Below are 115,343 nucleotides of genomic sequence, written 5' to 3' on the forward strand. Positions count from 1 at the left end.
TGAAACTGGTGAGCCCGACTTCTTGCACACGAATTGGCATAGATCTCGATTGAGAGTCAGCCAGCTGGAAGTATCTGTACTATACAGGTACTTTTGACGATGTGGACTGGGAGTGGTCGGCGCACATGGATTGATCCTTTGCTTGAAATTGGCAGATGAAGCAGGGGAAGAATTTTTCCGACTGACTCGGCTCGCCACATGCGCTTGAATGGCTCGAATGGTTGAGCATCTGCACGATCCCTAGTTGCTGCATGAGATGCATAAGCTTGTGATACTCATGATGCTCGTGAAACTGGTGAGCCCGACTTCTTGCACACGAATTGGCATAGATCTCGATTGAGAGTCAGCCAGCTGGAAGTATCTGTACTATACAGGTACTTTTTACGATCTGGACTGGTGATGGTCCGCGCAGATGGATTGATCCTTTGCTTGAAATTGACGGACTCAGCTGGACTAGAATTTTTCCTACGCGCTCGACTGGCTCGACTGACTGCATGCGCTCGAATGGTTCGAGCATCTACACGAGGCCGAGTCGCTGAATAAGCTGTATATGATGGTGATGCTCGTCACCCTAGTTGCTGCATGAGATGCAAAAGCTGGTGAGTTTGACTAGACTGCTCATGAGTTTCCATGGAGCTCGATTGAGAGTCAGCCAGCTGGAAGTATCTGTACTATACAGGTACTTTTGACGATCTGGGCTGGGGATGGTCCGCGCATGGATGGATTGATGCTTTGCTTGAAATTGGCAGATGAAGCAGGGGGAGAATTTTTCCGACTGACTCGACTCGCCACATGCGCTTGAATGGCTCGAATGGTTGAGTATCTGCACGATCCCTAGTTGCTGCATGAGATGCATAAGCTTGTGATACTCATGATGCTCGTGAAACTGATGAGCCCGACTTCTTGCACACGAATTTGCATGGGACTCGCTTGAGAGTCAGCCAGCTGGAAGTATCTGTACTGTACAGGTACTTTTGACGATGAGGATTGGGGATAGTCCGTGCATGGATGGATTGATGCTTTGCCTGAAATTGACAGAATTCAGCAGGGGGAGAATTTTACAGACGCACTCGACTGGCCCGACTTGGTGCGTGCACTCGAATGGTTCGAGCATCTACACGAGGCCGAGTCGCTGAATAAGCTGCATGTGATGGTGATGCTCGTGAACCCTAGTTTCTACATGAGATGCAAAAGCTGGTGATGTTCGTTTCACCATCCATTGTGTTGAGATTTTTGCCTGGTTCAGCTGTCAGTTGTCTTGCGGGTCATTTGGCTTGCTGAAAGTTATTTTCCTTGATGGAATAAATTTTCACACACCGCTGCGGCGTATTTTGTCGCGACAAACCATCCCACTACCATGGCCTACCTTATCTCCCTAGCACTACTCATTTTCAGTCACATCACCTTCAAGCGCGGCGTGGGTGGCTGCCGCATTGCCAAGCGAATCGAAAAGGGCACGATTTTGCTTACCACGCTGGCATTCATTTATGCCTTGGTCGAGCTGGCTGATGCGATGCTGACTCGCTTTGCCAGCCAGCTGGAAAATTACCCACCGCACACTGGAGATGCCATTGCCGTGATCGGCGGCATCGTCGCCTTTTTAGTTTTTGTATTCATCCTGCTGCCAAAACCGATTCCTAGCGTTAACGCTACGGTCGCGGAACTAGTTTAGCTTATGATTAAGTTATCAAATATCATTGGCAGAATATTCATTTTGCTTATCTGCACAGTGGTGGGGTTTGTCATTTTTGCGATCGGCGGGATTTGTCTATTGAGCTATTTGGGCAGTACAAAAACAGCCACTGCCGAAGAGGCCTTCAGGGAAAGAATAAGCAATGACATTCCAGCCAGTGTGAGCGGTATGGAGTTGATCTCTTATTCTGCAGGCTGGGGGTTAGCCGACGGCGAGTGCACGATACGATTCAATATAGCAGCTGAGGACTGTAAGAGATTAATCAATGATCTCAATCTCCATGAGAGCTCTCCGGGTTCCTACGAGATAGAGGCCCATGTTGATTTTCTTGGTGAGAACCCTAGACATTTTGATGAGCCAAACCCAAGCACCTCGTTTAAATATATATACTGCTCACAAGACATGAAAAAAGTCGTCTTTCGCTTTGTTCAAATTTGATTTGAGATGTAATCCGGTGCACTAGTGATACTCGCGGCACTCACTGTTTTAGCTGGTTGATTTTCCAGCTGATATCTTTTTCCTCTACTTTCAGTTTACTGGCTTGTAGCGCAGTCGGTGGTGAGTAGTCGATTTCTGGTCGCCCGGCGATTAGCTGGTAGCGAAAGGGAGTACCGTCATAGGCGCTTACTGGAGTTTTGGTGAAATATTCACCCTCCAGCTGGCTGAGCGCGCTAGGGAACCTGCCGGTTTTTAAACGATGCAACTCAATGGCAATGGCTATGCGCGCCATGGTGATTTGATTGGTCGACTGCAAATATTTCAAGCCGCCAAAAACATGGGCAAAAAGTGCCTGGTCGCCGAGATGTTCGGCTAGCGGTCTCATCCAGCCGCTGTTTTGTTGCTCAATAAACTCGTGTAACAAAACTTCTCCAGCTGCTTGGTTTTGCACGATGTCATCAATCATGTCTTGCGTGCGTGTAGTCACGTTGATCTTGTAAAATGGATCAACCAGCTGCCCGAGCCACTTCCAACCTTCGTCATCATCAGGGTCGGCAAAATCATCTTCGGTGTACATTTTTGCGCCGAGATTGAAGCAGCGCTCGCTGCGCATCATCGCGACGATGGCCTCGGGTGCAGGCGCGACTGCGGCAAAATGGCGATCCAGCTCAGCTAGCTGGCTGGCTGAAAATGCCTGGCTATCGATGGCCTGACGAACCAATGCGCACAGGCTGCTTTTTCCTGCGGCAGCGAGTAAAGTTTTGACAGCATTGCCATTAACCCGCGGCAAATTGAGCGACTCGGCTAATGTCACCATCAGCTGAAATGCCTGTCCATGATTACCAAGAACCAAATGTGCAGAGCATTGTCGCGCCAATAATTGGTTCATCGCTTTGATTTTATACGTCAGCGGCGCGCTGCTTTGTAGCTCACCATCTTTGATGATTACGGTATTGATAAAATCTGCCTGCAAAAGTGCCTGACGATATGAGCCAACCAAACCAGCTAGCGGCTTTGTTTGCGCCAAGTAGACCTTTGCACCTTGTTCGTAACTTGATTCTTGTCCATGTGGTGGTCGATGACCGGTCCAGATTGAATGAAAGCTATAAGCTGGTATTGCACAGGGATCAGTAGCAGCTCTGCGGGGGCTGTATTTTGTGTCTAGTGATGACGGACCATTGGTGATGAGCTCGTTATCAGCGCTGGCGAATTCTTTCCAGAATGGCGAGTCGGCGAGGTTTTTCCCGGCTGGCTGGCTGGATTTTTGGTGATCGGCAAGGTTGAGAAACTCACCACGATCAGCCAGTTCGGTTTGCAGTTTTGCCCAGTCATAGTGAGCTTTTCTGACGATAATAATGCCAGCTATGACGAGCAGGGTGAGCGCGACTAAGGATATTCTGAGAATCAACCGGGATTTGGTTAATTTCCATGCGGGTAGTGGTTTTTTTCATTTTGGGATAGGGAGAATTATCGGCGATGACGCCAGTCGACCGCACATGTTTCAAAGATCCATTCAAGATCTGGATACTCAGTGAGGTCTGGTGATTTAATCACCGGTGTGCCATTTTCCAGCTGGTAGCTGAAGGGCGAGCCAGTCAGAGGAGAAATAGGGGGCTTTGGTAAAAATTCTGGCACCAACTGGCTGAGCTCAGCTGGATAATCACCGTGTTGCATTTTGTATCGCTCCAGCGCAATGGCTGTTTTGGTTGCATGGTGTAAATGATCCATTGTCACCAGCGCTGATAATACACTCATTGAGCCGAGTGCTATTGACTTAGATAGCCACTTATCGACAGGCCATCCATGATGGCGCGTCTTTCATTCTAGCGGCTGCTTGCATGAATAGGCTGGCGATTTGCGCAACTTGAGCTTCTGGCTGGCCGTCTGGATTTGCTTCGCAGGCATCGATTAACGACTGGGTGAACTTAGTGGCTTCATGAAGAAATTTCGCTTTCAAGTAGAGAAACAGACGCAGCTCAGCCTGATCAAAAGATCTTTCCAGCTCGGCTGGATATTCAAGCAATCCGAGGCCCCAAGCGCGCTCGGCACGCATAGTCTGGGTATAGATCTTGATTGAATCGAAGTCGTGATGGTAAATTTCAGCCAATCGGTCCAGCTGGCTACTGGTGAATTGTTCATTGCGTAAACCTTGCCACACGAGATTAGCTGCAATGCGATGTGGCTCCATAAGCAGAGATATATCCACCATAGTAGAAGCGGGAGTATACATGTGAGATAGCTTGTTGAAGCGCGCAATTTCTTCAATGCAGGCATCAGTTTCTCCAAGCGCGAGTTGAACTGAGGCCAATTTTTCTGAAATATAGCAGTATTCGAAGAGCTGCATAGTGCCCGCCATGGATTGCCCGTAGTGAGGCTCCAGCAAATAGGAGCAGGAGTCGATGCTTGCGGCTAGTTCAGCAAGTAGCCCGACTGATGTTTTGCACGCTTCGATGAGTTCGCGCGCGGCTAGCTCATGATCCGTATTTTGTTTGCCAAATTGGCTGGACCAATCGGTGAAGTCGTATTGGCCAGGAGAATTTATTGGGCTGCAGAGAGGGTCGTAAAATGAGCTTTGGGAGTTGATATGAAGAAACTCGTTGAACAATTGGGCGATGTCGGCGTCTGATTCAAAGCGCTTGGTAGCCAATAACTCAGCATCGGCCAAATTTTCGCCAGCTTGATGATTGGCCAGCACGGAATCAACGAGCTTTTGGTAATCGAGAATTTCACCGCGGGATTCGAGTTGGACACGATAATTTTCCCAGCTGCGTTTCATCCAGTAATGTGAGCCGACAATGGTGACAACGAGAAGAATGGAAAAACCAATGGCGCAGCGCAGAGAGGCCTTGAGCCATGAGAGTGATTTCTTGGCGCGTGTATGATCTGAAGAATGATCGTCGGCTGATTCAAGATCGTCGGCTTTGCGCATGCAGAAAACTGATCAGCTGGAGCGGTTAGAATCAAGCTCGATTTGAAATTCTGGGTCAATACATGCGTGCAAGCATAAGGCTGAAAGCAATGAAGCTAGCTGGATGAAACAATACACCCCTTGTTTTGGGTATTTCTATAAGTTCACACAATATATGTAATGCGTGGTATTTACTATGCAGACTGGCCTGCATGTCGCCTAGTCAGCCAGTGAATGAAATTATCTTTGGTAAACGAACGTTTCTCGCTGGACAAGCTGTATACCGTTCCTTAATCATTGTTAAGTCCTTACAGGGCAAAGAACCCTCGAGTTTTTGAGCCTGACCATCACCCATCACTGATTTCATTTAATGAGAATTATAGGCATCATCTTTGCACTTATCAGCATCGCAGCCACGCTCAGCATCACGGCAATTACCGCCAGCTACCAGAACAACCAGATGGAGCAAGCGGCCCAGCTATTTGAGGATTTTGGTTACGGCGATGACTTTTTAGATGATGACTATGTCTACGAAGATGATGCCAGCTACTTTTTCGAAGACGAATCTGAGGCCGAGGAATCATCCGTAGATAAGCCGGAGGAAAAAAGACCACTGCTTGAACCTATGCCTGAGGACTACTTGCCGCCAGGTGTTGAGAGGCTGTGATTTTCTGCCCTGCTATCGCTAGCTGACGGTCTCAGTGCTTGATTGTCTGCGGTTGAATCTTCGCAGTTCCTTGATGAATGAGCTGAGCACGGCGACGGACGCCAAGATGCAGAATACGAGGATGACGGTTAATGGGTCATTTGATGGTGAGAACCAAATGGCGACCACCAGCATGCTGAGGAATGTGATGAGGGTTTTCATTGCGCAAATGAATTTAGTTAGTCCCTCTCGTTGAATCAAGTGCATTCGGCTAATCGTTTTACCGCATTTGTGATGGGAAAGCGCCGTTTATAGCTGACTGGGCGAATGCCTGCACGAGACAACTGTTTCACAGTCAATCGACAAGTTCTGCGCCAATTCTGAGCAAGTGAAAGGCAACAGTTGTTTGATAAAGCAGCTCGTTTTAAACAAATTAGAATAGACAAATATGACCGTAGCCCCGTTGGGCTATCCAGTTTGTTGTCGATTATTCAGCTGGTTTGAGCTTCTGCTCGATGTAATTTTTCAAAGGCACCCCTGCTGATCTGGCTTCAGAGAGCAAAATTCCCGCCGTGTGTGGATCCAGCTCGATGGTGACGGTTTTGAAATCACTAGTTCTTTTGCGCATGCGCGATTTGCGTTTGCGCTCAGCGGCTGTCATGGGACGTTTTTTTTCAGGCTGTGTAGTTGGCTGATTGCTTGATTCGTCCATACGCATTAATAAATGGATAAATCTACGTGCCATGTCACGTCCGATTTGCGAAACACCCCCACTATTACTAACGAACTCGCTGGTAGTGAATCCATTCGCCACGGACATATTTTTCTTAAGTTCTGTGGGATTTCTTGTTGAGTTAAGAAATATCACGCTAAGCTGGCGCATCTGGGTTGACATTCGGTGATTTGCTGTGAATGAACATGCCAGTTCGACATGGCAAAAATCCACACATCGCGCGCAGTCATCACCGGTCTCGGTCCCGTCACTTCTATTGGGCTGGGTGCGCAGTCGTTTTGGCAGGCATTGGTGGATGAAAAAATGGCTGAGTATCAGCCAGCGCCAGTGACTCGCGATCATTCCGCGCCACACTGCCACCGTGTAGATATCACAAATTTCCAATTTCCCCACAGCGTGCGGCCAAAACGGCTCGATCGCTTCACTCAGCTGGCCTTGGCGTCAACCCAGCTGGCATTGGAAGATGCGGGCATTTGCCCAGCGGAGATGGAAAATACCTACGATGTGGGCATTTCTTACGGGTCAGCTGCGGGTGGGCTTTCATCCGCTGAGGCCGACATTGGCCAACCAGCTGACAAAATCCCCCCATCATTGCCATTTAGAATCCTCTCGGCCTCGGCAGCTGGACATATTGCCATTGCGCATCAGATCCACGGGCCGGTGCAGGTGAATAATAATACCTGTGCCGCTGGCAATGCAGCGATTGCCGATGCTCTTAATATGATTCGTCTTGGTTCCGCTAAGGTGGTGATTGCAGGTGCAGCTGAAGCTCCCCTTGCGCCAACCACATTTCAGGCGATGGATTGCATCCGCACGATGAGCCGCAAAGGCGCGGCAAGACCATTTGATGTCGAGCGCGATGGATTTGTCATGGCTGAAGGTGCCGGCACCTTGATTGTTGAGGAATATGAACACGCCGTGGCGCGTGGAGCCACCATCTACGCGGAGGTTTTATCCGCTGGCGCTGGCTGCGAAGCCTACCACATGACCACTCCCGAACCGAGCGCTCAGCCAGTGGTGCGTGTGATGCAGCAAGCGGTAAAACTAGCTGGGGCCCAGCTGGATGAGGTTGATTTCATCAGCGCACACGCTAGCTGTACCCAGCAGAATGACATCAATGAAGCGCGCGCCATTCACCAAATCTTTGGTGACTCCCCCTACGTTCACGGATTAAAAGGTGCTATTGGCCATACGCTTGGCGCTAGCTCAGCCATTGAGGCGTGCCAGATCTGTCTGTCGCTGAAAAATCAAGCGATTCCAGCCACCGTGGGATTACAAGAACTCGATCCCAAACTCGCTCCGATCCAAGTATCGCAGAAATTCCAGCCAGCTGAAATTCATCTAGCACTTAATAATGCCTTCGGATTTGGTGGTTTGCTGCACTGCGTGGCATTTTCACGTATCAGCTAGCTGGTGAAATTGCTGGTTTTTGCCGAATTTCCCAATTTTTGCCATTTTCAAACACGTGATTAGCGTGATTTAGTCAGATTTCCTTAATTTTCGATTTACATTTATTCACATTGTGAGAAGTTTCTCTCGCAAACCGCAATGTTGCTATGAGTAATGTAAATTTAGACGGCGCACAGGCGCTGGTAAAAACACTCGACGATTTAGGCGTTGATCACATCTTCGGATATTCCGGTGGTGCGGCCATTCCTATCTTTGATGCCCTGGAGACAGTAGACACTAAGATCAAATTCGTCCTCACCCGCCACGAACAAGGAGCCTGCCACATGGCTGACGGCTACGCACGCGCAACTGGAAAACCAGGTGTCGTGCTCGTAACTTCAGGTCCAGGCGCCGGAAATACTGTTACTGGTCTGATGACCGCGCAGATGGATTCCGTACCAATGGTCGTGCTTTGCGGACAGCAAGTATCATGGATGCTCGGGCTGGATGCCTTCCAGGAAGCCGACATCTTTGGTATCACCATGCCAGTTTGTAAGCACAACTACCTGATCACTTCTACAAATGACATCCCGCGCATCACTCGCGAGGCATTTCACGTAGCGACAACCGGTCGTCCAGGTCCTGTGTTGATTGATATTCCTAAGAACTTCTCACAAGGTGAGTTCACTGGTGACCTCAACCCAGCGCTCGACATCCCAGGTTACAAAGCTGATGAAGAATCTCACCTGATCGACAGCAAGGCCATCGCCGCCGCTGCTGCTCTGATCAGCCAAGCTAAGCAGCCAGTGATTCTCGCTGGTCACGGGATTTTGATTTCCGGCGCGGAAAACGAGCTCGTTGCTTACGCTGAAAAACTCAACTGCCCGGTAACCACCACATTGCTTGGTAAAGGTGTGATTCCTGAATCACACGATTTGGCACTTGGTATGCTCGGCATGCACGGCACCGCCTACGCCAACAAAGCCATCTGCGACGCTGACCTGATCCTCAACATCGGCTCACGATTTGACGACCGCATTGTTGGTCAAGTCGACAAATTTGGCGCCAATGCAAAAATCATCCACGTGGACATCGATCCAGCTGAGATGAATAAAATGATTGTTCCTGACGTGACCATCGTTGGTGATGCTAAAGATGCTATCACTCAGCTCGATGCGTACGCCAGCCAGCTGGATACCGAAGCATGGATGCAGACGGTAAATCAAAACCGCAAAACATACCCGCTGGGCTACCGCAAACAAGGTGGTCTGCGCATGCAGCAAGTCATCGACGAACTCAATGACATCACTGAAGGTAAAGCGATCATCAGCACCGACGTTGGTCAGCACCAGATGTGGGCCGCTCAGTTCTACCGCTCATCCGCACCTAATAACTGGCTGTCATCTGGCGGCGCAGGCACTATGGGCTTTGGTTTCCCTGCTGCTATTGGTGCCGCCTTTGGTCGCCCGGGTGAAGATGTAGTTGCCATCTGTGGTGACGGCGGATTCCAAATGACATTATTTGAGCTGTCTACTGCAGTGATTCACAAGCTGCCAGTGAAGATTCTGGTTCTCAACAACCACTACCTCGGCATGGTTCGCCAGTGGCAGGAGTTGTTCTTTGATAACCGTGAGTCTGGTGTAGACCTCGAAGGTAACCCAGATTTTGTTAAGCTAGCTGGCGCCTACGGCATCCCAGCATTCAACATCAAGCGTCCAGCTGATGTGCGCAAGACACTGGAGAAAGCATTTGAAATTGAAGGCCCAGTGCTGATCAATGCCGAGTGCATCAAAACTGATAACGTTTTCCCAATGATTCCAGCTGGCGCGGCCCTCGAAGACATGCTCATCGAGCCGCCGAAGCACAAGATGGAAAAACCAGTGGGTTCCACCTAGGTCACTCGCCCGCATTTATTCACTCACATCAAATTTTAGAAAAAATGTCAGACTCTACTCCTAAGCGCATTCATACGCTTTCTGTATTGGTAAATAACCAGCCGGGTGTGCTGATGCGCATCAGCCAGGTATTCGCACGCCGTGGATTCAACATGGATTCCGTGGTTGTTTCCGAAGGTCGCGATCCTAAATTCTCGCGCATGACCATCGGCATCAGCGGTGATCCTAGCCGACTCGATCAAATCATCAAACAAGTTACCAAGCTGGTTGACGTGATTCATTGCTTCGAGCACACCAAAGCCGACGCCGTTGCCAAAGAACTTCTTTTGGTCAAATTCCTCGCCGGCCCAAAAGAGCGCACCGACGCGCTGAACATCATCGACCACTTCGCTGGAAAAACCGTCGACCTCACGCCTACATCTATGGTGGCGATGATCGTTGGCAATAGCTCAAAAGTGGACGCAGCCCTGAGCATGTTCACTAGCCAGTTCGACGTCATCGAGACCGTTCGCACAGGTAAAGTGGTGATGGCTCGCGGCGAGCAAGCAACCTAATTCATTTATTTCCAGCTGGGTCACTCGAGTCAGCTGGAAAATTTCCATCCCACCGCGCCATCTGGCCGGTGGGATTTTTTATTCCCCCGCTACTCTTTCATCCAGGCATTGCCAAACTGGATGTAAAATGCCGTTGTCTCTTCGCTGAATGCCAAGTCCGCGCCCATGTGCAGACCAACTTCGCGGGCAATCAGATAACGGAAACCAAATCCTCCAGCCACCACATCATCAGTGCGGTCGCGCATGCCAGTCGTATCATTAGTTACGCCAATTCCGGCAAATCCCAACAATGACCAACGATCGAGAAATTGCCAACGCAGCTCAGCTTCAGAAAAGGCCACACGATTCGCTTGATATTTGCGCATCGGCACACCTCGCAAGCTGACGTAGGGTTGGCGGTAAAATGGTGCGTCGCCAAAACTTTCCTGGTAGCTAGCCAGCAGGCTAAATGTCCACTTATCACACCATTGGTGGTGGTTCATCAAGGTGAGGTCAAGTAGCTGGAATTCATCGTCGCTGCCCAGCGCAGGGTCAAAAAAAGTATATTTGGTCTCAAAATTCACCCCGCCAGTAGGTGTGAAGAAATTATTCCTCGAGTCGTAATCAACAATCACCGAGAGACCGCCAAAATTATTTCGTTTTTCCAGCTGCGACAATCCGGGCAAGTTCGGGATATCAAATTTCGCTTTGGTTTCAGAATAATCGTAAGAACCACCAAGCATCCACTTGCTCTCGCCTACCCGATACATGCCTTCGAGAAAAATCCCGCGGGTATCTAGGTTGTAGCCGACGTCACCATTGAGGTCGATGTCACCAATGCTGTAAAAATCGAGGTTAGCCGAAACATCGTAAACCGCCACACGAGTTTGCAGTTTATCTTCAAACCACGAACCAATGTGCATGCCAAAATATCCGCGCGTGCCATTTTCTGTCGCCATGCCACCGAGCAAGGTCAGGTTCGGGCGAACGTATTGGCCGCTGCTAGTCGGCTCGTTAGGAGAAATAAAAACCAACGCGCCGCCAGCACCGTAACCCACTGCGGGCTCGGTAATTGGCATCACCACGGGCACAAAACCCAGCGGTTCTTTGATGAATTCGCTGAGGTCAAAACAACCATCAAGCGGATCGTGGAAACTACGTTTTTCCTCATTCACCGGTGGGCTTGCAGCCAGTTCCTCGTCGATCTCGCCGCGCGCACTGATAGTGAGGCTGCCGACGATGGCAAAAGTAAGCGTTAGGTTGCCAATGGCTGGTTGGAGCAATGAATGCATAACCCCAAGTTAGCGAAACGTTTCGCCGAATCAAGAAATCTATCACCTCCAGCTAGACGGAGGTGATAGATTGAAAATGACTCAGCTGGCCGAACCCAGCCAGCTGGAAATAACAGATCTTGTTAACTATTTGGTTCTGAGCAGGTCTTCAATGCTCATTGCCATGAATGCGCTTGGGAAATCTTTGAAGCGAATGACGCCAGATTTGTCTAGCACGATGCATGTTGGCCAATTTTTGATGCGGTATTGTTGTGAGATTTTACGCTGCGCATCAGTGAAGTTATCCCAAGTTGCGATAGCTTCTTTTTCTACCAGAGCAAGTTGTTGGGGTGAATCCACATTGACGCCGAGCAGCTCAAATGGCTGACCTTCATATTTACTTTTCAGCCCGCGCATCATCTCCAGCGTCTGCGCGATGTTGTCATCTTGTGACGACCAGAAATACAAACAAACTACCTTGCCGTGGTAATCAGACAGTTTTTTCATCTGTCCATTACTCAGAGGGCCATTGATTTCTGGTGCTTGGCGACCTTTTGATAGATAGGTGATGATATAAACTTCCTCGCTCGCCAGCTGGCCCACGGTGGTATTAAAAAATTTCACATCGGCACTTTCGGTGATGGCTTCGCGCAGCAATGTGAGTCGCTCGCGCACGCCAAAACTAGCATCCCCCACATCCCCCATCATCAAGGCCAGCGCCAAGGCCGCCTGACCTTTGACAATTTTATCTGGGTTCTTTTCGTGTACCGAGCGGATGGTTTCTGAAAACTCACGGCGCAGCGCCACTTGCTGCAGCGCATCCGTGCCTTCTGGTAGAGGCATTAATGCCATGGCGAGGCAGATTTTGCCCACTTTTGGACTCAGCAAATGATTATTTTTCACTGCATTGGTTAGCAGCTTCACCTGAGACACGGTCATCGATTGGTCGTGAATCAATAACCAAGCCGAATAATCTAATGTCCAGTCATTGGTCAATTCACCCTGCAGCTCAGCCTTCATGCGGCGGGAGAAATAATCAATCTTGGGATATTTCTCCTGCAGCGCTTGCTGTTGCTCCAGCGTGGTTGCCGCCTTCATCTTGCGCTCCCAGCTGCGCACTAGCAGTTGATGGTCATCAACTAACTGCTGCGCTTGTTTTTGCGTGCCAGCTAGGCAGGTGCCCGCGATCATGCTCATGCTGAGCGTCGCCATTAATGTCCATTTTTTGCTCACCATGATGATCATTTATTGTTGTTGCAGCAGCGATTGCAGCTGGGTTTGGAAACTCATCACATCATTTTCGCTAGGCTGATAGCCCGGTGTGTCGGCATCGAGCCCGAGGCGCCCTTCTTGGTCGAGATACCAAATGGCACGCTCACCGTCAGCAAATTCCACCTGACCACTAACGAGTGCGCCCGGCTTGACAATTTCATCCACTGACACGGTGACGTGGCCGGTGGCAACTTTCTGCTGCAGCGGTGCGTCTGCGGCTACTTTTTCTTCAGTTGGTGATTTGATCTCTAGTCCCAGGTCGGACACTAAAAATCGTGTATCCATATAGGTAATGCGAATGCCTAACTCAGCATCGATTTTCTTTTGGAGTTCGGCGAGCTGGCAGCCGCCATCGATCCACTGGGAAATCTGCTCAACTTGTTCTGGTGATAAACTGGATGCTTGAAACATAAATCTATTCTTTGTGGCCACACACTGAACGATTCTGGTCATTTGGCAAGCTTTCGACTTTTGTCTTTTGCAATTATTAGGCAATAATAGCTGCGTGACCAAGATACCTAGCTCACCGCCTCGTACATGGGCGGAAATCGACCTCGCCCAGCTGCGCCATAACCTCAATTTCGCCAAACAGCACAGCGGCATGAACATCATGGCAATTATGAAGGCGGGTGCCTACGGACACGGAGCAGTCACCATGGCTAAGTCGCTAGAAGATCAAGGACTCAGCTACATTGGCGTGGCTAGCGTGATTGAGGCGCGTAAGTTGACTCAGGCGGAAATTCAAACTCCCATCTATCTACTGGGTCCAACATTTCCTGATGAGCGTGAGGAAATCGTCTATCATGGGTGGACAGCAAGTATCTCTAATCTCGCTGAAGCCCACCATTTCAGCCAGCTGAATCAACAGCTTCACGGCCAGCTAGCTAACACTGAGAAAAAATTACCCGTACATCTCACCGTGGATACCGGCATGGGTCGCGGTGGATTTTTGCCAGCCCAGTTAGTCGAGCAGATAGACGAGCTGCGAGCTGTTCCTAATTTGATCATCGAGGGCATTGGCTCACACCTGCCTAGCGCGGATGAAGATAGAGAATTCACTCTCGATCAATTTGCTAGATTTGACCAACTCATAGAAGATCTCGGCGGCGCTGAGTCATTCAAGTGGATTCACTTATCCAACAGCGCTGGCTTGCTAGATTTCGCATCCAAGTACTGCAACCTATGTCGCCCAGGCTTGATGCTCTACGGGATTTCCCCGCTGCCCGACTATCAATCGCAGCTAACCCCTGTGATGGCGCTGAAATCACGTGTTTCTATTGTGCGTGAGCTGCCAGCTGGCCACAGCATTTCCTACGGTCGCAGCGCGATTCTTGAAAAAGACAGCCGAGTCGCTACTGTTGGCGCCGGTTACGGTGATGGATTTCCACGCGCGCTATCCAATGTCGCTGGCGCTTCGGTGATGATTGACCAAACGGAATGCCCAATCCTCGGGCGCGTGACCATGGATCAAATCATGGTGGATGTTAGCCATCTTCCTCAGTGTCAACCAGGTGACGAAGTCGAGCTGTTCGGCGAGAATAAACTGGTCTCGGAAGTGGCGGCTCAAGCTAACACCATCGCTTGGGATGTGCTCACTGGGATTACTCCACGAGTGACTCGAATTTATAAAAACCAAGCGTAAGTTAGTCTCAGCTAGAAATGTCTAGCTGCTTACGACTGCCACAGTTGCAGCAAGTAGCTAGGCCACAATTCCGCTGGCACCACAGTCACTTTGCTGGATTTTTTGTCGTCATCTACCTGCAGCACCATCGGGAATGCATAAACTTCACGTTTACCCTGCGGCAGGTCCCCTTCGTTGAGTTGAAGTTTAGAATAACCGCAGTCGATGTGCGGGCTGATTTTTTCTGGCACCTTGATGCCACAGGTTGATTCTTCCTTGCTGTCGACGTACTCAGCAATTTCCTTCAGCTCAGTGGCTCGTTTAGCCGAAGTATTGAGCACAGAAATTTTATAGGCAAGTTCTTCGAGGTAATCTGGCGCCTGCTCTGATGGTGCCAGTGCATACACTGCCGCGCCACGCTGGCTAGACATGTCTTGCAAGTCGCGTTCCAAGCTAACAAGCCTGCCCCACACCACAGTACCGTTAGCTATCTTGTCGCCATGGCAGGCAAAATACTTTGCTAGATGAAAGCTAAGTTGCGTGCGATTAGACTCGCCATTCAGCTCGCTAGGATCTTGCTGATATTCGCGGTAAGCCTGTTGAATATTGGCCTCACATTGACTTAACAAATCGTTCATGTAATCGGGTATTTAAGAAGCTTCTCTCGGGGTATCGGGCGGATTTTTTATAAGGAGCAAGTCGACTAATATGAAAGTAAAATCGCGGTTAAATCAGCATCTTAAAACGTTCATTTTGTAGGACAAATGAGAAAAAACCCTCTGACTGAATGGGGTCAGCCAGAGGGTTGATCAATGTGTATTGGTAGTTAGAATTTTACGCTAGCAGAGAGACCGTAAATGAACTCTTCTCCTTCGCTAACATTTCCACCAAGAAGTTTGGAGTAATCGTTGTCGATGGCGCTAAATGCATAGGTGTAGCTGATGAATGGTGACAGCGTTAGATTCTCTGTCACTGCGATAGGTGCGGACAGCGTGATGAACGCGTGGTTGAGGCCGTCGCTCTCAGTCCAGTAGTTGTAGGCAGCTGAAATGCCAGCGTCGAGGCGCACGTCCACATTGGCTGTGAGCTCGTAGCCTTTGCCTGCGCCCAGCTCGATGTATGTACCTTCGAGGCGCTGTGTATCGTAAGCAGCTAACAATGAGAGATCGATGCCGGTGACAGCACAAGTTGTGCTCGCGCGACCGTAAACTTCACCAGTGTGAGCTGGTGATCCGTCAGTGTAGAACGCCTGCCACATGTAGCCGAGCTCGAATGTGAATCCTTCCAGCTGGTACTGGAAGCCTGCACTGTAAAGGTTGTGGCCGTCGATCTGACCAACACCAGCTGATGGAAGGCCAGCTGCTGTGGCACTACCAACTAATCTGAATTCATCTGACAATGAGTAGCCAATGTTCGCAGTGGCGCCGATGCCATTTTGGTTTGCGCCCAGTGAGTCGCTGAGACCACGGAATGAATACTCGCTCACGTAGCCAAGGCTAAGGTCACCATCTAATTCCGCATATACTGGAGCGGCCAATGCTACTGCTACTGCAGTTGCTGTGATTGTTTTTTTAAACATATTTTGTCTGGTTAACTAATTGTCGACATCCCCTAATCAAAAATGACTACTCATGATTAGGTTGTCATTAGTACAGCGCCGCTGAATCCCCTGTATTGCTTATGAAACGGTGGATTCCAGCTGGCATACGTGCTTTTCAAACTACTCTATCAAATGGATTAATCACCTAAAAATAAGCATCTAATGAAACAATATTTTAATATGAAATAGATAAAATGATGACACAAAAACTTCTCGCCAGCCCCAGTTATTGCTGCCATCTGGATAATTCCCTGCGTTCTATCAGGCACAAAAAATCCGCGCTGCTGGACTCAGCGGCGCGGATTTTTTGTCATCTGGCTGTGGCCAGTGAATGAGATAATTTTTAACGGCTAACGGCCCATCATCGAGCTGGTCTCACTGATGCTCATGCCGCCGGATTGTTGATCTTTCCAGTTGGTGATGCTTGGCTGAGCAAATGTCTTTTGTGTAGACGCGCTCGCGGCGTCCTGCTGTGTGCGCATGCGTTTTTGCTGAGTGGTAGAAGTTGACCGCGACGAATAACTACCGGTGCTATATCCTTTATCTGACCCGTATGCTGTCTGCCCTTGGGCATTGGCTTGTGATTGGTAGTTGAGGAATGCTGGCGACTCGTTGCCGTAGTTGCTTGTTGTATTTCCTTGGTACGACTTCCCTTGGTTATATTTTGTATTGCCGTTCCAGCTAGATCTTCCACGATCTTTAGCGGCGTAGTCTTGGCTGCCAAATGGCAAGTTGTTGCCGTATTTGTTATTCGAATTGCGATCGTACTGGCTGCGCTTGCCATTTTCCACCTTCACGCTGCCATCCTCTTGAGTGGTCATTTTGACGTCAGTGGTGTATTTATCACCAAATCCATCTTTCGACTGCACTTTTCTAGTCGTCACGGTGCGCTCGGTGGCACACGAAGCGACCAGCACTGAGGCAAAACCCATATAGATAAGAGAACGGCAATTCATGATTTCAATCTGTCATTTTTCGCCGTCAGGTCAAGCCGCGAAACCAGACATGGGAATTCGTGCTGCACATTCTTTGACAAGAAACGTTTGCTATCTATAGTCGCCGTCAATGCAAACAGAGGGCCCTATTGATACTAACTTTCACTCACATTCACCTGGTTACTGGCCCATCGAAGCGATGGACCAATGGGGTGACTACAAATGGCAGCTGAAAAATGCCGTTAAGTCACTCGAGGGCATTGAGCGCCACATTCAGCTGACCGAGGAGGAACGCGCTGGGATTCTGCTTTCAGGCACGCGGCTCGCCATGTCCATCACCCCACACTTTTTCAACCTGATCGACAAAAACAACCCGAATTGCCCGATTCGCCGCCAAGTCATCCCGCGTGTAGAGGAAACTTGGGATGATCCACAGGAAATGGCGGATCCATGTGGTGAAGATTCTCACATGCCGGTGCCCGGGCTGGTGCATCGATATCCAGATCGTGTCTTATTCCTAGTGACTGATCGCTGTGGATCGTATTGCCGTTACTGCACCCGCAGCCGGGTGGTTTCCGGCGTCGGCGAGCAACACCTCGAGACGCAGTGGGAAGCTGCCTTTGAGTATTTAGAAAAAACACCGCAAGTGCGCGACGTTTTATTATCCGGTGGCGATCCACTATTATTATCTGACGCGCGGCTCGAGCGCATTCTTAGCCGGCTGCGCGAAATCCCCCACATTCAGTTTATCCGCATCGGCTCGCGGCTACCTATCTTTTTGCCGCAGCGCATCACCCCAGAGCTGTGTGAGATGTTGAAAAAATTCCACCCGCTCTTTATTTCCATCCACGCCAACCATCCAAAAGAACTCACCTGTGAAGTGCGCGCCGCGCTTGGTCGCCTCGCTGATGCGGGAATTCCTATGGGAAACCAGAGTGTTTTACTCAAAGGCGTCAACGACAGCGTGGAAATCCAGAAGGCTCTGGTGCATAAATTGCTCATGTGTCGTGCCCGTCCGTACTATTTATACCAGTGCGACCTCATTAAAGGATCGTCCCATTTGCGTACTAGTATCTCAAAAGGGCTAGAAATCATCGAAGGGCTGCGTGGACATACGTCTGGGTATGCAATTCCTCAATATGTCATCGATGGACCCGGCGGCGGTGGCAAAATTCCACTCAACCCAGAGTATATCGTTGAGCGTGATGAAACTAAGGTTGTGCTTAGAAACTACGAGGGAAAACAGTTCACCTACCCAGAGCCGCAAAGCTGCATAGCAAAATGAAAAAAGATCAATTTAATGCACGAGAGAGCTTGACTCTTTAGCCATTTTGCGCTTTTTTCTGGCCGCGCGCCGCAAGCGGCAAGCAGACAAAACAAAGTGCACCCTTAGCTCAATTGGATAGAGCGTCTGACTACGAATCAGAAGGTTAGGGGTTCGACTCCCTTAGGGTGTACCATTTGTCTACTTACAGCTTAAAGTGCCACATCAGAACAAGTGCACCCTTAGCTCAATTGGATAGAGCGTCTGACTACGAATCAGAAGGTTAGGGGTTCGACTCCCTTAGGGTGTACCATTCTGATCATCATATAAAAGCCACGGTTCGCCGTGGCTTTTGTGCGTCTGGGTATTCGCGCCAATTACTTTTTAGCACCCTCCCCTTTTCTTCTTTACCTATCGTTAGAGCGCGCCCAATCTATCAGCATGTCATGCGTTTCGCTCAGATGGAGGAAAATATTCACGCTCAGCCACATGATTGCCAGCTGCGCGCTCCTAGCCCCCTCGCCTGCCGCTGCTCAGCTAGATGAAAAAGCGCAGCCGGTGCCAGATTTATCCGCTGGACCTGCTCAGGAAGAAGTTTATCAATTCGGCAGACTCAAGGTAGATCCTCGGCTGCTTGAACAGCTATTTCCCACCCCAGAGGAAAATGATGATCCATTTGCCGCAAAAGCTACCGTCAGAGCCAATGCCCAGCATGCCATCAATGCCCAGCATGCGCCAATCATCACCGCAGCTCACCGACCACCCTGTCTGCCGGACGTGTATTCACGAAATATCAGCGAGAACGTATTTCACTATATAGCGGGTGAGCCAAACGCAAACGAATGGGTCATCTACCAGCAAGCTATCGATCAGAGTTGCGTCTATTTTCTACTCAGCCCTAGAAATACGGCAGCCATCGAGCAATTGCTAATATCAAATTCTGACCACACTTTCAGCCAGCTGGAAAACTCAGCGCAGCTGATTGTCACACCAAACACCGTCGACAGCCTGGCTGGCGCACCGAACTTCGACCCAAGCGTGGATCCATACAAAATCCTCGCGCGCTACGGAGTAAGCAATCGCAGTGGCGAGAAAGCCATATCCAGAAAACTCAGCCAGCAAGGAGATGAACTGACCCGCTATGAAGTCACAACAACTCTGGGTCCAGCGAACCTACTCGTTGATCAAGAAATCTCCCTGAACGATACCGTCGCCATAGACGGTCGCGACCAGCAGATCAGGCTGAATTTCTCCGTCACCAATGAGCATGGCCAGCCAGCAGTTTACTACTGCGGGCTCAGCCACGATGGCAGCCAGCGAATTTACCTGCGCACACACAACCAGCTGAAATCTGTAATTTCATCTCCAGCTAGAAATCTCACCATTCTGAAGCGTATGACAGAGATCAATGATGACTACAAGCTGGCAAAACCATCACCTCAGCCATGATGAAAGCATCAACCAAATCAATGGAATCTATGCCATGCCATAAACTAATCTTATCCATCCTGGGCGTTTTCCAGCTGGCGATTGCCACTGCATTTGCCGGCGAAACGATGAGCGAGCGCGCACTCCCCTGCAGCCAATCATTTCTACCCATCTACAATAACCCACCCATTGAGGTGAATCATGCATCTAGTCATTTTGCAAAAGGCAGCCAGCTGGTTGATGCGCGCAAGAATGTTCACAAGCAAGTCGGCATTCAACTCGCTGATGATGAATGGGCGTATTTTTCCGCTGAAAAATCCACCCTGTACCTAAAAGCCAAATCGCCAAATGATGAGATTGTGGCCATCTGGCTGTGGCAGCAATTTCTTGATGCTGCAGTCATGACGCAAACCACGGCAACCATCGTCCAGCTGGAGAAAAATGACCTCGATCCGGTCAGCTGGAGCGCCGAGAAAATCAAACAATACCCGTTCAAAATCATCGCCCAGCGCACACTTACAACACGAAGTGGAACGCCAGCTAGTCTAGGAAAACAGCCGGATAAGAAGGTGCAAGATGATAGCAGCAAAGCGGCTGACTCCACCTCAGAGCCGCGCGATTTCTTCCGGGTCGAGCCAAACATCGGCCCCAACAAGAAAGTCATCGACCTCAGGTTCGAAATCACCCAGCAGATCGACAACGGCAATTACATTCAGCTAAATAGCAGCTTCACTCTACACAACGAGATCGCCAGCTATAGCGAAATTTCTAGCCCAGCCCCCCAATTCACCTACTTGCTCATCCTTCACTGCCAGCTGCAAGATGTCCGCGGCAGACCACTCAGCGAAATCAAAAAATCTTTACTCAAGTGATGGCCCTCAGCCAGCCGCGATTGTTTTTCTCCCATAGTTAGAACAGATACCCTGAGGCCTGAAGTTTGATCCCTTCGGGATGCTTTTGTAATCCACGCAGCCTAGCAGCTAGCTGGATTTCCCTTCATCACCCAAAGCTACCCATTCGCCATTACCAAGAATTACTTATCTAAACACAAAGTTTCAGTCAGTTCCAAGGACGGGGGCATTCCACAAGCTCCGCCTCAGTTTTTACTATGCAGCTTGCCCTCTTTCAATCTACCTCATCCTAAATTTCTTTATACAAAAAAGAATACCCCCGAATAATAAAACAAGAACACCAAACCACACAAATAAAACCCCAGTTCTTTCTTCGCGGGCAGGCACATAAACTTCAGATTTCTCCGCTTTACCAGCAACCTCATCATCACCCTTAGATCTACTTGAATCTATAAGGCTTGATTCCTTTTTTACCTCCACCTCTATCTCTGAATTTGGCACTTCTTTAAATTCACCAAACCCACTAAAGTTCACTCTTTTTAATTCCTCATCAGTAAGCGCACCTATATCCTTTAGATTCGACAAAGTACAAAACCAAGTATTTCGATCCTCTAACTCAGCAAAAACCCTACTTGCAGAAGCTCGAAAGAATTGATTTTTTCTAGTCTCATCAAGCTTCGTCAAATGTACTAACCAAGTTAATCGAGCTAATTCGTTATCTGTTTGAGCCTCCTTTTGGATACGCAATAACACAGGATAATTGTCCTCAGCTAAGTGGATATAGAAACCTTGCTCCTCCTTAGAAAGAGGGCCGTGGCCTTGGCTTAGTTTTTTGAGAAACCACCCTTCATCTCTCCCCTCCCTGAAAGTATTTTTATAAGTCTCACTTTCGTGCGCTGTGACTAAGAAACAGGCTCCCAAATAGAACCATACATATATAATAAATAATTTCATTCTCTTAAAAAGTAGCCTCTAAATCCGCAGTGAGCTCTAATATCTTAAGATATAACACCTAATAGCATCGTTTTATTAGCTGGAATCGCTGAATTCCAACCCACATCACAGATGCGCTCAGCTAGTTATACAAGTGGCTTGGCCAGTACCTTGCGTATTTTACTCCAACAGATGATCAAATGATGTGCTACGGCTAGAATAAACAAATTTCTTGAGACAAGAACACACTCAAAAGATGAGCAGCCACCAAACAAATTTGCGCCAATAAATTTTGAGGTAGATATCAGCGTAAGTAATAAAGGGCTCAAAATCCCAAATAGATATACAGCTTCAAGAAAAGCGTACTTCAAAAAACTGTTATAACCTCCATCATCAGCTGTTAAAAAGAGATATAAAGGGAAAATCCATATCAAAGATACAATCAGATATAGCAAGTTGACTACAGCGGCTCTTGTGGATCCTACATCAAAGCCCGACAAGGGTACGGCTACAAGTTCAAATAGAACTAGCAGGATGCCAATTGCATGTAGGAATATTAGAACTTTCTTTAGTTTCATGATGCTCCACCCCTCCTCAGCTCGCCTGCCTACCCGTACTCTGTCTATTCATTCAAATAGAACTTAAGTTCCGAGTTAGTCGCGTAAGCCTTATAGGTTAAGCTTTTACGATCTTCCGAAAATTCTGCAGAGGCAAACATTATTCGCTGATCATCAATTGACGTCGGCTTATGATCCGTTGAGGGATCAAATATATTCTGATCATAAGTATACAAAATTAACGCCCCATCGTGAAGGGTCTCATAATACAGACTAAAGTCGTAACGAGCGTCGTCATTATATCCAAGATATGTAAATTTCACCGTATCTCTTTTGATGGCCAATTGATACTTAAAATCTCCTACCTCAGTTTCGTCCCAATCCAATGTTTTCCAGGTTGTGAACGCTGGAAATTTAAAGAGATCTCTACACCCAAAGTAAGCGACTAAACACAGCCCTAATATCGCGACTTTGATATATCTACTCTTCATGACTGCTCAGTTTGTCTGTCTAGAACTATGATATATTATTTCTGATCTATAGTTACAATGATGGGGAATTCCTGCCCACCATCGAAGGAAATCATGCCTATTTGTATACTTCTAGAAGTGTCGCTTTGCTTGATAACGGCCACATTTTCTTGAGTATAGAGCCTGATCTTACTGCCTGCTATACTCGTATAACTAAGATCTTTACCACTAACACTATTTCTATAAATCTCGATTCTATTCTTTTCCTTATTAAATTTTACAATTATTTCTCTAGGCTTTTCAGTCGACTGAACAGTGTAGATCGACTGTTTTTGATCCAAGGTAAATGTACTCGAGGCATCAACATGGAAAGATAAGTCTGCTAGCAGCGGACTATAGAACAATATGAAAAAAATAGTTAACTTCCTTAGATGTGTTACATGTCTGCAATTATTTTTCATATCCATAATATTTAGTAATCTCCCTATTACAAAACAAGTTTTGCAATAGACTAGCAAATCTCGCAATACCCAACCGCATCTTTCTGTTAGCTGAAATCACTCAATTTTAACACCTCAGCAGGATTGAACATTCCTGCTGGCCGGATGTTTATGCTCTGCTTCAACATATCTCAAAAAACGCCAATGCAGTTAGACGAATCATCAGGTCCAATATCAGCAGATGACGGCCAACCAATTTCTCCCTTATTATTAACCCTTTTTATCTCAGTTTATCTATCTAGTAGTTTTGTTATGAAGCCTTCACAGGCATGATCCTCTGTCTAGTCATCAAGATGAAACCTGACTGAATTAGGTATAGTTTGTTATTCGCTATTATTTTCCAATGAGAGTATCAATTTAGCTTCCAATAAACTAAAATCTTTATTCGTTCCTCTGAATAAAATCATCCTTTTATCTACATCGTAACTTCCAGCATTAAGCTTAAACCAAGAAAATTTAGCACTCTCATAACGTTCACGCAGTTCATACTGATAGTCTATGTCACTGACCTCGCTACTAATTTCCAGTAACTGGTCTAACAGATTGCTTCTAGGTAAACGCCTTGTTATGTATAAATCTCGATAGTCTCTATCTGCATTATATAAATAAAGAGTGTTATTGTGATAATCCAGAACAGAGCCCATTACGTTAGAACAATAGATCAGGGCATGCCGATATGTTAGGATATTTTTTGGAGCTTTAAATTTGACCGTCCTCCTTAAATTAGAATGGTCTATGTTCTTACTAATTATCAGGTTTATTTTTCCATTTCCTTCAGTTTGCACTCCCCCGTTAATTTGAAATACAATCAAGTTTAAGAGGCCTACTACATCACCATTATATTCAATTTTATCAGAATTCTTGTTTCCAAGCATCAAGCTTAGATCCAAGTTATCCTGAGCAAAGGATAAACTGGTTAAGACTAACAAGATCAGACAAGCTTTCATTTTAATTAATTCTGAATGGATCTACATCACTTATGTTATTCATATAATCATCAAACCTTTCCTAGTCCATAGGACAAAACAAGTTTAGCAACAATCTATCAGGAACACAACCTCCAATCGTAACATTTTGTTAGCTGGAGTCGCTAAATTTTTACCCCAAATGTAGATTCAACATTCCAGCTAGCTAGATTGTTGGTCACTGGGCTTCAACGCGTAAGTAATTTAGCTAGCTTGCTGAAAAAGAGGTCAATATCTCAAAAAAACGCCGAGTGAGCTGAGCTCGGTTGGCGTTTTTAGGATTAAATTCATTTGTCCTGTGCGGCAATCCTTCCAGCTACGACACGATGACTCAACTACTAGCAGTTGCTGGCAATAAGCTCTATGCTTAGCTGCTGTGATTTTTCACCGTTGGTGGCAGCAGGTTGCCAGATGCCTGCAGTTTGATGGCATCTGGGTGGCTTTTGTAATGCGCGCGCACCGCAGCTGCTAGCTGGATTTTTTGTTCATCACCGACGGCGACACGCTCGTCATTGCCGAGGATTTCTACCAGCGCATTAACTAGCTGATCTTGTGGCTGAGGCACTTTTTTTGCCCAGCTGGCGAGAAGTTTGCCATTCACCTCAGCTGGCAGCGATCCCATGATGCCGACGTCATTTTGGTTATGCACCATCAGGCCAGAGGTGGTGCCGCGGTCGAGCGTGAGCACCTGGAATAGATAAAGTGTATGGTAATCCAGCTGCGTTTGTTTTTGTTTCTCATCAGCTGGCTGGCTGAGCCTGCGGTCGAGGATTTGCAGATATGTGGCGATGACAGTTTCACCAAGCTGGCGAGCTAGAGCAAAGTCTTCGGCTTCATCGTCGGTGGCATATTGCTCGAGGTAAAAATGAGCGACGCCGCGATGGCGGTCTAGAGCTGGAATGAAAAAGTATTTATCTCCCTGGTGTGACCCTTCGTGGAAATGATCTCCCGCGCAGTCTTTGAGCGCCTGCAGAAATGCCTCCCTATCCTCTTCGATGAGATTGCTTGGATTGAGATCCGCCATGATGCGCCAGTATCCGTGGCCACACTTCATTTCCGTCCAAGAAATGTGCATGTGCATGGATGGCGCCAGCGCTGGACGCGGATGAATGATGGTCGACAGCGCGTTTGCCGAAGCCAGCTGACGCGCATCATCATCTTCGTAGTGGACTTGTGAAATATTTACTGAGCCACGATTGAGCTGGCCATTGCCAGAATGAGCGAGTCGTACGCCACCACCGTGGGCGCCGCCGTCGCGCAGCCATTCAATTGGCTCGAAAACGGTGAGCTCACCGTGATTGGCAAAAACTTCCTGCAGGCCAGCGGAAAATTTCCGCTGCAATTCTTTTAACATAGCTATAGCCTGCGCGGCACGCGCAGACCTAGCCGCTATTCTGTGGCTCATGGTAGGGTGAAGTGTGGGAGGGGTGATTTGTTTGTGAGTTAATGGGCTGGCTCAGGTTTGACTGGTGCTGTGAGCACCCACATCAGACCTTTACCGGCTGGATAATTTTTCAAATGACTGAGTTTGCCAGAGTTTTCATCAATGGCGTGAACTTGAAGTTCGCCTGATTCGTGGCCCGCGACAACCATAAATTTATCATCCGGTGTGATGGTGAATGAACGAGTCACGTCACCAATGTCCTGCTGGCCAGTTGCGGTGATCTTGCCTGACTCGGTATCCAGCTGGAACATGCCGATGGAATTTGGTCCGCGGTTGCCTACGTAGGCAAATTTCCCATTGCTGGTCACCTGTACGTCTGAGCTGTGGTTTTTGCCCTCAAATCCAGCTGGCAGTGACGATGCGGTATCCACTAGCTCAAGCGCGCCGGTTTCTTCTGAGTAGCTAAATGAGCTCAAGCTGCCACCTTTTTGGTTGGACGTGTAGAGGAATTTCTCGTTCGGGCTGAATCGCAAGTGGCGTGGAGCCAGTGATTCATCCACCGCGACGGACGCTGTGCTCTGCGGCTTCAGCTCGCCAGTCTCGGTATTAAATTGGAAACATTCGATGGTATTGGATCCACAAGTTGGCGCGTACGCGTAGCGGTTGTTGAGGTCGATCTCAAATGCGTGAACTTGCTTAGGGGCAGCAATTTGCTGTGCCTCTTCTTCGATGATGTCGCCAAAATCGCCCAGCTTATTGATGGTGATTTGCCCCTCTTTATAGCTCGCGCCAAATAGGTACAGGCCAGCTTGGTCGATAGAAATGTAGGCCAGCTGAGCGTCAATTGATGCGACATTCATTTCCTCCAGCACACCAGATCCTTCTTTGATGGTATAGCTGCCTACTTTTTTGTCATCGCGAAATACAACATAAAGCACATTGCCAGCTGGATCAGTAGCCATCGCCCAAGGTGTGTGCGGAGTGGCAAAAGTCGTGCGATCACTGAGTTCACCAGTCTGTTCATCCATGCGATAGCGCACGATTTCTTTTGACTCAGATGGCGAGGTAAATACCCAAAGATCAGCTAGAGCTGATGGGGCGAGCAAGGACAATGACAGTGCTCCTAACGCAGTGCGAATGATCTTAGTGGTCGTCATGACACATTGGTACAGCGAGTCATTTATGTGGTCAAGTCATCTGCGGCTACAGCTTGCGCACAAATTACTCATTTGTATGGCTGCGGCCAGCGTCGAATTTTTGTGGCGCCACGAGACCAGCGGAAAATACCAGCTTGCTCGCTTCTTCTAGTGACATGTCACTGTCGTAGACTTTGTCGTCATCCACCACCACGACAAATCCAGTCATTGGGTTCGGGCTAGTGGGCACAAATACAGCGGTCACATCTTTGCCGGTTTGCTTGTCGAAATAATTCCCCGTGACAAATCCAATCATGCGGTGGCCAGAATTTGGATACTCGATATACGCGACGCTTTTGAATCGATCTTTCTCGCCGCCGAGTCCTTCGACCGCATCAACAACCTGCTTGAAGGTGGTGAGCACAAAACCAAAGATAGGTAATTTTTCGACAATGCGCTCAGCGAGCTGAAGTGATTTGCGGCCAGCTGATTTTCTCAGCGCCAGGCCAATGACAAATAACAAGATAATGGGCAGCAGGAAATGCAGGATGTCTGCGCCGGGAAATTCCAAATCCAGCGGCCTCAGGTTCAGCAGCCGAATCACCGTGGCATTCAGGGCAATCAATAAACCATCAATGATCACCTCACCGATGCGCAGCAGGATGCGGTACAAAAAGACAACTAGCCAGATAGTCGCCACTAAGGGCGCGATGGCAACAAGCCCGGAAAAGATCAACTTCATGCCGGGTTTGGTCCACTCCGGCTGGGATTTTGGCATCTGGTCTTTGAGGTTCACTAGAACCAATATAACGACCTATCAGCAGAGCTCAATGCAATATTATACAAGCAATTGTCAGGCGCGATGAGAAGTTAGCGCGACTGCGAATAAGCAACTCGGCCAGCCGGATGGATTCCAGCTGACCGAGGTCATAAATATTATTCTTCGATCAAAATGGCACGTCCAGCTGGAGCGAGCGGAATTGGCTGGTCGCCGCCGCCAAAGATGCTGGTTTCACCATCTTCGTCTTCATCAACCAAAACAGCACGCTGCGCAGTATTCACCTCGCGAATGATGTCTTCTTCAGCCATCTCGATCTCTTCTTCGATCACCATCGCGCGCGGCGGTGGCTGGATGGTTGCTTTGATTTCGTCTTTGAATTCGTTGAAAAATGCCTTCACCATTGGTGCCGCTTTGCGACCACCGGATAGCTGCTCGTTTGGTCTACCCTCGTAGAGCACAGCATACGCGTAGCGTGGGTTCTCAAATGGGAAGAAACCAGCAAACCAAGCAAGTCGTTGGTTTTTGCTTTCTGGCCCCCACTGTGCGGTACCGGTTTTACCAGCCACCACAGCAAAATCGAGCGCGGCACTTTTACCTGTGCCCCACGGTTCATTGACCACCTCGCGCATGCCATCTTTGACGATGTCTGCGGATCGTGGATCGACATAAAGTTTATTTTGCTCGTCAGGCATAGCAGCCTCAAGGACTCGACCATTCACATCCTGAATCTGCTTGATCAGGTGAAGTTTTGGCAATGCCACACCGCTACCTAAGCCAGCCATGCCGTGAGCCACCTGCAGTGGCGACGCCAGCAGAACCCCCTGACCAATGGACAAGTTGGCGGTATCACCATCCATGATGCGGCGACCGTGATGTTTGCGCATCCACTCACCAGTGGGCACCAATCCTGATGTTTCGCCAATCAGCGGCAGGCCGGTTTTTTTGCCGTAGCCGAGACGTCTAGCTAGCGAGAGGAATGATGTTGGGCCCGAACGGATGCCTACTTGGTAAAACCAGGTATTACATGATCTAGCAATCGCGCGCTTCACGTCGATGTCCCCTTCCGCCACTTTGCGGTTCCAGTTGTGGAATAGGTGGTTGCCGATCTGGATGGCAATCGGGCAGTTGATTAAGGTGAATTCACCAATCACACCTTCAGACAGCGCAGCTAGCGCAACGATAGGTTTGAAGGTAGATGCTGGCGGGTAGCTGGCCTGGAACGCACGCGCATACAGCGGGCGACCCGGATCTTCCTTCAGCGCGGTGAAAGTTTTGGTAGAAACAAATGGAATGAAATCATTGAGGTCAAAACCCGGACGCGATGCCATCGCGAGAACTTCGCCGGTGTGGATGTCGATGACCACAAATGCGCCGCGGTCTGAGTATTCTTTGAGCACGTCCTCGGCGTGTTTTTGCCAGCGCGCATCCAGCGTGGTCACTACCGTGCCGCCCGGTTTTGGTCGCCGCGCCAGCTCGTTAAGGCGCTCGCTGCCGTCGGAATCGTAAATCAATCGCTTCAGGCCAGGTTTGCCCGTGAGCTCGTCGTTGAAAAGTTTTTCAAACCCAGCGCGTCCTTCGCTGAATTCAAATAATGGATCGCCGTAGTTGATTGGTCCGCTTTCCAATTTCCCTGAAGCGCCCACGTAGCCGAGAATGTGACAGGCCGAATCATTGCCTGGGTAGTAGCGAGCGTAACGTGCTTGCAAAATCAGCCCGGGAATCAACTGCTCTTTGATCACATCAAGTTCTTCTTCCTCGACGATTTTGGTAAATGGATAAGCTAGCCAGCGGCGATGGCGGTAATGTTGCCACAGCGCATCATCACTGAGCTCCCAGTTGACCATGAAGATCTCGTTGAGTTTATTCAGGCGCTCGCGGCCCCAGTTGATAACAAATTCTTTGCTTGGGTTGTCAAACTGTGGGTACTTGATTGCTGGATACCAAACGACGCGGTTTTGCGCCATCGGCACGCCATTGCGGTCGATGATTTGGCCGCGCGGCGCTGGAATGGAAAGTGTGATGGCGCGAGCATTTGGTCGCACACGCAGCGCCCCTTGATCGGCGCCGAGGCCCTCGTCGTCATTCGGATCAGCTGAAAATTCTTTAAGAATGGGATCCAGCTCAGGTTCGGCCATGGCATCTTCATCCACCTTGGCCTCTAGGCTGACGGTCTGCGTTTTCAGCTTTGGTGAGGCATTGCCTAATGGTAATGCATTGGGTTGTGGTTTTTCAACCACCTCAACCACGGCTGGCGCAGTATCCACGCTGATTTCAGCTGGAGCCGCTGGTTCTACTTCAGCGGGTTCAGGATTCTCCACCTCAGCCACCTCTTCAGGGGTAGAAACGGGAACGACTGCTGGCTCAACAATCTGCGGCTGAACCGGCTTTTCTTCATCAGCTACCGGCTGACTAGCTGGAGCCGCAGTGCTTGGAGTCACCGGGGCTGCTGGCTGAGCCGGAGTAGCTGGAGTGGCGGCGGGAGCCGCAGGTGTTTGTGTCTCTGGCTCGGCGGGTTCTTCCACCGTGCGAGGTTTAGGTACAAATTCAACCCCCGGGGGCAAATCTTGAGCTGACAGCGGGCCACACAGGATCGTTGATACCCCTGCAGCCATCGCCAGCTTTGAATTCCAGTTAATAAACCTCACAGCGCCAATCTATACACATTTTTAACAGCAATCCAGTTACATTTAGCTAGATGCTGTTCGAAATCATTTGCCCTCGATTAGAGAGACAGCAGCGCATGCCATTCTTGGGCTTTGTCTGCAAAACTACGATCCATCTCATTATAGCTGATGCCACGGGAAACATTCACCGTGTCTGGAGCTGTGCGACCGCGTCCAGCTAGGCTGTCGAGATCACCACCCTGAGCACCGAGACCAGGGATCAGCAGTGGCGCATCCATGATGCGATCGAGCACTTCTGAGCTCGCATTAGTCAGGCCAACCACAAAACCAACGTCAGTGGCTGATTTTTCTGCAACCGCACGCACAGCAAGTTCTTGCACCAGCTCAAAGACGTAGCGGCCGTCAGCGAGTTTCTGACGCTGAAAATCAGCACTGCCGGCATTTGAGGTCACCGCTAGCAGGTAAATTCCCTTTCCTTCCCAGTTGAGAAATGGCTCGATTGAATCGTAGCCGAGAAACGGGTTCAGCGTCACCGCATCCACGTCCCAGTTTTCAAAATACGACTTCGCGTAGTATTTCTGCGTCTCGCCAATGTCAGAGCGCTTGGCATCCAAAATCACTGGCACTTCTTTGGGCATTTCACCCAGCATTTCTTCTAAAATCTCCAGTCCGCGCAGGCCCATGGCTTCAAAATACGCCATGTTTGGCTTGAAAGCAGCAGCGTACTCAGCGGTCTCACCAACCAAACGACGCAAAAATTCTGGCACATTTTCAATGCCTCCTGACAGCTCTGGGCGTGGATCGATTCCCACACATAGACGAGCACCCGTATCTACAATTCGTTTTTCAAGCTTTTCTGCGTAGCGCATGCATTGGCTTTACCATCGATCTCTAATCGGCAAAATCCCAAAAAATGGAAAATTAGCAATAATTACAAATCTACTCACTGCCAGCTGGCTGCATCACTCTGAAATGCCCATCCGCCCAACTAGGATCGAGCGCAGGCACTGGTGATTTACCCAAGACATGTTCACCTGCTACATATCTTGTCATTTCCGCAATTCTAGCTGGTTGTGTTACTTTAAAAGTTCCATCCGCCCAGCTGCGACCAAGCGTAGGCGGCAATATTTTACTTAACTCAGATTTGGGCAATTCACCCACATCCAGCTGCAACTCAGAGTGGATTTCTCTGGCTTCAGCTAGGCTGTCGTAACCAGCCACAAAAACATAACTCTCGCCGTGCCGGTAATAGACGTGGATTGTCTGCCGCGATTGTTTATCCATCTGGCTGTCTGAGTAACCGTGACGATAAACGTGCTGGATGGCATCAAGCAGCTGATCATCAGCTGAAGAAATTACAGCCGAGCTGGCAATCAAAGTGACGGTCGTTGCGATCCTAGCTAAACACATGTTCCATATCTGAGCGAGTAGATTAACCATGTCAAACACACAGAACCTGTAATTTATCACAAATAGCTCAGCGGTTTAACTAAAGCCACGACTTAAATGATCTTGCTTCTCAATCACTCATGGCCAAAACTGCTACAGTGACCCGACCAACATTATTTCTCATTGGCGGCCCGAATGGCTCAGGGAAAACCACCTTCGCCAAAGAGTACCTACCCAATGAAGCCAACTGCCTCAGATTTCTTAACTCTGATGAAATTGCGCGTGGGATCTCGCCATTTGATAGTTCAGCTGGCCAACTTCAAGCTGGCAGAATATTGCTCAAAAACCTAAAAAGTCATCTACTCAAACGCCAATCATTTGCGCTAGAATCGACACTTAGCGGAAAAACTTACCTTAAGTACCTGAACGAGGCAAAACGACTTGGATACCAGATCGAATTTCATTTTCTCTGGCTGCCATCAGCCGAAGAATCGTATCAACGCGTCCAACAGCGCGTCATCGAAGGTGGGCACGATGTCCCCAAAAAGGATATTTACCGACGCTACCCGAGAATCATGCAGCTGGTTTTTGATCATTACCTCAAGCTGGCAGATCATTGGTATTTCTGGAACGCTGAAAAATATCCGCTCGAAATCATCAACAGCCATGTTAACGTCTCTATAGATCAACTCAAACGCGACCATGATTCAGGAAAATTCTGATTACAAACCACTCAACAATGGATCTCCACCAGTCAAGATGGATGAGGTTGGACGTCGTGCTCAAGCCGCAGCCAACCGCGCTGCAGAAAAAATGATCGAGCGCAAACGCAGGCTCGGTCACAAAGTAGTGATCTACAAAGACGGCAAAGTTCTCACCGTTGATCCATAGGCAGCTAGCCAATTTCACATTCCAGCTGGAAATCAAAAACCACCGTCACGCCAGAGCTCACAGAGCCGACCGCAACGGTGGTTATTTTTTTAAATAGATTCGACTAGCTAGCGCTCACTTCGATCGCCTGCTTGAGGTCGGCGAGAATATCGTCGATGTGCTCGATGCCCACGCTCAGACGGATGAGCCCCGGCGTGATACCGCCAGCTGCTTGCTGCTCTTCACTCATCTGGCTGTGAGTAGTAGTAGACGGGTGAATGGCCAAGCTCTTGGCATCACCAACGTTAGCGAGGTGGCTGAACAATTTGAGCCCTTCGATGAGTTTTTTACCCGCTTCTGCGCCGCCTTTGATTTCAAAGACAACCATGCCGCCACCTTTGCCTTTGAGGTACTTCTGGTTGCGCTCGTATTCAGGGTCGTCTTCCAGTCCTGGGTATCTCACCCACTCTACCAGCTCTTGCTGTTGGAGGAATTTAGCGACTGCTAGTGAGTTCTCACAATGCCTCTCCACACGCAGCGGCAATGTTTCCACGCCCTGCAGAAGCTGCCACGCATTGTCAGGTGCGATGCATGCGCCGAGGTTACGCAATGGTCCAGTACGCATGCGCAAAATGAATGCTAATGGCGCCAGCGGCTCAGGCAGATCGTGCCCCCAACGGAGTCCGTGGTAGGAACTATCTGGCTCGTCAAACAATGGGTGCTTGCCTGCCCCCCAGTTGAATTTTCCAGAATCAACCACCAGACCGCCAATGGCTGTGCCGTGACCGCCAAACCACTTGGTCATGGAGTGCACGACGATGTCAGCACCAAAATCTAGCGGACGGTTGAGGTATGGCGTGGAGAATGTGGCGTCAACGATGAGCGGCAGACCGTGGTCGTGGGCCACTTTGGCAATCGCCTCAAGGTCAGCAATTTCTAACGCTGGATTAGAAACCACCTCGCAGAAAAGCGCGCGGGTATTTTCATCAATCGCCGCGGCAAAATTCTGCGGATCACGGGAATCGACAAAGTTCACGTTGATGCCCATCTTTGGCAGGATATCCTTAAACTGCGTATAAGTACCGCCGTAGAGGTTCTGTGCAGAAACGATGTTATCACCCGCTTCAGCTAGGTTGATGATAGAGTAGAAAATTCCAGAAGTACCTGAAGAAACAGCCAGCCCGCCCAATTCTGGCGCGCCTTCTAGTAGGGCCACGCGCTTTTCTAGCACGTCTGTCGTTGGGTTCATCAGGCGGGTGTAAATATTCCCCAGCTCTTTAAGTGCAAATAAGTTAGCCGCATGCTCAGTAGAGTTAAATACAAATGAGCTAGTGCGATAGATAGGAACGGCACGTGAGTTGGTCACCGGGTCCGGCTGGTGACCACCATGGAGGCAGAGTGTTTCGAGTTTCATAAAGTTTATAAAATAGACGTCACCGTTAGCACAGATCAGCCAGCGCGCAAAGATCAGAATCTTATCCGCACGAAAAATCAAAAATTTGGCCAATCTAGCTAGCTGGCTCCCCAGCTTTACTCCTTAAGTAGCGCGTCAGCTTGCCTCCGCTGTTGCATAAACAAGCGATGACGCCTTGCTTCCTCAGGCCTAACTATAGAGTAAAACGCCAGAGGAATAGTTATCATCATGATGATCTCTGAAAATCTATCGCCATGCTCGACATTAAGCTTGGCCCTATCAGCTAGCTGGCTAGAAATATCAATCCATGAATGCTTCCACATTATGCCTTGCTTTGATTGCCCTAACTATCCAGCTCGCGCCAGCTGGCGAGATTGCTACGATAGACAATCAAGTTGTCTTTTCCGCAGTGATCAATGAGGAGAAAATCATCGTCACCATGTCGTCGGCTGTATTTGATCCCGCGGCATACAAAACCACGGATTACAAAGTAGATAACTCCGGTCACGAGCCGAGCTACGTATTGCCAACCATCGAAGGCATCGAATGCATTGGCTGGGACAGCCAGCTGCCCAATAAAGAAAACCCACGCACTCATCTCAGCCAGCTCACCGTTCAATTTGGCGAAAAAACCATCTCTGCGCCGCGCGAGTTGATTGCTCATGTCATCATGCCGCATGCAGATTTTTCTTTTGACGGACACATTATGGCTGGCGGCGTGACTCTATCAGCTGACGGTAAATGTGTGATTGTAGAAGTGCCAGCTGGCGACGGTGGCACCGCCAGCAGTCAATGTTTCACCTTCTCAGCTGCTGGCGAGGTGATCGTTGGCAAACCTGAGCAGCCATTTTAAGTCTGCTCACTCTAACTAGCTGGCGCGCTGGGCAAAAATTCACCAGCTTTCCTGCTTGCGCAGATCGACGTTAGAAACTGAAATGCGTCGCATGCAACTGATTTTCACGGGCCGCGAGTTAGCCTTCCACGGCAAAGACGAAGAGATCCAAGCGATCCTAAAAATGCTGCCTAGCGGTGATGAAACCTGGTTCAACATCCACACTCACGCTGGCGACATGATTCAAGGGTTTTCGCTAGACGGCGGGTTCATTCAGATCGAGCACCTACTCGCTGGCGACGAGCATGTTAGCGTGCTAACTCAGCCGCTAGACGAAGAGCAAAGTTTTCAGATCGTGAAGGCATTTTTGCAAAACCCAAAAAATGCCGTGGCTGGCTACCAATGGGTCGCCGAAGCGATTGATGGCGACCAGCCAGCGCAAGCGCAGCTAGAACATGATGATGCTGGCGCCCGTCCGCTCGGCACCTTTAGCCATTTTGAAACCAAGAAGTTAGTGCCCAAATTCGAGCAAGCAGGCCTCGGCTTCGACGTCTCTGTTGACCAGAGTTGTTCGTCTGGCTGCGCAACTAACTTCTCCATCATCATTGCTAACGAAGACTATGCGCGCGCCAAAGAGATAGTGAAATCCTCATTGCTTTAAGTCGTCTCTTTCTCATCATCGCCCCAGCTGGATTATTGATTTCAGTCATTATCATTTCCTAACGCGAGATTCGATCTGGCGCTGTAGATTATCTAATTGCGGCTGGATGCAGGTGTAATGAAAGAGCCAGCTAACCACCATGCTGATGCCGCCGAGCATAACAAACCTGAGGCCAAACTCAGGCTCGACGAGATATTCCCCCACGCTCAGTGCGGCGCAAAAATACAGCAGCTGAATCAATGCCCACGGCAAGATCATGGTGCAGAATGTTAGCAGTGGCAGATAGAGCGAAAATACACGTCGCTGACGGTTGATTTTCCGCGTCTCGTTCTCCAGCCAGCTAGCCGCACCGCTATCCTGCCACTTCTCACGCAGCTCCAGAATAAACTCGCGGCGCCCTTGCTCACCTCGATCACCAAAATTATCTAAGTTCACAAGGATGCGTGATTTATCTTTCAGGGTGATAGAGCGCGCGTCTGTGCTGACAATATCAGCCCAGTCGATGTGCATTTTCTTGTACGTCCGCGGACCGAAGGTTTCGGTAAATTCCACGCCACCATCAGTGACTAACCAATGTTGAGTTTTGCAGTTAGGGGTCGCTGGGGCAATCAGGGTATTTGTTATTGTTTGCATGCACAAAAAGATAATTCCCTGGTCAATTTCAGCATATTATAATCCCCAGCCATTGTTGCAATCACCTGCTCTCGCGCCCATCAGCTCGCTGCGAAGTTTAAATTTCACTTCACCTATCACCCTAACCCACCTATTGTTAAGGCATGGCTGAAAATCACTCCGCGTGGAGGAAATACATCATCGGTGAGCTGTCGTGGAAGCGGCTCATCCGCTCAGTTATCATCATCTACCTGATTTTCCTATGCATAGGCCTGTTCGCACCTAATTTTTTCATCTTTCCGGTCAAGCCAAGCCGCTACGAGCTACCGCGCCCGCACCACAGCCTAATCAAATCAACCAATGGCGATGATATCTGCATCTACTACCGCGCGCCAGCTAGCGATGATCAACCAGTCATTTTATGGTCACACGGCAATGCGGAAGACCTCAGCTTCATGCCCGACTTATTAGTCGACTACCAGCTGCGTGGGTTTGGTGTGGCTAGCTACGATTACCCTGGCTACGGACAAAGCACTGGCGCGCCGACGGAGGAATCTTGTTTTGCCGCCATCGAGGCTGCCTATCAATTCCTCACAAAGGAACAAAACATCTCAGCCGATCGCATTGTCATCATTGGTCGCTCGGTCGGCGGTGGACCGTCTAGCTGGCTAGCCAGCCAGCACGAATGCCGCGGATTAATCTTAATTTCCAGCTTCACCAGCGCGTTCAAAGTGGCCACTCGCTGGCCAATTTTCCCCGGCGATAAATTCCGCAATGACGTGCATCTAAAATCAGTCAGCTGCCCGCTATTATTAATTCATGGCACGGACGATAAAACCATCGCCAGCTGGCACAGCGGAAAGTTATTTTCCCAATACCAGCACGCTAAATCATTGCTGCTGATAGACGGCGCTAACCACGACGATCTCTTTCTACAAGCTGGCATCCAGCTGGTGAATCAAATCTGCGCGTTCAGCGAGAATCCGGCTGAGTATTGCGCAAAACAGAAATCACCTAGCGAAGTGGCCGCCAAGGTGGATTGAGATTTCCCCGCTAGATTACAATGCCTCCAGCTAGCTGGAAATTGCCTACTTAGCTGGTTTTTCTGCAGTGTAGACAGAGGCGACACCAAAGCTCAGCGGCAACCACTCGGCGTCGGCAAATCCATTGGCTTCAATCATGTCAGTCATGTCTTTGCCGCTTGGGAATTGCTCGATTGACCCCGCGAGGTAATCGTAAGCGCCCATTTCGCCGGTCAGCAGGCCAGCGATTTTTGGCAAAACTTTATTGAGATACCAACGATATGGCCCGCGCAGAATGCCGGTTGGCAGTGAGAAATCGAGCACCAATAGATGCCCGCCTGGCTTGATCACCCGCTGCATTTCCTTCAGCGCATCTGGGTAGCTAGCCATGTTGCGTAGACCAAAAGCAACCGTAAGCACATCAAAGCTATTGTCATCAAATGGCATGTCGAGCGCGTCAGCCACTAATGTTTTTGCCACCCCACGGCTAGTGGCATGGGCGAGCATTTCGGCGCAAAAATCAGATCCAGTCACCTCGGCATCTGGGCAGCGGTCTTGGATTTCCAACGCCAAGTCACCCGTGCCAGTAGCCACATCGAGCACAGATTTTGGTTGCCACGCTTTGACGATGCGACCGACTTTTTTGCGCCACAAAATATCCGTGCCCATGCTGAGCACATGATTGGTCAGCACGTAGCGGTCGGCAATTTTACTGAATGCCTTGCGGACAAAGTTTGGATCTTGCATGGATGCGGGTCGGTAAGATGTTTGAGCGGGATAAAAACGAGCGCGGCAAGGTGGCCGCGCTCGGGTCAGCTGGCAAGTCGAGCCAGCTAGAAATTATGAAAATTGCTTGAGGAATCGGGCGTCGTTCTCGATCAGCAGACGGATATCTTTAATCCCCCACTGGATCATGGCGAGGCGGTCGAGGCCCATGCCAAAAGCAAAACCAGTCACTTTCTCAGAGTCGAACAGCTCGTCTTTACGACCAGCATTGATGGAATCAAATACCGCTGGATCCACCATGCCGCAGCCAGCGACTTCGATCCACTTTGGCTCTTCGCCTTTGACGTGCAATTTCACATCAATCTCGAAGCTAGGCTCGGTGAACGGGAAGAAATGCGGACGGAAGCGAACTTCAGTCTTCTCGCCAAACATGTGGCGCAGGAAGAACTCGAGCGTGCCCTTGAGGTCGCCAAGTTTTACATCTTCAGCAACAAACAGGCCTTCCAGCTGGTTGAAAACACAGTGGTGAGTGGCATCGATATCGTCACGACGGTAGGCTGAGCCCGGCGCGATGATGCGCACTGGCGGCTTGGCTTTTTCCATCGTGCGGATCTGCACGCTAGATGTGTGGGTGCGCAGCAGTTTGCCGCTATCAAAATAGAAAGTATCTTTCTCGTTACGCGCTGGGTGGTCTTGCGGAGTATTCAGCGCGTCAAAACAATGAAATTCATCTTCAATCTCAGGACCTTCAGCGAGAGCAAAGCCCATGCGGCGAAGAATCTGGATGGCACGATCTTTAACAATCGTCAGCGGGTGAAGTCCACCAGCAGCCAGCTCAGCGGCAGGCATGGTCATATCCACTCCAGCTACCAGCAACTCGTCAGCTTTTTCCTGCAGAACGACTTGCTTTTCGTCCAGCGCAGCTGAAATCGCCTGGCGTGCTTCATTCAGCATCTGGCCAGCGGCAGGTTTTTCCTCTTTAGACAGGTGGCGCATGCCAGCTGCAGCTCCAGTGAGCTTGCCTTTTTTTCCTAAAATCGCAATGCGCGCCTCTTCAAGCTGGGCTTGATTCTCGGCGGCTCCAATAGCGCTCAGCGCCTCGGCTTGAATGGTTTCAATTTCCTGCTTCATGAACTCGGCCACGACATAATCACGAATCCCCCATTATACAAGCTGATTCTGGCTAGATGGCTGCGCAGCATTCCAGCTGGGAAAATCTTCAGTTGCACGCGAGTTGGTGAGCCGCAAAGTGGATTTGGCAGTTGGTGACGCAGCTAGCTCTGGCGGCTTCCTTTCTGGGCAGAACTTACTTAGATTTATTCCATGGTGCGGGTGACTCGAAGTTCATTTGCTTCTTTTCGCTGTCTAGCCACCAGTCGTTGTCGCGAATCCTCACATTCTCAGCGCTAGGCAGCACATCTTCATCAGTTGATAAATCTTCACCGCGGCTTTTAACGACCTGTAGAACATAAGCCCATGTATAAGATAGAGCCTCGTAGATTTCATCTTCTTTCATGCTTGGCATGAGCTTATTCAAATTTCCGCCAGCGCGATATTGAGTAGCCTCAGACCCGAGCCCATTCATGTGAACCGCCAAAAACAGCAGATAAGCAATTTTCGGGTTTTTAGAAACCCCTAGCCCATCGCGGTACATCACACCGATATTATTTAACGCATCTCCGTCAGCTTTCTCAAAGGCCATCAAATACCAAGTCATTGCCGCCTTGTAATCCTGCTTAACACCATCGCCAAGATGGTAGGCGAGCCCAGCTGAGACCATCGCTTCCACATCCCCATTCTTTGCCATGGTTTCATATGTTTCCAGACTAGGCTCCTCACTAAGTAGCTGAGCGTGAGCTGTGATTGGCGATAAAATGAACAACGGAATGAGTGCGATTATTGATTTCATAGATAGCTAATTCGATTAGATAACAAAATCTATCTGAATGGTTGCATTTAGCAAACATTCTATCACGTTGCAACAAACGCCCGTTATAGATCGGCGGAAAGCCCAGCTCTATGTATGCATAGCTATTTGGCGCTGCAGCGCACGGATGATTGACAGGCTATCAGACTCTGCTAGAAATGATTAGAATTCGCAACTAATTGATTTATGATGAGATCTCTACAGCTAACCTTCATTTCTCTATATTCATTTCTGGCATGGATTCACTGCCTGCATGCGCAATCACCAGAGCCAGCCAGCTACCTTCCATTGATAGAAAAGCTGGCACCCTTACATAAAAAAATGGGCCCGCCAAAACCGGGCGACTGGCTAGCCACGCACAAAGAACCGGGTCAGACATTTGTAGAATACGTGCGCAGTAATCCAGTCAAGCCATCTGGCTATCGACAGATATTATACGTCCAGCCGCTGGGCGAATTCACCCCGAGCCAGCTGAAGATTGTGCAGCAGACGGTGCAATACATGCAGATTTATTTTGGCCTCACCGTGATCACCAAACCAGCTATTGGACTCGAAAAAATCCCAGCAAATGCGCGCCGCAATCACGGCAACCAACTGCAACTTCATACCAAATACATTCTCCATCAGCTACTGAAACCGCAGCTGCCAAAAAATGCGCTCGCCACCATCGCCTTCACCGCCGAAGACTTGTACCCGGGAGATGGCTGGAATTATGTTTTTGGGCAGGCGTCGACACGAAACCGCGTCGGCGTGTGGTCGCTGCGCCGATTTGGCAATCCTGATGATTCCGCTGAAGCCTATCATCAATGCCTGCGCCGCACGATTCAAGTGGCGTGCCACGAAACTAGCCACATGCTCACCATGCGTCACTGCACGGCATACGAATGCCTGATGGCTGGCAGCAATAGCCTGGATGAATCCGATAGGCGACCAATTTACAACTGCCCCGAATGCGTGGCCAAGGTGAGCTGGGCGACAGGTTCTGATCTACTCACCCGCTATCGCGCCCTGCACGAGTACGCTGACGAACTTGATCTCACCGACGCTCGCGTCATGTTTGAGCGCTCGATACTTGAGCTGGAGAAAAAATAAGCCAGCTGAAATGGAAGACTAAACGCGCTTACTTATTTTAAGTAAATTTAACTCGCAAGTCGCACCTTTACAACGCCCTGCATCTCCTTGGATGACTCATCCACGCACTGGGCTAATCGTAGCTGATTGCGAGCGCGGTCGAGGTTGTGATGTTCGCGGGTGGTTTTGAAATAAACATCCCCATTGAGGTAATCGGCGAGGAATCGTGTACAAAGCTCGAGCGCGCAAAGTTTCACCGAAAAGACCATCTCGTTGATTTCTTCTGCGGTGAGCGACGGGCAGGCATCTAGGTAACCATTCACCATCGCTTTGAAAATGGGCATGGATAAACCGACATTTTCAATGCAGCCGTCGTCCTCAGCGGTCTCATTAGCAGCTGAACGCACCATGTCGCCAAAGTCGTAGAGCGAGACGCCGGGCATCACCGTATCAAGATCAATCACGCAAACCGCTTCATCGGTCTCCGCATTGATCATCACGTTGTTGATTTTGGTATCATTGTGCACAATGCGCACCGGCAAAATGCCTTCAGCCTGCATGTCCACGAGGCGAGAAAGCTGTTCGCGCTGGCTGGCGAGAAACTCCAGCTCTGGCTGGACGGATTTCACCCTGCCGGCGACATCATTCTCCACTGCCTCCACCAGCTGCTGGTAGCGTTTTGGCGTGTGGTGAAAATCGGGAATCGTCTCAACAATCAAAGTTGGGTCGAGATCGCTGAGCAGATCAGAAAAAGCGCCAAATGCATAAGCCGCTTGATACGCTTGATGTTCATTTTGCACCTGATCGTAAGTGCGGCAACCCTCGATGAATCGATAACAACGCCACGTGCCGCCATTGGGCCCGCCGGCGTAGACTTCTCCAGTCTTAGCTGGGCACAAATTCAAGCTCTGTCCGCTGAAGTCACGTTTTGAGCGCAAGACGCGGTCATTGACGTGACGTGTCACCCGCTTGATGTTTTGCATCACATCGCCAGGACGTGGAAAAACCTGCTCATTAATGCGCTGGATCAAATAGCGCCTGATCACCCCATCATCCTCCACATAACTCAGGCAGACGCTGGTATTGATTAATCCTGTCTGAATTTCTTCGCCTGAGACAAATTTGCCACCGATGGCAAACAAGTCGCCAATCTGGCGCATTTTTTCCTGAGCTAAGCGTTGGTTTTGCATGGGATTTGAGAGGCACAGCTTTTAGTCGCTGTAATGCAAAGCGTCAATGATTTCTGGCATAGCAGATTCAAATACACGCGCAACCTGCTCGTAGGCGTGCATGCCGAGGCCGATTGGGTCTGGCACTTCGCCGCCGCCAATGAAATCACCCAGCAGGCAGTAACGACCTTCAAACTGTGGGTAGGCGCGCAGCAGCAAGCTCAGGTGTGAGTTGGTCATAGCAATCACAGCGGTAGATTCTTCGAGGATTTCCTCGTTCACCATTGTGCTGCGCAGGCAACTTGGGTCGATATCACGACCACGCAAAATCTCTTGAGTTTCCTCGCTAGCTGGCTGGCCGTCCATGGCAGCTACCCCAGCTGATCCCACAGTGATAGATTCATCTGAGCCCAGAGCATCGCGAAGCATTGCCTCAGCCATTGGGCTGCGGCAGGTATTTCCAGTACATACAAATAATACGTGTTTGGCATTAGACATGGCCGCGGCAGAATAATCAGCTTGCCGCATAGGTCAAATAACAATCTAGCTGAATAAGAAAAAACATTGTCAGCGTTTTTGCCAGCCGACTGTGAGACGCGTGCAAAAAGAAAATCGACCGCGGAAGCCATTGATTTTCAGTGGGCTGAAAAATTAATCAGAAATCGATGCCGTTTTTTCTTGCGCAAACGCAATATTCAGTGCAGTTTCCCGCCGCCGCAAGGCCAGCGGGGAGTAGCTCAGCTTGGTAGAGCGCTGCGTTTGGGACGCAGATGTCGCAGGTTCGAATCCTGTCTCCCCGACCATTTAACCTGGCATTTCGAGAAATCGATTGGCAGGTTTTTTGCTGTCTAGACAGATGCACAATTCTCATGCATTTCTCAGCTCAGCTTCGCACCATTATATCAGTACCACGAGATCGGTCGCAGGCTTTGGACTGCGGCGATCCATCGCCGCCACCGCTGCTTTTGCCAGCTGTAATAGAGCCACCTTACCCCATGCCACCCTCAACGGCGTGAAACTCATCGCCACACCGGCACGCGCCGCCATGAGCCAATAACAAATCACCCAGCCGGACCGCAAAATGATCCAGCTGGGTAGAGATTTCTAAACAACCACCTCAGTGACCAGCGACCACATATACGGGTCGAGCTGCTCACAAGCGCGTTTGGCAAGCGCTTCACCATCGGCACCATCATGCAGAAATGCCAGCATCGTCGACCCTGAGCCACTCATCATGGCAGCGCCCACCTCATCTTGCTCGAGCAGCCAGAGTTTTACTTGAGCCAGGAAGAGATGCTTTTCAAATACTGGTCGCTCCAGATCATTGACTAGCTGGTAGCCGCCAAATGATTGCGCGCCATACGGCACCCCATCCAGCTCACGCGACCCCTGCCAGCGTTTGTAAGCATCTGGCGTAGAGACCGGGAAATTTGGTTTGAGCAATAAAACGGCAACTGGCTGGCCAGCGGCAACTGGCTCGACCTGTTCGCCGCGACCGCGACATAGCGCGTGACTGCGGTAGATGAAAAATGAGGTATCTGAGCCAAACTGGCCAACCAGCTCAGCCATTTCACCTTCGCTGAGCTGAGTATTTTCCAGCTGGTTGAGCGCCAGCACCGCAGATGCGGCATCTGAGCTGCCGCCGCCGAGCCCTGCTCCGTGCGGTGTTTGTTTTTCCAGCTGGATGCGCCAGTTGCACGGCGCGCCAGTTTTCTGCTGAAAGGCACGCACCGCCATCGTTACTAGATTATCTTCACCCGTAGGCACGGTGGGATCTGAACACTCCAGCTGGTAGCTGTCAGCTGGGGAAATTTTCAAGCGATCACCAAATGCCAATGGCGCCATCACGGTTTCTAGCTCGTGAAATCCATCGTCACGCTTGCGTAAAATGCGCAGCGATAAGTTGATCTTGGCGGGCGCAAAAATGTGATAGCTGCCGTCGGCCAGCTGGTTAAGTTCTACTTTCATCTTCTCCTCGTCCAGCTGGATTAATCTTCGCGCGCAAGCAATGCCAGCATGCGACCAGTATTGCCTTCTTCCACGCGGTAGCTGTAGAATTTCCCCAAATCACCCGCTGTATCCAGCTGGCAATCGTGGTAATGGAAATCTAAAACGCCAGCTGCCATCGCCTGGTCACGGATTTGCGCAGCAATATCTACCTCGTAATGCGGCGGACGAATGCACGGGCCTAAAACCACAACCAAATCTTCCGCACGAGTTTTAAAATTTTCCTCCATGGCGGCAATCGTGGCCGCGCAGATATTTTGTTCCGTCCCCTTTTTTCCCGAATGCGCTAGCCCAATCGCTCCCGTGCGCTGGTCGTAGAAATAAATCACGCCGCAATCAGCCACGTAAATCCCCAGCACCACCTTGGAGTCATTAGAAATCAACGCATCCGCACCAACTGCTATCGGCTCGGTTTTGTGATACGCTACCGCTACCTGATTGCCATGTACTTGCTCGGCGCGGCGCAGTTGACTCCACTTGTAGCCGAGCTTTTTCACCGCCTTTTCGTGAGTCGGTTTGAGCTTAGCCAATGTGGCCTCGCGGTCGGTTGATGTTTCCACTCCCGCTACACGCGCAACAAAATCGGCGCGCACCAGTCCATCCGCCATCATGGGCAATAAAAAATCGGGCTTCTGCGTCATGCCGAAATGGTAGACACAGAGCCCGACTAAGCCAAGCTTCCTTGGCTGTCTGATACTTTTTTCTTACAGAATTTTTCCTGCGATAGCGCGATCAGCGTGCGTAACAGTTTCCGCTTCTTCCTCATCCATCTCAGCCATCAGAGTGGATAGGTTTGAGGCGATCTCTTCACGCATCTGCGCGACGAGTTCTGTGCCCTTATGGGTAATACGCACCATGATTTTGCGGCGGTCTTCTGCTGCATGCACACGTTCGACGTAACCAAGCTTCTCAAGTCGATCAACTAGCCCAGTCGTAGCGGCGGTTGAGTGACCCATCTTTTTGGCGATGTCTGACATAGTAAGGTATTCTTCGCTAGAGAGGTAGGCCAACAGGAAAAACTGCGGGAAGGAAACGTTTCCGCTGTTGAGCTTGCCTGATAAGTTTAGAATACATGAACGCTGTGTAAACAGTACGAAGTCCGCGAGCCGATTGGTATCAACAAACGGTCTCGTCTCTTGGGAGGGATTCGCTTTCATAGTTTGATGCTCCACAGATCGGGTTGTTGTATGATCCGTGAGTTACTGACAAATCAAAATATAAACAAAACTTAAGCATTGGCACAAGCCAATTCCGTCAAAGTTTTTAAAAAATTAAAGAATCCTTTATAAATAAGGGCCTCAGCACGGCCTCATTTTTAAATTTTTATAATTCTTCCTCCACCATTGGCTCAACTGGCCCAAACCCAGGCGCTACTTTTGGAGTTAATGATTGCGCTTCTGATTCACTATCAACTAGTTGCATCACATAAACACCGTCACCAACCTCCACTTCACCGCTGCGAATATCGGCTGAAATGTACTCGCCAAGCCGCTCACGAGACGGCTGTAAGCTAGCCATCCTGCCATTATCTCCTTGCGATGTGACAATTGCCCCAAAAGGAATGCGCCAGCTGCCGTAGCGGCGGATTTGCACGTGTTGCCCTTGTTTATTTACCGAGGCGACGCGCCCAACCAGCACGGATCGTGGCTGAGATGAAACCGGTTTTTCTTCCTCTTCATTGCCGCCGCACGAACAAACGAGGCCAGCTGAGCCGGCTGCCATCAATGAGATGATAATGGGTAAAATCTTCATGGGTCTCAAAATTTTATTTTTACAATTTTCCAGCTAGCCCGGCAAAATATCGACATAGATGCCAGGGTCTGAGCCGGGGATTTCGATAGCGCCACAGGCTTTTTCATAAAATTCTTTTGGCCCCACACCGCCGATGATGCCGTAGACGTACCCTTGCTCGCGCAGGCCTTCCAGACACTTAAATAACAGCGCTTTGCCGATGCCAGTGCCGCGCGCGGATTCGCTCACCCCAGTAGGCCCAAAGTACGCTTTGGCGGTAGAATCGTAGCAGGCAAAACCGAGGATTTTTTTATCTTTAGTGGCGATGTAACAAGTGACTGGCTGGCGCGTGCAGGCAATCTCTACCTCGCTTTTCCACTTCGGCGCAAAATTTTCTTCCGCCCAGTTGGCAACGATATGTTTTTCATACGGTCGAGCGCGGCGAATGATGATGCCTTGGTCTTCCACTCGCTTCACCAACTCATCTGATGCTGGCAATTCCAGCAGTCGTACCAACATATCAATCATGACCAATTTCTAAACAATACAGGTGGATGCAGCAACTCCGGAATCGCTTATTTGCCGAGAATTGATTTGATGGAAAATCCACCCGGTTGGTAATCCTGCGGCAAGGCGTCAGCTGGCAGCGTGAGTGCATTACCATCACGTAGCGCCGAGAATGTTGGCGACATGATCTCCACACCAGCTTCGGCAAATTTATCCTGCACTTGCTGGCTCAGCTGGCTGAGAATCTTGGCAGTTTGTCGTGGGCGTCGGGTGTACAAGTTGATCTCGTAGCGCACGGAAAAATCATCCAGGCTTTTCTGCAGCACAAAGGGGTCTTTTTCCACATCCACGTCATCCACCGCGCGCGCAGAAGCGATCAAGAGCTCGTGCACTTGTCGCCACGGCACGTCGTAGCCGATGGTCACCTCAGCGTGCAATATCAGCCCGTTGACTTTGGCGTGGGTGGAATAATTGACGATGTGGTTATTCATCACCATCGAGTTTGGGATGGAAATCTCAACATTTTTAGGTGTGCGAATCCTCGTCACCAGCAATGATTTTTCCACCACATCCCCTTCCGTATCGGCAATGCGCACACGGTCACCATCTTTAAAGGCGCGCATATAGGTCAGCGCGATGCCGCCAATGATATGGGCAATCGCCGATGTAGACCCCAGCGAAACCAGCAAGCCAAGGAATAAAGAAAGTCCTTTCAGCGCAGGTGAATCCGCGCCCGGCAAGTATGGGAAAATCACCACAAGGGCAAAAACCACAATCAAGATGCGCACCAGCACAAAGGTCGGTTTTGCCCAGTCTGGGTAAAATCCACGAATCTGCACACGACCACGCGCCACCCCTTCAAATAGCAAGCGCACCACGCGGATGACAAACCATGTGATCGCCGCAATGATCAAAACAAATCCCAAATCCGGCAAGTAGGTGACAAAATCGCGCCCCAGCTGGATGATGGTTTTTTTAATATAAGCCGCAATCGCTAGCGGATATTTGCGTGTCTGCGGGAACTCGGTGAGCAAGACCGCCAAATAAAATAAAAACATCAACAGCAAAACCAGCCGGTAGCTCCAGGTGGCGACAACCTTCAGCACATGCTGCAGCTCAGACGCGCTCATCACCACCTGTTTCTGAATCTTCCAGTCTTTCAGCGGCCATTTGAAAAACTTCTGGTCGTCTAGGTTGAGCTTGCGAAAACAAAACCGCAGCACCAGATAGGCAAAAACAAAGACCACCGTGGCAATGCCCGCTGCCAAAAATTCTACCAGATAGAACTTCAAGCCGCGCTCGTCAGCAGACGCTAATATATTATTTAAAACAAACATACCTTTCAGAGCTATCTGTTAAACCAGCTCTAACCTATCATGTAAAGCCTAGCTGGAAATTTCTCCTGCTGAGACGAGCATTTTCCCCTCATCCAGCTATAGCGCTTGCTATTATCGGCGCATTCCAGCACAAGCATGGTGTTCGCACATTGCATCGCGTACCGACGAATCCACCATACCCACTGACATGTCATTTTCATCACTCGGGCTCACGCCTCAGCTGCTTCCAACATTCAGCCAGCTAGGCTACGAATCCCCTACACCCATCCAGACCGAGGCGATCCCCGCCATTCTCGCTGGTCGTGATGTGATGGGCATTGCCAAAACAGGATCGGGAAAAACCGCTAGTTTTGTCGCCCCGATTATCCACCAGCTAGCTAGCCAGCCGCTGGCCAAGCACCGCCAGCCAACGGTGCTCGTTCTCGTGCCTACACGCGAGCTCGCCGAGCAGGTCCAGCAGGTCTTTGTGGATTTCGCCCCAGCTATCAGCGAGCGCCTTATTTGCCGCGCCGTCTACGGTGGTGTTTCTATCAACCGTCAAATGCAGGCGGTTTCGCGCGTCAACGTGCTGGTTGCCACTCCTGGCCGACTCATCGACCTCGTTGGCAAAAATGCTATCAAGCTGGATAAAATTTCCACCCTCGTGATTGATGAAGCGGATAAACTTCTCAACCTCGGGTTCAGACAGGAAATCGAACAAGTGCTCGAGCAACTGCCTGCCCAGCGCCAGAACTTGCTCTTCTCAGCCACCATGACGGCTAACCTCGAGCCGATTCACGAATCATTGCTCAACGAGCCAGCGGTCATCAAGATTGCCGAAGAACCCGACGAACCACAGCTGATCAACCAGCTAGGCTACTTTGTCACCGCCGAGCGCAAAGGCCCACTGCTGCGGTATTTGATCAAAAAAGAAAGCCGCTACCAAGTGCTCGTCTTCGCTTCATCCGCACGCAAAGTTGAAGGCATCGTCGACAAACTGCGCAAAAATAAAATCCAAGCCAATGCCATCCACGGCGATATGAGCCAGTCAGCGCGCCGTGAGTCGCTGCGCCGGTTCAAATCTGGCCAGCTGCGTGTCTTGGTCTCCACTGACCTGCTCGGCCGCGGCATCGACATCGATTTCCTCCCCTGCGTGATCAACTACGAGCTACCACGCTCACCTAAAGATTACATCCACCGCATCGGCAGAACTGGCCGCGCCGAGGCTCCAGGTGACGCGCTCTCGCTCATCACCATGGACGAGCTGCCACACTTCCGTGTCATTCAGAAAAAAATGAAAATGCGCGTAACCATGCAGCACACCGACGAGCTCGACCTGCACGGATATTAAAGAGTGAATGGTGAAGAGAGAAGAGTGAGTTCCAGTCAGATGAAACCGCTGGCGGCATCACACCGGCCTGACAAGCTAGCTCTACTCGCTGGCTGAGCGGCGTCTCTAGCTAGCACAGGGATGTGCCCGTTTGCGCCATAAAAGTCGCTACTCCTCAGTTTCTAATTCAGACTCTAAAATCAGTTGGTAGTAGGAAATTCTTGGCTCACTCTTCTTACGCCCCCTTTGACTGGTCCTTATGATCCCATTTTTCATATCAAAATATCCTAACATACCTGAACCTAAAGGGATATTCCACGCATGTAGAGTCTGGGTCACTGGGTTATAGAGACATAGAGCCATACGCAAAGAATCGTAGTGGTTGTCTAGGGCGGATATAGCACATGCAAGGTCATTGGTGACCCACCGCCATTTGCCGCTAATTAGTCCTCGCCCGCTCAGCTCCGCATTATAGTTTACTTTGGGAAATTTGACTTTCTCATTGAGCCTATATTCTGAGCCATCATCACTCAACTCGTAGAGCCTCGCATCATCTCCTTGAGTGATGATCAGTTTTTTGCGATCGAGATTTAATGATGCCGACCGAATACGACTCTCTGTACTTTCAAACTTCCATTCACCATCGGCTAGAGCAACCGTCACAGAGAAGCCTGTGATTTTCATGTCAGACGGGTACCTATACTGCGAATTTCCGTTAGATTCCGTCGCTAATGTCTCGTAAACAGGATCGAGCCCACCATCTATCTTCTTGATGGTGTATGGAGCCCCGATACTTAGCCAAGCTGGTGTTTCTTGATGCAAAAAATCAGCTTGGCTTTTTGCAATAACTATATCCCCCAGATCCACCATTTGCGCGTTAGCCAGCCCGCTCGCTGCGACAGTGGCTGCCACTGCGCACGTCATCCATTTTACTCTATTAATTCTCATTTGTTAGTTTCATTTGTTATCCATCTGATTGCCCGGTGAGCCCGTCTGCGCCATAAAAATCGCTACTCCTCAGTTTCTAATTCAGACTCTAAAATCAGCTGGTAGTAGGAATTTCTTGGCTCACTTTTCTTACGCCCCGTGTGATAGGTCTTTATAATCCCATTTTTCATATCAAAATATACAAACTGACCCGAACCTAAGGGGGGATTCAATGCATGCAAAGTCTGAGCCTCTGGGTTATAAATACATGCATACATACCAAAAATGGCATCCCCATCCTCTCGAGTCGCTATAGCATATGCAAGGTCATTGGTGATCCACTGCCATTCGCTGCCAATTAGTCCTCGCTGGCTCAGCTCCGCATTATAGTTTACTTTGGGGAATTTGACTTTTTCATTGAGCCTATATTCTGAGCCATCATCACTCAGCTCGTAGAGCCTCTCGTCAGCTCCTACAGAGATGAGTAGTTTTTTGCGATCGAGATTTAATGACGCGGAGTTAATCAACCCCTCTGCATTTTCAAACTTCCATTCACCATCGGCTAGAGCAACCGTCACAGAGAAGTCTGTGATTTTCATGTCAGATGGGTACCTATTCCGCAAATTACCGTTCGAGGTCGTCACTAATGTCTCGTAAACAGGATCGAGTTCCCCGTCTATCTTCTTGATAGTGTATGGAGCCCCGATACTTAGCCAAGCTGGTGTTTCTTGGTGCAAAAAATCAGCATAGCTTTTTGCAATGACCATATCCCCCAGATCCACCATCTGCGCGTTAGCCAGCCCGCTAGCTGCGACAGTAGCTGCCACTGCGCACGTCATCCATTTTACTCTATTAATTCTCATTAGTTGATATGTCCTCGTCTCAGGTATAATTTCAGTAAATTAAGCATTCATGTTCTCGCCTCCATCACTGATCTGCCTAGACCTGCTGACCTTTGTGCGTCGGACTCTATGGACTTAGAGGCTAAAAATTTTCTGGCACACGGAGCCTTACCTAGCTCATCGCCAAAAAAATCATATAACAAGACAGGTTTACCATCATTCTGTTGGGGTGCACAACTTCAAATTGAATCCATTTTTTGGCAGTTATGATAAGCACCCTATCAGAATGACTTATCCATAAAAAAAGGCTCCGCACATAGCCTGCCTAACTCAATTGCCGCTGGGGCTAGCTAGAAAGAACTAGAGCTTTTATAGCGTCAATTTAGCCCGAAGGGCTATCAGACTTTAGCTGCGGGTCAGTGAGCCCAGCGAGCGCCACCCGTGGTCAAGCAGCTAGTAAAATGGTTCCCCGAAGGGGAAATGGAAATGCAACTCTCCAGCTAGCTCTCAGTTAATTCGGGGCACTGCATCTACCCCATGAGTATGACCGTTCAGCTATTCATGCATCGCGGCTTTGCTCATAGACGAGGTGCTTTTAACTACCTCCTCCTTCAGAAGTTTATAGCCGTACTCCACATGATATCAGTCCGGCGCTGAAGGCGACAGGGCTCAGAGCTTCAGCCCTGAGTTAGCGCTCCGTAGCGATCTAAGTAGCTAATCACGAGTGCCATCAGAGTGATCAACTTCATCCTCCTTGAATGATTCAAATTGCTGATTCAAGCTCTTCTCCAAGTCTTCTATTTTCGACTTTCTCATCTCATCAATGGAGAGAACTGTACACAGGCCGTCTGAAAAAGTTGGTTCGCTATCATCTCTGCCATCATCTACATATTCAAACAAATCAATTTTAGGTTCAGCCCCTACCACCTCGTTCAGGTATTGAGCAAAATCATTAGAAACATCTATTCTTTTTTCGTAAGTGAACAAATCTACATGATAGCCAAATAATTTCTTTGGTTTCACGTTAAGCTCCACTTTAGTTAATCCATCCCAACCTCTCAGTCGCATGTACTCAGAAATTTTGCCTGATCTTCCATTATGAACTTCCCTGCGCATCACATAATCCAAGCTATTCTTGTAAGGTGGACATAACCAATAAAACCTTGAGGATGTTCTCAACATCGTCAGCACTACTTGATCATTATATGCTGACATGACTGACTCATCGAAACTGGCGCTAGAAATAAGATTCAGAAAGCTTGAATTATTTACCTGAAGCGCCAAATCCAACAAGTCTAGATCATTAGTGGCAGCTACTTCAGTTGCAATTTGATCTAGAGATTTACCTAAGGGCTTACCGTGTTCAACGCTCTCGAGTAGACGCCGCAATTCAACATGAGAGTCCTCAGCTAGAGCCATATTGGCTAGAAAAAGTGTTATTAGTGTAATTTTAATTATCATCTTAGTTAAGCTGTTTTTGATTTATGAGTGAGCCATCGTTCCACCATTTCTTGTTCCCACCTAGACGCATATAACTTCATAAATGTAACAATACGGAGCCATCAACACTGGCATAAGACATAACGGTTGGCAGTGTCATTTTGTTAGCTGGCGAATAAAATAATCACAGAATGAATTGCGTCTGGGTGAAGATGATATCACCACTCCAGCTGGTGAACTCCTTCAGAGTTCGTCTTCTGTTTTGCCCTCCCCTGGGGTTGCCTTGCCCATTCTGGGCTGCCTTACCCCAGGCTAGGCTGTGTAGCGCCGTTGGCGTATTGCCAAGACAGCTAGAACGTCCTAACTAGAAGAATCGTGCCAGTCTGAGAGGATAATTAACCATCTAGAGCTCCTATTACTCCCGCTACGTTAGAAACATCCAACCTTAACAGCCAGCTAGGAATGCCTAGTTCAAACTCTTCGCTGAGGGCGGTAAAAAAAAGAGACCACCAGGTGGATGTGGATTTCCCCCTGATGGCCTCAAATACTAGCTCTGTAAACAGAGCTCATCTGCGGTTTGACAGGCGGCTTGTGTGACGCAATTCCGCCGAGGAGTCAAATGAATACCGCGGATGAATAGATTTTACGTGAAAAAATGGCCTCGCTGCAGCTGCTGCCAGCGGACGATTCCCCCTTACAGCTGGAGATTTGATCTTATCCAGCCAGCTGCTCTGAGTCACTATCCAGCAGCTTGGGCCAAATAACACGCTCGCTAAGCTTTCAAACTGCATGCTGAATGATCACGTCTTCTCATCATAAAAAAAAGAGGCCACGATTGCTCGTGACCTCTTTTATTTTTGATTTGCTTAAAACTCAGCGCGTTACGACGGCAGGTCGTAGCTGCGGCCAGTAGCACCTTCGTACCAGCGCACGAATGCGAGGTTAGCGGTGGCGCGACCGCCGTGAGTTGGGAAGTTACCGGTGAAGTACCAATCGCCGGATGGTCCGTCGATGCACTTGTGCAGGTTGTCGATAGTCTGGAAGATCACTTCCACTTCGCCACTCCACTCGAGTTCTTCTGGGTAAACCATCTGGCTTACCTCAGCTGAGATCTCTTCGTCGGTGAATGGTTCGTAGATGCGTACCACTTTGTTTTCGATTTCCTCAAGCGGCTTCTGCAGCTCCGCTTTACAATCAGCGTAGACTTCGTCGATGTAGGCTTGTTTGCCTGCACGGCGCAGTAGGTTGATGGTCGCAGCGAAGGCGATGAATTTACCCATCTCAGACATGTCGATGCCGTAGCAATCTGGGTAACGAATCTGAGGTGCTGTGGAGAGGATGACAATCTTGCGAGGATTGGTGCGCGCTAGGATCTTGAGGATGGATTTCTTCAAGGTGGTACCGCGTACGATGGAGTCGTCGAGCACCACAAGCACATCGTCTTCTTTGACCACACCGTAGGTGATGTCGTAGACGTGAGACACCAGCTGGGCGCGACCATCTTCCTGAGAAATGAAGGTGCGCATCTTGATGTCTTTGTGTGCCATTTTCTCAGCACGTGGCCAGTTGCGCATGATCAGCTCGTCGAGCTTTTCTTCGCTGAGTTCACCTTTCTGGCTGGCTTCGAGGATTTCCTCGCGCACTTCCATACGGCGGCGCAGACGTAGTCCGTCCATCAGCCCGTAGTAGGCAGTTTCCGCTGTGTTTGGCACAAAGCTAAATACCGCTTTGTCAAAATTGTTGTCGATCGCCTTGCAGACCTGATCCGCCATCACAGCACCCATGGCCTTGCGCTCTTTGTAGATTGCAGGGTCATTGCCGCGTGAGAAGTAGATGCGCTCAAACGAACATGGGCTGTGTGGCCACTCTGGAGAGAAACGAGTTTCCAGCATGGTGCCATTGCGTTTGATGATCACTAAGCCGCCTGGCTCGAGCTCTTTGACTTGATCTTCGCTGGCCTCATAAACGGTCATCAGAGGTACACGCTCAGAGGCAAATGAAATCACCTCGTCATCCATGTACATGTAGCACGGACGAATGCCGCGTGGATCGCGCATGACAAACATGTCGCCATTGCCCACCACGCCAGAGATGGCGTAACCACCGTCCCAAGCTTTACCAGCTTCGGTGATGATAGAGTGCAGGTCGAGCTGCTCAGAAATATGTGCAGGTGTGCTTTGACCATCGACACCATCCTCGCGCAAACGGCGGTAGATGTCGGTATGATGTTCGTCGAGATGGAAACCAATTTCCTCAAGAACAGTTTGGGTATCAGTGCCAAATACTGGGTGCTGACCGCGCTCGATGAGTTTGCGGTTCAGTTCGCCGGCATTGGTCATGTTGAAGTTACCCATCACCATCAAGGTGCGAGTTGGCCAGTTAGACCGACGCAAATACGGGTGACATGACCCTTCGCTAAACTCACCAGAGGTGCCGTAGCGCAGGTGACCCATGAGGACTTCGCCACCGAAGTCAAAGTTACGTTTAACGCTTTCAGGATCTTTGGGATCCAAGTGCCCTTTACGAGCCATCTTGTTGTAGCGCTTGATCTCGCGGCGGAATACTTCGCTTAGAGAATCTTTAGTGGCATCGCGACGGCGGAAAATATATGGTTGGCCCAGTGGAGTATCCAGCTTGGTACAGCCGATGCCTACACCATCTTGGCCACGGTTGCGCTGCTTCTCCATCAGTAGGAAAAGCTTATTAAAACCCCAGAGCGGGGTCTCATACTTATCAAGATAGTAAGCTAATGGCTTGCGTAAGCGTACAACGGCAATGCCGCACTCGTGCTTCAGAGGATCACTCATGATAATACAGGTATTGTGGGTGAACGAGAAAGGGGAAGCTCAGCCTCCCCTCTTCGTTCAAAATTGGTTTTGTTTAACTAATGGTTTTAACACGAACGCCCTCTTGAGCCACCACTTTACCGATGACTACACCGCCGTTGCCGGCTGAGAGAATTTTCTCAACTTCGTCAGGAGAAACAATGCTCACCCAGCCGAAGCCCATGTTAAACGTGTGGAATTTATCCTCGGCATCCACGAAGTCAAAAAGTTTAGCCATGCCTGGGTGGTTCCACTCAGGAATTTCGATGTCGGCTCCGAGACCTTGGAAAAGACGCTCCAGGTTTTCAGGAAGACCACCACCGGTGATGTGTGCGTAGGCTTTAGGTTTTACCCCAGATGTACGGATATCGCGCACCACATCATCATAGAGACGAGTAGGAGCCAACAGAGCTTCCATTTCTTCTGCAGTGAAAAGATCTGGGTTTTGCTCCATAACGCGGCGGATGAGACTCCAGCCATTTGCGTGTGGACCGTCTGATGGATAGCCAACCAGCACGTCACCTTCAACAACTGTAGTTGGGTCGATGAGGTCTGGCTTCTCGGCAGCACCGATACAGAATCCAGCTAGCTCGACGACGTCTTCAGGCACGATGCCTGGCATCTCGGCGGTTTCGCCACCGGCGAGAATACATCCACACTGCTCGAGATAATCAGCCATGCCGGCGATTAAGCGAGTGATCAATGCTTTGTCTAGCTTGGCAATGCCAACGTAATCCAAAAATACCAGCGGATCACCACCAGTAGTCATGATGTCATTGACACTCATAGCCACCAAATCTTTGCCGGCTACTTCAAGCATGTCCTGCTTGAGAAGTACTTCCAGCTTGGTGCCTACGCCATCACAGCCAGTGACCATGACTGGCTCTTTGTAGTCGCTGAGATCATAAAGAGCTGCAAAAAGCCCAAAGGCTCCAAACAACTGACGCTTTTGTTGCGTTCTTTTGACGTGTGCCCCGATATCATTCACAAAAGCAGCTGCTTCGCGAGTATCGACGCCCGATTCCTTGTAGGTTAGCTTGTCGGCCATAGCGTGAGGCGCTTCTTTTACCACCAGATCGCATTCTGTAAAACCGAATATGAGAAAAATGCATCCACCAGTTTGCATCTCGCCAATCCACACAGCGCCAATCACTTGACATAACAGCTCAAAGCACCCCGATTAACTGAGCTTTCAAATTTGTCACCCGTAAGGTAATTTTTTGCCAATGCAGCTGCGAATTAAAGCCACTCCGAACGCCAAAACCAATGCCATCGTGGGCTGGGAAGAGACCCCGCTAGCGGGTCGTGTATTGCGCATTCGCATCCAGGCACCTCCCGTTGAGGGCAAAGCCAACAAGGCGATTCAGGTATTTCTCGCCAAGCAGCTCGGCGTGGGCAAATCAAAAATCCAGCTGCAAAAAGGCGATACCTCGCGCATCAAAACATTCGAGATCCCCGACGACTGCCAGCTGCCGGACAATTTTTAACCAGCAAGTGGCATCATCCAGCCAGCTGGAAATTTTCCCGCTGGCTAGCTGGGAAATTGGGTCACTTGTGCGCTGACCACTCGCTCGGCTGCATCGTGACCTGTGAGAAATCACACACAAATGACGATTCCTCTGGGCTACACGCATAAAGCCCAACTGGCACCGTTGGCGCGTCTTGGTCGTCAGCTACCCCATCAAGCTTCTTCATGCGGAAAATCCTCAGCTGGTAGAAATCCTGACCGTCGAGCGAGTATTCCAACCGGAAATCTGGCCCGCGCTGGCTAAGCCGATACCACATGCTCGCTGGCGTCGGGATATCTTGTGTAGCCCAATCAGAAAATCCATCATTCGTCACCACACTGCCCAGCTTGGAAACCCCCTCTGATTCAAATTCCACCGAGGCTTTAAACCAGTTCCTCTCATCCAGATAGATCAAAATGCCACATTGGTCAAAGCGACGGTAGTAGGTGAAATCGACCTTAGTGGTGAATGTGAATGCCTCGTCCACATCAAACAAATACGCTGGCGCATTGGCCTTGCTGAAGCCGTAGTACGTCTGCTGCCACAGATCTGTGTGCGGCTCGGTGGTGATCGAGATCCCATCCACAAATACGATGAACGACTCAGGTTTATTCAGCCAGCGACCTTTCTTGAAATTTAATACATCTTCCACCCACACAATTTTGCAGATATCAAAAAATGCGCAAGCCCCGAGAAATACGAAACCTCTCGGTACATAGGGAAAGCCCCAACTACGAGATGGCTAACTTCACCAACTAGAAATCACAACTAAGCTACTTTGCTTCTAGATTCTCCAGCCGAAGCAGTCGCTCCGCCCTCATCACGTAGACAATATAGACAATCTCACCCTCAATACGATAAAACACCCTCAGCGGCGGGATAGACAAATGACTATATCTTGTGCCGGGAAGATCATGCGGGTGAGGACACATTTCCGGAAAATCCTCCAGCAGCGAGACTCTGGAAAATACCTCCTTTATCAAATTTGACGCCGCAGAAGGTCGATCTAACGCGATGTAATCAGCTATCGCATCTAGCTCAGCCAAGGCTGGCCCTGACCAAATTATTCGAGCCATCTTGCCATGCGAGTTTGCGCCTGCTCATGGTCAACGGTGCGCCCATCTGCAATTGCCTTTTCACCGCGTGCAATGCCCTCTAGCAATGCCATCCTAGATTCCATAAGCTCAAAAGTATCTACATCCACGAGGTAGGCTGCAGGTTTACCGTGCTGCGTGATCAAAACCGGCTCATGGTCATCCGCTAGCTGAGTCAAAATATCAGTCGCTTTACGCTTCAATGTCGTGACCAGTTCCGTCTTCATAGTATCACTATAGTGATACTCATTGCTGGCGCAACCGCAATTTAATCAACTAGCTGTAGCTTGTGGAGCTCAGCAACCAGTACACTTGCTTTAAAACATCATGCGCAATCGACTTGCCATGGACTAACAAACCATTAGATTTTAAATCTATCACAAACATCTATCTACATGTTCAAAAAGACTCATTCATCATCCATACCGCCAGCTAGCCAGCCAGCACATCTTCATCTGGAAAATGATCCCATTGCCCAACAAACCGACTGGGGGCCGGCAAAAAGTGGCGGCGCAAATTTCAAAACCCACAAGCTTCAGCGCCTATCAGACACACGTTATCAATTCAAAGCCAGCGCTGGAGCGCTTATCTTTTACCTCATTTTCATCGTTGCGGGCATAGGCGCTTTCATCCTTGCAGCAAGCGGGGCGCTAGCAGATAAAGGCCCTATGGCTATTGGCATAGTCAGCATCATCGGCTTAACCTTCACCACAGCCGGCAGTGCCATGCTGTATTTTGGCGCCATGCCAATCAACATCGACAGCAAACATCAGGCTTTCTGGCGCGGCAAAAAAGACCCCACACAAGTCTTTGATAAAACCAAACTCAAAGACTATGCCGCATTTTCCGATATCCACGCCATCCAGCTGGTCTCTGAGTATTGCACTGGCTCGAAAAATAATGGCTCGTATTATAGCTATGAGATCAACTTGGTACTCACCAATAGCGAGCGCATCAACGTCATCGACCACGGCAACAAATATGTTGTTGTTGATGATGCCTGCAAACTAGCTGAATTCACCGGCAAACCACTGTGGAATATGATCAGCTAGATGCTGAAAATCAACTAGTTAGACTTCATCAAGCTAGCTGGGTGACAATATCTGCTCTGGTTAATAATGATTTCTCATCGCCAGCTAGACTGAATACCTTGCAGCCATTGGTGAAATACAGCTGGTCGCCAATGGTTTCAAAGGCCACCACATTGGTGCTGAGCTTTTCGCCATTTTCATTGACCAATTCCCACGAATTAGGAACCAGCTCGTAACTTTGGTCGCCCTTATCGCGCTTGAGTTTCACGCAATCTACCAGCGTGCCCATAACGTCGACATTTTTGCTCTGTTTGCCCACGTTAGTCGCCATCTCCTGAGTTGGCGGTTTCTTGATGTTAGCAATCATCGTAGCTAGATGATAGAGCGACATAACAAAATAATACGGCAATAAGAGCACATGCAAAATCCGCCGACCAAGGCTAACGCCCTCTGGGTACATCTGGTAAGGACGGCGAATGTAATATAAGGTGCCATTGGTCGATTTTACTGGCGCGAGGTAGTCGAAGTTTTCATCACCAGCGAGCACCTTGCTGTCACCAGTTTCCAGGTGCAGCGACATCACCTCCATCGGCGCATGCGCCATGATGTAGCCATCTTCGCTGCGCCCAATGCCACCACTTTGATAGATTACTTCATCGCCGTGAAATCGCGGCAGCACATCGCGAGAATCACCACCTGTTAGCGTTTTCTCGTGGCGGCCAAATTCATTATGTAGGTGCACGTTATAAGCGCCATCTTCATCACTGCTAGAGATGACAAACTGCTGGCGCTCAGGGCTAAAATCAAAACCACAGACGTGATAGTCTTGTTTATGAAAGAGTCGGCGCTCGTAATCGTCGCTGAAGCGATAGGAAAAGAGCCCAGTCATCGCCCCATTGGTGATGATGTAGTAGGCCATGTCATCAAAACAACGCACCGCCAGACAACGAAATTCCACATCGCGTGACGAGCGCTTCGCCCCACCCCACGCTGAGCCAAACATGCCGCCGTCACCTGCAGAGTTTTGTTTCCAGCCATTGAGCTCAGCGTGGCGTTCCGCCTCAGCTACCTTTTGCGCCACAAACTCACTCACATGTTCTTCGTATCGGCCGCCGCCTTTAGAAAACATCAGCCTGCCATCAGAAATTATCGCCTTCACATTCATAAACCGTTACAGCCAATCAAAGCAATCTAGCGGATAAGGTCAAACAAACAATTAGTTATCACGCTAACTGGTTTTCACTGTCTCTTCTAATCTACACGATCTATCATTAGAAGATGTCACGATTCACCAAGTGGTTTTTCATTGTTCTAGCCAGCATTCTACTTGTCTTTGTCGCCCTGCCAGCTAGCTGGTATGGATATTATGCTTGGAAGTTAGACCGCGACTTTAAGCAACTCAGCGAATCGCTTCACGCTGCTGATCCGGCACGAGCTAATCAGGTAGATCTCATGTCCCAGCTAGCTGAGATTGACGATTCGATTAGGGATTGGAGATCGAACTTCAACTCGTACCCTCAGATGCTTCCTAGCTACGCCGGCCTATGGCAATATCACGACCGTAGATGGTTCGCTGAAAGACGTGGCCGAACCTTCGATGAATCGATCACCTCAGCACATCAATTTGCCTACTGGCTAGAGCGCAAACACTATCGCAGCAGCGACAGCGAAGCAGCTAAAGCTGAAAAACCACGCAAAGTTTACCGCACTGAGGGGCAGGTCGCGGCAGATCCCTCGCTGCTCACCCGTTATTCTATTACTAATGAAAAAAACACACGCCAGCTGGTTGTGATCACCGAGGCCGACGCCGCTGAGAAGTTTTTGCACGACCATGGTGAGGAAATTAATCAACAACTCGCACCTTGGATTGCGAGATTCAAAGCCAGTGATTATTGGCACAGCAAGTTAGGTAAATATAAGTTAGAATTCGAGCTGGTCGCTGCTTGCCAACTACTCAGCCTTACTACCAGCGCGCGGCTATTGATAGGTGAGATCGACGCGGCTATGGATGATCTAATGCTTTTGATCAAGATGAGCCAAATGCCGACCATTGGTGACTCTATCTACAGCCATCATCTTCAAGCCAGCATTCAAGAATACGTCATCGATCTGGTTTGGCAGATTCTCAATAACAAAACATTAGACGGCAACCAGCTGCAAGCTCTCCAGCCAGCATTTCCTAAAGGAAACAATGCTCAGGAGATGGCTAAATACATTGCGGCGTCGAGCATCTGGGTGAGCTCAAAGTGGCAAGATTTCGCTAATGATAAAATGCTCCATGGTGAGCTCTCAGCTGGCGATCGATTCATGCTACCCTATCGTCTGAGCAAACAAAATAAATCACTGCGAGAGCTAAGCAAGCAGCTGAGCCAGCTTGCCAGCCAAGGCGAGGAGATGTCCTATCCAGCTAGCAAAAAATGGATTCCTTCAACTGATGATTCGTTAGATCTGCTCTTTAAAGTTGATGTCGGGTCTATCTTACGCCAACAACTCACGCGAAATACGCTCTACCAACAAATGCGCACCGCCATTGCGCTGGAAAGGTTCTATCTAGACCACGGCAGCTACCCGAGCCAGATGAATCAACTTGTGCCCATCTATCTAGCCGATGCACCTATCAACGGGCTCAGCGGAGAGGCCATCAGCTGGCAACTCGACAAAAATGGCCCGGTCATGCAGCATGATAGAACTACTACGACATTGGGTAAAAATGGTGAGTGCTCTGAGCAAATAGAACCATTCGTCTGGAGGTACTGGAGGTAACCAGCTGGCTAGATTTTCCAGCCAGCTAGCTAGATTTTCCAGCTCCCCCGTCGTGCGGGGCTGGAACTGAAGGTCATTTGACTTGTGTGAGCGGATGGTTGCCTTTTGGTATTTCTACCCGCTAGGCAAAAGCGGCGAAGGATCGCCGCAGTCCAAAGCCTGCGGCCGAACTAGCTAGCTCTTTTGGTTTTTTCCAGCTGGCTCTGACATCACGGGCCGAAAGTTATCATGCTAGATTTCCCACCTCCCCGTCGTTCTGGGCTGGAACTGAAGGTCATTTGATCTCCTGAGAGCGGATGTTTGTCTTTTGGTATTTCTATCCGCTAGATGAAAGCGGCGAAGGATCGCCGCAGTCCAAAGCCTGCGGCCGAAGTAGCTAGCCGATTTGGTTTTTCCAGCTGGCTCTGACATCACGGGCTGAGAGCTATTTAGGTAGATTCACCCTGCTAACCCGTCGTTCTGGGTTGGAACTGAAGGTCATTTGACTTGTGTGAGCGGATGTTTGTCTTTTGGTATTTCTACCCGCTAGGCAAAAGCGGCGAAGGATCGCCGCAGTCCAAAGCCTGCGGCCGAACTAGCTAGCTCTTTTGGGTTTTTTCCAGCTGGCTCTGACATCGCGGACTGAGAGCTATTTAGGTAGATTCACCCTGCCAGCCCGTCGTTCTGGGCTGGAACTGAAGGTCATTTGATCTCCTGAGAGCGGATGTTTGTCTTTTGGTATTTCTATCCGCTAGATGAAAGCGGCGAAGGATCGCCGCAGTCCAAAGCCTGCGGCCGAACTAACTAGCTCTTTTGTTTTTTCCAGCTGGCTCTGACATCACGGGCCGAAAGCTATCTCTTCTAGATTTACCCTGCTAGCCCGTCGTTCTGGGCTGGAACTGAAGGTCATTCGACTTGTGTGAGCGGATGGTTGCCTTTTGGTATTTCTATCCGCCAGGCAAAAGCGGCGAAGGATCGCCGCAGTCCAAAGCCTGCGGCCGAACTAACTAGCTCTTTTGGTTTTTTCCAGCTGGCTCTGACATCACGGGCCGAACTAGCTAGCCGATTTGGTTTTTCCAGCTGGCTCTGACATCGCGGGCCGTAAACTATCTCTGCTAGATTTCCCAGCTCCCCCGTCGTTCTGGGTTGGAACTGAAGGTCATTTGACTTGTGTGAGCGGATGTTTGTCTTTTGGTATTTCTACCCGCTAGGCAAAAGCGGCGAAGGATCGCCGCAGTCCAAAGCCTGCGGCTAAACTAACTAGCTCTTTTGGTTTTTTCCAGCTGGCTCTGACATCACGGGCCGCAAACTATCTCTGCTAGATTTCCCAGCTCCCCCGTCGTTCTGGGCTGGAACTGAAGGTCATTTGACTTGTGTGAGCGGATGGTTGCTCTTTGGTATTTCTACCCGCTAGGCAAAAGCGGCGAAGGATCGCCGCAGTCCAAAGCCTGCGGCCGAAGTAGCTAGCCGATTTGGTTTTTCCAGCTGGCTCTGACATCACGGGCTGAGAGCTATTTAGGTAGATTCACCCTGCTAACCCGTCGTTCTGGGTTGGAACTGAAGGTCATTTGACTTGTGTGAGCGGATGTTTGTCTTTTGGTATTTCTATCCGCTAGATAAAAGCGGCGAAGGATCGCCGCAGTCCAAAGCCTGCGGCCGAACTAGCTGAGTGTTCTGGAATTTCCAGCTGGCTCTGACATCGGGGACTGAGAGCTATTTAGGTAGATTCACCCTGCTAGCCCGTCGTGCGGGGCTGGAACTGAAGGTCATTTGACTTGTGTGAGCGGATGGTTGCCTTTTGGTATTTCTACCCGCTAGGCAAAAGCGGCGAAGGATCGCCGCAGTCCAAAGCCTGCGGCCGAACTAGCTAGCTCTTTTGGTTTTTTCCAGCTGGCTCTGACATCACGGGCCGAAAGTTATCATGCTAGATTTCCCACCTCCCCGTCGTTCTGGGCTGGAACTGAAGGTCATTTGATCTCCTGAGAGCGGATGTTTGTCTTTTGGTATTTCTATCCGCTAGGCAAAAGCGGCGAAGGATCGCCGCAGTCCAAAGCCTGCGGCCTAACTAAGTAGCTCTTTTGGTTTTTTCAAGCTGGCTCTGACATCGCGGGCTGAACTAGCTAGCCGATTTGGTTTTTCCAGCTGGCTCCATCGTGCTGGACTGAAAACTGAAAACTTTAATCTGAAAACTAAAAAAACCACCATCACGCCAGCTGGCGTGATGATGGTTTTAAGGAAATTAGAAATCTAATTACATCGTCATTCCGCCGTCAGTGGCAACTACTTGACCAGTGATGTAGCGAGCTTCTTTGCTGGCGAGGAAGAGTGTAAGTGCAGCGACGTCGTCAGTGCTGCCCAGCTCACCGAGCGGGATGTTGCCGAGGATGGCATCTTTGACTTTGTCGTTGAGTTCGTCAGTCATTTCAGTAGCGATGAATCCTGGAGCGATGGCGTTACAAGTCACCTTGCGGCCAGCTAGCTCTTTAGCTACAGCTTTAGAGAAACCAATCAGACCAGCCTTACTTGCGGCGTAGTTAGTTTGACCCGCATTGCCCATCAGACCGATTACTGAGCTGATGTTAACGATGCGTGGATCTTCCGCTTTCATCAATGTGCGCTGGAATGCTTTCACGGTGTTGAATGCACCCTTGAGGTTAGTATCGAGCACTGCGTCCCAATCCGCTTCTTTCATGCGCATGAGCAGGCCGTCGCGAGTGATGCCCGCGTTGTTGACGAGGATGTTGACGGTGCCAAAATCAGCAACCACCTGCTTGCCAAGGGCTGCTACTTCGTCGTGATTAGCCACGTCTACAGCGTAGGCTTTAGCGCTTTCAGGAAACTCAGCATTGATGGCTTCTGCAGCTGCGCCACAGCTGGACTCACTGCGGCTCACCACAGCAACTTTAGCACCTTCAGCTGCAAATGCTTTTGCGATCTCTTGTCCGATTCCGCGACCACCACCAGTGACCACGACAACTTTGTTTTCAAAACGTGACATGCACGTATTTGTCACGCTTTTCAGCGACTGCCAAATCAAAAAGTTGAGTTATTTACAATTGTTAGTCAGGAATGTAAGTATTGACAGGTGATCTGCGCACGCGGATCTGCTAGTCAACCACCTGCATGCCGCCGTCTACCAGCTTGATTTTGCGCTCACGGTACAGTTTACCCACTGCCATTTTGAATGCTTTTTTGCTCACGCCAAATTGGTTTTGGATCTCGTCTGGTGAGCTTTTATCACTGACGTCCAAGTGGCCGCCAGCTTCGTTGAGCGCGATGAGAATGAACTCGCTGATGCCGTCGATTTTATCGTAACCAGGGCGGAACATGGTGAGATCGATTTTATCAGGGAATTTCACCTCTTTGACGTAGGCAATCACGGTGTCACCAATGCGCACGTCGCCGAGAACTTCATTTTTGTAAAGCAGCCCCCAGTGAGCGCCATTGACAATCACTTTGTAACCGAGCTCAGTGAGGTGGCTGAGGCGACATTGCACTTCTTCACCTTCGTCGTACTCAGGCTTCTCATCAGACAGGTAGCGGCCCAGCTTCGAGCTAGCAATGATGCGGTCGGTCTCATCATCCATGCTGATGTAGACGAGATACCAGCGCCCTTCTACCATGCGGATTTTTTGCTCGCGGTATGGCACCATGAGGTCTTTTTCCAGCCCCCAGTCGAGGAAGGCGCCCATGTCATTAACCGCGGTACATTTAAGGAAAGCAAATTGGCCCACTTCAGCTTTTGGCTCTTGGGTGGTGGCAATCAGGCGGTTTTGGTTATCGACGTAGATGAACGCGTCGACGTAGTCGCCTGGCTCTAGCCCTTCTGGCACCCACTTACCGGGCATCAAGATTTCGCCGAGGTTACGTGCGTCGAGGTAGACGCCGAAGTCGGCCTCTTTAACGATCTGGAAGCGGTGTTTGTTGCCAATTTTAGCCATGATTCTTAATGTAGGTTATGTAAATAAGAGAAGCCACCACTCACCTTATGGCAAGTGGTGGCTTGGAATGATTTTTTCCAGCTAGCTGGAGATCGCTTAGTAAACGTCGCGGTTGTAGCGCTTCGCTTTGCGTAGATCTTTGATGAAGGCAATTGCCTCGTCAGCGCTGAGGCCACCGTGCTCTTGAGCGATGGTGTGTAGAGCTGCATCAACGTCTTTAGCCATGCGTGACGCGTCACCACAAACGTAGAAGCTTGCGCCACCGTCGAGCCATGCCCAGAGTTCTGCACCTTTTTCAAGCATGCGTGTCTGAACGTAGATCTTATCGGCTTGATCGCGTGAGAATGCGAGGTCGAGCTGGTTGAGCACGCCATCTTTCTGGAACTGCTCGATTTGCTCTTGGTAGAGGTAATCAGTAGCGGCGTGTTGGTCGCCGAAGAATAACCAGTTGCGGCCAGTAGCTTCACTCACTTGACGCTCTTCGAGGAAGGCGCGGAATGGAGCAATACCTGTACCAGGTCCTACCATGATGATGTCAGTGCTCTTGTCTTCAGGAAGGCGGAATGCCTTGTTGTGATGGACAAAACAGCCTGGCTGAACACCCTCTGCGCGGTCGGCAAAGAAAGTAGAACAAACACCACCACGGCTGCGGTAGTTGCTGTCGTAGCGCACGATGCCAATGGTCAGGTGAACTTCACCTGGGTGAGCATTCGGGCTTGATGAGATGGAGTAAAGTCTTGGTGCCAGCTTCTTGAGGATGCCAACAAATTCTTCACCGTCAGCAAAATCAGCTGGATGATCGACCACAAGGTCAACCAGCTCGCGGCCCCAGCAGAAATCGTCCATGGCTTCTTTGCTGCCAGACTCAACAATAGCACGAAGCATTGGAGAACCTGAACGCGCTTGCCATTTGGTGACAAATGCTTTGGTGATTTTGCGGATATCGTAGTGGTACATCAGCGCGTCGCGCAGTGAACCTTCTGATCCGTCTGGGAAAGGAACTTCGTCGTTGGTATCAAATGGCAGTGATTTGATGATCTCATCGACCACTTCAGCTGGGTTTACTGGGAAAACGCCCAGCGCATCACCTGCTTGATAGTCGTAATCAGATCCTTCAAGTGACAGCTCGATGTGGTTGGTCTCCTTTGCAGAACCTTCACCATTGAGGTTGTAGTTCTTGAGGATTGGAGATGGGAATGGATTCTTTTTGCCAAATGGTTCTGGGCCAGTTTCCGCAACATTCACTTCAACAGCTGCATTAGACGCGCCAAACATGGCGAGGATGTCTTTGCGCCACTGAGCGTAGAGGTCGTCGAAGTCGACATCACAATCAACACGCGCCATCAACGGCTTAGCGCCAGCTGCGGTGAGGAATTGCTCGAAGTCGATGCCAGTCTGGCAGAAATCTGGATAATCGGTATCACCCAGCGCTAGGATAGCAAAATTTACTTTGTCCAGTTTAGGCGCTTGATCGCCGCCGAGGTATTCGTGCAGCGCTTGTGCGTTATCTGGGGCTTCACCGTCACCGTATGTAGAAGTAATGATCAGCAGGCGCTCTTCGGAAGGAAGGCGTGCGTGATCGTAAGCGGCCATATCGATCGACTCAGCTGTAAAACCAGCTTTATTGAGTGCTTTAGCTGTTTTTTTGGCAAGACCTTCAGCATTACCTGTCTGAGATCCCCACAAAATTGTCACAGGAGCACCACCAGCTGCAGCAGCTGGCTCCGGCTCTGAAAGCACTTGTGTCAGAAAAGATTGAAGCCACTTCTTTTGTTCTTCTGTAAAGGGCGCGTCGTCTGGAAGTTGAATTTTCTTGGCCATTGCAGATAAAAACCGGCATATTCCGGCGCGCGGAAGATGCGCAGTTTCTTCAAAACATGCAAGTTTGATTTACTGTAATATCCTGAAAGTTGCTTTGTTCACACGGGTGCAAGTAGTTAAATCGCCACTCACACCCGCAAAATTGGCCATTATGGCAGTGTGATGCTGATCGTTTTACCATAGGTGGCATCACCGGTCATCAACATGCTGCCGCCGGGCATCTCACCCTCGATGGTCATTTTCATGTTCATTTCAATGCTGAGATCTTTGAAATAATCCAGCGAACGGAACATTTTAGCGGTCCCCTTCATCGCCATCATCTGACCCATATCCTCGAGTTCGCCAGACATATCAAAAGTCATTTCCAGCTCAGCAGCCTGTTGGCCGTCACGTTCACCTACGCCAATAAATGTCACCGTCATCTCGCCCTTCGCATTGTCGACATTTTCAAACCCAGGAAATGCGGTGGCTTTTACTTTCCATGAATCGCCAATTTTGCGTTTTTCGGCGCCGTAGATTTTTTCTGCAGAAACGTCATTGAGCACGTGAGACAAAGTCTCGAGCTCGGCTGCCTCCACTGCATTGGCCTCGCCAGCAATCAAATTAACCTGCCAGCCGCCTTCAGCTGGTGTTGCCAGAAGCTCTTTTCCTTTCAGCGCGCCGTCAGTCACAGGAGATGGCATTTTCTGGCCAGCAATTTCCACTTCGCCACCGCTAGATTTGGTGATCACATCAATCTTGATCTTATCAAGCTCCTGCTGGGTAAACTTATTTTCCTCGCTCACCAGCTGGCTCATCTTGCCTTCCATCTGCTGGCCGCCAGCCACCATCTGCATCTGCATTTCTTTCATCTGCATCTGCGACTTCTCCGTCCAGCTGGACCCTTTTGGCATCTTGAAATCTGCCTTATATAAGGTGTATGTTTCCTCAGCGCTGAGTGAACCAACCAATGCAAAACTGCCCAACAACCCGAGGGGAATAAAAAGTGATTTCATCATCGCTAGTACTAGCAGCCTAATCAGCCGCTGGCTAGATAAATCTATCTATGCAAGCCTAGCTATCTGACAACCCGCTCTAGCTGGAGGTATTTGCCATCACCTTGCGCAAGAGGAACAATGGCGTCGCCGCAATAAGCACAGCGGCCAAAGTAATCTTTAAGCTCGGAAATACTCGAGTGCGTCCAGTTTCCAACGCCCAGATAGACTCAGAAACTACTTGCTGAGCTTCAACGTAAAAATACTCGCGTCCAGGCACGTTGCGATCTTGCTCGCCACGTTTTGCGGTTTCGCCAAATTCGGTATGCACTGGCCCCGGACAAACAGCCAATACATTCACGCCGTGGTCAGCGAGCTCAATGCTCAGCGCCTCGGAGAAGCTAGAAACATAAGCTTTTGTCGCGGCATAAACGGCAAAATCAGGAATCGGCAAAGTAGCTGCCAATGAACTCACATTGACAATCGCCCCTTTCTGCTCAGCTATCATCGCCGGCAAAAACTGGTGGCAACAATGCGTCAACGCATCCATGTTCAAATCCATCATGGACTGGATTTTCCCCCAATCCGACGAGGCAAATGCGCCCACGTCTCCCATGCCGGCATTATTCACCAGCAAGTCGGGCTGTAGCCCTTTACTTTTCAGGCGCGAGAAAAATTTCTGCCGTTGATCGATAGAACAAAGATCAACCGCAAAACAATAAACCTTCAGACCGCTGTGGCGGCCTTCCAGCTCGTTAGCTAAAGCCAACAGTCGCTCACCGCGGCGAGCCACCAAGACCATGCTGGCACAATCCGGCGCAAACTGGCTGGCAAATTCTGCCCCCAGCCCAGCTGACGCGCCAGTAACTAGCGCGCATTGATATTTGGCTTCAGCTAACATTACAGAATCTGCTAATTAAGCAGGTTGTTGTTGATTTTGGTCAACTTTAACGATGCGCAATGGGATGCGCTTCTCGAGCTCATCGTCAATGCTGATGTCGATTGAGTAGAAACCGTCTTCTGGGAAACGAAGTCCCTGAAGGTTGAGCAGAAGGTTACGTGTCATGAATGGCACGCTATCAGGAAGCTCAACTGGCATGTCTGCAACGATAGGCATCTTGTCGTCGATTGCCTTACCGTCGGCATCAATCAAAGTTACTGAGAATTTGTGCTGACCATTGTCTTCTGGTGTGATGCAGAGACGAATCGCCAATGTGCACATTGGGTGTACGACAGGAAGAGCTTGGGCTGCGAGAGTATCGAAAGTTCCGGAAACGACCATCTTACCGTTGTAGTCAGCCGCGAAGTCACAAAGTGTTGCAATTTGGATATCCATTATGATGTTTGTCTTTTAAATTTGACGCAGTCTATTTGCACTATGGTCGACGATATGCCAAACCCCAATTACAGAAATTTTCACTCGTGTCAGCTAGAGCTGCAATCACTAACACTTCACCATGCTATCATACGCAATTGGCTATACAAAGCGAACCCTGCGCCCCTCAGCACAGGGTTCATCCCCGATCATTACTTCTAATCAGCTCTACCTGTGTCGCTTCCAGAGAAGTAATGAAAATAGTCCTAGCAAACATGCCGTCGATGGCTCTGGCACCGGCGCTTGGCCATCCGCAGCTAGAGCGCCCCATGGAACACCGGCTAGATCGTAAAAATCACCTGTCACCTCAGTAGCCAGATCACCGCCAGCCAGCTGGATTTCTTGCAAAATAGAACCATCGGTCAAATCGAGACGCACAATCTCACCATCACTCTGCCAAATGTTCCCCCACAAGTTGAGGTTTTCATCAAATGCCAGCTGGTAAAGGTTATCTATCTGACCGAGCAATTCGACATCGAACCCGTCGTCATCGAGCTGGTTCAAGTCTAGCCGCCAAAACCAATTCAGCCCATCAATCCTTGAGGCGCCATACATCATGCCGGTGGTGGCATCTACCGCCACATCACTGAGAGCACCAAAACCACTTTCTGCAGAACCTAGCGGAGACAGCTCGCGAGCGCCAGCCAGCTGGCCTGATAGGTCGTATGCTACACTAAATAATCTATTCTGCCCAGCCGCGCTCAGCGCCGAGAAATAATAGCGGCCCGCGTAATAATCACCTGCGCCACCAGCCGTGAATCCATCAGCTAGGCCAAGTGAAGTCAGTGAGCCCAGCTGGCTCATTTCTCCTGAGGAAAGTGAATACGAATACAATTGTTCACCACCGTGTTCGGCAAAAATCAGCGCATTGCGATCGCCGTCATAAGCCAACTGGTTTGGCGTCACCGCCGCGTCCTGCCACGTGGCATTAGCCAGAAATGTGGCCTGCCCAGATGCCACATCAATGGCATAAAACGCATTCTTCTCAAGATTGCCGTCACCGGTAGCTCCAGTGACCGCAAACATTTGTGAGGCGCGACCCTGGTTCGGCACAAGAGCCAAACCAAGGCCCGCCAAACAAAGCACAAAAGTGCTCAAACTACCTAAGTAGCTTCTTGTTTTCATGGGGGTTTTATTCGGGGGTTATTACGGGAGTATTATTATGTATTCCGAAGCGACCTAACTTACGTCAAATCGATCAATTAAAATCATACGCCTCACCCCAGCAGACTCAAGATATTGCTAGTAATTGGCAAAATACGCCGTACCCAGCGCAACAAAAATCACTGATTAATGGTCAACTAAATCGTTAATCCTCACGCCTAGCAGTTATCATTTTGCCGGAAAATTAACAAATAACAAAAATGATAAAACTAACAAACCAGCTAGCTGACCACAGCCAAACAATGCCTACAACAAGGTCTGAAAACTGATTTAAAACTAGTTTTCAATCAAGCCGCTAATAACACATGCCAGCAAAGCGACGTGCAATTTGGCAACTATTGACCAGATTTGAAAATCGCAGAAAGACAAAAACTTAAGCAGCCTGAATGGTTACCATCACCAAACTATCATGCAAAAAAACCAGCTGGAGCGACATTCACCCCAGCTGGCCATAAAACGCATAACTGATTAATAATCAATTACTCACTATCAGAAGCGAGGTCTTCAACCTGCTTTTTCAGCTGCTTAAACTCTTTCATCAGTTTTGGCAATCTCTCCACCGCAATGAGCTTCTTCTGCTCGTCGCGGAATGGACGAGCTGGCATGCCATAGTAAGTGCCCTTTTCGGTAATGCTCTTGGTGACGCCACTGGCGCCAGCGATGACTACTTGATCAGCCACCTCAACGTGACCTGTCACACCTGATTTAGCAGCTAGCACCACGTAGTTACCCAGCTTGGATGATCCAGCCACGCCAACCTGAGACACCATCAGGCAATGTTTGCCAGTGATCACATTGTGACCAATCTGCACGAGGTTATCGATCTTAGTTCCTTCACCAATGACGGTTTTACCAAAACGAGCGCGATCGACACATGAATTGGAGCCAATTTCCACGTCATCTTCTAAGACAACAATGCCCACTTGGTCGACTTTGACGTGACGACCGTCAACCAGCTCAAAGCCGTAACCATCAGAGCCAATCACACAGCCAGGCTGGAGGATCACACGATCGCCAATCACGCAGCGTTCGCGCACAGTAGTATTGGCATGCAGCAGGCAATCGCGACCGATTTGGCAATCTTCGCCAATCACCACACCAGCGGCAATCTCTGTACCGTCACCAATCACAGCTCCAGCTTCGATCACAGCGCCTGCGCGCACGCAGACTTTGCTGGCGTCTAGCTGGGCAGATTCATCCACGTAAGCCGCTGGGTGAATACCTGGTTTGAAACTGCGTTGCCCTTCAGCCATCTGCTTGACCACGAGGCCAAAGGCAAATGATGGATTTTCCACTTCAATCAATGTGGCTCCGGCTGGCTGGTCAGATAAGCCAGCTGGCACGATGACCACGCCAGCTTTGGTAGCTAGAAAATCTTGATAATATTTCTCGTTGCCGAGAAATGAAACATCCTGCGCGCCGGCTTCATTCAGTGATGCCAGGCCGGTCACCTCGACTTCTTCACTGCCTTGCACGACATTCCCGCCAACCAACTCGCTAATTGCTGTAACCTTCAAACTCATGATCTTCGTGATAAACTTGTTCACCCCTATGGATGTCTTACGCCACGCTAAATTTTCCACCGCTGACAAGCAAGCTCTGATCTGTGAGAACTGATCGCAAAAAGTAAATCTGCACACAATCACGCTTTTTACTTGGGATTGCCCATCGATCCGTAGTAAACCGCAACCAGCAGAAGCTAACAACATCACCCACATTATGGATCCTACCATCTTCAAATTTGTTCACTACATTGGCATTCTCACCCTATTTTTCTCACTTGGCGCCATGTTTAGCGGCGCCAGCTGGAAAAAATCATTTGGCATGGGCCACGGCATCGGCCTGCTGCTCATCATTATCTCCGGCTTTGGTTTCCTCGGCGTTGCCAAGCTCGGCATCCCAGTTTGGGCCATCGTCAAAACCATCATCTGGTTATTCTTTGGTGCCTCACTCGCACTGGCGAAAAAGGGCAAACTCAAAGGACTCGCCGCGTGGGTCGTCATCATCGGCCTCGGGTCAGCTGCTGCCTTCATCGGGCTCAACTGGAAAACTGGCAAACTGCCAGCATTCATGGTGAAAAACTTGGTCGAAAAGAAAGCCGAGTAATTTCAGCTAAAAGCAAATTCTCAACAAACACGGTGGCCAGCTGGCTGCCGTGTTTTTTTTGTGTCCGTGCATTTATCCGTGTGAAAGCTTGTATGCTAGTGGAATCAGCTGAATGCTGTGGTCATGATTCCTGTTGCGTCCATCACCTTGCCATCTTCGTTGACTGAATTTGACGAAATTATTGATGTGCGCTCTCCTGCTGAATTTGCCGAGGATCACATTCCCGGCGCCATCAATCTCCCCTGCCTCACTAACGAACAACGAGCCGAGGTGGGCACACTTGATCGCAAGAGCGCCTTTGAAGCCCGTCGCCTCGGTGCCGCGCTGGTGACCGAAAACATGTCGCGTCACCTCAGAACGCATTTTGCCGACAAAGCAAAAAATTACACGCCGCTGATTTATTGTTGGCGCGGCGGCATGCGCTCGCGGTCCTGCGCATTCATCCTCTGCTCCATCGGCTGGCGCGCCAGAGTGATTGATCGTGGCTACCAACATTACCGCAATTTTGTCATCGACCAAATCGAGCAGTTTTTTGATCAGGGAAATGTCCAGCTGCGTGTGCTCTCCGGGCTCACGGGCATCGGCAAAACGCGCCTATTATACGCGCTGGAAGCTGCCGGCGAGCAAGTGCTCGACCTCGAACAACTCGCCAACCACCGCGGGTCCACACTTGGGTCCAGCCCAGATTCATCACAGCCGAGCCAGAAATATTTTGAAAGCCAGCTCCTCGACACCTTGTCGAAATTCGACCTAAGCAGGCCAATTTACACCGAATCAGAAAGCAACCGCATTGGCAAAATCCACTGCCCGCCATCACTGTGGAGGCAGATGAAAATCAGCCAAGTCGTAGAAATCACCCTGCCTATTGAAGAACGCGCCAGCCTGCTGCTCACTGATTACCATCATTTTGTCGAGCATCCAGAAACCCTCTACCCATTGCTCGACAAACTGGTGCCACTGCGCGGACACGCCAAAGTCGAACAATGGAAACAGCTCATCAAAGAAGGAAAATGGCGCGAATTTGTTCTCTCCAATTTACGCGACCACTACGACCTGTGCTATCGTGTCCCTGGTCACGAGAAATCAAATTATCCCGCCGCCAGCCACACCGTGGCGCTAACTGACCACTCGCCCGCGGCGATTGAAAAAGCCATTGCCGAGCTCACAGCTCTACCCACTCAGCTGCATGAAAATGCCACTCATTGACGCACACAACCACCTGCAAGACCCACGCATCTACCCACAGGCAGATGCCATCATCGCGCAGATGCGTGCGGTTGGTATTGAGAAATGCATCGTCAATGGCACCCAGCCAACTGATTGGCCAAAAGTTGCCGCGCTAGCTGAAAAATTCCCGCAATTCATCATCCCCGCATTTGGCCTGCACCCGTGGCAGTCGGCTAACGCTTCAGCTAGCTGGCTCGACCAACTCGCTGGCTACCTCGAAAAACTCCCCCACAGCCTAGTTGGCGAATGTGGTCTCGACCGATGGATTAAAGGATTCGACATCGATCTGCAAAAAACTCAACTGATTCAGCAGATCCAGCTAGCCAACCAGCTCGGCAGATCCATCACCATCCACTGCCTGAAAGCGTGGGGACCATTGATGGACATTTTCGACGCGCTAGAGAAATCTGGCCAACCGTGCCGCCGCCCATTTCTCCTCCATTCATACAATGGTTCCAAGGAGCTCGTGCCCCAGCTAGTCAAACGCGGTGCCTACTTTTCCATTTCCAGCTACTTTCTGCACAAGCGCAAATCCAAGGCCTTTGATGCCTTTCGTGCCGTGCCCGCTGACCGCCTGCTGATTGAGACCGACGCGCCTGACATGCTCGGCCCGCCAGCTAGCCAGAAATTCCAGCTGGATGGAAATTTGAACCACCCAGCCAATTTGGCTCAACTCGCCACTCTTGCAGCGGCGAGGCTAGAAATCGACGAAAATACCTTCATTGCACAATGCTGGGCAAATACGCAATCATTTCTCTCACCGCCGTCCAAACCCAGCTGACTCACAGTTCCTCAACCACAATCAGCCAGTTGACAAAATGCACTGGCGGCAAATCGTCGACGGTTTCGACGGGTTTTAGCTCAGCCTCGATGGCGTCACTATAGCTAGTGCCAGAGGCAGATTTCAGGTCGAGTGGTTTCACAGACTCCGTATAATCATTCGCTAGCACATTTAATCGGCCAGACATATCGATACCCAGATCGACGCGCTCAGAGCCGAACCGTGGTTCTGGGGTAAAGATCGATACCGCTGGATAGGCGCCAGATGATTTGGTGGTTTCATTAAAATCATCGTCAAAAAACGTGCGCAGATCAGTCACCACCGATAAACCAGCGCTGAAATCAGTCGCCAAATCACTCGCTCCTGTGATTTTTAATGCCACATCATCATCAGCCGGCGGCTGCTCGTAATATTCCTCCAAGTTATGGAAAGTATTGGCTGCTTCTTCAGCCTCACTTGGCAATCTATGGGTCACATGGATGGTATTATTATCTTCAACGTTCATGCCATTCGCGGTGAGGAATACTTTCAGCAATGATAGATCCAAGGTGATGGCGCCTTGGCCATTCGCCGCCACTTCCTCTGGCCTGAATGGAAATGCATTTTCAAAATCCTGCGCGTCCCAATCTTGGTATTCAGAACCAGTACCAATCAATGAATGACCAGCTCCTAGGTAATACCTTTCCCACTCGGTGCCATCTGGCTTCATCGCCTTCACACGAATGCCGTCTACTTCTAGCGAGCCCATATTCGGGAATACATCTAGGATATCCACCTGCAGCTCACACTGGCGGGCGCCGCGAGAATATTCAGTCCACGTCGTTGACGAAAATGTCGTAGATTCGTCGTGTTCGTCGCCACCGTAGTAGCGGAAAAAGTCTATGCCAGTATTGATGGGAATGAATGATACCCGCCCAGAATCCGATGACCGTGAGATTGGGAAAAAATTCTCATCGCTGTGGTAGATATTTGCGTGCTGGTTTTCGTAATCTTCGCGAGTCATCGACTCTGCGCCGATGTTGCCAATATTGCTCATGCTGAGTAATTCGGCACCCTCACGCGTCGCCAGACGTGTCACACTGCTATTGATGTTGGTCTGCTCGACTTTGCGACCGTAAACACCACCGTCGATAATGATATTGGCATTCCAATCTGACTCGTCAGCATGTTTGCCCATGCTCATGAAGGCGTCAGCTGAGATAGGTAGCTGCGAGGGCACTTCGTACAGCGAGATCATGTAATGTTTCACCGCTGAGCCGACGTGAGTGCCTTCACCCTGGTCGGCAAAATCCACACTGAATGTCCACCAGTTGTGTTTGGCCACAAAATCCTCACCTGGCTCACAATAACCAAAGTGGATATTTGGATAGGGCAAAACCGCATAGTTGGAAAAATTGCCATTCTCATCAACATAACCTTTTTCGTGAGAAATAATCGGCGCTAGCTTTTCATGATCTAAGCTCAGCTGTGAGCCACTGCGGTAGCTCCACATGCTTGGAGTGCTGACGCCGGTAATTTCAAATGAGATCCCGCCAGTATTGGATTCGGGATTATAACCAACTAATGATTTCATCATCTCACCAACCAGCTCAACATCACCCACATTGGCGCGTGTCGATGTGGTATCAATCGCCTGCATCAATGCATCATCCGAAATCTCAGCATTGGCCGCATCCAATGCCTCTTGAAAAATCGTAGGCCATTTGATTTCGCTGAAGGCATCCCCGTCACTACTTCCCTCGTGCATCGCCAAATACGCTTTTTCAGGAACAATCTGCACCAAGGCACGTAAAAAGGCGTCTTCTTTCTGGCTGTAATCCATACGCAAGTGCGTATCAGCCGCTACTTCATGATCAACCACCGCACGGTGATAGGTCATGGACATGACCCCCAAAATCAAAATACCTAATGATATCACCGAGAGCATGACGGCGTAGCCAGCTGGGCTTGGCCGTTTGTTATAATTGTGATGCGCTTGCATAAGTAATCTCCTCGTTTTTTGGTCCCTTTAATGTCGCGGTCAGCCTGCCGTTGGTATTGCTAAATACTAAGCCGTCACCTTCAGCTGGAGCATCCCACCTAGCGAGTCGCCAGTCGGCCTCATCCCAAATAGGCACGCTGCCAGCAGCTGGATCTTCATGGTAATAATTGATCGAAACTTCACCATCTACGGTTTGCGCCTCAATCATGCCAAAACTTTTATTTCCCACAGCATCGCGGAAAACTAAAACCAAAACATCTCCGCTCGAGGCCCCCGTCACTCCTGATCGAGCTGCCGTCATATCGGCAAAAATCTGGTAGCGGTCGGCGCGCTGGACAATACGCCCGAGCATGTTGCTCACCTGCGGAGCATCTTCCACGAGGAAGTTATTGTCCCTGATGATTTTTTGCAATTTGAGCTGCTGGCTTAATAAACCCATGCCGAATCCAGCGATGATGACCATCATGCCAATGACAATGGTCAGCTCAATCAGCGTGAACGCTTTCTTGCAGCTAGCTGGGTATTTTATTTTCTGAACTACCTTCATTACTGGCTCCTCACTACGGTTCTGGAGGCGATGTATTCGCGCCCATTGGTTTCGTATGCCACAATGATGCGGATGGTAATGATGTCGGATAAACTTTCATCCGTGCCAGCTGGATTGATGTAAACGCGGCGCACATCGGCTGTAACATCAAAGCCATCTTCCAGCACGCCATTAGCATTGGTGGATGCCGAGCGTTTGCCAATCACCGTGGTAGTGGCTGCGGGCGCTGATCCACCTTCACTGTAGGCAACATAAGTTGGCCACGTCGTGTCGGAATTATCCGTGGTGATGAGCTCAAAGGGAATGGCATTGGCATCAGCCACCTCCACAGATAGGTAGGCATCCACCAGCGTTTTGGTGATCGTCCAGTTCCGGGTAGCCAGCGTATTCATCATGCTCTGGAAGGATATGGCACCGATGACAACCATCACCATCACCGCGGCGGTAATTTCCAAAAGCACACTACCCTTTTTACAGCTGCGTTTTTTAATATTCGTTGCACTAGTCATCTCATCATTTTCTAGCTAGCTGGAATTACTCCAGCGTATTAATTTCAGCATTCACACGGATCTTCGGCAGCACATCAAATGTGTACTCAGCGAGGATTTCATCTTGGTTTGGCAATACCGGTGATTGGTGAACTACCTGCACCCACCATTTGCCCGAATCGGTGATATTTTCCTCCCAACCAGTGAGATCAATATCGCGGGTAATCGGCGTATCATCACTCGGGTTGATGTATGAGTTGAGCACTGATATTGATGGTCTAGTGACATCTTGATCGCTGAAGCCAGTTAACGAGCTGCGATCAGCATCGGTAATCAAACGCACAAAAGTCGTGCTGCCTGGATAGAGGTCTTCAGCGGTCACTGAAACATTAGGAAAATCAGCACCAAAAACATTCTCGGTTGAATCCGTAGTGATGGTAGCTTCAGGTACTGGGAATACGTAAACTTGCACGCGGTCCAAAGTCAGATCAACTGTCCGAGTTGGATCACCAGCAATAATCTCACTGATACGCAATTTGATTTCATCATCCACAGATGAATCTGTATCTTCACCTTCTTTAGAGGCACCATCATTACTTGAGTCCACCCCGTCGACGTTGTTACCGTGGCCGTTGTTGGTTTTGTAAATGAGAATGTCTTCTGGGTTTTCCGGCTGGGCGTAGATAGAAAATGTCTCAATGCCGTAGGATTTGCCATCTTCCTCAGCTGGAATCACGGTGGCCAGAGTCATTGAATCTTCCTCGTTGTCGCCAATCATCGTTGAACCAAACTCAGTGAGTTCACCATTATTGGGCTGGAATTCGTGCACCAGCTCCACTTCGCTAGCTGATGCCAGCTCAGACTCAGGCAAGAGCCCGCTCGTTTCCCAGGTGATGGTGTAAGCAATGTCAGCACGGGTACGTTTCCATGTTCCGGATCCCGCATCATCACCTTCAAAGGGGTCGGGTGAAACAATGGATAAAGTGGCCTGCGCACTGTACGCGCCAACAAATTTTTCATCGAGCAACCAAGATTGGCTACCATCGCTGCGAATCGACCACAGCTCGTAAACGGTGCCTTCAACCAGCACCGGCATCACCGAGCTAGCTTCTCCTTGCTGCGGAATGTCTTCCATGTATGACGGCGCATTGCCATTTACTGGCCGCTCAACAATGAAGTTGATGTAGTCAGCCGCGCTGATTGAGCTGACTGTAAAACCAGCGCAAATAGCTAGCTGGCGAATGAGTTGATTAGAGGTTTTCATTTTCATTGGGGGTTAGAGGTCGGTCACCGCCAGTGAGCGGCGCACGGCTATAGGGTTTCGATTTTTCACGGCAACAACGATCACGCGCTGCAACATCATCTGCTCTTTGACGAGCTCATCAATCGGCTGCAGCCCGTTGGCTACATCTGATTGCACTTCCATAGATTTCACGACGCGGCGGTTGTTTTTCAAAAACTCCGCCCAGCTGACTAATTTGCCAGCTGGCGCCACCACAACATGTTTTCTCAAATACTCAGGCACATGGACCACCGCTCCTTTGGGAACAATCGTCCAAGTCCCCTTGCTAGCTAGAATTGTCGATTGCGCCAGCAGATCACGCTTATGCCGCGTTGAGGATTTATTTTCGCTGGGTTTCCCCTCTTCTGGGCTGAAAAACTTGCGCTGATCGGCCACCATTTCTGAGCGCTCGGCTGCCGTCAGTTTCTGAGGCACCGCCTCCAGCTGGTGGTAAAGCATGACCAAACCGCCGAGGATGATTGGATAAATTTTCATATCTTCATTGTCGGCATTGGTTAGCGGAAGGTGACGAGGAAAACCATATCCTGCATGTCGTATCCTTTGTCGGACGCATTTCCTGACTGCTCGTAAGTGTAGACACGGTCGAGCTCGACAACGAAAATGACATCTTTAGGGCCTAGCACCACGGTGCGTGTTCCCTCATCGAAATATGGCATGAGGAAAGCTTCTACATCGCCGCCGCTGCCCATAGGGCTAGCTGATGGGTAGGTGTCGCCATTTTTCAGCGCGATGAATGAATGGGCAGGTTCCGTGCGGCTTGTGCCCGTCCATCTGAAATACTGACCCGACTCGCGGCTCTCGCCCATCATGCCGAAGTTGATCACATCATTTTCATCAACCTCACGGGTGAACAATGCGCTATTACCGCTAGGTTTGAAATTTTTTGATTTGCCTGAGTAGAGGTTGAATTCTTGCCCGTCCACACGACACTTCAAATTAATATTTAAATTACCATTCCAGTATGCGGAGCCGATTGGCCAAACTTCCATGGTGGATTTTTCAGCGGGAACCAGCTCATCTTTAGCTGTGATCACAGCGCCTGGATCCTCAGTAATGGTGTAACTAATCTCCCAGCTCAGCGATACATGTTCGTTTTCGTTCACCACAGAATTACTTGATGATCCATTGACCCAGAGTGAGCCAGTTGGTTGTCCTTCTTCGGCGTAAACACCGGTCGCCATACCGGCGAATAACGCTAATACATAGAGTTCTTTTTTCATTTTTTTCGGGGGTAAATTGTCGACGACCTAAGTGCGCCAGCTGGTGACTAGCAAAATCTATCCGCCAGCTAACCCAGATTTATAACACAAATGCTGAATCATGGTCAAGCTCGCCTTAAACAAGTGTTCTCGTTCTCGCAGTGCAAATTAGCCCGATTGTCTACTAACTGAAATTTCCAGTCGTCTAACGAAGCCACATGCCATGCATTACCCGATAATGGATTCAGCCTAAATGAGCTAGAAATGCAAACGATCGACAATTTTGCAGCAAATGCAAAAATTTCGCACCGAAAAAGAATTCAAATTAACGGCCAGATTTTACTTTGGCTAACTTAAGCAGCTAACTGCCCAACAAAAAAGCCGCCGCAGATCCTGTCTGCGGCGGCTTAGTTAATTCAGTTCGGCTAGTTGTTATTTAATCCACTTTTCCACCGCTTCTTTGCGCGACATGGAAACGGCGATGTTGCGCACAAAGACACGTCTATCCTTCTTGGTTTCTTTCTTGGAAACTACGATGGTTTGATCGCACAAGTCGATGGCGTATGGGATGTTACCACTGGACATCGAGAAAGTGCCCTGCAGCCCCAGCGCTTTGAGCGCGCCAATACAGTCGCGAATACGCTCACCGGAGAGCTTGGAGAATGCCTCATCAATTGGCACCAGACCAATACTCGGTGCTGCACCACGAGTTTCGTAGCGATGGTAGGCACGCAGGTAACAGGCGAGGATGGCAATGAAGTACGGGCTCTGGCTTTCACCACCAGAGAACTTACCACTCTGTTTATCGACGGATGTTTCGCGACCATCTGGGTCACGCACATCGAGCACCGACATGTCGTAGTCGTAGTAATTCCGGTAATCGAGGAATTCCAGCGCTTCTTTGTTGTTTGGATCTTCTACCAGAGCTTGGAAAATGCGTTCCACCTCCTCTTTGGCTTCGTCGTCCACGAGGTTGAAAAACAGGCTACCTTCTTCGGCTAGCACTGAGCTATCCACCAGTTTTTGATAAACCGCGTAGTCTGGGTTACGACGCTTACGGATTTGGTACATGTGATTACCAATCGCTCGCTTGAGCTCTTTATTAAGCAGCTTGAGCGTTTGGTCGACACGTAACAATGCGGAGCGCAGCTTGACCAATACCTGCTTGCGGAACATGTCCTGCCAGTTTTGCTCTTCGCGTTCGGCTTTCGCGCGGTAGGCAGGAATATCACTTTCCTGAATGCGCTGAAGTCGTTCGTCCCACGCTGCATTTTGATCATCATCAGGTGACAGCTCGTTATACACTGGGAACTCGCGAGCGAGCTCTTTGCGAGCCTCCACCAGCAATGACCACGCGGTAATCACCGTATCACCGCATTCACGCTCTAGGCGCACAGCTTGGCTAGCGGCCACATCCAGCACTGGGAACTCTTCCATCAGGTTATTGTAGAGAGTTTCACGGCGCTCTTGGTGTTCGCTCATATTTGGCCCTTCAGCACGGTAGCGCTCGAGCTCAGCTTCTGCTTTTTCGAGTTTTTCGCGCGCGTCGTCGAGGTTGCCCTGACAGCGGCCAATTTCCAGCTTGATCTGGCTCTGGCGAATAATCTTCAGCTCGCTTTCTACACCGCCCAGCTGGTGTTCGAGCTCAGAAAGTTCTACTTCCTTGGCTTCAAAATCACCCACGGCGATGGTCTTCAGGCGCACCATGTTTTCTTCCAGTCGCTTCTCGCAATCTTCCAGCGCAGCGGCATCGGAGAGCAATGACCCGAGGCTCGGGCTATCGAGGCGTTGTTTGTGGAAATTCTCTTCACACTGGTCAAGCATCTGCGCCAGCGGTTTGAGACGCTTGAGCTCTTGGCGTTTGGCCTCGCGTTCCTGCTCGAGGTAGACACGCTGCTGTTCAAGTCCCCTGCCACCGATGCACGGAATGTTATCGTAATGTGCACGACGCTCGGCAAATGGACGACGATAGGAGAAGCCATCACGCAAGATGGCGGCGTCATGTTTACGTAGGTCTTTGGCATCATCCACACAGATCAGGCGGCCAAATAGATGGTCGACCAATTTTTGCGCCACCGGATGGGTGCATTCGAGTTTTTCAGCAAGGCTGCCTGGCATGCGCTGAGCGCGCATCTGCATCGCCTGATCTGGATCAATCAATGCCTCACCAGGTGCGGCGCGTTTCATCTGACGGTAGACGCTTTCCGCTAGATCGTATTGATCTGGCTCTACGACGACGGCAAATTTACGTGTGAATGCGACTTCCAGCGCTGGGCGCCATTGTTCGTCTTTCACCTCGCAGAGTTCGCGCAGGGCAAATGCAGCTGGATCGCCATTGGCGCGGCGTGGCAGCGTATTGTTGATGGAATCAAGCAATGCGGTGCGATGAGATAGTCGCCCGCTCTCCAGTGCCTCCAACCTTTCGGTCAGCTTGTTGAGCTGGTTGACCTTTTTCTCTACCTCGTCGCGCACTGGTTTTTCTGCCGCTTTGACCTCGCGGTAGAATGCACGCACGTGATCTGAGAGCACATCCAGCTGGTCTTGCAGGCCAGAAATACCAAATTCCTCGGTCTGTTTGATCACCTCACGCAGTTTGGCAAATTCACGACCGTGAATCTTCAAGCGAGCATTTTCGATAGAATCAACCCAGCTGCGAATCATCTTACAGCGCAGCATTTTCGCCTCATCGACGGTTTTGCCAGCTTCGCGCAGTGAATTCAAGGTTTGCACCAACTTGCGGTTGTCTTCACGCAAGTGCAGGTAAAGTCGTCCGTCTTCGGATTCATTCAGCGCATCACGCAGAAGGTCACGCTTGTTACGCCCTTCATTTAGAGTCTTTTCTAGCTCATTTTCACGCTTTAACTCTTTCTCAGATTTCTCTTCCAGCTGAGCAATTTCCTGCTCGTAGTCGTTGACGAGTTCTTGCAGGTCATCGCGCTTGAGTTCGCGTGCGATATCGGCAAAAAGAACACGATCGCGTTTTGCCTGATGGTGGCTGGTATAATGCTGGTTAATAGCCTCCAGCAGGATTTGCTGTTTGTTCAATGTTTCCAGCTCGCGGCGCAGCGACATGAATGCGTAGTAGCTGTCGCGCACTTCCTGGATGCGTACTTCATCTGGCGGCAGGACAAAGCTGCGGCAGAATCGGTTGAAGTTCTCCAAGAAGGTGAATGACATCGCCACTGGCAGCAAGTAGTCGAGCGTATCACGGTCGAAGTTCAAGTGCTGAGCAAGCGCCATTTCACGACGGTAGGTTTCCATCGTATCAAAAACTTTGCCTTCCTTTTCTTGGGTGAAATCGCGGAAATCTGACCAGCCAAGCGGGTAACCAAATTCATCAATCCAGTCGGCTTTTTCCATGCGCCGTGGGATCATGAACCCGTGACGTTTGGATGGCTGGTTTTGCGCCGCGCTATCAAACTCGATGCGCAGACCCCAAGTTTCTACTTTGCTCTGGCCCGGCCAAGTGAATTCCAGCGCGACATAAGTGGTAGCCCCTTCATTACGCATGTACTGAGCGACCCCTTCCACCTCATCTTTGGTATCACCAAGACAGTACGACTTCAGCGTACGAGATGACGATTTACCAGTCGCTGATTGGTTGTATTTGGACTTCTTGTCGCCCACCAATACCAGCTGCATCAAATCCATCAAAATGGATTTCCCCGAACCCGTCACCCCAGCAATCAGCAAGTTGCCGTGGATATCAAATACGTCCTGGTAGCCGAACCAGTTGATCGCGTGGATCCTTGTTAGTTCAATTTTATTGCTCATGCGTCTTGATCTTTATTGCTTGCTTCTTCGTCCTCGTCACCAGCGGAATCCACTTCACCAGCTGGAATTTCTTCTTCAGCTAGCTCAGCCGCGGTTTCCCCTTCTTCAGCTTCTTCTTGCTCAGCTTCTTCAGCTGGCTGGTCGAATGCTGATTTTTCATCCACGGTCACGGTGATGGTTTCATCAAAACTCAGCTCGTCACCCTCGTCGACCGCTGGTTTTTTCACGTAGTCATCATCGTCATCCGCCTCTTCTAACCCAACCACGCCAGAATCATCCGCGTCTTCAATATCTTCATTGGCCTCAGCCACTTCCTCAGCCGCAGCTTGGGCAGCTGGATCCACATCTGGCTCAGCGTCAAATTTCTCTTTCACCTTCAGCCACTCGGCAATGTCAGGGAATGGGATGGCCAAGCGCAGTGTAGGCAAAATCTGCACCACGCTATCGGCAAATGCGTCCGTCCACTCGATTTCCACCAAGTTGAGACGGGCAAATCCACGCAAGATCTCCTTCAGGCGCGATGCCGAAAGCGGCTGGATCGCTGGGAATTTGCTGCGGAAAAGTTCATTGAAATCACGCACGGACAGGTACACCTCATGGGCGCCATTTTCCCGAACTTCCACGTCGTAGTCGTACCACAGCGCTAGAGCTACCAAGGTTTCGTCGCGGCGTAGTTTGCGTGTCAGTGAAGGCACTTCTGGCAAGGCCATGATGAGGCGCTCGTTGCGCTGAACCACCACTTTCACGCCGAGCAATGTGCCCCATTCTTCCAGCCATTCTTGGTGCTCGATACACCAATCGTACAATACCCTCTCAGCTGAGCGACCACGCAAGATTGAGCCGTGCGCCAACAAGCGGTGCGCGGCCTCATGCAGGATTTGTTTATCTCTCGATTGCAGAGCTGGGTGCAGCAATCCTTGCTGCGTTGGCTCATCTTTATGTTCCGTACTATCCATTTCTTTTATGGTCTTGCTTTAGGGTGAATTTCAAATCTGTCCACGGCATAATCGCCGAGTTCATCAACGGGTGGAGTCACATTTTCTTCCCGTGGGGAATCAATGGTGTATTCGCAATCTGCGGTGTCTGAATGCAGCAGCAGGCCGATGGTTTCAAGCAACCACTCTTCCTCGCTAGCATCAATCAGAGCTGAGGACATGCCTTCAACTGGCACTTGCAGAGTGCGGTAATAACGGTTTGCGCGCAGCGATGTCAGCGAGCTATTGATGCTATCGCTCATCTCATCTACCGCGTACATTTGATCGTCGTAATCATCAAAGTCTTCCAGCGGCTGGCGTTCACCTTTGTGGTGGACGGATCTAGGTAAATTAAGCGAGTCGAGGCCAGAAAGCAGACCCACCGATGGCAGTCGCAGCTCAGGCAAATCTAGCTCGTCAGGCAAATCTGCCATCTTAGCGCCTTCGCACAGCGCATTCACGCTCTCAAACAGCTCGCGAACCTCTGAACGGCGACCACTAGAAACTTCCTGCAAATAGCGGAAGCGGGCAAATGATCGGCGGGCAAATTCAGCCGCGCGACGGTCAACTGCGTCACTTTGTGGTTCCACGCAGTTGAGGAGATCCAGCGCTTCTTGCATGTTTTTGGCCACCTCACTGGCTACTTGGCCCGGCAGCAAATCAGGGCGTCGTTGCGCCAGCTCGCTCTCCATGCGCGCTAGCACTTGTGGATTAGCGGCAATATCCTGCAGTGCCTCAGTAACCACTGGCAAGCGCAGCGGTAAATCCAGCGCCACCAGCTGGCGATAACACCGCTGGCCAATGTTTTCAGAAAAGTCATTATACAGAACGTCCAAGTTCTCTTTGATGGAATCCGACTTCAGCTGGCGCTGGGTCAGCTGCGCCACCCCCTGCTGCACGGCGCGCAGTTCCTGCAGACCGTAACGAAGGTTATCCAAACAGGCCTCAAGGTCGCTGAGCGGGTGGTCGGTGAACGCGGTTTCGTCCTGCAAGCGAGTACAGGCGAGGTGCAATTTGTCGGTAAAGGTGACCTTTTCGGGAAAGGCAATGCGACGTAAGAAATCCAACATCAGCTCAGCCCGGCTATCGAGGTAATAGACGCGCTGGTAGTCACTGCGACGCGGCTCTTCCAGCCACTGGCTCTGCAGCATCTGGCGCAACATCTCAGAAGCGGTCAGTTTACCGGACTCTTCGTCACCCTCGATGTGAGCAGTCTCCTCAGCTCCAGCCTCATCCAATACAGATTCACAAATCAGCATCAACTCGGCGCGAGTAAGCCCCTCGCCGTGGCGTCGCCGCTGCGTCTCTTCTATCAAATTCAAGGCATCTACATAACGCCGGCCATGGCGCCATGTCAGCACCGCAAAAAAGCGCGCCGGCGTATTGTCAAAAATTCGCTCACTTAGATTCACCGCGCCAATCTAGTCAGCAATTTCATTTTGAAAAGAAAGGAATGCCTTATTCACCACTGTTCACAAACTATCCACATTTCAAGCTGCACCTTCCATAACTCGCTGAGCGACACGTATTATGTCAGCCGAACGCCCAATCGCCCTGAATTCATACAGATTTTAATTTTTGACTGCATTTTTTTCAGCCAGCCAACTGAATCGATAATATACCTAGTCGGAAAATGATGAAGTAACCGTGAAGCAAGAGCAAACAATGGAGCACGGCAAAATACACCCGACCAACAGAATTATCACTTGTGAAATATTTCATCATACAGGAATCCACCCTTGCAAACATGTGTATTATTGCATTGATCGGGGCTGAATTTTATCCACAATTGTCTTAGTTATCGAGCCTTAGGCTATCACACAGCTAGCACTACGGGCCGCCCCATTACCCAGTGAGACACGCACAAATCAGTCTCACGCGACCTCAAACAACCCAAAATCCAACAAATGAAAAAATTAATACTCGCTAGCACAGCCGTGCTTGCCTCAGCAGCACTCAGCCATGCCGCTGTCGTAACTTTTGGTTCATCTTCGTCTAATTCACTTAACTGGTCGGACGGACGCAATACAGCAACCATTTTCAACACCACCGAAAGCAACGGAAGCATTACCTTCACAACTATCCAAGATGGTGTAACTTTCGAACTCAACATTCAAGGATACACAGTAGGAGCTGTGAGCCCTGAAGAAAAAGGCATTAGTATCTTCGGTAACGGCCAAGGAATCGGCGTAGTCGGCGGCAGCAGCGGCTCTGCTAACAACCGCATATCCAACAATGCATCAGGGGACACTGCTGACGATGAGTTTGTCAGATATACACTGACTGTATCAGGTGCGGAGGTATCCCAACTCTCTTTGAGCAATGTAGAAGTTAGATACCTCTCCAAGTCTGAAGACAAAGTATTCTTCTCGGATGGCAGTTCAACTGCAACATTTACAACAGGGGAAGATTTTTCATACGCCACAAACCTTGGATCTTTGGACGCCCTCACGGCTACAAATGTGAGCACATGGTATCTTGACCAAGGCATGATTGATGCTGACAGCCCTAACAATCTAGCCAATGCCGTGACCGCCATTGGATCCGTGGAATTCAACTACGAGGTAGTCCCTGAACCATCAGCTGTAGCTCTGCTCGGCCTCGGTGGCCTGGCGCTCATTTTGCGCAAGCGTCGATAGACTGTCGCTTTTCATTTCATTGTTTCGTTTCTGAGCGGGCTGGAGAAATCTAGCCCGCTCTTTTTTTAGGACAGAACGAATCAGCTCCAAATAAGGTATCATCACCAAAGTCGTCACACCGATAGATAGGACAGATTAACAATCATGCTATCACAGGGTAAATTTTGATATAAACGATTGTAATTTGATACGAATCACCTTTCACACCACTGAAAACCAAGCGATTATCAGCACTGACCATATTTAATCATTCATGAAAAAAACCACTCCAATAATAATAACGATATCGGCGCTTGCCGCTATGAGCCAGCTAGCTCAGGCCGCAACCGTATCGTTCACCGATTACAATAATACCGCGGGTAATAACAACGGTTGGACCCAAGGCGTAAACCCTAGCTCAGGGTCAATCACCCAGGACGGCGTCACCTTCACATTGACCCTCACTTCGATCAGCCCTACACCCGCTCAGGATGTCAGACTCTACGCAGAGGCTATCGCCGGTGTTGACGGCGAGCGAGGCGTAAGACTTGATAGCGGAAACGACACGGACTCAACTGCAGATGATGAAACTTTGCGATTCAGCCTAAGTGTATCAGGAGTCCAGCTAACGAGCTTATCCCTGGAAGGCATCGGCACCTTAGCCTTTACTACCGAGGGCCGAAACTTTGATGCTGATGACGGCGTGAATAGCTCCATCAACGTGGCATCAGCTGGCTCAAATCTGGCAGCTATGAATTACGATAATGTTTTCAACGGACTCACTGCCTTAGATGAAAACAATGTTGGCGGTCAAGGCGATGGAACTTGGTATATTGAATTTACCGCACGCGATTGGTTAGACGAAGGCACACCCACATTCACAGCCGTTTCATTTGAAAATGTTGTCTTCAGCTACGAAGTCATCCCTGAGCCATCTGCCATAGCGCTACTTGGCCTTGGTGGACTAGGCCTCATCTTGCGTAAGCGTCGATAGGTAGTCGATTTTCATTGTTTCGTTTTTGAGCGGGCTGGAGAAATCTAGCCCGCTCTTTCGTTTCTCAAAACACACGCCTAGCCAGCTGGAAGAAATACTCGCAGCTAGCTAATGAAAATAGCTATCAGGCAGAGAAACATTAAACCTCGGGTTAGAGGTCTTCTGGGCGCTGCAGTAGCTGCACGACGCGATTGAGCAGCATGCCAGCGCCGCCGCCATCAACAACGCGGTGGTCGAATGTAAGCGCGAGCTCAGCCTCTGTGACTGGCACAAATGCCTGCACATCTTCACTCCACACCGGTTTTTTCACCCCAGCTGAAAGCCCAAGAATCAAGGTTTCGTTAGGCAGAGGAATTGGCGTCCCCCATGTCAGCCCAAAGGTACCAAAATTAGTGACGGTTGCGATACCTCCACGGGTCGCTTCATCAGCCAGCCTGCGGTTGCGTGCTTGTTTCACTAGGTCGGCGTATTCAGCCGCCAGATCAGCTAATTTCTTGGTATCCAGCGAGCGCAATATGGGCACCAGCACACCATCTTCCACCTGCACCGCCACACCAATATCAATGGCACGCGGGTGCACGATTTTGTCGCCAATGAGATATCCAGCTACCGCTGGGTTTTCAGCAATGGCAATGGCAAAGGCGCGCAGCACATACAATGTTGGACCCGGTTTTGAGGCCAGCGACTTCCTGTGATGAAGCAATTTGTCCATCACCAATGGATGGCCAACACTAGCCAAGGGACGAGTCCAGCTGCGACGCATAGAATCAGCTACCCCCATGCGCATTGGTGATGCGTTAGATCGCGGCCAGGTGTCGATGTAGTCGAGGAATTTTTCTAAATCCTCAACCGTCACGCGACCACCAGCGCCACTACCAACAATAGCAGAAATATCTGCTGCCTGCAGGCCTAAGTCGTTCATGCGAGCACGCATTCTAGGCGAAATGTAATGGGCGCCAGCGCGTCCAGCTGGCACCGGCAAACCTTTCACGTTAGGCTCAATGACCTTGGGTTCACGGTAAGCGTCATCGTCTACCTTGAAATGTAAATTTTCCTCCTCGGCATCTGATCCAGCTGGCTGATCATCCCCTTCTTCCGCCATGTGCTCTTCCACGGTGGATACGCCAGTGCGTTTGATCTCAGCTTCATCTACTTCTAGCAGCGCGAGCACAGATCCAACTGGATAGGTCTCCCCTTCTTTAGCTAGAATTTCAATGACTTCGCCACAGCACAATGTGGTCACTCCCATTGTGGCCTTGTTGGTCTCAACTTCAATCACCTCGTGATCAGTCTCCACCCGGTCACCAGGTGCAATTTCCAGGCGCAAAATGGTGGCCTCGGCGATGGATTCACCTAGCTGAGGCATCAGAATGGGAACAGATGGCATAAATAAAAATCTTAGTATTTGAGGAGGTTTCTCAGTGAGGCGGCAATCGTCTGCGGTGTCGGTCTATGGTCAGCCCAAAGCTTTGGATGGTATGGGATTGGCGTATCGCGAGCATTCAATCTAGCTGGCGGTGCGTCGAGCAAGTGAAATGCATCAGCAGCCACGCGAGAGACGATTTCTGCAGTCACACCTCCCCATGGGAAAGCTTCGCCAACAGCTAATAACCGACCAGTTCTAGCAACGGATGCAATCACCGTATCGGTATCAATAGGCTTAATACTGCGCAGGTCAACTACTTCGATCTCCCAGCCACCTTCATCGTATAACATTTCCGCGGCGCGCACAGCCTCGTGAACCATGGCGCTGTAGGTGACCACTGTGGCATGTTTGCCAGCTCGGGTAATACGCGCTTTACCAATCGGCAGCCCATCACCCTGCAGCGTGCTGGATTTCAGCCAGCGGTAGAGGAATTTGTGTTCGCAGAAAATAACCGGATCTTCTAGCTGGATAGATTCCACCAGCATTTGATAGGCATCAGCCACGGTAGCTGGAGTGACAACGACTAGACCGGGAAAACTTGCATAAATCGCCTCCAGACTCTGGCTGTGAAATGGCCCAGATCCAGGGGTGCCGCCTGATGGCAGCCGCACGGTCATTGGCACAGGCACGCCAGTACGGTAAAAGTGAGTTGCCGCGTGGTTGACGATCTGATTGAGCGCGATGGTTGAGAAATCAGCGAACTGCATTTCTAAAACTGGTCGCATGCCCTCCAGCGCTGCGCCCATAGCCACGCCAGCCATGGCGTCCTCGCTGATAGGTGCATCTAGCACTCTACCCGGATAGAGATCTTGGAGACCTTTGGTCGCTTTAAATGCGCCGCCAAATTTGCCAATATCCTGACCGTAAAGAAAGACTCTATCGTCATCTCTGAGAGAATCATTCAAAGCCGCGTGAATGGCATCGATGTAGCTGAAATCCATATCCTTCTATTCTTCCAATTCTCCGTGATACATCGTCCGCCAATCATCATGGTGTGGATGAGGCGCGCTTTCCTGTTGCGTTTGCGCCACTGCACTTTGCACTTCAGCCACAGCCTGCGCACGCATTTCATCCAGCTGAGAGCGGGAAAATACCCCCGCATCAATCAGCTGACCTTCAGCCACTTGCATACAATCACGCGCTAATCCTGAAGCGCGCATTTCAGCTGGCACATAGGAAGCGTCATCGTGCTCGCCGTGACCGCAAAGTCGCAGCAAATCAGCAACCACCAGCTGAGGTCCGCCGCCATCTCTAGCTGCCGACACTGCCTTTTTCATCGTCTCAGCCACGGCAATCAGATCATTGCCCTGAACTTTGTGCCCAGCTACGCCATATCCTCTGGCCCGGTCGACCAAGTCGGCGCAAGCAAACTGGCGGTCATTGCCGGTAGAATATGCAAATTGATTATTCACCACCAGAACGACCATGGGCAATTTTTCTACCGCAGCAGTATTGAGCCCTTCATGAAAAGCTCCTGTGGAGGTGGCGCCGTCACCTAGGCTCGTCGCGCCAACCACACCTTCTAATCTTCCCTGCATGCGCCGCGCCATGAGCATTCCAGCTACTAAGGCTACGGATGAACCAAGGTGGGAAATCATCGCTGGCATTCCCTCTTGTGGTCGCCCGCGGTGAATGTTGCCGTCGCGTCCTTTCATTGGTCCTTCTACAGAACCTAAGTAGGTGCGAGTTACATCCATCAAGGATTCACCAAAAGCGGTTCGCCCCGCTTGATCGCGGATTAGTGGCGCAAAAATATCGATACCACGATGCAGGTAGCTGGCTAGCGAGCCGCTCACGGCTTCGTGACCGCGACCCAAATAAACGCCACCAACAATCTTACCCGCTTTGTATAAACTACTTAGCTTATCTTCCAAGACGCGGGCACGCAACATAGCGAGATAGATTCTAGGCAAATCCTCCCTAACTCCTGAGAGATCATTGCGATCGATTCTATCCTCTCTAGTCACTGGCACGAGCGGGATCATAGATCGTTCTCATTCCAAGGTGCAACAGCTGATTAACAAAAAGGCATAATTAATTGCGCCAGCTGACACACTATACAGCGAAATCCATTCAAGCTGAACCAGTCGCTGTCAAACGGATAGATTTGTATGCCAAGCGACATCGTAGGCCAAATGTTTTAATGAGTCCTGCACAGCTGATGGCGCCGCCATTCTGGCCAATACACACAATATTGATAAATCATAAGCGAGAAAGATAAGTGGCGAAAAATCCCATTGCCAGATTCCGTACAATCCCCCATACACAAAGCAAGTTTATCACTATTTCACCACTTATAATCTAATTAATCATGAGCAAACTCACACTTCTTGTTCTTGCTGCCGGAATGGGCAGCCGATACGGCGGACTCAAACAAATGGACTCCATGGGACCAAATGGAGAAACTGTACTCGATTATTCAGTCTATGACGCCATTCGCGCTGGATTTGAAAAAATCATTTTCATCATCCGTGAAGATTTCGCCGATGAATTCAAAGAAAAAGTGGGCTCAAAATTTGCTGACCAAATCGCGGTCGACTACGTTTTCCAGGACCTCAATGATTTACCAGAAGGATACTCGCTGCCAGAAGGTCGCGTGAAACCATGGGGCACATCACACGCCATTCGCGCAGCTCGCAACGTGATCGACGGACCATTTGCAGTTATCAATGCTGACGATTTTTACGGTCAAGATGCCTACAAGCAAATCGCTACATACTTCAGCGACAAAAATGCTGACTCCGATAAAGACCACTACTGCCTGATTGGTTACCCAATCGTCAACACACTTAGTGACCACGGCAGCGTTAACCGCGGCATCTGCACCAACGACGGTCAACTGCTTAAAGAAGTTGAGGAGGTCACCGAAATTTCCCGCCAGGAAGATGGCACAATCAAAGGCACCGGCATGAACGGTCAACTCCGCGACGTTCCTGAGAGCTCAATTGCCTCCATGAACTTCTGGGGATTCCCAGCCAACTTCCTCGACAAACTCGAAGCTCACTTCATCGAATTCCTCAAAGAATACGGCAATGAAATGAAATCTGAGTGCTTCATCCCTACTGTGGTAGACGAGCAAATCAACCTCGGCGCCGCCGAATGTGAAATCATCAAAACTAGCGCAATCTGGTTTGGCGTGACCTATCCAGAAGACAAAGCCGCCTGTGTTGATAGCATCAACAAGCTCATCGAAGCTGGCGAATACCCAACACCACTTAGCTAGATCCAGCTAAGTCACACTCAACACTTACAAAAATTTACCGTGAAATCACAATCACCCAGAGAAATCGCTGCACTCTTCGATATGCGTGCAGATTTCATTCAAGCTCATCGCTACGGATCAGGTCACATCAATGATACTTTCCTAGCTGAATACGACCAGTCAGGCCTACGCGTGAAATACATTCACCAATGCCTCAGCGAAGCCGCATTCAAAAACCCAGTCCAGCTGATGGAAAACATCGCACGCGTGTGTGATCACAACCTCAGCCAGCTGATTGAGCAAGGCCATCCAGAAGCCTACCGCCGCACCCTCACGCTGATTAAATCCAAAGATGGCAAGCCATACGCCATCGATGCCAATGGCAGATACTGGAGAACTTACCTGTTTATCGACAGAGCGCGCACTTACGATTTCATCGAGAGCCGCGAGCAAGCGATCGAAGCCGCTAAAGCATTTGGTGAATTCCAGAAGCTAGCTGCCACATTACCAGGCGAGCCACTGCACGAGACCATCCCAGACTTCCACAATACCAAACAACGCTACGCAAACCTTGCCAAAGCAATTGCGGAAGACAAACACGGTCGCGCCGCTGAAGTCCAGGACCTCATCGACGAATACATGAAATATGAGCCCGTCTCATCTACCATCGTCGACAAGCTGGAATCTGGCGAACTGCCAACACGCGTCACTCACAATGATACCAAGCTCAACAACGTCATGCTGGACGACGTCACCATGCAGGGCATCTGCGTGATCGACCTCGACACCACTATGCCAGGGTCAACTCTGTACGACTTCGGCGACATGGTGCGCACCGCTACTTGCAATGCCCCAGAAGACGAAAGCCAGCTGGACAAAGTGATTGCCGACCCTGACATGTTTGAAGCCCTCGTTGAAGGCTACCTCTCATCAGCGAAGGAATTCCTCACCGACACAGAAATGGATCTGCTTGGATTTGCCGGTAAGCTCATCACTATCGAATGTGGTGTACGTTTCCTCACTGACTACCTCGACGGCGACGTTTACTTCCGCACTCATTACGACGGCCAAAATATCTCACGCTGCAAACGTCAGCTCGCGCTAGCCAAATCACTTGAAGCGCAAAATGACGAGTTTGAGAAAATCATCGCCAAATATCGCTAACTCCCACCGTTCACCAATATCATGAACATTCTAATCACTGGCGGATCTGGATTCATCGGCTCACACATTGCCGAGTACTTCCAAGGTAAAGCTGACTCAATCCGCATTCTCGACAACCTGAGAACTGGCTACAAACACAACCTCGACGGACTCGACTGCGAATTCATCGAAGGATCCATCACCGACCGCGAGCTGGTAAAAAAAGCCGTTCAAGGTGTTGATTACATTTTCCACATGGCTGCCATGGTAAGCGTGCCAGAATCTATGGAAAAGCCAGCTGAGTGTGTTGACATCAACGTCAACGGCCTACTCAACGTGCTCGAAGAAGCATCCGCAGCTGGTGTGAAAAAACTCGTTTTTGCCTCATCCGCAGCCTGCTACGGCGACGACCCAACCGTGCCAAAGCTGGAATCTATGGTGCCTCAGCCAAAGAGCCCGTACGCCATCACCAAACTCGACGGCGAATACTACCTCGAGATGTTCCGCCGCGAAGGCAAGCTGGACACCGCATCTATCCGCTTCTTTAACGTCTTTGGCCCACGCCAAGATCCTAAAGGTGCCTACGCCGCCGCTGTGCCTATCTTCATTGAAAAGGCTCTCGATGGCGAAGAAATCACCATCTTTGGTGACGGCGAGCAAACTCGCGATTTCATCTACGTCAAAGACATCGTTGGCGCGCTGGTATTTGCCGCCATGAATGAAGAAGTCAACGGCACAAGCAACGCAGGTTACGGTGGCCAAATCACCATCAACGACCTCGCTGAAGGCATCATCAAAGCTGCTGATAGTCAGGCGAAAATCAACCACCTTCCAGACCGACCAGGCGACGTGAAACATTCACGCGCCAGCGCTGAGCGCTTGCTCAACTTCGGCTGGAAACCTCAGTTCACCCTAGACCAAGGGCTGGCTGAAACGCTCGAATTCTTTCAGCAAAAATTAGCCCTGCGCTAATATCAGATGCATCTGGGCTTTTCATCCCAGCACATACCGCTACATTAGTGGCGGTATGATTTTGCATCTCAAAAACGCCATCATTGCCCCGCTCATCGCGCTTGGAATTTCCAGCTCGTGGGCGGACAATGAGGTCTCAGCTGGCACATCTCAGCAGAAAATTGTCGACGACGGCACCCGTGTGACCGTGCTTGGGTATCACGATTTCTCTAGCGAAAAAGAAGCCACTGAGATGCTTCTGCCAACGGATAAGTTTGAGAAACAACTGCAGGCGCTCAGAGAGCTTGAAATTGAAGTCATTAGCCTTGAGCAATTTCTAGCGTGGAAAAATGACGACGCACCGATTCCGCCTAAATCCGCCCTCATCACCATTGATGACGGCTGGCGCAATGTTTACACCGAAGCCTACCCGCTGCTCAAACAATACAATTACCCATTCACTCTCTTTCTCTACCAAGACTTCATCGACAAAGGCGAGCTCTCGCTAACTACGGAGATGATCGTCGAAATGCAGAAAAATGGCTGTTCTATCGGCAATCACTCGGTCACTCACCCCTACCCATCGAAGGTGAAAAAACATGCCGAAAAAGGGCAAGCCGCCTACGAGGCATTCATCCGCACCGAACTGGAGAAATCCAAAAACTTCCTCAGCAAAAAGTTTAATACTCAGGTCACCACCTACGCCTACCCTGGCGGTTATTACACCGAGGAGATGTTTCCCATTGCCGATGATCTCGGCTATGACGCACTATTTACCGTCGAGCCAGGCAAAGTGGATAAAACCACTAACAACCACCTCATTCCGCGCTACATCGTGCTCGGCACTCACGATAGCATCTTCCGCAATGCCACCACTTTCCAAGCGACACAAAAAATCAAACCGTCAGCTGGCGCGCTGATCCAACAGACTCCTTATCCGGTGCAGCCAGAACCTGGCGTGCGCGTAGCTGATAGACTGCCAACCATCACCGTCGACCTCAAGCAGCTAGATAATATTGACCCTGAGTCAATTGTCATGCGCGTCGAGGGTTTCGGGCGTGTGCCAGCTAGCTACGATAATTTAAGCAAATCGCTGTCGTGGAAGGTAAACCGCAGGCTGCGCCACCAAAGCTGCAACATCACTGTGCAGTGGAAGCTCATCGACGGCGAAGAATACGAAGAGCCACTCAAGTGGAGTTTTATCGTCGACCACGAAGCCGCTTACGAACCAGCTGAATAATTCAGCCAGCGCACCATGGACGATTTATTTCAACCGCCACCACCAGAACCTAGCAACGCGTATAAAAATACCGGCGACGCCCCGCTAGCTGCTCGCATGCGACCACAATCGCTAGAGGAAATTGCTGGCCAGAAACACATTCTAGCTGAAGGCAAACTTCTGCGCCGCGCCATCGAGGCGGATAGATTTTCGTCGCTCATCTTTTACGGCCCGCCAGGAACGGGAAAAACCACGCTAGCGACAGTCATCGCTAACAGTACGGATTGTCGCTTTGAGGCACTCAATGGCGTTGAATCTAACGTGGCTGAAATCCGCGACAAAATCGCCCAAGCGCAAACATGGCGACAAATCAAAGACAGACCGACGATTCTATTCATCGACGAAATCCACCGCTTTAACAAAGCGCAACAGGACGTCCTGCTGCCGCACATCGAGCGCGGCGCAGTTAGATTCATCGGCGCCACCACTCACAACCCCTACTTTTATATCAACTCACCTTTGGTTTCGCGCTCGCAGGTATTCCAGCTAGAAGCCGTGCCAGAGGACGAACTCATCATTCTACTCAAACGCGCGCTGACGGATAAAGAACGTGGACTCGGTCAGCTGGACATCACAGCTGACGATGACGCGCTGCGCCACTTAGCCGCCATCTCCGACGGCGATGCACGCAAATCACTAACCGCACTAGAGCTCGCCGCCACCACCACGCCAGCTCACGATGGAAAAATCCACATCGATCTCTCCGTAGCTGAAGAATCCATCCAGCAAAAAGCGATTGTCTACGACGCGGATGGCGACGCCCATTACGACACTATCTCGGCATTCATCAAATCTATCCGCGGATCCGATCCTGACGCAGCCCTCTACTGGTTAGCCAAAATGCTAACCGCTGGCGAGGACCCACGATTTATCGCTCGCAGACTAGTGATTTCAGCCAGTGAAGACATCGGCCTAGCGGATTCTAATGGACTCAGAGTAGCGCTCGCCGCCCAGCAAGCATTTGAATCCTTAGGTATGCCCGAAGGACGCATCCCGCTAGCTCACGCTACCGTCTATCTAGCCACAGCGCCAAAATCCAACAGCGCATACGCCGGACTCGGCGCCGCCATGCAAGACGTAGCCAGCGGGCGTACACTAACGGTGCCAGCTCATCTAAGAACCAGCACTCGCAAAAAGCTAGCTGAAGCATCTGGCGCCAGCGCCGAGCAGCTCGCCTATCAATACAGCCACGATTACGAAGGCAACTACGTTCCGCAAGCCTACCTCCCTGAAGGGAAATGTTATTATCAGCCAACTGAAAACGGCCTGGAAAAACGCATCAAAGAGCGGCTCGAATATTGGCACCAACTGCGTGAACAATCAAAATAACAATAGTGACAGCTAACATTGGTAAATTCTTACATGCCTGAGAAAAGTATTGTGGATTTACCGCCAATAGTTTTTTAAAGCTCCGACATGAAGATAATCATTGATGACAAAATCCCGTACATCCAAGGCGCGTTGGAATCCGTCGCCGAGTGTATCTACCTGCCAGGTAAAGACACTACTCGAGAAGTTGTAGCGGACGCTGACGCCCTAATCACGCGCACCCGTACACGTTGTCATCGTGACATCCTCGAAGGCAGTCATGTGAAATTTATCGCCACCGCGACAATCGGCTTCGATCACATTGATAGAGATTTCTGTGAGGAAGCTGGCATCGGCTGGACAAATGCTCCAGGGTGTAATGCCAAATCCGTCGAGCAATACGTTGGCGCCGCACTCGCTCACCTACGCATTCATCACGGATTCCAGCTAGCTGGAAAAACATTAGGTGTTGTTGGAGTTGGCAATGTTGGCAAACTCATCGCTAAGCTGGGACATGCGCTTGGCATGAAAGTTCTGCTTAATGACCCACCACGCGCACGCGCCGAGGGTTCAGCTAACTTTGTCTCGCTAGACACAATTCAAAAGGAATGCGACGTCATTTCTCTGCACACACCGCTCAACATGGACGGCGACGACAAAACCTACCATCTAGCGGATGACTCATTTTTCTCCCAGCTAGAAAAAAATCCAGTCATTCTCAACTCCTGTCGCGGTGAAGTGATAGAAACTCAGGCATTAAAATCAGCCATCTCAGCTGGAAAAATCTCCCACGCAGTGATTGATTGTTGGGAAAATGAGCCAGCTATCGATCTTGAATTGCTAGACTCGGTAACCATCGCTACCCCGCACATTGCTGGCTACAGCCGCGATGGCAAAGCCACTGGAACAGCCATGAGCGTGCGCGCTATCAGCCGCCACTTTGGACTCGGATTAGATGACTGGGAATGCTCTAACGTTGAGCCCGCAAAAACACAGAGCATCAACATCCCCGATGCAGTCGAGGATACAGAAGTCGCTGTCTGCGATGCCCTTTTACAGACTTACCCAATCATCGAAGATGACGCGCGACTGCGCGCTAACACCACGGAATTTGAAAAACAGCGCGGTGACTACCCAGTGCGTCGCGAGTTCAGCTACTACTCAGTCGCTGGCCAGCGCGAAGCCGTAGACATTCTCGCACAGATAGGATTTCGCAAAAGCTAAGCGAGCTATTTTATAGACATCTATCAGCTGACGCACTAACTAGCGTCAGCTGGCTAACGACGCTTTCGCAGATGAGACGGCAAAATGCCTAACTGCTCGCGGTACTTAGCCACTGTGCGACGAGCCACTTTGATGCCATCTGCCTTGAGTGCTTTTTCAATACCCGAATCCGATAGAGGTTTGGCTGGATTTTCTTTTGCAACCAGCTGTTGAATAGCCTCTTTCACCCCGGTATTGGAAACTTGATCACCTTCTTTGGTTGTATATCCAGAAGTGAAAAATCGTCGCATCTCTATTAAGCCGTGCGGCGTGCGTACGTATTTTCCAGCTACCGCACGGGAAATCGTTGCCGCATGCACTTCTAAGGTGTCAGCCACATCCATCATCGTCATCGGCTGCAAATAACGCATCCCCTTCTGCATGAACCCAGCTTGACGCTTGATGATTTCAGAAGAAATGCGCAACAAGGTCTCTTGACGCTGTGACACAGCATGCAATATCTGCCTACTCTCGTGCAGGTTCTCTTTGAGAAATTTCTGTGTTGCCGCGTCATTTTTCACCCGCGATAACAAATCTTTGTAGTGGTTGCTAATTCTAATCTTCGGCAAACCTTGATCGGTAAGATTAGCATAAAAGCGCCCTTCTTCATCAGCTAGAAATTCAACATCCGCGCTAACATGCGGGTTAGATGTTGCGTCAAACGTTGCCCCTGGATCCGGAGTTAGAAAAGATATATTTTCAGCCGCAATGGACACCGCATCGGGTGAAACTCCCATTGCGCGGGCAATCTCTTGATAGCGACGCCTTGCTAGGTCATCAAGATGACCTTCCACAATGCGCCCTTCAATCGAGTGACCGAGGCCCATGAAATTTAACTGCAATAATAAGCACTCACGCAAATCCCTAGCACCAACGCCAGCTGGATCATAACCTTGAATCAAGATCAAGGCCTGCTGTAGATCATCCCAGCTAAATTCACCAAGCTGCGCAAGGTCTTCAATATTACTATCAAGAAAACCTCTATCGTTGATGTTGCCTATCAGATAAGAAACCACCTTATACATGTGATCGCTGAGCTCTGACATATTCAGCTGCTCCACCAAGTGCTGCTGCAATGTGATAGGTGCAACAATTGATGCGTACTGATGCTCCTGGCGCGCGATATCATCGTCAGACATGGAGCCACCTTTTTGCGTGATCCAATCATCGCGCCAGTCGTCCTGAAGATCATCCAACACCTCGCTGTCGTATTCTTCCTCTACAGTGGTATCGTACTCTAACTCGTCCGCATCCCCTTCAATTTCCAAGGTCGGATTTAGCGCAGTCACCTGCCTGAGCAACTGACCAAGCTCAAGAGTATTGGCCTGCAGAATCTCCAGACTCTGTCGCATTTGTGGCGACAGCGCCTGCTGCTGTGATAAACTCTGATGAAGACCAATTGCTGACATCACCAATACCTTACAGGCGGCTCTGCCGGTTTAACAGCATTTTTTATGCCAAATTTACACTATTTTCTATAAGTTCGCATACGCCAACAGGTCACCGACCTTGGCATACACCTCAACCTGATCAGATGAATGGTGCGATAGGTCACTAGCTAGCTGGATTTTACCCGGCTCAAAGAATGTCATGGTCGTGGAACCACCAAAAGCAAAGTAACCTTTCTCCTGACCTTTCTCTACTGGCCCAGGTTTGTAAGTTTGATGAATGGTACCCACGCAGGTTGCACCGACTTCCAAAATCAATACCTTGCCGAGATTTTCCGTCTGCACCTCAGTGAGCACGCGTTTATTCTCCCATAAATATCCAAGCCTACGCCCCAGCGCGATTGGAGACACTGAGAAATAATCACCATTGATCAGCTTGGCTTCACCAGCAACACCCGCAACCGGGAAGTGAAATCGATGATAGTCGACTGGACATAGTCGCGACAAAATAACAGAACCGCCCGCATATTTCTCACCTAACTCATCGCTGCCTAGCAGTCTAGCAAGGTCAAATTTCTGACCTTTGACAAAAACCCCCTCTATCTGCGATGCATCTTGAAACGCCAGATGACGTCCATCAGCTGGAAATACAACCTCTGAATCTGCGATAGGTCGCGCTTCAGGTTTGAGCTTGCGATAGAAAAATGCGTTAAAATGCTCGTAACTATCAGGAGCATCTAGAAAATCATTAACATCTAACCCATATTGCTCGATGAATGGAGCGATCTTCTCACGTGAACTCGGCTTATCCATCAACTTGCCATACAGCTTTGAAAAACAAGCTCGCTTAACTAACATGTGCAAAGTAAGCAAACCGAGCGGATTTCCATAAATCCAGCGCAAAAACCCCTCACCGTAGACTTGTTCATCTTCCAGCTGGTCGGTGTAGCGGTTGTAAAATTTTATCGAGTCCAAAATGGTGTGATAGGTTAAATAAAAAAGCAGACGGCTAATCACCGTCTGCTTTTCTATAGAAGCATAGAATTCACTATGCAATCATTATAAAGCTTCTAATTAAGCATTCTTAAGGATCTTCTGAGCCTTATTGATAGTAGTCTTGCTGAGCTTACCGTTTACACGACGTGAGTTGTCGAGAAGGTCTTTGAGCTCTTTAAGGATATCTTCAGATGCTTTGAGCGCCTTCTTTTCACTGCCATACTTCTTGTCTGAGAAGTACTTTGTGAAAGTAGTGCCAGCACGGCTGATGCAAAGACGCCATCCCTGGAATGCTGTAGTTTCGTAAGTGAAGCGAGTAAGGTTCTTTTTAGATTTCATGTAGGTAATGAATGATGTTGGGTTAACAATGGGTGCCTAGCAGACTAATTGAAATAACTAGCAGTTGCTCAGCGCGACGAAAGCTAGATGACAACTAACCAAATGTCTACAAACAATTAGAAAATAATAACAGAATATCAATACAAGCGTTTAAATTCTATTAGAATGAGAACCAACTCTCTTTCAAGCTAGTATAAAACCCCTCCAACATCTAATGACTATTACGTATAACTATAACGATTTCGGAGAGTTTTTCAGCAGGAATTGCATAACTCGCTTCACGTGTAGCCCTTGCAATGTTTAATCCAACACATTCTCCATCAAGATTTAACAGCGCTCCCCCAACTGAGCGTCTATGCAATGGTGTATCATGCTGAATGACAAGTGGGAAACCCTCGCGACGTTCAGAAAACTGCCCTGACATTTGATCATTTCTAGTCAGCGGCGCTCCACCTGGACGTTTTGTTAGCGGTACCTCTGCGACAACTTCTTCACCGTCTCTAATGACTTTGACCGTGATTTTATCCCCAGCCTTACAGCCTTTCAGCGAAGTTGCTAGATCTGCAAGCTTACTAACTTGTGTATCCCCAACAGATACCAGCTGATCACCAACTTGCAATCCAGCCCCTTCAGCGCCGCCCTCTTCAGCTAGCTCAGTGATCTGCACACCATCATCAACAGCCTTCAGCACCACACCTAACATCAAGTCGTGACCGCTATAAGGAATTTCACGTGTATTAGCACTGATCACCCCAACGCGCACGCGAGCTCGCTCACGGCTTGAGGCACCATTAGAAATTACCCAGCTTCCCATAGGTAGCTGGGAGCTAGCTGCCATTACAGATGCTTGTGACTCTTCTAGCCCTACAATCTTAACCAGAGCGATATCCCAATCTTCATCCACCCCAATGACGCTAAGCTCTGTATAAAGCTTGCCTGCGTAGCGCGCTTTTAGATTCTCCACATCGGCAATTTCGCTGGCTTTAGTAACAAACTCACCATTTTCACTTACCATCATGCCGTAGATCTTACGAATGTGAGCTCGCTCGTCAGCGTAGACGATCACTGTACATTCCTGCAGCGCTTGGCGCACTGGCTCAAATGCTTGTGCTGTTAGCGAGCCGTTGATTCGCTGCTCTGATGGCAGTGTTTGGCTTAGAGATAAGCCGCTGGACACTACTAGACTCGCGGCGATAATTGTCGACTTCATGATCAAATGCATCATTGGTAAATTTTAAAGATTATCTTACATCAAGCTCGAATTCCAACTGCAGGATTTCGCCATTGCGCTCGACCACTAGCTTCACTTCATCTTTGGCTGAAAGCTCAGCTAACACAGCGCGCAGCTCATCCTTGTTAGCAACTTCGATATCGGCCAATTTGACGATAATATCTCCCACCTCCACACCGGCGCGTTCGGCTGGCCCATCAGTTTCTAGCTGGACTACTCTAATGCCAGCATCACTATCTTCAGTTAGCACACCAACAAAACCATTGCCACGTTCCGGCCGCTGAGCAAATGGCCCATCGCCTATAAACTCTCCTGCCATCAGCTCATCCCAGTTGCGGATAAAATCCCTAACTGGCACGTGCATGTTCTGCTCCATAGTCATTTGCACGCGGCTATTGATCGCAACGACTTGACCATTTAAATCAAATAGAGGACCACCTGAATCACCGCCAATTACCTTACAGTCAGTTTGCAGCGTGGTGTCTGAGAAACCAACGACTCTACCTAAACGCAGAACAGGCCCGCGCTCTTGATCGAACCCGCCCGAGTGACCGAGGGCAAAAACCCAATGACCCAGCCTCGTTCTATCGTCTTTATCGTAGTTCACAAAAGGGTATTTCCCCTCTTCGGTAATCTTCACTAACGCACTATCAGTCGTGGACACCAAACCTAATGATTTTGCAGCGAGCCTAGTGCCGTCGTTCAATATGATCGTTAACTCTTTGTCCACACCACCACTAACGTGCGCCGCCGTCATTACCAAACCATCTTCTGAAATGATCACCCCGCTACCAAAACCTTCACCTAAATCTATCGAAACCGTCGCTGCTCGCGCACGCTCAAGGTGGGTTTGCAAGGCACTTTGAATCGCTTTGAGATCCTCAAGGTTCTCCGGCGCCTTGCGGTAATTAAAATAATAATCCTCCACTGGCTCAGCCCACGCGCTTGCACCGCTGGCTATCACCGAAGCTGTTATCATTAATCGCTTAAAGGTAGTCATCATTTACAGTCCTTAAGCTAGGCAGACTATCATCAAAATGCAAATGAACTGAGCATTTCGTGCAAATTATCTAGTATAACGCATCAACTGGGCGAATGCCTCCAGTTAGCTTGCTAGATACTTTATGCAAGGGAGCACAAATAATTAGATCGCGACAAAAAAAGAAACAGTCCGTTTGGCTGTGCTCACAAGGAAACCCCCATAACCTTCTAAGCGTGTGCCAATCGGACTGTCTGAAGTCATTATGCATAAATGCCCCAGCAGGGTAAAGCGCCTTCTGCAATCGTCTGCATAGCATAACCCCAAAACCCTAGCAAGTTAACAGAACGAAATATCGATACTACAGATAGATGGAGTATCAGCAAATTTGGACCATGGGCCGCGTAAATGCCTAAAAATCAGAAAAACGATTAATCTGAGTGACAGGTTCCACCATTCTCATTGAATGCATTTTTGAAAATGATTTTTGAAAGAACAGGTGTTCAAATAAAATTTGCTCCCAAGGCGGATTTTCGCCACCTTCCCTGGCGGAATGATAGGCCAAAATGGCAATTTCGTGTTCGCTAGAATGTCTTTGGCAAGCGCCCGTCCTGTTCGGTCGATGACTGCTCGTCATTGCTGTACTCTACAATTGCGCCGATGCTTGCGCCGCCAGGTGCCTGCAGGCGCGTCTGAACTTCGGGGAAATTGAAGCTGTAACGTCGGTAACGAAGGTATAAACGCGATGAATAATAAAGCAGAAATGCAAACAGTAACAGCGCCACCAAGGCGTAAGCTGCCATCTGCAGGTAAAATGCCATCTGTACGGTAAGCTGAAATTTGCCAGCTACCTCCCTTGATGACTTCAACTCAACCGGCTCTGGCTCAGAGGCCACTACCAACATTTCGTCTGGCAATCTCTTTTTCAGCTGCTCCTCCACCCAAAATAAACGGATCACTAGCTGGTCCATAAATGCCGTTAGCTGTTCAGCTGGATCAAGAGACTGCAGCGCCTTGTCGCGAGAGCTCTCTAATGATAAAAAAGATTCGTTTTTATTCAGGTAGCTAGCAGCTGATCCCGCGTAAAACACCTCAGCCTTTTCCGGCTGACCGGCAACATAAACCACAATCGTCGTTAGTAGTTCATCTTCAGCATGTCGGTCTACTAGCTCGTCAACAATATGAGCGTTGTGGCCACGTGGCTCTTTGGGAAATAGGTAGAGCGCTATTTTAGAAAGTAGTACATCAGCGTCGGGATCAGCAGCACCTTCAAAATATCTACCCGGTGGTTCTAAATAATCTTTCTCGCCTTGCTGTAGCAATAAATGACTCCAGCTAGAGATATCTTTCTGCTGCTCCTCAGCTCGCGCTGGCGAGAAGGCTAACAAGATCAACAGAACATAGCTAGGCAAACACAGACTGATGTAACTGAAAAACCTAATCATTAGAAGACCTCCAAATTCTCTTTCCACTACGACGCAGCACTTTTGCTACAGCAACCAGCAATACCTTAATTGCCCTTAAATATTGTGATTGCAGCAGATAAGGGTGTGTTTTCACTAGCAGATCAAATGTCATCTGCTCACTAAGCATTTCCTCAAATGCGTACCCGTAGCACATGGTGATCTCTTTTTTTTCCATATCTAGCAGCACTGTTAGTGATTGCTCAACCGGCACATCACTGCCACTGCATTGGTAACCATTCTGCAGAAAAAATGCCCGCTCTCGTAAGTCTGTCTCAAATGGCAAAGTTTCAAAATGTACAGCCACTGACACTTGCGGGAACTGATAACGAAACCTCTCTAGCAAATGATTTAACGCCCGCCGTTCTTTAGCTTTGAGCGCCCCAGCTGAATCAGACAAACATGGGCCCACCAGCTGCGCATCGTCTAACTCTGCCAGCAAAACAGGCAGAGAAAAGTCACAATGCGGGCAGTCATTAGCGCCACGGTGAATGCGCTGTAGACATCTAGGGCAATACATAGGGTCAATTACGGGGTTTTATGGGCTTATCTTCATAAAAAAATCGGCTCGAGACAAAGTAAAGTCTGAGCCGATTGATAAATGATCTAATTGTCAGCTGTCAACTAACAAGAGTAATAATTACTCCCACTCGATGCTTGCCGGTGGTTTGGTAGAAACATCGTAAAGCACGCGGTTAATACCATCAACCTCATTGAGGATGCGGTGGCTGGTCTCGCGAAGGATCTGGTATGGCAGCTCCACCCAGTCAGCAGTCATGGCATCTTCACTAACGACAGCGCGCAGGTTGATCGCCCACTCGTAGCTGCGCTCGTCACCTTTCACGCCCACTGTTTTCACAGGAACAAGGCATGCATACGCCTGCCAAACTTTATCGTACCAACCGTGATCTTTCAGGCGGCTGATGAAAATGTTGTCACACTCGCGGATGATGCGCAGACGTTTTTCATCCACCACACCTGGGCAGCGAACAGCTAGGCCTGGACCAGGGAACGGGTGGCGATTGAGGATGTCAGCTGGGATCCCCAGTGAAGCACCTAACTCGCGAACTTCATCTTTGAACAGCTCAGCCAGTGGCTCGAGAACTTTCCCCTGCTCTTGCAGGTCGAGGATTCTCTGCACACGGTTGTGGTGAGTCTTGATCACTGATGCTTTTGACTTCTCGTTAGAAGCACTCTCAATCACATCCGGATAGAGTGTGCCCTGAGCAAGCATTTGCGCATCACCAACAGCTTCCCAAAATACATCCACAAACAGGTTACCGATGATTTTACGTTTGGTTTCTGGATCGCCTTCACCTTCCAACTCGCTGAGGAATAATCCTGAGCACTCGATGGTTTCAATCTCTACGCCCATGCGGTGGAAGTTACTTCTAACCTCATCACCTTCATCTTTACGTAGCAGACCGTGGTCTACAAAGATAGCGCGCATGTTTACGCCAGCTTCTTTGAGAAGCACAGCCAGCACAGTGCTATCAACACCACCACTAACACCGCAGACAACTTGTTTGTCGCCCACTTTTTCTTTGATGCCAGCAATCATTTCACGCTTGAAATCTTCAATGTGGAATGGAGCTAACTCCCCAGCCGTAAGCAGGAAGTTATGCAGAATGCGGTTACCTTCATGACTGTGAGTCACCTCCGGGTGGAACTGGATACCGTAAAATGTATCACCCCACTTGAGAGAAACTGGTGTGCCATTTTGGTTAGCAGCAAGTACCGTAGCATTCTCAGGCAGCTCGTTGACGGTGTCTGAGTGGCTCATCCATACTTGTGACTCGTGAGAAATGCCTTCGTACAGACCAACATTATCATTTGGCTTGAGCATAGCAGGACCGTACTCACGGCGGTTGCTAGATTTAACGGATCCACCAAACTTGATGTTAAGCAGCTGCATGCCGTAGCACACACCGAGCACAGGCACGTCGAATGATTTCAACTTTTCGAAATCAATATCAGGTGCATCTTCGTCGCTGGTGCTCTTTGGGCCACCGGACAAAATAATCGCGCCAGGCTCACCGATCTCGGCGATGTCTTCTGGCTGATAGAGCATGGCTGCATAACCAAGCTCACGCACGCGGCGCACGATAAGCTGTGTGTATTGTGAGCCGAAATCGAGAACGGCTACGTGATTCTTTTCTTGCATAGAATTAGGGAAATTAGGTGTTGTTTCTCCTACTTAGCCGAGTGGCTGATAGTTAGTTGGTTCCTCAGTGATAGTGATATCATGAGCGTGGCTCTCACGCAGGCCACCGCTAGTGATCTTGGTGAACATTGCTCGCTCGCGAAGCTCTTGTAAATCATTAGCACCGACATAACCCATGCCTGAGCGAAGTCCGCCCATCAGCTGGAATACAACGTCAGCCAGCACACCTTTATATGGCACACGACCTTCAACACCTTCTGCCACCAGCTTACCTGAGCTGTTTTGACCGTAGCGGTCGCCAGATCCTTTGCGCATCGCACCAAGTGAACCCATACCACGGTATGACTTAAAGCGACGACCTTGGAAATGGATAGTCTTGCCTGGGCTCTCGCGAGTACCAGCCAGCAATGACCCGAGCATGATGAGATCTGCACCTGCAGCCATCGCCTTGACGATGTCACCAGAGTAACGGATACCACCGTCAGCAATCACAGCCACACCTTTTTCGCGGCAGTAAGATGCTACATTTTGAATAGCTGTAAACTGTGGCATGCCCACACCTGAAATCACACGAGTTGTACAGATAGAGCCTGGGCCCACACCTACTTTAACAGCGCTTGCTCCAGCTTCTACGAGATCTTTAGCACCTTCTGCAGTTACTACGTTACCAGCAACCACTGGCTTATCACTCAGGGCTGCTAGCTCAGAAATAACATCAAGAACACGAGTAGTGTGGCCAGTAGCCGCATCGATGAAGAGCGCATCTGCACCTGCTTCAATCAATGCCTGCGCGCGCTCCAGATAATCTGGGCCGACACCAACAGCAGCACCACAGCGGAGCTGACCGTTAGGATCTTTGGCTGCGTTTGTGAAAGTAATGCGTTTCTCAATATCTGCACCTGTGATCAGGCCAGTAAGGAAACCTTCTTTGTTTACCAGCGGCAGTTTCTCAATACGGTTTTGGTAGAGAATGCGGCGCGCCTCTTCGATCAGAGTATCTTCTGGTGCAGTCACCAGACGCTCGAGAGGTGTCATCACCTCGTTAACTGTTGCGCTCTCGCGAGCAATGTGACGAACGTCACGACCAGTAACCATACCGAGCAGCTTGCCAGCATCGTCGACAACTGGGAAACCTGAGAACCCTTGCTCCCACATAATGTGGCGCAGTTCGCTCACGGTGATATTTTTACAAACTGTATAAGGCTGGTGAATCACTGCGTTCTCAGAACGCTTCACCTTCATCACCATCGCCGCCTGATCTGGAATCAGTGCATTACGGTGAATCACACCAATGCCACCTTCACGGGCCAGCGCAATTGCTAGATCAGATTCGGAAACGGTGTCCATCGCCGCCGAAATCACTGGAATATTCAAGGGAATATCCTTTGTCAGCGCGCTTGATATGTTTGCGTCGCCTGGCAAAATTGAGCTCAGACGAGGGGTCAATAATACGTCATCAAATGAAAGTCCTGTGGAAATCTCCGCCATGACGGAATCAACAGGAAGACCCACCATCTGGCAAGTCCGAAGTGCGATTTTTACTCACTTTTTTCCGCGCCCACAAATCATGGCAAAAATCCAGCCAGCAGCACGCCACTGGCTGGTAAAACAAATCACAAATAGATCGCACTAAAAAGTATCGTAGCTGACCACCTCATCGTCGGCGAGCCGCGCGCCACGATCCCACGCCTCCTGAGATTTTTTGCCCACAGGAATCATGAAGCTAATGATATATTCCGCCGGCAAATTCACCAACTTAGCCACCGCCTCACCGTCAAACCCAATCATCGGACAAGAATCATAACCAAGATCTCGAGCCGCCAGCATCAAAGTCATGCCAGCTAGCGCCGACGAACGAATCGCTTCATCGCGGATCAACTGCTCATTGCCATCGTAAAATGGCTGAATCATTGGCCCCAAGATATCCTGCACCTCCTGCGGCGCATGGCCCCAGTATTTTGCCGGGTCTTCATTGTGTGCATTGAGATCCGCACACATTATAAATAACACACTAGCATCCGTCACCTGCGCTTGATCCCATGCCGCAGCCCGTATCTGCTGGCGCAAATCTTTGTCGCGCACTACTAGCAGCCTATAGTTCTGCATATTAAATGACGATGGAGCCAGCTTAGTTAGTCGGATCAGCTCAGCTAGATCAGCCTCAGGCATCACATGCTCAGCGTCGTAATGTTTGATCGAACGGCGGGTATCAATGTTTTCTATCGTTTTCATGATTAGGGTCGGTTGGGATAAAAATGAACTCAGGCGAAAATCCCCAAGTCTCTATCACAACCATCATTAATCACGTTTCCAGCCAGCGCAAGTAGCAGATAGAAAATTCTGCGAAAATTAAACTCCAGCCGGCAGATCCAATCAAGCTGAGAGGAAATCAAGAAAGCGAATCTTCATACCAAGCCCAGCGGCCAACCGCAAAAGAATGATAGAGCACAGCTCCCCACTAACACTTCAGCAGGATATATACCTATCAAAATCTAATACACCAATCAGCTAGCAATCAGCCTGTCCAAATATCCTTAGATACAAGGCACCAAACACACGGATGTATCATACATTTCATGAAGGTTAACTTTACATACCATACGTATGTGAGGAAAAAAGATGGGTCACCTCATCCTCACAAACAAAGAACTCAATAAATCAATGATGAAAAAAACAGCCCTTTTATCGACGATCACCGCATCAATGCTCGCCTCAGCAACTGCCGCGACGGTCTCATTCTCACACACTGATTTTGTCGCCGAATATGGCTATGGAGCCGCTAAAGACAGCATGTCCGTTACTGTCACAGGTGACGACGGCATCAGCTTCACCCTAACTCTAGCAAGTGCCGTTGATGGTTATCAGGTAACTACCGGAAACTCAACCAATGACGGTCGAATTTGTATTACCGATGGCACAGAAAATACCAACGCGAACAGAATCGAAGAAGGCCAAGGGCTGAAATTCAGCCTAGCCGTTGACACTGGCAACACGGGTTTACAGCTAGATAGCCTATCAATTGGCGGCATCAATCTCAGCTGGGCCAGCGCTAATAATAACAACACTCGAGACTTTGAGATTAGCAATGGCAACGGCACAAGTACCATTAATGGCCCTTTCGAAAACGACACCATCCTAGGCTCAATCTTAGGCGATTGGGCTGATATTCCCACAGATGCAGATGGCTTGAATGATTGGTATCTAGATCTAGTTCTAACGTCTGAGTTTGTAACTCGCTTCGAAGGCATCACCTTCGAATATACCACAACGCCAATCCCTGAGCCAAGCACGGCGGGGCTTCTAGGCGTCATGACTATGGGAGCTCTACTAAGAAGAAGACGCTAGATTAGAGTCTGTCACATCCTAAACAATCTCAATGGGTATGGCCTATCACGCCATGCCCATTTTTTGTGCTCAATCACAGCCAGCAACCAACTCCCTCTAATAAAGCTGTGAGGAAATCCAAAACGACCTCCCACAATCCGGACATTGCAATATCTGCTTATTCAACTGCGCTTTCACCATGTCATAAAATCATACCGCTAATCACCGATCCATTACAATCGTTAGGAAAAATCACACCCAGAGCTGGAGGCAATAACTAACCTCGATAGAAAACCTTTAGACTCCACCTACTTCAAACTTACAGGAAAGTAGTTCATCTTATACTTGCGACTAGTACACCATTGTCGAAAGCGTTGGGAACAAATCAAAAATGGTGACCTCTTCTCAAAAGTGCCACTGCACCACCTTTCGCTCGTGGAGGCGACATCAAATTCACCTAATCTAGCAACGACTTCGCTTTCGTTAAATTCCAGCAAAGGAGGAAAAAAGATGTCATCCACCCAGCAACCATTCACTGAATGATCGGGCGTTTTGCCTTCCTCATTCACTAATGGGTTGAGCACCTTTGGTAAAGCTTGCTCACCGCCAATTTCCCACAATGGCTCCTTCGGCGGGAGCTTCCCTTTCACATCCACTTCTGTGAAACTAAGGTTTTTGAATCCCTCAGCTTCCATCTCATTCTTCACTGTGTCCGTGCACAGACAAGTCCCTATCGTCATGCTCTTTCCCAGAGGTTTAGACTTAATATCACGGCGAGCCAGCTGTATTTGGCCATTCGGTAATCTTGCGGTGTATTTGGAGATGTAATTGACAGGAAAGGCCAATAAATGCGTAGCCTCATCAAGCTCAGATTTGGTAAATTTCCTCTCTCCTCGAATCTGGTACTGATCTTTTTCTTCTCGAGGCAATGATGGAAACCTCTTCAAATAAGGCTCCTGACCACTTGATTCTCGGATAAACTGAACTATCTCATGAAAAATTGGCGAATCATATTCAACCTCAATTTTTAAATTCGGTCCACCTCCTTGGGGGAATTTTGGCCAGCGTTTGACGCATTCTTCAAACGCTTCCTCCTTGAGGGTCGGGCGGAAAAAAGAGCTATGGCCCCCCCATATGTTAAACTTAGCTATTTCTTTCATGATTAGACCCCCCTTTTGTCCATCCACGCATAAATCTCAGAAACCAATCCCTCCTCTAACTATGCATGAGAAGACCCTGCATAACCTCAGACATCAATAGGCGTCGAGAACAAAAGACCTAACATCCTTATGCTTCACCCCTAAGAAATATCATCTATCTGCTGACCTTATTCCTTTGCCTAGCCATTTCTAACTCATACTTCGCGCAATACATCCCATAGCAACCTATCGCTAAAGACACGATAAATCCTAGCAAGTTCGGCAATAGAGTTTGCCAGCGGTAATCTCGAGAGAGCACCGCGTTGTCATACTCCCCCTCGATATAGTAGCAACTTACGCTTTCGGCCTTTTTTAGGCTATTGTGCATACGCCGTCTGAATCGGTCAAAATCATCCCTAGATCCGCTATAGATTGACAACCTATCACTCTGATAGATCACACCATCAATCTCATAAGAATATTGCAAACGCAATATGCTACTCCCCGCTTTAACTTCGAGTTTATTTTCCTGAACCGACTTAACCTGAGCCTCTCTGGCCTCCTGATAAAGCGACCACTGATATAAATGGATGAAAATGCTAACCAGCAGGAAAATCGAAAAACAAAGAATTGCGGCAGATATTATAAATGGCACTACGACTCTCATTATTCATTCTCTATTGGACAGCGATGAAACTGTATACCATAGAAGCAACCGCCTGCATAATATATTAAAAAAAACAGTCTTATTATTGCAGGCAGATAAACAAATTTGCCCAAAGATCAGCTGCGGCTCAATTGCCACAATTCTATTAACTGCTAGAGGCCATCAGCTAGGGGGTAAAAATTACCGCTCCCCTATAAGCCGGATTCTGTTCCCACCCGAAGGCAGTAGACGATCATTTATCTCACGGCCCGATGGGCCGAGCCAGCTTTGGTTTCCCTCAGCCGGTGCAACTATTACCCGGAGATTCTAGTCGGGCGGACGACCCTTCTCCTGTTATGTCTTGCATCGCGCGGGGTTTACCATGCCTCCGTAGTTACCCTTGGAGCGGTGGGCTCTTACTCCACCATTTCACCCTTACCTAGCCGAAGCCAGGCGGTATCTTTCTGCTGCACTTTCCGTCCGGTAGGCTTGAACCTACCGTCCCTCGCTTTCGCAAGGCACGCTGTCCTATGATGTCCGGACTTTCCTCGAATCTTGGTTTCCCAAAACCCGCGATCGCCCGGGGAGCGGCGCGGGCAAGATACGCACGAATCCCTGCTTGCCAAGCTAAATTCGTTGCTCCTCCAGCTGGCGCGAAAAAATCCACCTTGCAGTTCACCCCGTCTCATCTCCGCCAGAAGGTTCCAGCCAGCTGGAAAATAAGCCAGCTAGATCTACCCGAGCGTGGAGATCTGATAGGTCACACAGCGCACTCCTTGGGTGCCTTTTTTCACTGTACGCACCACCTGGCTGCCGATGAGTTTTTCCATCATACGCACTTCCATAGTGATCACCGCTGGGTAGAGGTCGAAAATTTTCTGCATCGGATGGTGGTATTCTTCAATGCGGAACCCTTCCTTGGCGGTGTAGAGACAGCGGCTGAAGCAGCCAGATTGGTCGCGCAACTCAGCCAGCTTGGTGGCGCGCTCGACTAATGATTTGCCGACGCGTACTTTATTGAGCCACTTATCGCCGAGTTGATCGTAATAGCGGAAAAGCAATTTTTCTGGGCCAGCGTCGCCAAATTGCAATTTCACAGCCTCGAGCAATGCCAAAGTCACGGTTTCATCCGCCTTGGGAAATAGCGGTTCACACTTTTTTGTCAGCTTGTACATTTTCTGCGGACGCCCCACTTCCACTCGTGGCACCCGCCACGTTTCCAGATAGCCGAGGTCCTGCAGCTTTACACAGTGCTGCTTCACCCCCATGTAACTCATCTCCATTGCACGACTTAGCTCCGCGACAGACATGCCACCAGAGCGTTTCAATTCAGCGAAAATAGCCAGATAAGCTGGCTTGGAGATGTCGTGCATTTCTTTGGAAAACATAGGCGAGGAGTCGTGCCGCGCATCATCTTTACCGCGCATCGATAGTCAAGAATGCTGTGGTCTTAATTGCAAAAAATCTACTTTGCCCGCCGATTTGCAATATAAAACGACCGTTCTTGACAGCTCACCACTCAGATCATTGAATGGAAACTCATCCATAGCGCCCAGCCAACATCTCCCAGCAGCCAAATGACCACTAGAAAACTCATTCTCACCCTAGCCGCCCCATGCGTATTATGCGCACCACTCCAGCTATCAGCATCTGGATTTCAAGTGCTAGAACGTTCAGCTAGAGGATTAGGGCGCGCATTTTCTGGCGAAGCTGCCATCGCTGACGACGCCTCTATCATCTCATCTAACCCAGCTGGAATGATCATGCTAGACGGCACAAGTATATCAACAGGCCTAACCTACGCCGACCCCGTCGTTAACCTCAATGGCTCTAACCCGCTTGGCCAACAAGCGGACGCCAAGGATGTTATCGAAGAAGCCCTTATTCCCTATTTCTATCTGAGCCACAAAGTAGACAACCAACTTGCCCTCGGGCTAGCGCTCTACACCACCCACGGGCTGAAAAATAGCTACTCGGATGATTTTTCCGCAAAAATCTCACCGCAGTCTACGGAGTTAGAAACCATCACCATTGAGCCAGCGCTCGCCTACCGAATCAATCAACAATGGTCACTGGGCATAGGCATCAGCGCTGTCTACGCGGAAGCGAAATTGCGCGGTCGCTCAGTGCCACCATTCCCAGTACCCGATGTCGAATCGACCGGCTCTGACTGGTCTTGGGGCTACCACCTCGGCGTGCTCTACGAATGCTCGGAAAACACACGCTTTGGACTTTATTACAAATCTAACGTCAACCTCAATCTCAAGGGGGACAATGTCGTTAACGGCAACCAACGGGCGGGAAGTCTAGAAGTTGATCTACCCGAAACCATAGAATTCAGCGCCTACCACCAACTCAATGACAACTGGGCCATTCACGGCGATGTCGTATGGACGCATTGGAGCCGGTTCGAAGAACTCAATTTCAACGACCCTGAGATCCCCGTAACTACCGAGAACTGGGATAACAGCATGCGCTACGCCATCGGCGCCACTTATTTCTATAACGACTCATGGACATTTCGCGCTGGATTCTCATACGAAGAAAGCCCCGTGCCAGACGCCCAACACAGGACAGTTAGAATCCCCGACGCTGACCGCTACTGGCTAGCCGTCGGCGCCAGCTACCAGCTGAATGAATGTTATGCGCTCGACTTCGGCTACAGCTACATCACCTCAGCCACCGCAGATATTGAAGAAACAGAAATCCCTAATGGCTTGTTTGATGGCGAGTCAGACGCCTCTGTCCACCTCGTCTCTGTGGGGATTAGCGGTTCGTTTTAGTAGCGGATTAAAAAAGCCTGCAAATTTGCTCAACATTCCATCGAGCACAAGCTAGCGTCTGCCATGGCCAAAAAGGAACCTAAACGCAAGAAGGTGACTCACATCACTGTTGGAGATTTTTTTAATCGTCATAAAAAGGCGCTTGAACTCACCCTGCAGGGCCAATCCGTAGGCATGGATAGAAAAATCCTCGAGCCTAACATCAACCACCCAGGCCTCGCTCTCTCTGGCT

At 49.6% G+C, this 115,343-nt stretch carries 110 protein-coding genes, 3 tRNA genes and 1 other RNA gene (1 of these 114 only partly in view); 38 read left to right on the plus strand and 76 right to left on the minus strand.

The window, feature by feature from the left end:
• Window positions 1–1,357 precede the first annotated feature (1,357 nt).
• Both JIN82_RS10045 and JIN82_RS10050 read left to right on the plus strand, forming a co-directional pair.
• The gene (locus tag JIN82_RS10045; RefSeq protein WP_200311494.1) at window positions 1,358–1,672 is read left to right on the plus strand and encodes a hypothetical protein; all 315 of its coding nucleotides are present in this window, start codon (window positions 1,358–1,360) and stop codon (window positions 1,670–1,672) included.
• 3 nt (window positions 1,673–1,675) lie between these two features.
• Window positions 1,676–2,131: a hypothetical protein gene (locus JIN82_RS10050; RefSeq protein WP_200311495.1), complete on the plus strand. Its 456-nt coding sequence runs from the start codon at window positions 1,676–1,678 to the stop codon at window positions 2,129–2,131.
• A 40-nt stretch (window positions 2,132–2,171) separates the two neighbouring features.
• On the opposite strand, the gene JIN82_RS10055 is transcribed toward JIN82_RS10050, so the two are convergent.
• The 3 genes from JIN82_RS10055 to JIN82_RS10065 are packed head-to-tail and all read right to left on the minus strand — an operon-like array spanning window position 2,172 to window position 5,060.
• On the minus strand, window positions 2,172–3,539 hold the full coding sequence (locus JIN82_RS10055) for a hypothetical protein (RefSeq protein ID WP_200311496.1): 1,368 nt from the start codon (window positions 3,537–3,539) through the stop codon (window positions 2,172–2,174).
• Window positions 3,540–3,598: 59 nt separating this feature from the next.
• Window positions 3,599–3,859, minus strand: a complete 261-nt coding sequence (locus JIN82_RS10060) for a hypothetical protein (protein WP_200311497.1) — start codon at window positions 3,857–3,859, stop codon at window positions 3,599–3,601.
• A gap of 58 nt (window positions 3,860–3,917) precedes the next feature.
• The gene (locus JIN82_RS10065; RefSeq protein ID WP_200311498.1) at window positions 3,918–5,060 is read right to left on the minus strand and encodes a hypothetical protein; all 1,143 of its coding nucleotides are present in this window, start codon (window positions 5,058–5,060) and stop codon (window positions 3,918–3,920) included.
• A gap of 349 nt (window positions 5,061–5,409) precedes the next feature.
• On the opposite strand from JIN82_RS10065, the gene JIN82_RS10070 reads away from it, so the two are divergent.
• A complete protein-coding gene (locus JIN82_RS10070; protein WP_200311499.1) occupies window positions 5,410–5,706 on the plus strand; it encodes a hypothetical protein in 297 nt (98 codons plus the stop codon).
• Window positions 5,707–5,724: 18 nt separating this feature from the next.
• On the opposite strand, the gene JIN82_RS10075 is transcribed toward JIN82_RS10070, so the two are convergent.
• Both JIN82_RS10075 and JIN82_RS10080 read right to left on the minus strand, forming a co-directional pair.
• Window positions 5,725–5,907 carry a hypothetical protein gene (locus tag JIN82_RS10075; protein WP_200311500.1) on the minus strand — a complete coding sequence of 61 codons (183 nt, stop codon included), beginning with the start codon at window positions 5,905–5,907 and terminating at the stop codon, window positions 5,725–5,727.
• A gap of 265 nt (window positions 5,908–6,172) precedes the next feature.
• A complete protein-coding gene (locus JIN82_RS10080) occupies window positions 6,173–6,346 on the minus strand; it encodes a hypothetical protein (RefSeq protein ID WP_234041898.1) in 174 nt (57 codons plus the stop codon).
• Window positions 6,347–6,616: 270 nt separating this feature from the next.
• Between JIN82_RS10080 and JIN82_RS10085 the strand changes: the two genes are divergently transcribed.
• From JIN82_RS10085 to ilvN, 3 genes are all read left to right on the plus strand, one after another.
• Window positions 6,617–7,828, plus strand: coding sequence for a beta-ketoacyl-[acyl-carrier-protein] synthase family protein (locus tag JIN82_RS10085; RefSeq protein WP_200311502.1), 1,212 nt, complete (start codon window positions 6,617–6,619; stop codon window positions 7,826–7,828).
• Window positions 7,829–7,974: 146 nt separating this feature from the next.
• On the plus strand, window positions 7,975–9,702 hold the full coding sequence (gene ilvB / locus JIN82_RS10090; RefSeq protein ID WP_200311503.1) for a biosynthetic-type acetolactate synthase large subunit: 1,728 nt from the start codon (window positions 7,975–7,977) through the stop codon (window positions 9,700–9,702).
• A gap of 44 nt (window positions 9,703–9,746) precedes the next feature.
• A complete protein-coding gene (gene ilvN, locus JIN82_RS10095) occupies window positions 9,747–10,256 on the plus strand; it encodes an acetolactate synthase small subunit (protein ID WP_200311504.1) in 510 nt (169 codons plus the stop codon).
• An 89-nt stretch (window positions 10,257–10,345) separates the two neighbouring features.
• On the opposite strand, the gene JIN82_RS10100 is transcribed toward ilvN, so the two are convergent.
• The 3 genes from JIN82_RS10100 to JIN82_RS10110 all read right to left on the minus strand — a co-directional run bounded on the left by JIN82_RS10100 (window position 10,346) and on the right by JIN82_RS10110 (window position 13,189).
• Window positions 10,346–11,527 (minus strand): BamA/TamA family outer membrane protein, encoded by a 1,182-nt coding sequence (locus JIN82_RS10100; RefSeq protein WP_200311505.1) that lies wholly within the window; start codon window positions 11,525–11,527, stop codon window positions 10,346–10,348.
• A gap of 126 nt (window positions 11,528–11,653) precedes the next feature.
• Entirely contained in the window at window positions 11,654–12,751 is a 1,098-nt protein-coding gene (locus JIN82_RS10105) for a peroxiredoxin family protein (protein WP_234041899.1), read from the minus strand.
• Window positions 12,752–13,189: a hypothetical protein gene (locus JIN82_RS10110; RefSeq protein WP_200311507.1), complete on the minus strand. Its 438-nt coding sequence runs from the start codon at window positions 13,187–13,189 to the stop codon at window positions 12,752–12,754.
• A 94-nt stretch (window positions 13,190–13,283) separates the two neighbouring features.
• Here JIN82_RS10110 and alr point away from each other — a divergent pair, with 94 nt between their 5' ends.
• A complete protein-coding gene (alr, locus tag JIN82_RS10115; protein WP_325099494.1) occupies window positions 13,284–14,420 on the plus strand; it encodes an alanine racemase in 1,137 nt (378 codons plus the stop codon).
• 29 nt (window positions 14,421–14,449) lie between these two features.
• Here the strand turns inward: alr and JIN82_RS10120 are convergent, their stop codons facing one another.
• From JIN82_RS10120 to JIN82_RS10130, 3 genes are all read right to left on the minus strand, one after another.
• On the minus strand, window positions 14,450–15,037 hold the full coding sequence (locus JIN82_RS10120; protein WP_200311508.1) for a hypothetical protein: 588 nt from the start codon (window positions 15,035–15,037) through the stop codon (window positions 14,450–14,452).
• A gap of 188 nt (window positions 15,038–15,225) precedes the next feature.
• A complete protein-coding gene (locus tag JIN82_RS10125) occupies window positions 15,226–15,978 on the minus strand; it encodes a hypothetical protein (RefSeq protein WP_200311509.1) in 753 nt (250 codons plus the stop codon).
• A gap of 371 nt (window positions 15,979–16,349) precedes the next feature.
• A complete protein-coding gene (locus JIN82_RS10130; protein ID WP_200311510.1) occupies window positions 16,350–16,955 on the minus strand; it encodes a hypothetical protein in 606 nt (201 codons plus the stop codon).
• Between the two features lie 109 nt (window positions 16,956–17,064).
• Here JIN82_RS10130 and JIN82_RS10135 point away from each other — a divergent pair, with 109 nt between their 5' ends.
• From JIN82_RS10135 to JIN82_RS10155, 5 genes are all read left to right on the plus strand, one after another.
• Complete coding sequence (locus JIN82_RS10135; RefSeq protein ID WP_200311511.1) at window positions 17,065–18,219, plus strand: KamA family radical SAM protein; 1,155 nt, start codon at window positions 17,065–17,067, stop codon at window positions 18,217–18,219.
• A gap of 98 nt (window positions 18,220–18,317) precedes the next feature.
• Window positions 18,318–18,394: transfer RNA gene (locus JIN82_RS10140), tRNA-Arg, on the plus strand.
• Window positions 18,395–18,434: 40 nt separating this feature from the next.
• Window positions 18,435–18,511: transfer RNA gene (locus JIN82_RS10145), tRNA-Arg, on the plus strand.
• 245 nt (window positions 18,512–18,756) lie between these two features.
• Window positions 18,757–19,647 carry a hypothetical protein gene (locus tag JIN82_RS10150; RefSeq protein WP_234041900.1) on the plus strand — a complete coding sequence of 297 codons (891 nt, stop codon included), beginning with the start codon at window positions 18,757–18,759 and terminating at the stop codon, window positions 19,645–19,647.
• A complete protein-coding gene (locus JIN82_RS10155; RefSeq protein WP_200311513.1) occupies window positions 19,644–20,498 on the plus strand; it encodes a hypothetical protein in 855 nt (284 codons plus the stop codon). Before JIN82_RS10150 ends, JIN82_RS10155 begins: the two co-directional genes overlap by 4 nt.
• A 258-nt stretch (window positions 20,499–20,756) precedes the next feature.
• On the opposite strand, the gene JIN82_RS10160 is transcribed toward JIN82_RS10155, so the two are convergent.
• The 9 genes from JIN82_RS10160 to JIN82_RS10210 form a co-directional block, all read right to left on the minus strand.
• Window positions 20,757–21,431, minus strand: coding sequence for a hypothetical protein (locus JIN82_RS10160; protein ID WP_200311514.1), 675 nt, complete (start codon window positions 21,429–21,431; stop codon window positions 20,757–20,759).
• Window positions 21,432–21,556: 125 nt separating this feature from the next.
• A complete protein-coding gene (locus tag JIN82_RS10165) occupies window positions 21,557–21,988 on the minus strand; it encodes a hypothetical protein (RefSeq protein WP_200311515.1) in 432 nt (143 codons plus the stop codon).
• 1,272 nt (window positions 21,989–23,260) lie between these two features.
• The gene (locus tag JIN82_RS10180) at window positions 23,261–23,866 is read right to left on the minus strand and encodes a hypothetical protein (protein ID WP_200311518.1); all 606 of its coding nucleotides are present in this window, start codon (window positions 23,864–23,866) and stop codon (window positions 23,261–23,263) included.
• A 403-nt stretch (window positions 23,867–24,269) separates the two neighbouring features.
• On the minus strand, window positions 24,270–25,256 hold the full coding sequence (locus JIN82_RS10185) for a coproporphyrinogen III oxidase (RefSeq protein WP_200311519.1): 987 nt from the start codon (window positions 25,254–25,256) through the stop codon (window positions 24,270–24,272).
• Between the two features lie 89 nt (window positions 25,257–25,345).
• Window positions 25,346–26,443 (minus strand): lactonase family protein, encoded by a 1,098-nt coding sequence (locus tag JIN82_RS10190; RefSeq protein WP_200311520.1) that lies wholly within the window; start codon window positions 26,441–26,443, stop codon window positions 25,346–25,348.
• A 64-nt stretch (window positions 26,444–26,507) separates the two neighbouring features.
• The gene (locus tag JIN82_RS10195) at window positions 26,508–27,218 is read right to left on the minus strand and encodes a DUF502 domain-containing protein (RefSeq protein ID WP_325099495.1); all 711 of its coding nucleotides are present in this window, start codon (window positions 27,216–27,218) and stop codon (window positions 26,508–26,510) included.
• Window positions 27,219–27,358: 140 nt separating this feature from the next.
• Window positions 27,359–29,815, minus strand: a complete 2,457-nt coding sequence (locus tag JIN82_RS10200) for a penicillin-binding transpeptidase domain-containing protein (protein WP_234041901.1) — start codon at window positions 29,813–29,815, stop codon at window positions 27,359–27,361.
• 110 nt (window positions 29,816–29,925) lie between these two features.
• Window positions 29,926–30,696, minus strand: coding sequence for an orotidine-5'-phosphate decarboxylase (pyrF, locus tag JIN82_RS10205; protein ID WP_200311523.1), 771 nt, complete (start codon window positions 30,694–30,696; stop codon window positions 29,926–29,928).
• A 70-nt stretch (window positions 30,697–30,766) separates the two neighbouring features.
• Entirely contained in the window at window positions 30,767–31,237 is a 471-nt protein-coding gene (locus JIN82_RS10210) for a hypothetical protein (protein WP_234041902.1), read from the minus strand.
• A gap of 119 nt (window positions 31,238–31,356) precedes the next feature.
• On the opposite strand from JIN82_RS10210, the gene JIN82_RS10215 reads away from it, so the two are divergent.
• Window positions 31,357–31,938, plus strand: a complete 582-nt coding sequence (locus tag JIN82_RS10215; RefSeq protein WP_200311525.1) for an ATPase — start codon at window positions 31,357–31,359, stop codon at window positions 31,936–31,938.
• Window positions 31,919–32,107, plus strand: a complete 189-nt coding sequence (locus tag JIN82_RS10220; protein WP_200311526.1) for a hypothetical protein — start codon at window positions 31,919–31,921, stop codon at window positions 32,105–32,107. The genes JIN82_RS10215 and JIN82_RS10220 overlap by 20 nt, the downstream gene beginning before the upstream one ends.
• Window positions 32,108–32,210: 103 nt before the next feature.
• Here the strand turns inward: JIN82_RS10220 and JIN82_RS10225 are convergent, their stop codons facing one another.
• Window positions 32,211–33,500, minus strand: coding sequence for an O-acetylhomoserine aminocarboxypropyltransferase/cysteine synthase family protein (locus JIN82_RS10225; protein ID WP_200311527.1), 1,290 nt, complete (start codon window positions 33,498–33,500; stop codon window positions 32,211–32,213).
• 307 nt (window positions 33,501–33,807) lie between these two features.
• On the opposite strand from JIN82_RS10225, the gene JIN82_RS10230 reads away from it, so the two are divergent.
• Complete coding sequence (locus tag JIN82_RS10230) at window positions 33,808–34,353, plus strand: hypothetical protein (RefSeq protein ID WP_200311528.1); 546 nt, start codon at window positions 33,808–33,810, stop codon at window positions 34,351–34,353.
• A 91-nt stretch (window positions 34,354–34,444) separates the two neighbouring features.
• Window positions 34,445–34,993, plus strand: a complete 549-nt coding sequence (locus JIN82_RS10235) for a hypothetical protein (protein ID WP_200311529.1) — start codon at window positions 34,445–34,447, stop codon at window positions 34,991–34,993.
• Window positions 34,994–35,044: 51 nt separating this feature from the next.
• On the opposite strand, the gene JIN82_RS10240 is transcribed toward JIN82_RS10235, so the two are convergent.
• Window positions 35,045–35,626, minus strand: a complete 582-nt coding sequence (locus tag JIN82_RS10240) for a hypothetical protein (protein ID WP_200311530.1) — start codon at window positions 35,624–35,626, stop codon at window positions 35,045–35,047.
• Between the two features lie 143 nt (window positions 35,627–35,769).
• Here JIN82_RS10240 and JIN82_RS10245 point away from each other — a divergent pair, with 143 nt between their 5' ends.
• Window positions 35,770–36,648: an alpha/beta hydrolase gene (locus JIN82_RS10245; RefSeq protein ID WP_200311531.1), complete on the plus strand. Its 879-nt coding sequence runs from the start codon at window positions 35,770–35,772 to the stop codon at window positions 36,646–36,648.
• Window positions 36,649–36,693: 45 nt separating this feature from the next.
• On the opposite strand, the gene JIN82_RS10250 is transcribed toward JIN82_RS10245, so the two are convergent.
• The 3 genes from JIN82_RS10250 to JIN82_RS10260 all read right to left on the minus strand — a co-directional run bounded on the left by JIN82_RS10250 (window position 36,694) and on the right by JIN82_RS10260 (window position 39,262).
• Window positions 36,694–37,374, minus strand: coding sequence for a ubiquinone/menaquinone biosynthesis methyltransferase (locus JIN82_RS10250; RefSeq protein ID WP_200311532.1), 681 nt, complete (start codon window positions 37,372–37,374; stop codon window positions 36,694–36,696).
• A gap of 93 nt (window positions 37,375–37,467) precedes the next feature.
• Window positions 37,468–38,484: a phenylalanine--tRNA ligase subunit alpha gene (gene pheS / locus JIN82_RS10255; protein WP_200311533.1), complete on the minus strand. Its 1,017-nt coding sequence runs from the start codon at window positions 38,482–38,484 to the stop codon at window positions 37,468–37,470.
• Between the two features lie 175 nt (window positions 38,485–38,659).
• A complete protein-coding gene (locus JIN82_RS10260; protein ID WP_200311534.1) occupies window positions 38,660–39,262 on the minus strand; it encodes a tetratricopeptide repeat protein in 603 nt (200 codons plus the stop codon).
• 204 nt (window positions 39,263–39,466) lie between these two features.
• Here JIN82_RS10260 and JIN82_RS10265 point away from each other — a divergent pair, with 204 nt between their 5' ends.
• The gene (locus JIN82_RS10265; RefSeq protein WP_200311535.1) at window positions 39,467–40,372 is read left to right on the plus strand and encodes an archaemetzincin; all 906 of its coding nucleotides are present in this window, start codon (window positions 39,467–39,469) and stop codon (window positions 40,370–40,372) included.
• 47 nt (window positions 40,373–40,419) lie between these two features.
• On the opposite strand, the gene JIN82_RS10270 is transcribed toward JIN82_RS10265, so the two are convergent.
• A complete protein-coding gene (locus JIN82_RS10270; protein WP_200311536.1) occupies window positions 40,420–41,541 on the minus strand; it encodes a phosphotransferase enzyme family protein in 1,122 nt (373 codons plus the stop codon).
• A gap of 21 nt (window positions 41,542–41,562) precedes the next feature.
• Window positions 41,563–42,018 (minus strand): low molecular weight protein arginine phosphatase, encoded by a 456-nt coding sequence (locus tag JIN82_RS10275; RefSeq protein ID WP_200311537.1) that lies wholly within the window; start codon window positions 42,016–42,018, stop codon window positions 41,563–41,565.
• A gap of 228 nt (window positions 42,019–42,246) precedes the next feature.
• Here JIN82_RS10275 and JIN82_RS10280 point away from each other — a divergent pair.
• Both JIN82_RS10280 and JIN82_RS17225 read left to right on the plus strand, forming a co-directional pair.
• Window positions 42,247–42,323: transfer RNA gene (locus JIN82_RS10280), tRNA-Pro, on the plus strand.
• 53 nt (window positions 42,324–42,376) lie between these two features.
• Window positions 42,377–42,577: a hypothetical protein gene (locus JIN82_RS17225; protein WP_234041903.1), complete on the plus strand. Its 201-nt coding sequence runs from the start codon at window positions 42,377–42,379 to the stop codon at window positions 42,575–42,577.
• Window positions 42,578–42,624: 47 nt separating this feature from the next.
• Here JIN82_RS17225 and ispE read toward each other — a convergent pair whose 3' ends face one another.
• The 6 genes from ispE to JIN82_RS10310 all read right to left on the minus strand — a co-directional run bounded on the left by ispE (window position 42,625) and on the right by JIN82_RS10310 (window position 47,102).
• A complete protein-coding gene (gene ispE / locus JIN82_RS10285; protein WP_200311538.1) occupies window positions 42,625–43,488 on the minus strand; it encodes a 4-(cytidine 5'-diphospho)-2-C-methyl-D-erythritol kinase in 864 nt (287 codons plus the stop codon).
• Between the two features lie 20 nt (window positions 43,489–43,508).
• Entirely contained in the window at window positions 43,509–44,168 is a 660-nt protein-coding gene (locus tag JIN82_RS10290) for a purine nucleoside phosphorylase YfiH/LACC1 family protein (RefSeq protein ID WP_200311539.1), read from the minus strand.
• A gap of 63 nt (window positions 44,169–44,231) precedes the next feature.
• A complete protein-coding gene (locus tag JIN82_RS10295; RefSeq protein ID WP_200311540.1) occupies window positions 44,232–44,684 on the minus strand; it encodes a MarR family winged helix-turn-helix transcriptional regulator in 453 nt (150 codons plus the stop codon).
• 166 nt (window positions 44,685–44,850) lie between these two features.
• On the minus strand, window positions 44,851–45,279 hold the full coding sequence (locus tag JIN82_RS10300; protein WP_200311541.1) for a hypothetical protein: 429 nt from the start codon (window positions 45,277–45,279) through the stop codon (window positions 44,851–44,853).
• Window positions 45,280–45,312: 33 nt separating this feature from the next.
• Entirely contained in the window at window positions 45,313–45,786 is a 474-nt protein-coding gene (locus tag JIN82_RS10305; protein ID WP_200311542.1) for a GNAT family N-acetyltransferase, read from the minus strand.
• A 47-nt stretch (window positions 45,787–45,833) separates the two neighbouring features.
• Window positions 45,834–47,102 (minus strand): mechanosensitive ion channel family protein, encoded by a 1,269-nt coding sequence (locus JIN82_RS10310; protein WP_200311543.1) that lies wholly within the window; start codon window positions 47,100–47,102, stop codon window positions 45,834–45,836.
• Between the two features lie 187 nt (window positions 47,103–47,289).
• Between JIN82_RS10310 and JIN82_RS10315 the strand changes: the two genes are divergently transcribed.
• Window positions 47,290–48,432 carry a DEAD/DEAH box helicase gene (locus JIN82_RS10315; protein WP_200311544.1) on the plus strand — a complete coding sequence of 381 codons (1,143 nt, stop codon included), beginning with the start codon at window positions 47,290–47,292 and terminating at the stop codon, window positions 48,430–48,432.
• 147 nt (window positions 48,433–48,579) lie between these two features.
• On the opposite strand, the gene JIN82_RS10320 is transcribed toward JIN82_RS10315, so the two are convergent.
• The 5 genes from JIN82_RS10320 to purM all read right to left on the minus strand — a co-directional run bounded on the left by JIN82_RS10320 (window position 48,580) and on the right by purM (window position 55,493).
• The gene (locus JIN82_RS10320) at window positions 48,580–49,359 is read right to left on the minus strand and encodes a hypothetical protein (RefSeq protein WP_200311545.1); all 780 of its coding nucleotides are present in this window, start codon (window positions 49,357–49,359) and stop codon (window positions 48,580–48,582) included.
• A 62-nt stretch (window positions 49,360–49,421) separates the two neighbouring features.
• Window positions 49,422–50,201: a hypothetical protein gene (locus JIN82_RS10325; RefSeq protein ID WP_234041904.1), complete on the minus strand. Its 780-nt coding sequence runs from the start codon at window positions 50,199–50,201 to the stop codon at window positions 49,422–49,424.
• A 693-nt stretch (window positions 50,202–50,894) separates the two neighbouring features.
• The gene (locus tag JIN82_RS10330) at window positions 50,895–51,641 is read right to left on the minus strand and encodes a hypothetical protein (protein WP_234041905.1); all 747 of its coding nucleotides are present in this window, start codon (window positions 51,639–51,641) and stop codon (window positions 50,895–50,897) included.
• A gap of 860 nt (window positions 51,642–52,501) precedes the next feature.
• Window positions 52,502–54,427, minus strand: a complete 1,926-nt coding sequence (locus tag JIN82_RS10335) for an amidophosphoribosyltransferase (protein WP_200311548.1) — start codon at window positions 54,425–54,427, stop codon at window positions 52,502–52,504.
• 73 nt (window positions 54,428–54,500) lie between these two features.
• The gene (gene purM / locus JIN82_RS10340) at window positions 54,501–55,493 is read right to left on the minus strand and encodes a phosphoribosylformylglycinamidine cyclo-ligase (protein WP_200311549.1); all 993 of its coding nucleotides are present in this window, start codon (window positions 55,491–55,493) and stop codon (window positions 54,501–54,503) included.
• Between the two features lie 178 nt (window positions 55,494–55,671).
• Between purM and JIN82_RS10345 the strand changes: the two genes are divergently transcribed.
• Entirely contained in the window at window positions 55,672–55,932 is a 261-nt protein-coding gene (locus JIN82_RS10345) for a DUF167 domain-containing protein (RefSeq protein WP_200311550.1), read from the plus strand.
• Window positions 55,933–55,993: 61 nt separating this feature from the next.
• Here JIN82_RS10345 and JIN82_RS10350 read toward each other — a convergent pair whose 3' ends face one another.
• The 3 genes from JIN82_RS10350 to JIN82_RS10360 form a co-directional block, all read right to left on the minus strand.
• The gene (locus JIN82_RS10350) at window positions 55,994–56,605 is read right to left on the minus strand and encodes a DUF1349 domain-containing protein (RefSeq protein WP_325099497.1); all 612 of its coding nucleotides are present in this window, start codon (window positions 56,603–56,605) and stop codon (window positions 55,994–55,996) included.
• Window positions 56,606–56,726: 121 nt separating this feature from the next.
• On the minus strand, window positions 56,727–57,029 hold the full coding sequence (locus tag JIN82_RS17650; RefSeq protein ID WP_343221737.1) for a type II toxin-antitoxin system RelE/ParE family toxin: 303 nt from the start codon (window positions 57,027–57,029) through the stop codon (window positions 56,727–56,729).
• Entirely contained in the window at window positions 57,017–57,274 is a 258-nt protein-coding gene (locus tag JIN82_RS10360) for a type II toxin-antitoxin system Phd/YefM family antitoxin (protein ID WP_200311553.1), read from the minus strand. Before JIN82_RS10360 ends, JIN82_RS17650 begins: the two co-directional genes overlap by 13 nt.
• 168 nt (window positions 57,275–57,442) lie before the next feature.
• Between JIN82_RS10360 and JIN82_RS10365 the strand changes: the two genes are divergently transcribed.
• Window positions 57,443–58,099 (plus strand): hypothetical protein, encoded by a 657-nt coding sequence (locus JIN82_RS10365; RefSeq protein ID WP_200311554.1) that lies wholly within the window; start codon window positions 57,443–57,445, stop codon window positions 58,097–58,099.
• A gap of 28 nt (window positions 58,100–58,127) precedes the next feature.
• Here JIN82_RS10365 and JIN82_RS10370 read toward each other — a convergent pair whose 3' ends face one another.
• Entirely contained in the window at window positions 58,128–59,237 is a 1,110-nt protein-coding gene (locus tag JIN82_RS10370; RefSeq protein WP_200311555.1) for a TolB-like translocation protein, read from the minus strand.
• A gap of 119 nt (window positions 59,238–59,356) precedes the next feature.
• Between JIN82_RS10370 and JIN82_RS10375 the strand changes: the two genes are divergently transcribed.
• Complete coding sequence (locus JIN82_RS10375) at window positions 59,357–60,841, plus strand: hypothetical protein (protein WP_200311556.1); 1,485 nt, start codon at window positions 59,357–59,359, stop codon at window positions 60,839–60,841.
• A gap of 2,230 nt (window positions 60,842–63,071) precedes the next feature.
• On the opposite strand, the gene fabG is transcribed toward JIN82_RS10375, so the two are convergent.
• The 8 genes from fabG to lpxD form a co-directional block, all read right to left on the minus strand.
• Window positions 63,072–63,818 (minus strand): 3-oxoacyl-[acyl-carrier-protein] reductase, encoded by a 747-nt coding sequence (gene fabG, locus JIN82_RS10380; RefSeq protein WP_200311557.1) that lies wholly within the window; start codon window positions 63,816–63,818, stop codon window positions 63,072–63,074.
• Between the two features lie 109 nt (window positions 63,819–63,927).
• Window positions 63,928–64,761 (minus strand): CvfB family protein, encoded by an 834-nt coding sequence (locus JIN82_RS10385; RefSeq protein WP_200311558.1) that lies wholly within the window; start codon window positions 64,759–64,761, stop codon window positions 63,928–63,930.
• Window positions 64,762–64,857: 96 nt separating this feature from the next.
• Window positions 64,858–66,582: a diflavin oxidoreductase gene (locus JIN82_RS10390; protein ID WP_200311559.1), complete on the minus strand. Its 1,725-nt coding sequence runs from the start codon at window positions 66,580–66,582 to the stop codon at window positions 64,858–64,860.
• Between the two features lie 149 nt (window positions 66,583–66,731).
• Window positions 66,732–67,580 carry a hypothetical protein gene (locus tag JIN82_RS10395; protein ID WP_200311560.1) on the minus strand — a complete coding sequence of 283 codons (849 nt, stop codon included), beginning with the start codon at window positions 67,578–67,580 and terminating at the stop codon, window positions 66,732–66,734.
• A gap of 76 nt (window positions 67,581–67,656) precedes the next feature.
• On the minus strand, window positions 67,657–68,457 hold the full coding sequence (locus tag JIN82_RS10400; RefSeq protein ID WP_200311561.1) for an SDR family NAD(P)-dependent oxidoreductase: 801 nt from the start codon (window positions 68,455–68,457) through the stop codon (window positions 67,657–67,659).
• 15 nt (window positions 68,458–68,472) lie between these two features.
• On the minus strand, window positions 68,473–68,892 hold the full coding sequence (locus JIN82_RS10405) for a DUF6941 family protein (RefSeq protein WP_200311562.1): 420 nt from the start codon (window positions 68,890–68,892) through the stop codon (window positions 68,473–68,475).
• A gap of 207 nt (window positions 68,893–69,099) precedes the next feature.
• A complete protein-coding gene (locus JIN82_RS10410) occupies window positions 69,100–70,056 on the minus strand; it encodes a hypothetical protein (RefSeq protein WP_200311563.1) in 957 nt (318 codons plus the stop codon).
• Window positions 70,057–70,574: 518 nt separating this feature from the next.
• A complete protein-coding gene (gene lpxD / locus JIN82_RS10415; RefSeq protein WP_200311564.1) occupies window positions 70,575–71,618 on the minus strand; it encodes a UDP-3-O-(3-hydroxymyristoyl)glucosamine N-acyltransferase in 1,044 nt (347 codons plus the stop codon).
• Window positions 71,619–71,814: 196 nt separating this feature from the next.
• Here lpxD and JIN82_RS10420 point away from each other — a divergent pair, with 196 nt between their 5' ends.
• The 3 genes from JIN82_RS10420 (at window position 71,815) to JIN82_RS10430 (ending at window position 74,209) form a co-directional block, all read left to right on the plus strand.
• On the plus strand, window positions 71,815–72,201 hold the full coding sequence (locus JIN82_RS10420) for a hypothetical protein (RefSeq protein ID WP_200311565.1): 387 nt from the start codon (window positions 71,815–71,817) through the stop codon (window positions 72,199–72,201).
• A 123-nt stretch (window positions 72,202–72,324) separates the two neighbouring features.
• Window positions 72,325–73,407 (plus strand): tRNA 2-selenouridine(34) synthase MnmH, encoded by a 1,083-nt coding sequence (gene mnmH / locus JIN82_RS10425; protein ID WP_200311566.1) that lies wholly within the window; start codon window positions 72,325–72,327, stop codon window positions 73,405–73,407.
• Window positions 73,388–74,209 (plus strand): TatD family hydrolase, encoded by an 822-nt coding sequence (locus tag JIN82_RS10430; protein WP_200311567.1) that lies wholly within the window; start codon window positions 73,388–73,390, stop codon window positions 74,207–74,209. Before mnmH ends, JIN82_RS10430 begins: the two co-directional genes overlap by 20 nt.
• Window position 74,210: 1 nt before the next feature.
• On the opposite strand, the gene JIN82_RS10435 is transcribed toward JIN82_RS10430, so the two are convergent.
• The 9 genes from JIN82_RS10435 to JIN82_RS10475 form a co-directional block, all read right to left on the minus strand.
• Window positions 74,211–76,190 carry a hypothetical protein gene (locus JIN82_RS10435; RefSeq protein ID WP_200311568.1) on the minus strand — a complete coding sequence of 660 codons (1,980 nt, stop codon included), beginning with the start codon at window positions 76,188–76,190 and terminating at the stop codon, window positions 74,211–74,213.
• Window positions 76,168–76,737: a type II secretion system protein gene (locus JIN82_RS10440; protein ID WP_200311569.1), complete on the minus strand. Its 570-nt coding sequence runs from the start codon at window positions 76,735–76,737 to the stop codon at window positions 76,168–76,170. The genes JIN82_RS10435 and JIN82_RS10440 overlap by 23 nt, the downstream gene beginning before the upstream one ends.
• Complete coding sequence (locus JIN82_RS10445; protein ID WP_200311570.1) at window positions 76,737–77,246, minus strand: hypothetical protein; 510 nt, start codon at window positions 77,244–77,246, stop codon at window positions 76,737–76,739. Before JIN82_RS10445 ends, JIN82_RS10440 begins: the two co-directional genes overlap by 1 nt.
• 25 nt (window positions 77,247–77,271) lie before the next feature.
• The gene (locus tag JIN82_RS10450) at window positions 77,272–78,489 is read right to left on the minus strand and encodes a hypothetical protein (protein ID WP_200311571.1); all 1,218 of its coding nucleotides are present in this window, start codon (window positions 78,487–78,489) and stop codon (window positions 77,272–77,274) included.
• 12 nt (window positions 78,490–78,501) lie between these two features.
• The gene (locus JIN82_RS10455) at window positions 78,502–79,002 is read right to left on the minus strand and encodes a hypothetical protein (protein WP_200311572.1); all 501 of its coding nucleotides are present in this window, start codon (window positions 79,000–79,002) and stop codon (window positions 78,502–78,504) included.
• Window positions 79,003–79,022: 20 nt separating this feature from the next.
• On the minus strand, window positions 79,023–79,748 hold the full coding sequence (locus tag JIN82_RS10460) for a hypothetical protein (protein WP_200311573.1): 726 nt from the start codon (window positions 79,746–79,748) through the stop codon (window positions 79,023–79,025).
• Between the two features lie 411 nt (window positions 79,749–80,159).
• Window positions 80,160–83,501 carry an SbcC/MukB-like Walker B domain-containing protein gene (locus JIN82_RS10465; protein WP_200311574.1) on the minus strand — a complete coding sequence of 1,114 codons (3,342 nt, stop codon included), beginning with the start codon at window positions 83,499–83,501 and terminating at the stop codon, window positions 80,160–80,162.
• Complete coding sequence (locus JIN82_RS10470) at window positions 83,498–84,457, minus strand: DUF4194 domain-containing protein (RefSeq protein ID WP_200311575.1); 960 nt, start codon at window positions 84,455–84,457, stop codon at window positions 83,498–83,500. Before JIN82_RS10470 ends, JIN82_RS10465 begins: the two co-directional genes overlap by 4 nt.
• A 5-nt stretch (window positions 84,458–84,462) precedes the next feature.
• On the minus strand, window positions 84,463–85,887 hold the full coding sequence (locus JIN82_RS10475) for a Wadjet anti-phage system protein JetA family protein (protein WP_325099498.1): 1,425 nt from the start codon (window positions 85,885–85,887) through the stop codon (window positions 84,463–84,465).
• 495 nt (window positions 85,888–86,382) lie between these two features.
• On the opposite strand from JIN82_RS10475, the gene JIN82_RS10480 reads away from it, so the two are divergent.
• Window positions 86,383–87,114: a PEP-CTERM sorting domain-containing protein gene (locus tag JIN82_RS10480; RefSeq protein WP_200311577.1), complete on the plus strand. Its 732-nt coding sequence runs from the start codon at window positions 86,383–86,385 to the stop codon at window positions 87,112–87,114.
• 253 nt (window positions 87,115–87,367) lie between these two features.
• Entirely contained in the window at window positions 87,368–88,087 is a 720-nt protein-coding gene (locus JIN82_RS10485; protein WP_200311578.1) for a PEP-CTERM sorting domain-containing protein, read from the plus strand.
• A 151-nt stretch (window positions 88,088–88,238) separates the two neighbouring features.
• Here JIN82_RS10485 and JIN82_RS10490 read toward each other — a convergent pair whose 3' ends face one another.
• Genes JIN82_RS10490 through JIN82_RS10500 form a run of 3 tightly spaced genes read right to left on the minus strand, consistent with a single transcriptional unit; the run spans window position 88,239 to window position 91,498 of the window.
• The gene (locus JIN82_RS10490) at window positions 88,239–89,474 is read right to left on the minus strand and encodes a dihydrolipoamide acetyltransferase family protein (protein ID WP_200311579.1); all 1,236 of its coding nucleotides are present in this window, start codon (window positions 89,472–89,474) and stop codon (window positions 88,239–88,241) included.
• Between the two features lie 11 nt (window positions 89,475–89,485).
• Complete coding sequence (locus JIN82_RS10495; protein WP_200311580.1) at window positions 89,486–90,454, minus strand: alpha-ketoacid dehydrogenase subunit beta; 969 nt, start codon at window positions 90,452–90,454, stop codon at window positions 89,486–89,488.
• A gap of 6 nt (window positions 90,455–90,460) precedes the next feature.
• A complete protein-coding gene (locus JIN82_RS10500) occupies window positions 90,461–91,498 on the minus strand; it encodes a thiamine pyrophosphate-dependent dehydrogenase E1 component subunit alpha (RefSeq protein ID WP_234041906.1) in 1,038 nt (345 codons plus the stop codon).
• 326 nt (window positions 91,499–91,824) lie between these two features.
• On the opposite strand from JIN82_RS10500, the gene JIN82_RS10505 reads away from it, so the two are divergent.
• The 6 genes from JIN82_RS10505 to pdxB all read left to right on the plus strand — a co-directional run bounded on the left by JIN82_RS10505 (window position 91,825) and on the right by pdxB (window position 98,620).
• Window positions 91,825–92,736 carry a nucleotidyltransferase family protein gene (locus JIN82_RS10505; RefSeq protein WP_234041907.1) on the plus strand — a complete coding sequence of 304 codons (912 nt, stop codon included), beginning with the start codon at window positions 91,825–91,827 and terminating at the stop codon, window positions 92,734–92,736.
• 39 nt (window positions 92,737–92,775) lie between these two features.
• Window positions 92,776–93,879 carry a phosphotransferase enzyme family protein gene (locus JIN82_RS10510; RefSeq protein ID WP_325099499.1) on the plus strand — a complete coding sequence of 368 codons (1,104 nt, stop codon included), beginning with the start codon at window positions 92,776–92,778 and terminating at the stop codon, window positions 93,877–93,879.
• Window positions 93,880–93,900: 21 nt separating this feature from the next.
• A complete protein-coding gene (locus JIN82_RS10515; protein WP_200311581.1) occupies window positions 93,901–94,830 on the plus strand; it encodes an NAD-dependent epimerase/dehydratase family protein in 930 nt (309 codons plus the stop codon).
• Window positions 94,831–94,885: 55 nt separating this feature from the next.
• A complete protein-coding gene (locus tag JIN82_RS10520) occupies window positions 94,886–96,049 on the plus strand; it encodes a polysaccharide deacetylase family protein (RefSeq protein WP_200311582.1) in 1,164 nt (387 codons plus the stop codon).
• A gap of 15 nt (window positions 96,050–96,064) precedes the next feature.
• Window positions 96,065–97,417: a replication-associated recombination protein A gene (locus JIN82_RS10525; protein ID WP_200311583.1), complete on the plus strand. Its 1,353-nt coding sequence runs from the start codon at window positions 96,065–96,067 to the stop codon at window positions 97,415–97,417.
• A gap of 87 nt (window positions 97,418–97,504) precedes the next feature.
• On the plus strand, window positions 97,505–98,620 hold the full coding sequence (gene pdxB / locus JIN82_RS10530) for a 4-phosphoerythronate dehydrogenase PdxB (protein WP_200311584.1): 1,116 nt from the start codon (window positions 97,505–97,507) through the stop codon (window positions 98,618–98,620).
• A gap of 53 nt (window positions 98,621–98,673) precedes the next feature.
• On the opposite strand, the gene rpoN is transcribed toward pdxB, so the two are convergent.
• From rpoN to JIN82_RS10580, 11 genes are all read right to left on the minus strand, one after another.
• Window positions 98,674–100,068 (minus strand): RNA polymerase factor sigma-54, encoded by a 1,395-nt coding sequence (gene rpoN, locus JIN82_RS10535; RefSeq protein WP_267906522.1) that lies wholly within the window; start codon window positions 100,066–100,068, stop codon window positions 98,674–98,676.
• A gap of 66 nt (window positions 100,069–100,134) precedes the next feature.
• On the minus strand, window positions 100,135–101,022 hold the full coding sequence (locus JIN82_RS10540; protein ID WP_200311586.1) for a phosphatidylserine decarboxylase: 888 nt from the start codon (window positions 101,020–101,022) through the stop codon (window positions 100,135–100,137).
• A gap of 99 nt (window positions 101,023–101,121) precedes the next feature.
• Window positions 101,122–101,382, minus strand: a complete 261-nt coding sequence (locus JIN82_RS10545; RefSeq protein ID WP_200311587.1) for a hypothetical protein — start codon at window positions 101,380–101,382, stop codon at window positions 101,122–101,124.
• 211 nt (window positions 101,383–101,593) lie between these two features.
• Window positions 101,594–102,592 (minus strand): PDZ domain-containing protein, encoded by a 999-nt coding sequence (locus tag JIN82_RS10550; RefSeq protein WP_200311588.1) that lies wholly within the window; start codon window positions 102,590–102,592, stop codon window positions 101,594–101,596.
• Between the two features lie 31 nt (window positions 102,593–102,623).
• Window positions 102,624–103,616, minus strand: coding sequence for a S1C family serine protease (locus JIN82_RS10555; protein WP_234041908.1), 993 nt, complete (start codon window positions 103,614–103,616; stop codon window positions 102,624–102,626).
• A gap of 388 nt (window positions 103,617–104,004) precedes the next feature.
• Window positions 104,005–104,157 carry a hypothetical protein gene (locus tag JIN82_RS17230; protein WP_234041909.1) on the minus strand — a complete coding sequence of 51 codons (153 nt, stop codon included), beginning with the start codon at window positions 104,155–104,157 and terminating at the stop codon, window positions 104,005–104,007.
• Window positions 104,158–104,176: 19 nt separating this feature from the next.
• On the minus strand, window positions 104,177–105,004 hold the full coding sequence (locus JIN82_RS10560; protein ID WP_234041910.1) for a hypothetical protein: 828 nt from the start codon (window positions 105,002–105,004) through the stop codon (window positions 104,177–104,179).
• A 25-nt stretch (window positions 105,005–105,029) separates the two neighbouring features.
• Complete coding sequence (locus JIN82_RS10565; RefSeq protein WP_200311591.1) at window positions 105,030–105,575, minus strand: TPM domain-containing protein; 546 nt, start codon at window positions 105,573–105,575, stop codon at window positions 105,030–105,032.
• Window positions 105,576–105,695: 120 nt separating this feature from the next.
• Complete coding sequence (gene guaA, locus JIN82_RS10570; RefSeq protein WP_200311592.1) at window positions 105,696–107,219, minus strand: glutamine-hydrolyzing GMP synthase; 1,524 nt, start codon at window positions 107,217–107,219, stop codon at window positions 105,696–105,698.
• Between the two features lie 33 nt (window positions 107,220–107,252).
• A complete protein-coding gene (guaB, locus tag JIN82_RS10575) occupies window positions 107,253–108,707 on the minus strand; it encodes an IMP dehydrogenase (protein WP_200311593.1) in 1,455 nt (484 codons plus the stop codon).
• Window positions 108,708–108,848: 141 nt separating this feature from the next.
• Window positions 108,849–109,451, minus strand: coding sequence for a nitroreductase family protein (locus tag JIN82_RS10580; RefSeq protein WP_200311594.1), 603 nt, complete (start codon window positions 109,449–109,451; stop codon window positions 108,849–108,851).
• A gap of 429 nt (window positions 109,452–109,880) precedes the next feature.
• Here JIN82_RS10580 and JIN82_RS10585 point away from each other — a divergent pair, with 429 nt between their 5' ends.
• Window positions 109,881–110,564 carry a PEP-CTERM sorting domain-containing protein gene (locus tag JIN82_RS10585; protein WP_200311595.1) on the plus strand — a complete coding sequence of 228 codons (684 nt, stop codon included), beginning with the start codon at window positions 109,881–109,883 and terminating at the stop codon, window positions 110,562–110,564.
• 287 nt (window positions 110,565–110,851) lie between these two features.
• Here JIN82_RS10585 and JIN82_RS10590 read toward each other — a convergent pair whose 3' ends face one another.
• The 3 genes from JIN82_RS10590 to JIN82_RS10600 form a co-directional block, all read right to left on the minus strand.
• Complete coding sequence (locus JIN82_RS10590; RefSeq protein ID WP_200311596.1) at window positions 110,852–111,703, minus strand: hypothetical protein; 852 nt, start codon at window positions 111,701–111,703, stop codon at window positions 110,852–110,854.
• A gap of 824 nt (window positions 111,704–112,527) precedes the next feature.
• Window positions 112,528–112,920, minus strand: an RNA gene (gene rnpB / locus JIN82_RS10595) — RNase P RNA component class A.
• 142 nt (window positions 112,921–113,062) lie between these two features.
• Window positions 113,063–113,755 carry a helix-turn-helix transcriptional regulator gene (locus tag JIN82_RS10600; protein ID WP_234041911.1) on the minus strand — a complete coding sequence of 231 codons (693 nt, stop codon included), beginning with the start codon at window positions 113,753–113,755 and terminating at the stop codon, window positions 113,063–113,065.
• Between the two features lie 150 nt (window positions 113,756–113,905).
• Between JIN82_RS10600 and JIN82_RS10605 the strand changes: the two genes are divergently transcribed.
• Window positions 113,906–115,111 carry an OmpP1/FadL family transporter gene (locus JIN82_RS10605; protein ID WP_200311597.1) on the plus strand — a complete coding sequence of 402 codons (1,206 nt, stop codon included), beginning with the start codon at window positions 113,906–113,908 and terminating at the stop codon, window positions 115,109–115,111.
• Between the two features lie 63 nt (window positions 115,112–115,174).
• On the plus strand, window positions 115,175–115,343 hold the 5' end (the start) of the coding sequence (gene hprK, locus JIN82_RS10610; protein WP_200311598.1) for an HPr(Ser) kinase/phosphatase. Its footprint extends 803 nt past the window's final position; the window shows 169 of its 972 coding nt (coding positions 1–169); it begins with the start codon at window positions 115,175–115,177; the stop codon falls past the right edge of the window.

Source organism: Persicirhabdus sediminis (assembly GCF_016595495.1).
GTDB lineage: Bacteria > Verrucomicrobiota > Verrucomicrobiia > Verrucomicrobiales > Akkermansiaceae > Persicirhabdus > Persicirhabdus sediminis.

What these genes read in the sequence shown, in the direction of transcription:
- JIN82_RS10045 (WP_200311494.1), top strand. Translation starts at nt 1,358, where the DNA reads ATGGCCTACCTTATCTCCCTAGCACTACTCATTTTCAGTCACATCACC.
- JIN82_RS10050 (WP_200311495.1), top strand. Translation starts at nt 1,676, where the DNA reads ATGATTAAGTTATCAAATATCATTGGCAGAATATTCATTTTGCTTATC.
- JIN82_RS10060 (WP_200311497.1), bottom strand. Translation starts at nt 3,859, where the DNA reads ATGGATCATTTACACCATGCAACCAAAACAGCCATTGCGCTGGAGCGA.
- JIN82_RS10065 (WP_200311498.1), bottom strand. Translation starts at nt 5,060, where the DNA reads ATGCGCAAAGCCGACGATCTTGAATCAGCCGACGATCATTCTTCAGAT.
- JIN82_RS10070 (WP_200311499.1), top strand. Translation starts at nt 5,410, where the DNA reads ATGAGAATTATAGGCATCATCTTTGCACTTATCAGCATCGCAGCCACG.
- JIN82_RS10075 (WP_200311500.1), bottom strand. Translation starts at nt 5,907, where the DNA reads ATGAAAACCCTCATCACATTCCTCAGCATGCTGGTGGTCGCCATTTGG.
- JIN82_RS10080 (WP_234041898.1), bottom strand. Translation starts at nt 6,346, where the DNA reads ATGACAGCCGCTGAGCGCAAACGCAAATCGCGCATGCGCAAAAGAACT.
- JIN82_RS10085 (WP_200311502.1), top strand. Translation starts at nt 6,617, where the DNA reads ATGGCAAAAATCCACACATCGCGCGCAGTCATCACCGGTCTCGGTCCC.
- ilvB (WP_200311503.1), top strand. Translation starts at nt 7,975, where the DNA reads ATGAGTAATGTAAATTTAGACGGCGCACAGGCGCTGGTAAAAACACTC.
- ilvN (WP_200311504.1), top strand. Translation starts at nt 9,747, where the DNA reads ATGTCAGACTCTACTCCTAAGCGCATTCATACGCTTTCTGTATTGGTA.
- JIN82_RS10100 (WP_200311505.1), bottom strand. Translation starts at nt 11,527, where the DNA reads ATGCATTCATTGCTCCAACCAGCCATTGGCAACCTAACGCTTACTTTT.
- JIN82_RS10105 (WP_234041899.1), bottom strand. Translation starts at nt 12,751, where the DNA reads ATGATCATCATGGTGAGCAAAAAATGGACATTAATGGCGACGCTCAGC.
- JIN82_RS10110 (WP_200311507.1), bottom strand. Translation starts at nt 13,189, where the DNA reads ATGTTTCAAGCATCCAGTTTATCACCAGAACAAGTTGAGCAGATTTCC.
- JIN82_RS10120 (WP_200311508.1), bottom strand. Translation starts at nt 15,037, where the DNA reads ATGAACGATTTGTTAAGTCAATGTGAGGCCAATATTCAACAGGCTTAC.
- JIN82_RS10125 (WP_200311509.1), bottom strand. Translation starts at nt 15,978, where the DNA reads ATGTTTAAAAAAACAATCACAGCAACTGCAGTAGCAGTAGCATTGGCC.
- JIN82_RS10130 (WP_200311510.1), bottom strand. Translation starts at nt 16,955, where the DNA reads ATGAATTGCCGTTCTCTTATCTATATGGGTTTTGCCTCAGTGCTGGTC.
- JIN82_RS10135 (WP_200311511.1), top strand. Translation starts at nt 17,065, where the DNA reads ATGCAAACAGAGGGCCCTATTGATACTAACTTTCACTCACATTCACCT.
- JIN82_RS10155 (WP_200311513.1), top strand. Translation starts at nt 19,644, where the DNA reads ATGATGAAAGCATCAACCAAATCAATGGAATCTATGCCATGCCATAAA.
- JIN82_RS10160 (WP_200311514.1), bottom strand. Translation starts at nt 21,431, where the DNA reads ATGAAATTATTTATTATATATGTATGGTTCTATTTGGGAGCCTGTTTC.
- JIN82_RS10165 (WP_200311515.1), bottom strand. Translation starts at nt 21,988, where the DNA reads ATGAAACTAAAGAAAGTTCTAATATTCCTACATGCAATTGGCATCCTG.
- JIN82_RS10185 (WP_200311519.1), bottom strand. Translation starts at nt 25,256, where the DNA reads ATGTTAAAAGAATTGCAGCGGAAATTTTCCGCTGGCCTGCAGGAAGTT.
- JIN82_RS10190 (WP_200311520.1), bottom strand. Translation starts at nt 26,443, where the DNA reads ATGACGACCACTAAGATCATTCGCACTGCGTTAGGAGCACTGTCATTG.
- JIN82_RS10200 (WP_234041901.1), bottom strand. Translation starts at nt 29,815, where the DNA reads ATGGCTGCAGGGGTATCAACGATCCTGTGTGGCCCGCTGTCAGCTCAA.
- pyrF (WP_200311523.1), bottom strand. Translation starts at nt 30,696, where the DNA reads ATGCGCTACGCAGAAAAGCTTGAAAAACGAATTGTAGATACGGGTGCT.
- JIN82_RS10210 (WP_234041902.1), bottom strand. Translation starts at nt 31,237, where the DNA reads ATGTGTTTAGCTAGGATCGCAACGACCGTCACTTTGATTGCCAGCTCG.
- JIN82_RS10215 (WP_200311525.1), top strand. Translation starts at nt 31,357, where the DNA reads ATGGCCAAAACTGCTACAGTGACCCGACCAACATTATTTCTCATTGGC.
- JIN82_RS10220 (WP_200311526.1), top strand. Translation starts at nt 31,919, where the DNA reads ATGATTCAGGAAAATTCTGATTACAAACCACTCAACAATGGATCTCCA.
- JIN82_RS10225 (WP_200311527.1), bottom strand. Translation starts at nt 33,500, where the DNA reads ATGAAACTCGAAACACTCTGCCTCCATGGTGGTCACCAGCCGGACCCG.
- JIN82_RS10230 (WP_200311528.1), top strand. Translation starts at nt 33,808, where the DNA reads ATGAATGCTTCCACATTATGCCTTGCTTTGATTGCCCTAACTATCCAG.
- JIN82_RS10235 (WP_200311529.1), top strand. Translation starts at nt 34,445, where the DNA reads ATGCAACTGATTTTCACGGGCCGCGAGTTAGCCTTCCACGGCAAAGAC.
- JIN82_RS10240 (WP_200311530.1), bottom strand. Translation starts at nt 35,626, where the DNA reads ATGCAAACAATAACAAATACCCTGATTGCCCCAGCGACCCCTAACTGC.
- JIN82_RS10245 (WP_200311531.1), top strand. Translation starts at nt 35,770, where the DNA reads ATGGCTGAAAATCACTCCGCGTGGAGGAAATACATCATCGGTGAGCTG.
- JIN82_RS10250 (WP_200311532.1), bottom strand. Translation starts at nt 37,374, where the DNA reads ATGCAAGATCCAAACTTTGTCCGCAAGGCATTCAGTAAAATTGCCGAC.
- pheS (WP_200311533.1), bottom strand. Translation starts at nt 38,484, where the DNA reads ATGAAGCAGGAAATTGAAACCATTCAAGCCGAGGCGCTGAGCGCTATT.
- JIN82_RS10260 (WP_200311534.1), bottom strand. Translation starts at nt 39,262, where the DNA reads ATGAAATCAATAATCGCACTCATTCCGTTGTTCATTTTATCGCCAATC.
- JIN82_RS10265 (WP_200311535.1), top strand. Translation starts at nt 39,467, where the DNA reads ATGATGAGATCTCTACAGCTAACCTTCATTTCTCTATATTCATTTCTG.
- JIN82_RS10270 (WP_200311536.1), bottom strand. Translation starts at nt 41,541, where the DNA reads ATGCAAAACCAACGCTTAGCTCAGGAAAAAATGCGCCAGATTGGCGAC.
- JIN82_RS10275 (WP_200311537.1), bottom strand. Translation starts at nt 42,018, where the DNA reads ATGTCTAATGCCAAACACGTATTATTTGTATGTACTGGAAATACCTGC.
- JIN82_RS17225 (WP_234041903.1), top strand. Translation starts at nt 42,377, where the DNA reads ATGCACAATTCTCATGCATTTCTCAGCTCAGCTTCGCACCATTATATC.
- ispE (WP_200311538.1), bottom strand. Translation starts at nt 43,488, where the DNA reads ATGAAAGTAGAACTTAACCAGCTGGCCGACGGCAGCTATCACATTTTT.
- JIN82_RS10290 (WP_200311539.1), bottom strand. Translation starts at nt 44,168, where the DNA reads ATGACGCAGAAGCCCGATTTTTTATTGCCCATGATGGCGGATGGACTG.
- JIN82_RS10295 (WP_200311540.1), bottom strand. Translation starts at nt 44,684, where the DNA reads ATGAAAGCGAATCCCTCCCAAGAGACGAGACCGTTTGTTGATACCAAT.
- JIN82_RS10300 (WP_200311541.1), bottom strand. Translation starts at nt 45,279, where the DNA reads ATGAAGATTTTACCCATTATCATCTCATTGATGGCAGCCGGCTCAGCT.
- JIN82_RS10305 (WP_200311542.1), bottom strand. Translation starts at nt 45,786, where the DNA reads ATGATTGATATGTTGGTACGACTGCTGGAATTGCCAGCATCAGATGAG.
- JIN82_RS10310 (WP_200311543.1), bottom strand. Translation starts at nt 47,102, where the DNA reads ATGTTTGTTTTAAATAATATATTAGCGTCTGCTGACGAGCGCGGCTTG.
- JIN82_RS10315 (WP_200311544.1), top strand. Translation starts at nt 47,290, where the DNA reads ATGTCATTTTCATCACTCGGGCTCACGCCTCAGCTGCTTCCAACATTC.
- JIN82_RS10320 (WP_200311545.1), bottom strand. Translation starts at nt 49,359, where the DNA reads ATGAGAATTAATAGAGTAAAATGGATGACGTGCGCAGTGGCAGCCACT.
- JIN82_RS10325 (WP_234041904.1), bottom strand. Translation starts at nt 50,201, where the DNA reads ATGAGAATTAATAGAGTAAAATGGATGACGTGCGCAGTGGCAGCTACT.
- JIN82_RS10330 (WP_234041905.1), bottom strand. Translation starts at nt 51,641, where the DNA reads ATGATAATTAAAATTACACTAATAACACTTTTTCTAGCCAATATGGCT.
- JIN82_RS10335 (WP_200311548.1), bottom strand. Translation starts at nt 54,427, where the DNA reads ATGAGTGATCCTCTGAAGCACGAGTGCGGCATTGCCGTTGTACGCTTA.
- purM (WP_200311549.1), bottom strand. Translation starts at nt 55,493, where the DNA reads ATGGCCGACAAGCTAACCTACAAGGAATCGGGCGTCGATACTCGCGAA.
- JIN82_RS10345 (WP_200311550.1), top strand. Translation starts at nt 55,672, where the DNA reads ATGCAGCTGCGAATTAAAGCCACTCCGAACGCCAAAACCAATGCCATC.
- JIN82_RS17650 (WP_343221737.1), bottom strand. Translation starts at nt 57,029, where the DNA reads ATGGCTCGAATAATTTGGTCAGGGCCAGCCTTGGCTGAGCTAGATGCG.
- JIN82_RS10360 (WP_200311553.1), bottom strand. Translation starts at nt 57,274, where the DNA reads ATGAAGACGGAACTGGTCACGACATTGAAGCGTAAAGCGACTGATATT.
- JIN82_RS10365 (WP_200311554.1), top strand. Translation starts at nt 57,443, where the DNA reads ATGTTCAAAAAGACTCATTCATCATCCATACCGCCAGCTAGCCAGCCA.
- JIN82_RS10375 (WP_200311556.1), top strand. Translation starts at nt 59,357, where the DNA reads ATGTCACGATTCACCAAGTGGTTTTTCATTGTTCTAGCCAGCATTCTA.
- fabG (WP_200311557.1), bottom strand. Translation starts at nt 63,818, where the DNA reads ATGTCACGTTTTGAAAACAAAGTTGTCGTGGTCACTGGTGGTGGTCGC.
- JIN82_RS10385 (WP_200311558.1), bottom strand. Translation starts at nt 64,761, where the DNA reads ATGGCTAAAATTGGCAACAAACACCGCTTCCAGATCGTTAAAGAGGCC.
- JIN82_RS10390 (WP_200311559.1), bottom strand. Translation starts at nt 66,582, where the DNA reads ATGGCCAAGAAAATTCAACTTCCAGACGACGCGCCCTTTACAGAAGAA.
- JIN82_RS10395 (WP_200311560.1), bottom strand. Translation starts at nt 67,580, where the DNA reads ATGATGAAATCACTTTTTATTCCCCTCGGGTTGTTGGGCAGTTTTGCA.
- JIN82_RS10400 (WP_200311561.1), bottom strand. Translation starts at nt 68,457, where the DNA reads ATGTTAGCTGAAGCCAAATATCAATGCGCGCTAGTTACTGGCGCGTCA.
- JIN82_RS10405 (WP_200311562.1), bottom strand. Translation starts at nt 68,892, where the DNA reads ATGGATATCCAAATTGCAACACTTTGTGACTTCGCGGCTGACTACAAC.
- JIN82_RS10410 (WP_200311563.1), bottom strand. Translation starts at nt 70,056, where the DNA reads ATGAAAACAAGAAGCTACTTAGGTAGTTTGAGCACTTTTGTGCTTTGT.
- lpxD (WP_200311564.1), bottom strand. Translation starts at nt 71,618, where the DNA reads ATGAGTTTGAAGGTTACAGCAATTAGCGAGTTGGTTGGCGGGAATGTC.
- JIN82_RS10420 (WP_200311565.1), top strand. Translation starts at nt 71,815, where the DNA reads ATGGATCCTACCATCTTCAAATTTGTTCACTACATTGGCATTCTCACC.
- mnmH (WP_200311566.1), top strand. Translation starts at nt 72,325, where the DNA reads ATGATTCCTGTTGCGTCCATCACCTTGCCATCTTCGTTGACTGAATTT.
- JIN82_RS10430 (WP_200311567.1), top strand. Translation starts at nt 73,388, where the DNA reads ATGAAAATGCCACTCATTGACGCACACAACCACCTGCAAGACCCACGC.
- JIN82_RS10435 (WP_200311568.1), bottom strand. Translation starts at nt 76,190, where the DNA reads ATGCAAGCGCATCACAATTATAACAAACGGCCAAGCCCAGCTGGCTAC.
- JIN82_RS10440 (WP_200311569.1), bottom strand. Translation starts at nt 76,737, where the DNA reads ATGAAGGTAGTTCAGAAAATAAAATACCCAGCTAGCTGCAAGAAAGCG.
- JIN82_RS10445 (WP_200311570.1), bottom strand. Translation starts at nt 77,246, where the DNA reads ATGACTAGTGCAACGAATATTAAAAAACGCAGCTGTAAAAAGGGTAGT.
- JIN82_RS10450 (WP_200311571.1), bottom strand. Translation starts at nt 78,489, where the DNA reads ATGAAAACCTCTAATCAACTCATTCGCCAGCTAGCTATTTGCGCTGGT.
- JIN82_RS10455 (WP_200311572.1), bottom strand. Translation starts at nt 79,002, where the DNA reads ATGAAAATTTATCCAATCATCCTCGGCGGTTTGGTCATGCTTTACCAC.
- JIN82_RS10460 (WP_200311573.1), bottom strand. Translation starts at nt 79,748, where the DNA reads ATGAAAAAAGAACTCTATGTATTAGCGTTATTCGCCGGTATGGCGACC.
- JIN82_RS10465 (WP_200311574.1), bottom strand. Translation starts at nt 83,501, where the DNA reads ATGAGCAATAAAATTGAACTAACAAGGATCCACGCGATCAACTGGTTC.
- JIN82_RS10470 (WP_200311575.1), bottom strand. Translation starts at nt 84,457, where the DNA reads ATGGATAGTACGGAACATAAAGATGAGCCAACGCAGCAAGGATTGCTG.
- JIN82_RS10480 (WP_200311577.1), top strand. Translation starts at nt 86,383, where the DNA reads ATGAAAAAATTAATACTCGCTAGCACAGCCGTGCTTGCCTCAGCAGCA.
- JIN82_RS10485 (WP_200311578.1), top strand. Translation starts at nt 87,368, where the DNA reads ATGAAAAAAACCACTCCAATAATAATAACGATATCGGCGCTTGCCGCT.
- JIN82_RS10490 (WP_200311579.1), bottom strand. Translation starts at nt 89,474, where the DNA reads ATGCCATCTGTTCCCATTCTGATGCCTCAGCTAGGTGAATCCATCGCC.
- JIN82_RS10495 (WP_200311580.1), bottom strand. Translation starts at nt 90,454, where the DNA reads ATGGATTTCAGCTACATCGATGCCATTCACGCGGCTTTGAATGATTCT.
- JIN82_RS10500 (WP_234041906.1), bottom strand. Translation starts at nt 91,498, where the DNA reads ATGATCCCGCTCGTGCCAGTGACTAGAGAGGATAGAATCGATCGCAAT.
- JIN82_RS10505 (WP_234041907.1), top strand. Translation starts at nt 91,825, where the DNA reads ATGAGCAAACTCACACTTCTTGTTCTTGCTGCCGGAATGGGCAGCCGA.
- JIN82_RS10515 (WP_200311581.1), top strand. Translation starts at nt 93,901, where the DNA reads ATGAACATTCTAATCACTGGCGGATCTGGATTCATCGGCTCACACATT.
- JIN82_RS10520 (WP_200311582.1), top strand. Translation starts at nt 94,886, where the DNA reads ATGATTTTGCATCTCAAAAACGCCATCATTGCCCCGCTCATCGCGCTT.
- JIN82_RS10525 (WP_200311583.1), top strand. Translation starts at nt 96,065, where the DNA reads ATGGACGATTTATTTCAACCGCCACCACCAGAACCTAGCAACGCGTAT.
- pdxB (WP_200311584.1), top strand. Translation starts at nt 97,505, where the DNA reads ATGAAGATAATCATTGATGACAAAATCCCGTACATCCAAGGCGCGTTG.
- rpoN (WP_267906522.1), bottom strand. Translation starts at nt 100,068, where the DNA reads ATGTCAGCAATTGGTCTTCATCAGAGTTTATCACAGCAGCAGGCGCTG.
- JIN82_RS10545 (WP_200311587.1), bottom strand. Translation starts at nt 101,382, where the DNA reads ATGAAATCTAAAAAGAACCTTACTCGCTTCACTTACGAAACTACAGCA.
- JIN82_RS10550 (WP_200311588.1), bottom strand. Translation starts at nt 102,592, where the DNA reads ATGAAGTCGACAATTATCGCCGCGAGTCTAGTAGTGTCCAGCGGCTTA.
- JIN82_RS10555 (WP_234041908.1), bottom strand. Translation starts at nt 103,616, where the DNA reads ATGATGACTACCTTTAAGCGATTAATGATAACAGCTTCGGTGATAGCC.
- JIN82_RS10565 (WP_200311591.1), bottom strand. Translation starts at nt 105,575, where the DNA reads ATGTATTGCCCTAGATGTCTACAGCGCATTCACCGTGGCGCTAATGAC.
- guaA (WP_200311592.1), bottom strand. Translation starts at nt 107,219, where the DNA reads ATGCAAGAAAAGAATCACGTAGCCGTTCTCGATTTCGGCTCACAATAC.
- guaB (WP_200311593.1), bottom strand. Translation starts at nt 108,707, where the DNA reads ATGGCGGAGATTTCCACAGGACTTTCATTTGATGACGTATTATTGACC.
- JIN82_RS10580 (WP_200311594.1), bottom strand. Translation starts at nt 109,451, where the DNA reads ATGAAAACGATAGAAAACATTGATACCCGCCGTTCGATCAAACATTAC.
- JIN82_RS10585 (WP_200311595.1), top strand. Translation starts at nt 109,881, where the DNA reads ATGATGAAAAAAACAGCCCTTTTATCGACGATCACCGCATCAATGCTC.
- JIN82_RS10590 (WP_200311596.1), bottom strand. Translation starts at nt 111,703, where the DNA reads ATGAAAGAAATAGCTAAGTTTAACATATGGGGGGGCCATAGCTCTTTT.
- JIN82_RS10600 (WP_234041911.1), bottom strand. Translation starts at nt 113,755, where the DNA reads ATGCGCGGTAAAGATGATGCGCGGCACGACTCCTCGCCTATGTTTTCC.
- JIN82_RS10605 (WP_200311597.1), top strand. Translation starts at nt 113,906, where the DNA reads ATGACCACTAGAAAACTCATTCTCACCCTAGCCGCCCCATGCGTATTA.